Below are 111,954 nucleotides of genomic sequence, written 5' to 3'. Positions count from 1 at the left end.
GGAGCGCGGCGCCTATCGCACCGAATACACCGGCACGACACTGCGCGAGCACCTGGCGGACTAACGCGCTTTCTGTAGCGCGGCATCGGTGGCCTCGCGGATCGGGCCGCGCCACAGCGGCCCGTGGCCAGGAGCCAGGATCTCGGTCTCCACCTCGGCCAGCACCGATAGCGTGCGGATGCACTCCTGCTGGCTGTAGCTGAAGATGGCGGGCAGCAGTTGCGGGCCTTCCTGACGCAGCAATGGGTGTCCGGTGACCAGCGCGTCCCCGCTGGCCAGCACCCCGTCGACCAGATACGAGCAGTGGCCGTTGGTATGGCCGGGGCTGAACACGGGTCGCGGACGGCCGGGCAACGCGGCGGCGACATCGGGCGTCAGCGGCTGGGTGGTCGGGATCCCTTCGCGGATCAGCCCACCACTGCGCACCACATGGGCGGTCCACACCGCCCAGCGGGGCCGCCAGAGGCGCAGGGCGAGATCGCTGATCTTGACCTGTTCCAGGTATTCGCGTTTGGCGTGCCCCACCTCGTCGGCGTGGCAGTACACCGGGGTGCCGTGCTCCCTGGCGAACCAGATCGCGGTGCCCAGGTGGTCGATATGGGCATGGGTGAGCAGGATCGCGCGCAGGTCGCCAGGACCGTAGCCCAGCGTGCGCAGCGAAGTCAGCACCTCCTCGCGGTCGCCGGGGTAGCCGGCGTCGATCAGCATCACGCCGGTGTCGTCGGTGACCAGCGTCCAGTTGACCGCTTCGCCGTGGGCGAGGTGGACGCTGTCGGTGACTTGTACTAGGTCCGTCATGCCGGGAAGTGTAGGAGTAGAAAGAAACAGTGGCTGAACTGAAACTCGGATACAAGGCGTCCGCCGAACAATTCGCACCGCGCGAGCTCGTCGAACTGGCCGTCCTCGCCGAAGCGCACGGCATGGACAGCGCCACCGTCAGCGACCATTTCCAGCCGTGGCGGCACAAGGGCGGGCACGCGCCGTTCTCCCTGGCGTGGATGACCGCCGTCGGGGAGCGCACCGAGCGGCTGCAGCTGGGCACGTCGGTGCTCACCCCGACCTTCCGGTACAACCCCGCCGTCATCGCGCAGGCGTTCGCCACGATGGGATGCCTGTACCCGGGCCGCGTCTTCCTCGGCGTCGGCACCGGGGAGGCGCTCAACGAGATCGCCACCGGCTACGAGGGGGACTGGCCGGAGTTCAAGGAGCGGTTCGCCCGACTGCGGGAGTCCGTGCGGCTGATGCGCGAATTGTGGCGCGGCGACCGCGTCGACTTCGACGGCGAGTACTACCGCACCAAGGGCGCCTCCATCTACGACGTGCCCGAGGGCGGCGTCCCCGTCTACATCGCGGCCGGCGGCCCGGCGGTGGCCAAGTACGCCGGCCGCGCCGGCGACGGCTTCATCTGCACGTCCGGCAAGGGTGAGGAGCTCTACACCGAGAAGCTGATGCCCGCGGTCCGGGAGGGAGCGCAGATCAACGACCGCAACGTCGACGACATCGACAAGATGATCGAGATCAAGATCTCCTACGACACCGACCCCGAGCTGGCCCAGGAGAACACCCGGTTCTGGGCGCCGTTGTCGTTGAGTGCCGAACAGAAGCACAGCATCGACGACCCCATCGAGATGGAGAAGGCCGCCGACGCCCTGCCGATCGAGCAGATCGCGAAGCGCTGGATCGTGTCCTCCGATCCCGACGAGGCGGTCGAGAAGGTCGGACAGTACGTGCAGTGGGGCCTCAACCACCTGGTGTTCCACGCGCCCGGGCACGATCAGCGGCGCTTCCTGGAGCTCTTCGAGAAGGATCTCGAACCCAGGTTGCGCAAACTTGGCTGACATCTCCGGGATCTACATCGCCGCACCCGAAGCCGAGACCGGCAAGTCGACCATTGCGCTCGGCCTGCTGCACCGCCTGGGCGCGACCGTCGCCAAAGTCGGTGTGTTCCGGCCGATTACGCGGTTGGGGGACGGCCGCGACTACATCTTGGAGTTGCTGCTCGACCACTCGACTGCGGGCCTGCCCTACGAACAGTGCGTCGGGGTGACCTACCAGCAACTGCACGACGACGGCGACGCGGCGATGTCGTGCATCGCCGACGCGTATCACGCGATGGCCGAGAAGTGCGACGCGGTGGTGATCGTGGGCAGCGATTTCACCGACATCGGCGGCGCGACGACACCGGCCGGGTTCGCGGTCAACGCCCGGATCGCGGTCAACTTGGGTGCGCCGGTGCTGCTGATGGTGCGCGGCAAGGACCGCACCCCGCAGGAGGTCGCTGCCGTCGTCGAGGTCTGCCTGGCGGAGTTGTCGACGCAGCGGGCGCACACCGCGGCGGTGGTGGCCAACCGGTGTGAACCCGACGAGCTGGACGCGGTCCGGGAGGCACTGCGCGAGTTCACCCCGCGCAGCTATGTATTGCCCGAGGAACCGCTGCTGGCGGCTCCGACGGTGGCCGAACTGTGCGACGCGGTCAACGGCACACCGGTCAGTGGTGACGCCACGCTGCGGGAACGTGAGGTGATGGGCGTGATGGTCGCCGGGATGACCGCCGACCACGTGCTGGAACGGCTGCGCGACGGCATGGCGGTGATCACTCCCGGTGACCGCTCGGACGTGGTGCTGGCCGTGGCGAGTGCGCATGCGGCGCAAGGGTTTCCGTCGCTGTCCTGCATCATCCTCAACGGCGGTTTCGACCTGCATCCTTCGATAGCGGCCCTGGTGTCCGGCCTGCGTCTGCGGCTGCCGATCATCGCCACCACGCTGGGCACCTACGACACCGCCAGCGCCGCGGCTTCGGCCCGCGGCCGGGTCACCGCCTCGTCGCAACGCAAGATCGACACGGCGCTGCAACTGATGGACCGCCACGTAGACGTCGCGGACCTGTTGGAGCAGTTGGCCATTCCCATCCCCACGGTGATCACGCCGCAAATGTTCACCCGTCAGCTGCAACAGCAGGCGCGGGCGGACCGCAAGTGCATTGTGCTGCCCGAGGGTGAGGACGACCGAATCCTGAAGTCCGCCGGGCGCCTGCTGCAGCGCGAGGTCGCCAACCTGACGATCCTGGGCGACGAGACGCAAGTCCGTTCGCGCGCAGCCGAACTCGGTGTCAGTCTGGACGCGGCGACGGTGATCGACCCCCGCTCCAGCGACCTGCACGAACAATTCGCCGAGCAGTACGCCGAACTGCGCAAGGCCAAGGGCGTCACCGTCGAGCAAGCCCGCGAGATCATGAACGACGCAACGTATTTCGGCACCATGCTGGTCTACAACGGGATAGTCGAGGGCATGGTGTCCGGTGCGGTGCACACCACCGCTCACACCGTCCGTCCCGCATTGGAGATCATCCGGACGGTTCCCGATGTGTCCACCGTGTCCAGCATCTTCCTGATGTGTCTGCCCGATCGGGTGCTGGCCTACGGGGACTGCGCAATTGTTCCGAACCCGACGCCCGAACAGCTCGCCGACATCGCGATCAGCTCGGCGCGCACCGCCGCGCAGTTCGGCATCGACCCCCGGGTGGCGATGTTGTCCTATTCCACCGGCTCGTCGGGATCCGGCGCGGATGTCGACAAGGTGCGCGAGGCAACCGAACTGGTGCGGTCCCGGGAACCGGAGCTGCTGGTCGAAGGTCCAATCCAGTACGACGCCGCGGTGGATCCGTCGGTCGCGGCCACCAAGATGCGCGATTCGCCGGTGGCCGGGCGCGCCACGGTGCTGATCTTCCCCGACCTGAACACCGGGAACAACACCTACAAGGCGGTGCAGCGGTCCGCCGGTGCCATCGCGATCGGGCCGGTGTTGCAGGGTCTGCGCAAGCCGGTCAACGACCTGTCTCGGGGCGCGCTGGTCGAGGACATCGTCAATACCGTTGCAATCACGGCGATTCAGGCGCAGGGTATCCCCGATGAGTGACCGTCTGGTGCTGGTGATCAACTCCGGTTCGTCGTCGCTGAAGTTTCAGCTCGTCGATCCAGACTCGGGGGAGTCGCGGGCCGGCGGCGTGGTAGAGCAGATCGGGGAACCCTCGTCGTCGGTTGCCGACCACGAAGCGGCGCTGCGCCGTGCGTTCGACCTGCTGTCCGAGGACGGCATCGACCTGCACGACAGCGGGCTGGTCGCGGTTGGGCACCGAGTCGTGCACGGCGGCAACAGATTCCACGAACCGACGCGCCTGGACGACGCGGTGGTCGGAGAGCTACACCAGCTTTCGCCGCTGGCGCCGTTGCACAATCCCCCGGCCTTGACGGGCATCGAAGTGGCACGCAAGCTGCTGCCCGAGGTGCCCCATGTCGCGGTGTTCGACACCGCCTTCTTTCACCATCTGCCCGCGGCGGCCGCCACCTATGCCCTCGACCGGGGCCTGGCCGCTGCTTATCAGATCCGGCGGTACGGATTTCACGGCACCTCACATGAATACGTCAGCCAGCAGGCCGCTGCGTTCCTGGGCCGACCTCTGGACAGCGTGAATCAGATTGTGCTGCATCTGGGTAACGGCGCGTCGGCGTCGGCGGTGGTGGGTGGCCGACCGGTGGAGACGTCGATGGGTCTGACCCCGTTGGAGGGCCTGGTGATGGGCACCCGCAGCGGCGATGTCGACCCCGGCGTCATCAGCTACCTGTGGCGCACCGCCGAGATGGGCGTCGACGAGATCGAGACGATGCTCAACAAGAAGTCCGGTGTGCAGGGCCTGGCTGGTGAACGCGACTTCCGCCGGCTGCGCGCCAACATCGAATCCGGCGACGCCGCAGCCAAATTGGCCTACGACGTGTTCATCCACCGGCTGCGCAAGTACATCGGCGCCTACCTGGCGGTGCTTGGCCACACCGACGTGATCAGCTTCACCGCCGGGATCGGTGAGCACGACGTGGCGGTGCGCCGGGACGCTCTGGCCGGGCTGCGCGAGTTGGGGATCGAGCTCGACGAGGACCGCAACGCGACCGGCAGCGGCGCTCGGCGCATCTCGTCGGACGAGTCGCGAATCTCTGTGCTGGTCGTGCCGACCAACGAGGAGCTGGCCATCGCGCGCGACTGCGTAGGCGTGTTGTAGCTGTGGATAGCCGAATGCGCGGTTTGCCTTGTCCGTGGGACTCTGCCGGTCATGGAGGAGCCGTTCTTCGGCAGCAGGGCGCTGGCCGGTGGGACCTTGAATCGCCATCAGCTGCGCACGCGATACCGCGCTTTGCTGCCCGACGTCTACCTCGCGGCGCGGGCCGAGCCGTTACTGGAGCAGCGCATCGCGGCGGCTTGGCTGTGGTGCAAGGGAGGCGCTACGGTCGCGGGTGCGGCCGCGGCTGCGTTGCACGGCGCCAGGTGGATTCCCCGAGACGTCCCAATCGAATTGATCTGTAACAACTCTCGACCACCCCGTGGCATCGTGACCAGAAGGTGTCTGCTGTTGGACGGTGAAAAGCAGACGATCGACGGCCGTTCGGTCACCACGGCGGAGCGCACCGCATTCGACATCGGCCGGAGGGGAGCACTGCACTCAGCGGTTGCTCGACTGGATGCGCTGGCGGCTGCGACGGGGTTCAAAGTGCCCGATGTACTGGAACTCGCACGATGCCACCCGCGCTCGCCAGGTCTGCGACGTCTGGAGACCGCGCTGGAACTCGTCGACGCGGGTGCGCAGTCGCCGAGGGAGACCTACCTTCGGCTGCTCTTGATCGAAGCCGGGTTCCCGCGGCCGCAGACCCAGATCCCGGTACTGGGCAAGGACGGGATTCCGTTCGCGCACGTGGACGTGGGTTGGGAACAGTTTCTGGTTGGCGTGGAATACGAGGGTAAGCACCACCAGACCGAACGCGGACGATATGTGTACGACATTCGGCGCTTGGAGATGCTCGAGCAGATGGGCTGGATCATAGTCCGCATCGTCGTCGAGAATCGGCCTGCCGAAATCGTGCGCCGAGTGAGAGTGGTGATGGAGGAACGGGGTTGGCGTGGGCAATGACGGCTTTGGTTGTGAAGTCAGGGTTTTCGGAGTGAACGTAGGGCGGGGAAATCGGCGGATCTTCGCCCAGGGTTCACGCGCAACGCCCAGGCTTCACGCGCAACGCCCAGGCTTCACGCGCAACGCGGGAGCGCTCCTGAACAGCGGTAGAGTGTGAGTACTTGGCTTTGGTTGTGAAGTCAGGGTTTTCGGAGTGAACGTAGGGCGGGGAAATCGGCGGATCTTCGCCCAGGCTTCACGCGCAACGCCCAGGGTTCACGCGCAACGCCCAGCGGTCGAGGGTGAAGCGCCACGGTGGCGACTAGAAAGTGCTGATCGGCCGCACGTTATTGGCCATGTCCACAAGCGTGTACCGGTGCCGCTGGGTCGGCGCCACACGTGCCAGGTTGCGCAGTGACGCCTCCACACCCAACCGCAGACCGTGGTCGGTGAACGGGAAGCCCAGGATGTGATTGGTGCTGGCTTGATTATTGGCCCGGTTGTCCTGCAACCAGTCCATCGCGCCGCCCAGCACCAGCGCGCGGATCTGCAGGACGCGTGGCTCGGTGGCCGGCAGCGCTTCCACCCGGCGCGCGGCGTCGCGGATCTGTTCCTCGGTGATCTCGTTCTGCGACCGCCCGGACAGCAGCGTCACCGCGCTGGTCAGTCGGGCGGTGGTGAAATGCCTTGAGGTGGGCGGTACTTCGTCGAGCACCCGCACCGCACCGTTGCGATCACCGGCGGCCGAGAGGGATCTGGCCAATCCGAAAGCCGCCGAGATCACGCCGTCGTTGGTCCCCCACACCCGCCGGTAGAAGTTCTGCTCGTCGGGCTGCGAGGCCAACTCGGCGGTCGCGGCCAGCGCAAGCTTGGGCGCCAGCTCCCCCGGGAAGGTGTCCAGCACGTCGGCGAAATCCCGGATGGCCGAGTCGTAATCGCCGGTGAGCAACTCCGCCACCGCGCGGTACCACACCAGGCGCCACTGCCAGCCGACCCGCTCGGCCAGGTCGTTGAGCTTGCGCGTCGCCTTGCTGACGTCACCCAGGTCCAGCAGCGCGCGGACCTCCATCAGCGGCAGTTCCACCGACTCGGACACGTCGGCACCGTCGGCGTCCAGCGAGCCGTGCCGCGCGGCCCGCAACGAGTCCAACGTCTGCACCGGCTGCGACAGCACCGTGGCCTGCAGCACCGGCGCGGCGACGTCGGCCGGATCGACCAGCGGCACCGACAGCGCCGTCACGATCTCCTTGGCGGTCAGCTTCTCCGAATGCACCTGCCCGTCCAGGTACACGTCGGTGTGCGCCACCAGCAGGTCCACCCCGAACGTCGAGCGGCTGGGACTGAAGATCGTCGACAACCCGGGCCGGGGCACCCCGGTGTCCTGGGCCACCACCTCACGCAGCACACCCATCAGCTGCGCGGACATCTCGTCGGCGCTGGCGAACCGCCGCCGCGGGTCGGGGTCGATGGCCCGGCGCAGCAACCGGCCGAAGGAGTCGTACTCGGTCAGCACCGGGTCGTCGTCTGGCAGCCCGTCCACGTAACGCCCGTTGCGGGTGCGCAGATTCAGCGTCAACGCCGCCAGCGTGCGCCCCACGGTGTAGATGTCGGTGCAGATGGTCGGGCCGGTCCGCACGATCTCGGGCGCCTGGTAGCCAGGCGTGCCGTACAGGTAGCCGAACGAGTTGATCCGCGACACCGCGCCGAGGTCGATCAGCTTCAGCTGCTCCTCGGTGAGCATGATGTTCTCCGGCTTCAGGTCGTTGTAGACCAAGCCGATGGAATGCAGATAGCTCAGGGCGGGCAGGATCTCCAGGATGTAGGCGATCGCCTCGGAAACCGGCAGCTTCTCGGTCTTGCCGTTCTTGCGGCTGCGCTTGAGCGACTGCCCGCCGATGTACTCCATGACGATGTAGCCGACCGGGTCGCCGTGCTTGTCGTTGTGCTCGACGAAGTTGAAGATCTGCACGATCGAGGGGTGCACGACCTCGGCCAGGAACTGTCGCTCGGCCATCGCGATCGCCTGCGCCTCGGCGTCACCGGAATGCACCAGGCCTTTGAGCACCACCGGCCGGTCGTTGACGTTGTGGTCTACGGCGAGGTAGACCCAGCCCAGGCCGCCGTGCGCGATGCAACCCTTGACCTCGTACTGGCCGGCGATGATGTCGCCCGGATTCAACTGTGGCACAAAGGAATACGGGCTGCCGCAATACGGGCACCAACCCTCCGACGCGCCTTCGCCCTCCGAGCCCGACCGCCCGACCGGCCGCCCGCAGTTCCAGCAGAAGCGCTTGGACTCCGGGACGACCGGGTTTTCCATCAGCGCTTTGAGCGGGTCGATGTCCGGCACCCGCGGGATCTCCACCAGTCCGCCGCCGAGCTGTCGGACCGGCGGCAACGACCGCGTCGCCCCGGCCAGGCGGTCCTGCGGCTGGGTGTCTATGGAGCCCAGCGTCCAGGCGGAGTCGTCGTCATCGTCGTCGTCGAAATCGGGCCGGAACAACGCCTGCGTGGCCTGCGGCTGGCCCGTCGTGGCGGTCGCACCCGTCTGCACGTCCTCCGGCTGGTAAGCCGGTTCGGCGGCGGTGTCCTGGTCGAGTTCGTCCCGCTGGTCTTGCTGCGCCGGCTTGCCCATCAGTCCACGTACTTCGGTTGGGGCGGCAGTGGCGCGGGGCCCAGGTCCGTCAACCACTTGCGGTACAAGGTGTTCCAGGTGCCGTCGTTCCGGATGCGTTCCAGGGTGCCGTTGACGAACCGGACCAGTCCGGTGTTGTCCAGGTTGATCCCGATGCCATAGGGCTGGGTGGCCATGTTCGGCCCGACGATGCGCAGCGACGGGTCTTCGCCGACCAACCCGGCCAGGATCGTGTCGTCGGTGGACACCGCGTCGATCTGGCGTTGCTGCATCGCCACCAGACAGTCGGCCCAGTTCACCACCGACACGATGACCGGCGGCGGCGCGATCTCGCGGACCCGGCGCAGCGAGGTGGTGCCGCGGGCCACGCAGACCCGCTTCCCGGACAGGTCCGCCGCCTTGCTGATCGAGGAATCCCGCGGGGCCAGGATGCGCTGGCTGGCGTCGAGGTAGACGGTGGAGAAGTTGACCAGCTTGCGGCGCTCGCAGGTGATGGTCATGGTTTTGACGACGATGTCGACCTGCGAGCGCTGCAGCGCGGTGATGCGCTCGTCGGCCGACAGGATCCGGTATTCGACGTGGTTGGGCCCGCCGAAGATGTCGCGTGCCACCTCCCCGGCGATGTCGACGTCGAAGCCGGTGATGTCGCCGGTGATGGGGTCCCGGAAGCTGAACAGGTTGCTGCCGATGTCCAGCCCGACGATCAGCCGGCCGCGGGTGCGGATGTTGGCCACGGCGGCGTCAGCGTCGGCTTTGTTGGGGAACGGGCGCAGGCTGGCGGTGGGATTGCAGTCCTGGCTGGTGGTATCCGGCGGCAGCGGGGTCTCCATCGGCAATTCCTGCATGCCCACCGGTGTCGGCGGCGGCAGCGTGGGGATCGCCTCGACTTTCAACGGTTCGGAGTGACCGCAGCCGACCAGCAACACCGCCGCCGCGACCAAGACGAGCAGGCGCCTCATCACCGATACTCTTTCAGTCGCGGCCACAGCCCCAGCGCGACCGCGATCGCCGCGCCCAGGCTCAGCACCACCGCACCGATCTGCGCCCCGGCCAGGCCACGCTTCGCGTTGAGCACGTCGTTGCGCAGATGATTACGGCTTTGCTCGATGGCCTTGGTGAGCGCCTCGTCCAGCTTGTCGAAGGCCGGGGTGGAGTCGTCCTCGTTCTTGCCCAACGCCACCTGGGTGGCCGACCGGTAGTTGCCGACCGAGATGTAGGCGTTGATCCGGTCGTTGGCCTGCTGCCAGCGATCCAGCAGCTGCTCGGCGCCCTGCAGATCGACCTTGTCGACGGCGTCATTGCGGGCCATGTACGCGTCGAGCTGGCGGTGCATGGCGTCGATACGCTGGTAGAACGCCCGCTTGCGAACCTCTTCGTCGCCGCGGCGGATCAGCGACAACGTCTCGTCGGCGCGGGCCTGCTGGGCGGTGATGGCCAGGTTGGTGACGGTTTTCAACGACTCGGCGGCAGTGTCTTTCGCACTGCGGCTCGCAGTGGTGGAAATAGTCAACGCGGTCCCGACCCATACCACCATGACGAGGATACCGAGACCCCCGACGACCAGGCCGGGGTTGACGCGGCGCCGGGTGCGCCGGGCCAGCCACCGGTGCGCGAACGCGCCGAACACGACGGTGGTGGCGACCACCAGGATGACGGGAGCCGGGATTTCGGTGGACGCCGTGGTTTCGCTGTCCACCCGGGCCGACGTCGCCTGGTAGAGCCGCTGTGCGTCGGGCAGGATGCGCGACTGCATCAACCCCGACGCCTCCGACAGGTACGACGATCCGACGGGGTTGCCGGCCCGGTTGTTGGTGCGCGCGGTCTCGACCAGCCCGGTGTACACCGCGAGTTCGGCGTTGATCCGGCCCAGCAGCTGCACCAGCGACTCGTCGGTCAGGCCGCTGGACGCCCTGGTCACCGCCACCGCGGCGTCGGTGATGGCCTGCTCGTAACGCAGCCGGACCGCTCGCGGTTCGGACTGGGCGATGAACGCGGTGGCTGCCGCGGCATCGGCCACCGACAGCGTGGTGTAGAGCCGCCCAGCCGCGAACGACAGCGGCTCGGTGTGGTCGAGCACCGTGGTCAGCACCTGCTGGCGGTGGTTGATCGTGGTCGAGGTGGCGAAGGCACTGGAGACGCCGAGCGCGGCCAGCACGATGCCGATGGACAGGATGCGCCCGGGGGTGGTGGAGATGAACCACCAGCGTGGATGGGCGGGTTCGGCGGGCGAGCGCGATCCCAGCGGCTCGGTAGACGGATGCGCCAGCTCAACCGTCACTTCTGCTCAGCCCTCATCTTTCGGCCATCTCACGAACCCGTATAAGCGAAAGTTTATGAGCATCTCGCAGCGGATGTGGGGAGGCGAGGCGAATTACCGCATGCCTATCCTGATTCAGTGCGGGGCGACGGCGACGGATGGGTGATATCCGAGCACGGCCGGCACTACTGGGGCAGATTCGGTGCGGCCGGCCTGTTGTTGCGGGCGCCCCGGCACGACGGCAGTCCCGTGGTCCTGCTGCAGCATCGAGCGGCCTGGAGTCATCAGGGTGGCACCTGGGGTTTGCCCGGCGGTGCCCGCGACAGCCACGAGACCCCGGAAGAGACCGCGGTGCGGGAGGCGTACGAAGAGGCGGGCGTGGACGGCCGGCGGCTGACGGTGCGGGTTGCGATGGTCACGGCCGAGGTCGCCGGCCGCAAAGGCATCGACTGGCATTACACGACCGTGATCGCCGACGCCGAGGAGATGCTGGAGACCGTCCCCAACCACGAAAGCGCGGAGATGCGCTGGGTGAGTGAGGACGAGGTGGCCAGCCTGCCGCTACACCCGGGGTTTGCCGCCAGCTGGCAAGAGCTGCGCGCCGTTCTGGCAACGCTGCCGCTGCGAGCGTGAACTGCGCGACGCGACGCGCCGTGCGGGTGTCGTGGGATTCACGCTGGACGGGGCGGTGCGGCCAGCGCTGAGCTGAGCGCCTCAGCGGCCGCTTTCGGATCCTCGGCCGCGGTGATGGCGCGCACCACCACGACCCGGCGGGCGCCGGCGTCCAGTACCTCGGGCAGGCGCCGCTGATCGATGCCGCCGATGGCGAACCACGGCTTGTCGGTGGCCAATCCGGCGGCGTAACGGACCAGGTCCAGGCCCGGCGCGGCGCGGCCCGGTTTGGTGGGGGTGGGCCAGCACGGGCCGACGCAGAAGTAGTCGGCCATGGAACGCGCCGCCGCTGCGGTCTCGTCGGGTGCGTGGCTGGACAGCCCGATGACCGGCCCGGGTCCGACGATGTCGCGAGCGATCTGCAGGGGCAGGTCGCGTTGGCCCAGATGCAGCACGTCGGCTCCGGCCGCGCGGGCGATGTCGGCGCGGTCGTTGACGGCGAACAGGGCGCCGTGCCGGCGGGCGGCGTCGGCCAGGACCTCGCAGGCGGCCAGTTCGTCGAGCGCTTCCAGCGGGCCGAAGCGCTGCTCACCGGGCGAACCCTTGTCGCGCAGCTGGATGATGTCCACCCCGCCGGCCAGGGCCGCGTCGGCGAACTCGGCGAGGTCGCCGCGCTCGCGCCGGGCGTCGGTGCACAGGTACAACCGGGCGTTCTGCAGCAAGGGTTGGTGCACACCGCGACGTTAGCGCGCTAGCGTGGAACGTTGGAAACACACGACAACGCACGGGAGTCCCGGGTAGTGAGCGGGGCTGAGAGTGGACACTGCCGCCAACGGACCTGTCCTTACCGTCACACCTGATCCGGGTCATGCCGGCGAAGGGAGCACAGGATGCAGTCTCTGGCCGTGATCGGCGGCGGTGTCATCGGCCTGTCGGTGGCACGCCGGGCCGCGCAGGCCGGGTTGTCGGTGACGCTGCACGCCAACGGCGAGCGCGGCGCCTCGTGGGTCGCCGGCGGCATGCTGGCCCCGCACAGCGAAGGCTGGCCCGGCGAGGAACGGTTGTTGCGGCTGGGGCTGGAGTCGCTGCGGTTGTGGCGCGACGGCGGATTCCTGGACGGACTGGACCCGCAGGTGGTGACCGCGCGCGAATCGCTGGTGGTGGCGGTCGACCGGGCCGACGTCGCCGACCTGCGGACCGTGGCGGACTGGCTGTCCCAGCAGGGGCACCCCGTGGTCTGGGAGTCCGCCGCCCGCGACGTCGAACCGCTGCTGGCCCAGGGCATCCGGCACGGGTTTCGGGCTCCGACCGAACTGGCGGTGGACAACCGCGCGGTTCTCGACGCGCTGGTCGCTGACTGCGCGCGACTCGAAGTCCGGTGGGCCGGACCGGTCACCGCGCTGGGCGCCGCCGAGGGTGACACGGTGGTGATCGCCAACGGCATCGACGCACCCGCGTTGTGGCCCGGCCTGCCGGTGCGGCCGGTGAAGGGCGAGGTGCTGCGGCTGCGCTGGCGAAAGGGTTGTATGCCGTTGCCGCAGCGGGTCATTCGAGCGCGGGTGCACGGCCGGCAGGTTTACCTGGTGCCGCGCGCCGACGGCGTGGTGGTGGGCGCCACCCAGTACGAGCACGGCCGCGACACGGCCCCGGTGGTGTCGGGGGTGCGCGACCTGCTCGACGACGCGTGCGCGGTGCTGCCGGCGCTGGGTGAGTACGAACTGGCCGAGTGCGCCGCGGGTCTGCGCCCGATGACGCCGGACAACCTGCCCATTGTGCAACGCCTGGACGACCGCACGCTGGTCGCCACCGGTCACGGCAGGTCCGGGTTCCTGCTGGCGCCGTGGACGGCCGAACAGATTGTGTCGCAACTCATTCCGGTGGGAGTCCGCTGATGATCGTGCTTGTCAACGAACGCCGGGTCGAGGTCGACCCGCAGACCACCGTGGCCAATCTGTTGGCCTCGATGGGCTTTCCGGACCGGGGTATCGCGGTGGCGCTGGATTCCTCGTTGTTGCCGCGGTCCAACTGGGCGACAACGCTGTTCGACGGTGCCCGAATCGACGTAGTGACGGCGGTGCAGGGTGGTTGACAAACTGACGATCGCGGATCGTAGTTTCGCCTCACGACTCATCATGGGTACCGGGGGCGCAGGCAACCTGGCGGTGCTCGAGGAGGCGCTGACGGCGTCGGGCACCGAATTGACCACCGTCGCGATCCGGCGGGTGGACGCCGAAGGTGGCACCGGACTGCTGGACCTGCTCAACCGGCTCGGCATCACGCCGTTGCCCAACACCGCCGGGTGCCGCGGCGCGGCCGAAGCGGTGCTGACCGCACAACTGGCCCGCGAAGCGCTCGACACCAACTGGGTGAAGCTCGAGGTGATCGCCGACGAGCGCACCCTGTTACCGGATGCGGTCGAATTGGTAAAGGCGGCAGAACAATTGGTGGACGACGGGTTCGTGGTGCTGCCCTACACCAACGACGACCCGGCGTTGGCCCGGCGCCTGGAGGACACCGGATGTGCGGCGGTGATGCCGCTGGGTTCACCGATCGGGACCGGTCTGGGTATCACCAACCCGCACAACATCGAGATGATCGTGTCCCGCGCCGGCGTCCCGGTGGTGCTGGACGCGGGCATCGGCACCGCCAGCGACGCCGCGCTGGCCATGGAGTTGGGTTGCGACGCTGTGCTGTTGGCCACCGCGGTCACCCGGGCGGCCGATCCGCCGGCGATGGCCGCGGCCATGGCGGCGGCGGTCACCGCCGGCCATTTGGCGCGGGGAGCCGGTCGGATCCCGAAGCGATTCTGGGCACAGGCGTCCAGCCCCGACCGATGAAACGCTATGTGGCGCTAGGCAGTTCGATGGCGGCCGGTCCCGGGATCCGGCCGCGCGCGGCGGGCGCACCGCGGCGGGCGGGACGTTCGGCCCGCAACTACGCGCATCTGGTCGCCGAACAGGCCGGCCTGGAACTGACCGACGTCACCTATTCCGGTGCCACCACCGCGCATGTGCTGACCGACCGCCAACACGGCGCACCGCCGCAGATCGCCGCGCTGGACGGTTCGGAGGCACTGGTGACCGTCACCATCGGGGGCAACGACATCGGCTACATCCCGTCGCTGATGGCGGCGTCGCTGCCGTCGCTGCTGCGGCACCTGCCGCTGCTGGGTGGCTGGATCACCGAACTACTGGATCGGGACGCCCGCGACCGGGCGCTGTCCGAGGTGGCGGATTCGCTGTACGAGGTGGGTCGTTCGCTGCGCGAGCGGGCTCCGCGGGCGCGGATCTTCTTTGTCGACTACCTGACCGTGCTACCACCCGCGGGTGTGCCGGCGTCGCCGCTGTCCGACGAAAATGCCGCACTGGGGCGGCATCTGGCCACCGCCCTGGAACAACTGACCGCCCAAGCCGCCGCGGCGACAGATTGCGCTTTGGTTAAAGCCGCGGCGGCCAGCCGCGAGCATCACGCGTGGTCGGCGCAGCCCTGGGTGACGAAACCCGGTGTGCCGCTACCGGGTCGGCCCGCACCGCTGCACCCTAACGGTGCCGGGATGCGGGCCGTCGCCGATCTGATCTTGAAAGCGTTGTAGCTCAACGGGTTAGCCGTTGGTGCGCCACCACTGGTAGAGCGGAGCGGTGTCGGTGTTGGACGCCCGGACAAAGCTCAGCACGTTCTTGGCGTCGGTGGTCCAGATGACTTCGGCCTGACCCTGGTAGGTCCCACAGGCGACCTGTCCGGACGGGGAGGTGGCATTGCCCTGAGTCCACGTGGTGGGCGATTGGGCGTCGCCACACTTGGTCAGGGTGTCGTCCTTGATGCTGGCGGTGAATGCGCTGGCCAGGTCGGTCGCGTTGCTGAAAAGCATGTACTTGCCGACGACGGGTCCGCCCTCGGTGGAGTTCTGTCCGCATTCCAAGACCGCGACCATCCCACTGGCCGGCTCCTTGGCGCTGCAGTTGCTCGTTGAGTAGCCCTTGGACAAGACGCCGACAAGGGTTTCGTTGGGTTCGGCGTTCGCGGTCGCCATGCCCGCGTAGCCGACACCGGCCAGCAGCGCCGCAGCGGAAGCGGTCCGCAACAGATTCGTGAAGTGAGGCATTTGGTGCTCCTTTGTTTTGTGGGCCCGATGGTGCGGCTGTGCCGGTATCGGGAGTGTATTTGCGCGGCTCGCCAGAAAACAGGGTTTTTGCCAAAAGGCGTACGGTGTGCGGCGCTGCACCGATCCATTCCATGGGCCACTGTCTGACACAGCACTGATCCGTGCGCGACCCGGCGGCCGGACGATCCTCGAAAAGTCAATGACTGCAAGCGAATTCGCGACACCGCGGGATGGCCGTGGGCCGGCCTGAACGGGTATGGGCGCGATCGCAAATTCAGTGATGCCGTGCGGCCGGGTCTCCGGTATGGTAAGCCTCGCTTCACGCCAGCTAACTCCCCTCGACCTGGAGACGCCATGACACAACCCCCCGGTTACCCGCCGCAGCAGCCCGCCGGCGGACAAGCGCCGAACAACAACTTGGTGTTGGCGATCCTGGCAACGATCTTCTGCTTCCCGCCGACCGGAATCGTCGCGATCGTGAAGGCCAGTCAGGTTTCTGGGCTGTGGGCACAGGGGCTGCATGCCGAAGCGCAGGCTTCCGCCGATGCGGCCAAGAAGTGGGTGAAGTGGTCGGTCATCGCCTGGGTCATCTTGTTCGTCCTCTACCTGGTCTTCGCGGTCCTGCTCGCGTCCAACGCGCCGGACACCAGTGGCGCTTTGGCGGCAATGCTGTTCTGAGCACGGGTTGAGTTCATGGAGGTCCGCCAAGCCGCGGAGCCGCTGAGGCTGGGCGCGCCACTGCTGGTCGGTGGCGCGTCGGTCTTGGTCTGTGCTGCGATCTGGCTCGGCGACCCGACCACACCGGGCGGCCCGCTGCCGACCTGCCCGACCAAAGCGCTGCTGGGAATCGACTGCCCGGGCTGTGGCAGCTTGCGGATGATCTACAGCTTGCTGCACGCAGATGTGTTGGCGGCCATCAGGTTCAACGCGCTGGGCTTGGTCGCGGTCGTACTGCTGGTGTGGGCCTACTTCGCCTGGACGTACGGCCGGCTGGTGGGCCGGCGAATCAAGAGTTGGCAACACACCCGCTGGGCGGCGATGGTGACGCTGGTGCTGTGGGTGGCCTGGTTCGTGGTGCGCAATATCCCGTTCGCACCGTTCACGGGACTGTCCGTCTGATAACGGCGCGAAGGCGTCTAGTCTGGGCGCGATGCTGAACAAATCGAAGACGCTTCCCGCCGCGCTCGCGGTGCTGACCCTGATCACGTTGCTTGCCACCGGTTGCGGACGTTGCACCCACGAGTCGCAACCAGCGGGCAACAGCCAAGCCGCGACCGAGTTCGCCACCACGATGCGCAACAAGGTCACCGCCGACGCGATGATGGCGCACCTGTCCAAGCTGCAGGAGATCGCCAATGCCCACAACGGCACTCGCGCCGTAGGCACCCCCGGCTACGAGGCGAGCGTGGACTACGTCGTCGAAACGTTGCGCAAGAGCGGTTTCGACGTGCAGACACCGGAGTTCACCGCGCGCGTGTTCCACGCCGAGAAGGGCTCGGTTGCCGTCGGCGACTTCAACTCCGAGTCCCGTGCGCTGGAGTACAGCCGCGGCACCGGACCGGAAGGCGTGACGGGACCGCTGCTGTTCGCACCCGAAGGCGAGAGCCCCGGATGCACGCCGAACGACTACGACCGGTTGCCGGTGCAGGGTGCGGTGGTGGTGGTCAACCGCGGTGCCTGCCAGTTCGCCCAGAAGGAGGACGCCGCGGCCCAGCGCGGCGCCGTCGCGCTGATCGTCATCGACAACGTCGACGAGCAGGCGATGGGCGGCACGCTCGGCGCGGACACCGACGTGAAGATCCCGGTGGTCAGCGTCACCAAGTCCGTCGGTTACCAGCTGCGCACCAAGGCTGGCCTGGCGACCGTCAAGCTCGCCGCCAACACCCAGGATGTCAAGGCGCGCAACGTCATCGCGCAAACCAAGACCGGCTCACCGACCGACGTGGTGATGGCCGGCGCGCATCTGGACAGCGTGCCGGAAGGGCCGGGCATCAACGACAACGGTTCGGGAGTGGCCGCGATCCTGGAAACCGCGGTGCAGCTTGGCAATTCACCGCAGGTGCACAACGCGGTGCGGTTCGGTTTCTGGGGTGCCGAGGAACTCGGTTTGATCGGTTCACGCAAGTACGTCGAGTCCCTGGACATCGAAGCGCTCAAGAACATCGCGCTGTACCTGAACTTCGACATGCTGGCCTCGCCCAACCCGGGCTACTTCACCTATGACGGTGACCAGTCGCTGCCGCTGGACACCCGCGGCCAGCCGGTGGTGCCGGAAGGTTCGGCCGGCATCGAGCGCACGCTGGTCAACTACCTGAAGCTGTCCGGCAAGACCGCGCGCGACACCTCGTTCGACGGCCGCTCCGACTACGACGGGTTCACCCTGTCCGGCATCCCGTCGGGTGGGTTGTTCGCCGGTGCGGAGGCCAAGAAGTCCGACGAGGAGGCCAAGTTGTGGGGCGGGACGGCCAACGAGCCGTTCGACCCCAATTACCACCAGAAGGGCGACAACCTCGAACACATCGACCGCACCTCGCTGGGCATCCAGGGCGGCGGCGTCGCCTATGCCGTCGGCTTGTATGCGCAGGATCTCGGCGGTCGCAACGGGGTTCCGAGTATGGGGGACCGGATTCGCCACGTGCTCGCCAAGCCATGACCGGGTAGCGCGCGTGCCGGCGGGCGGCATGAACACCGGTGCCGCTCAGGTGAAAACCGTTGTGCGGTCCCGGCTTTGGGGTGGACAGGCGTCAACCCCCGGGCCAAGCGGAATCGTACGCGGGTGTCGTAGTGCAGCCCTAGTCACGGCGCGCGCCATGGAAGTAGAGTGTGGCCTGATGCTGGCAAACTCTCAGCCACGGCATCGTGATTGGTGTAGGAGGGTCCGTTGACGGAACAACCGCCCCAGTATCCGCCGCCGCCACCCGGGGGTTACGGCTACGAACCGCCCGCCGCTCCCGACGGTTACGGCTATCCGCCGCCGGCGCCGAGTCCCTACGGCGGCTACCCGCAGAGTGCGGGTACCAACGGGTTGGCGATCGCCTCGTTGGTGTGCTCGCTATTCGGCTGGCTATGCGGCATCGGCACCATCCTGGGCCTGGTGTTCGGCCTCGTTGCGCTGGGCCAGATCAAGAAGACCGGTCAAGACGGACGCGGCATGGCGCTCGCCGGAGTCATCATCAGTGGGGCATTGCTCGCCCTCGGCGTGCTGTGGGTCATCTTCGCGATCATCGTCGGGGCCGCCAATAGTGCCGACACCGCGTCCGCGATGTTGATGGCCTGACCCGCAAGTCTTTTCGCGTGCCGCGCCGGTCCGACGCGTTCCCGTGCGGTGTCTAGAATAAGTTGCTGTGTGCAGGCCGGTCGGGGACGGGGTTGGTTGAATGAGGTTGCGCTCACGCCGGGTGAACGCGTCGGTGCGGGCCGTGACGGCGTTGCTGGGAGCGGTCGTCATGGTGGCGGGCTGTTCGACGGTGGTCAACGGTCGGGCGGTGTCGATCCTCAACGACCCGTTCCGAGTGGGCGGCCTGCCGGCGACCAACGGGCCGAGCGGACCGAAACCGAACGCCCCGGCCGCGACCGGCACCGTGGTCAACACCGACAACGGAGCGATCGACAAGTTGTCGTTGTTGTCGATCAACGACATCGAGGAGTACTGGAGAGCCAATTACAAGGCGCCGCTGAAAGGTTCGTACAAGCCCGTCGACAAGTTGGTGTCCTACAACTCCAAAGACCCGAGCAGTCCGTTGGTGTGTCGCAACGAGACCTACCAGAACGTCAACGCCTTCTTCACCTCTCGCTGCAACCTGATCGCCTGGGATCGCGGGGTGTTCATGCCGACCGCCAAGCAGTACTTCGGCGACATGTCGGTCAACGGCGTGCTGGCTCACGAATTCGGGCACGCACTGCAGGCGATGGCCAAACTGGTCACCCGCAAAGATCCGACCATCGTCTACGAACAGCAAGCGGACTGCTTTGCCGGTGTGTACCTCTACCACGTGGCCGAGGGCAAGTCGCCGCGCTTCACCCTCAGCACCGCCGACGGGCTCGATCACGTGCTGGCCGGCATCATCACCACCCGTGATCCGGTGATGGACGCCGAGGAGTCCAACGACGACGAGCACGGCTCGGCGCTGGACCGGGTGAGTGCCTTCCAGATGGGTTTCGTCACCGGAACCTCGGCGTGCGCCACGATCAACAAAGCCGAGATCGAGCAGCGCCGCGGTGACCTGCCGACAACGTTGCGGGTCGACACCAGCGGATCCTCGGAAACCGGTGAGGTCGAGATCACCGAAGACACGCTGAAGACATTGATGGAATTGATGGGCAAGATCTTCTCCCCGAAGAATCCGCCGACGTTGTCGTTCAAGACCGGGGGCTGCTCCAATGCGAAACCCAGCCCGCCCGCCTCGTACTGCCCGGCCACCAACACCATCGCGGTCGACCTGCCCGCGCTGGCGACGATGGGCAAAGTCGCGGGGGAGCGGGAATACAGCCTGCCCCAGGGTGACGACACCGCGCTGTCGATCGTGATGTCCAGGTACGCGCTGGCGGCCCAGCACGAGCGCAACCTGCCGATGCAGAGCCCGTGGACCGCGCTTCGCACCGCATGTCTCACCGGCGTCGCGCACCGCAAGATGGCCGACAACATCGAGCTGCCGTCGGGGAATTCGCTGATCCTGACGGCCGGAGACCTCGACGAGGCCGTCGCCGGGCTGCTCACCAACCATATGGTGGCCAGTGACGCCGACGGCGTCAGCGTGCCGGCCGGGTTCACCCGGATAGCGGCGTTCCGGGCCGGCGTGGGCGGCGAGATGGAGCGTTGCTACAGCCGCTACCCGGGGTAGCTCGCCGGCTAGGACCACCCGATCTCGGGATGCGGCAGCAGATGCTCGGGTTCGTCGCTCACCGTCGGATCACTGCGCATCCACAGCACCGCGACCCAGCCGATCAGGGACCACCCGATGACGAGGATCGGGATGGCCCATGCCCGCCGGATCAGCAGCGCGTTGCCACACCCGGCCGTCGAGGCGTTCGCGTCATGGGAGATCTGCGACTGCTCGACACCGATGCCGTTGCCGCAGCTGATCCTGATGCCGTACAGGTCGTATTGGTCCAGGTAGACCGGAAACCACAAGGCGGCGAATCCGGCGAGTACCAGCAGCAGGCCGGCGATTGCGAGGTAGCGCTGACGGTGGCTCACAATTTCTCCAGACGATGTTAATTAGGCGGTGCGGTCTTTCGCGGTCAGGTCATGCAGACGTTGGAGAACAACAGGACGGGCCACGACACGATCGACCCCAAGAACGAAACGGCCAGGTCCGCACCTTGCAGCTCACGCAGGTGGTCGGTGTGCGTCATCGACCAGACCGTGCCCACCAACAAATATGGCGTGCCGATCATGATCCCGAGGGCAAGCAGCTGGGCGACGGAGAGCTCAATGCTGAGCACCCGGCGAATTCTGTCCAACACTATGCCCCGCCACCCATCGGACCACCCCTCGAACTCACACTATGTTAATGGAGGTTCCGCGGGTGCGGTAGTAGCGACGGGGTTTCGGAGGTTACGACCGGGGCTACAGTAGGTCGGTGAGGGAGGTGGCGTCGGTTCCCAGTGCTGAGCCGACGATTCGCCGACGGCCCAAGGATCGCAAGGCCCAGATAGCCCGGGCGGCCGCCGAGGCGTTCAGCGCCCAGGGTTATCACGCGGTGAGCATGGAGACCATCGCGGGCAGAGTGGGAGTGTCCGCACCGGCACTGTATCGCCACTACTCGGGCAAGTACGACCTGTTCCGGGGTGCGGTGCTGGCCCTGAGTCAGGTACTCGTCGACTGCACCGAGTTCGACGACGAGCCCGACCTGGACCAGATCGTCGCTGCGCTCATCGACACCGCCCTGGACAACCGTGACTCCGGTGGGCTCTACCGGTGGCAGGCGCGGTATCTGAGGGCCGAAGATCAAACCGCGCTGGCCGAGCAACTCAAGATGGTGAATCGCCGAATTCAGCGGCCGCTCATGGCGGTTCGGCCTGGGCTGGCCGCCCGGCAGCGGTGGATGCTGTCGGCCGGCGCGCTCAGCGTGATCGGCAGCATCGTCGATCACCGCGCCCGGATGTCGCCCGCCGACATTCGCGAAGTGCTGGGCGCGGCGGCGGCGGCGGTGCTGGCCGCGGACCTCCCGCAGCCCGGCGATGTCTTTCCCCGCCCGGCGTCCTGGCGGATCTTCGCCGCGGACGCCGGTGTCTACGAGGCGTTGTTGCACGCGTCGATGGCGTTGTTCAAAGACCGGGGATACACCGACACCAGCATGGCGCAGATCGCCTCGGCCGCAGGGATTCCGGTGTCGGGGATCTACCGGTATTTCTCCGGCAAGTGCGAGATCCTGGCGACCGGCTTGCGTCGCGCGGCCGACCGGGTCTCGGCGCAGCTGGCACCGGTGCTGGGCGCTCTCACCGAGCCCAGCCAGGCTTTAACGTTGCTGATCGATGCCTACGTGGCGACGTCGTTCGCCAACCCGGAGCTGGCCGAGGTGTACTACACCGAGCGGGTCAACCTGACCCCGGCAGACCAACTGCTGCTGCACAACGTGCAACTCTCGACCATCGATTCGTGGGTACGGCTGCTCACCGCCGCCCGGCCGTCGCTTCCCGCGATACGGGCGCGGTTCCTGGTGCACGCCGCGATGGCGCTGACGGTCGACCTGGGCCGCATGGTGCCGGCCGGCATCCGTGCCGAAGAGTCCGCCTACCTGCAGGCCTGCGTGCGAAAGTTGATGGAAGTCACCCTTTTTGGGCCCCGCTGAGATCCAGAAGCCGAAGCGCCGCGGCAACCGCTAGAGCGGCGACGTCGAGAGTCTTCGACGCCAGGTCGTGGCGCGCGCCGGTGATCTCGACGATCTCGGTCGCGGCGGGGATCAGCGCTGCGGCATGCCGCAATTCGGCGATCGTGCCGAACGGATCCGAGGTGCCGTGGGTGAACACCGTCGGCACCGCGATGTCCGGCAGGTGCTCGGTGTGCATGCGTTCCGGTTTGCCCGGCGGATGCACCGGATAGGAGAACAGGGTCAGCACGTCTACCTTCGTGTCCGGCGCCGCCGGTCCGGCCACCACCATGGACGTCTGCCGGCCGCCGTACGAATGGCCGCCGGCGATCAGCGGCCCGTCGGCCAGGCCCCGGCACACCTCGATCGCCTCGGCGATCCCGGCCTGATCGGTGGCCGCGGAACCCGAAGGCGGGCCCTTGGGGCGACGCCGGCGATAGGGCAGGTTGTAGCGCACCGCCAGCCAGCCACGCTGCGCCCACTCGTCGCAGACCCGTTGCAGCAGTGGGGATTCCCGGCTTCCGCCGGCACCGTGGGTGAGCACGACGACGCCGCACGGGGTGCCGTCGGATTCGTGGGCGATACCGGCGATCCGGTCGAGGTTCATCAGCTCAGCCGGAACAGGGGCGAGACGGGCCCGTGCCCACCGCCCAGCGGATAGGCCGCGCGCAAACACTCTGTCACCCAGCTTTTTCCGAAAGCGACCGCATCGGGCACGGTGCGGCCGTGGGCCAGCGCGCACGCCACCGCCGAGGCCAGCGTGTCACCGCCGCCGTGGTCGTTGCCGGTCGGCAGTCGCGGGGCGTCGAATTCGTAGCAGTCCGCGCCGTCATAGAGCAGGTCGCAACTACGCTCCGAGGACCGCAAGTGCCCACCCTTGACCAGCACCCACTGCGGTCCCAATGCATGCAGAGCCTTGGCCGCCGCGTGTTGCGTCTGCTGGTCGACGACCTCGATGTCGACCAGCAGCTTCACCTCGTCGAGGTTGGGCGTCACCAGGGTGGCTAACGGAAACAGTTGGGTGCGAAGCGAATCCAGTGCTTCTCGGGCCAGCAGCGGGTCGCCGTGCATGGAGGCGCACACCGGGTCGACTACCAGCGGCACCGCCGGTTCGACCCGGCGCCAGGTGGTGGTCACCGCCTCGATGATCGACGACGACGCCAGCATTCCGGTCTTGGCGGCCTGGACACCGATGTCGTCGACCACCGCCTCGATCTGTCCCGCCACCACGTCCGGCGGAACTTCGTGAAAGCTCTTGACTCCCAAGGTGTTCTGCACGGTGACCGCGGTGACGGCCACGCAGGCATGCACGCCTAGTAGGGCCATGGTGCGCATGTCGGCCTGGATGCCCGCGCCGCCTCCGGAGTCGGACCCGGCGATGGTCAGTACCCGCAGCGGCGTCGTGCCCGGCGCCGGAACCGGCAGGAAGGTCACTGGGTGGGCGTCAGCGGGAGATAAACCCGGTTGCCGTGGTCGGCGAACTCGCGGGACTTCTCCTCCATCCCGGCGGCCAGCATGGCCTCGACGTCCTCCTCGGTCTCCAGACCGTGCTTGGCGGCGAAGTCGCGCACGTCCTGGGTGATCCGCATCGAGCAGAACTTCGGCCCGCACATGGAGCAGAAGTGCGCGGTCTTGGCGGGCTCGGCGGGCAGCGTCTCGTCGTGGTACTCCCGCGCGGTGTCGGGATCCAGCGACAGCGCGAACTGGTCGTTCCAGCGGAACTCGAAACGTGCTGTGCTCAAGGCGTTGTCGCGTTCCTGCGCGTGCGGGTGGCCCTTGGCCAGGTCGCCCGCGTGCGCGGCGATCTTGTAGGCGATCACCCCGTCCTTGACGTCCTTGCGGTCGGGCAGGCCGAGGTGCTCCTTGGGGGTGACGTAGCACAGCATCGCGGTGCCGGCCTGGGCGATGATGGCCGCGCCGATCGCCGAGGTGATGTGGTCGTAGGCGGGAGCGATGTCGGTGGCCAGCGGCCCCAGCGTGTAGAACGGCGCCTCCTCGCACCATTCCTCTTCCAGCCGGACGTTTTCCACGATCTTGTGCATCGGCACGTGCCCGGGCCCTTCGATCATCACCTGCACGCCATGGGATTTGGCGATCTTGGTCAACTCACCCAGGGTGCGCAACTCGGCGAACTGGGCGGCGTCGTTGGCGTCGGCGATGGAGCCGGGCCGCAGCCCGTCGCCGAGGGAGAAGGTGACGTCGTACTGCGCCAGGATGTCGCAGAGTTCCTCGAAGTTGGTGTACAGGAACGACTCCTGGTGGTGCGCCAGGCACCAGGCGGCCATGATCGACCCGCCGCGGGACACGATGCCGGTGACCCGCTTGGCGGTCAGCGGGACGTAGCGCAGCAGCACCCCGGCGTGCACGGTCATGTAGTCCACGCCCTGCTCGCACTGCTCGATCACGGTGTCGCGGTACAGCTCCCAGGTCAGTTCGGTCGGGTCGCCCTTGACCTTCTCCAGCGCCTGGTAGATGGGCACGGTGCCGACCGGGACCGGCGAGTTGCGCATGATCCACTCGCGGGTCTCGTGGATGTTCTTGCCGGTGGACAGGTCCATGATGGTGTCCGCGCCCCAGCGTGTGGCCCACACCATCTTGTCGACCTCCTCGGCGATCGAGGACGTCACCGCCGAGTTGCCGATGTTCGCGTTGACCTTCACCGCGAACGCCTTGCCGATGATCATCGGCTCGCTCTCGGGATGGTTGTGGTTGGCCGGGATGATCGCCCGGCCGCGGGCGACCTCGTCACGCACCAGTTCGGCGGGCATGCCTTCGCGGACCGCGATGAACGCCATCTCGGCGGTGATCTCGCCGGCCCGGGCACGCTGCAGCTGGGTGCCGCGGTCGCGGATCACCCCGGGCCGCGGCGGCAGGCCGGCGGTCAGGTCGATCACGGCGTTGGTGTCGGTGTACGGCCCGGAGGTGTCGTAGAGGTCGAAATGGTCTCCGGTGGACAGGTGCACGCGGCGGAACGGCACCCGGGCTCCAGGGACCCCGTCCACTTCGCGGTAGGTCTTGCTGCTGCCGGCGATGGGGCCGGTGGTCACAGACGGGTCGACGGTCTTGGAAAGAAGTTCGGTCATGGTGCATCTCCCTACGCCGGCATTACCCGGTCAGGTTCGTACGGTCGACGGCCCCAGCCGTCCTCTCAGCGCGTCGGGTTCGCGCTCCCGCGTGGATTTGATGGGCGTCTCCCACGCTAGCGCAGCGCGGGGCCGGCGTGCAGCGATGTCAGCCGTTCGGACCGTCGGCACCCGGAGCGCCGAGCACGGTTCCGCGGGTGCCGCCGGCACCGCCGGTGCCTGGGTCGGGGACATTAGCGCCCACGGTGTTGCCGGCGGCACCGCCTGCCCCGCCGTCGCCGCCGTTGCCGAACAGCCCCACCGCATTGCCGCCGTCGCCGCCGTCCCCACCGTCGCCACCACCCAACGCCCCGCCCGTGCCGCCAGGCCTGCCCGCACCGCCGGCCCCGCCGCTGCCCCAGATCGCTCCGCTATGGCCACCGGTGCCGCCGGCACCACCGGTGCCGCCAAGGAAGCCACCGGGAGCGCTGAATCCGCCGTCGCCGCCGGCCCCGCCGCCGCCGATCAATTTGGCGTCGCCGCCATATCCGCCCACGCCGCCCGAGCCGCCGCGCTGCACGCCGGCGCCGCCGTCGCCGCCGTTTCCACCGGCGCCGCCGTTACCAACCAGTCCGCTCACGCCGCCGAATGCGCCGGCGCCGCCGTTTCCGCCGACGGTCGCAGTGGCGACGCTGCCCAAACCCCCGGATCCACCGACGCCGCCGTCGCCGAAGAAGAAACCGGCGTTGCCGGCCGTCCCGCCACCGCCACCGCTGTTGCCGACACTGCTCGGCCCGGCCGCGTTTCCGCCAGTGCCACCCGCTCCACCGTTGCCGAATAATCGGGCGTCGCCGCCCAGACCGCCGAACCCGCCGGGACCTGCGGTATTGCCCCCGCCACCAGTTCCACCGGTGCCGCCGGCCCCGCCGTTGCCATACAGCAGTCCGCCGGTTCCTCCGTTGCCGCCGGAGCCTCCCGATCCACCACCGGTCGGCAAGAAGCCGCCCGTTCCGCCGGCGCCGGCGGAACCGCCCGCGCCCCACAGTCCGGCGTTGCCGCCGTTGCCACCAAGCCCGCCGGGGCTGCCGGGAAATGCGGCCGTGCCACCGTTGCCGCCTTGACCGCCGTTGCCGAACAGCCAGCCGCCGGCACCGCCTTGGCCCCCAGTCCCACCGGGTCCGCCGAGGGCGCCGGTTCCGCCGTTGCCGATCAGTCCGGCCGCCCCGCCGGCGCCACCGGCCTGGCCGACCGCAGTGCCCGCCGCGCCGCTGCCGCCGTTGCCCAGCAGAAAACCACCCGGCGCCCCCGCCGCACCAGGAGTAGCGGCGTTAGCGCCGTCGCCGATCAGTGGGCGCCCGAACAGCGCCAGCGTTGGGGCGTTGATCGCGCCCAGGATTGCCTGCTGGACGTTGGCGGCCTCGGCGCTTGCATACGCTGCGGCGCCTGTGCTCAACGTGGCGACGAACTGCTCGTGGAACACCGCGACCTGCGCGCTGAGCGCCTGGTATTGCTGGGCGTAGTCGCCGAACAGTGCCGCGATGACCGCCGACACCTCGTCGGCGCCGGCGGCCAGCACCGCTGTGGTGCGTGCCGCCGCGACTGCGTTGGCTTCGCTTAGCGCCGCGCCGATACCTGCGAAGTCTGAGGCTGCCGCCGAAAGCATCTCGGGAGCGGCGATCACAAACGACATCTGGGAACTCCTCACCGATTACGGTGCGGAAATCGTCGCTGCCGAACCCATAGCGGCGCATGGGGCATCGGCCCCAATATCCGACAAACGCGTCAGGCGTCCTCGAGTGCCTCGCCTAGTTCCTGGAGGAGCTGATTGTGGTGATTGCTGGCTAATAGGTGTCCGGCGGTGATCACCAGCGCGACCGGCCACTCGATCAGTTCGAAGGCCGCCAGCGCGGCGATACCGCCGTAATACGCCAGCTGTTCGGGCGGCGGGATCTGCAGCCTGCCCACCACCGGTAGGTTGACGGCGAACGTCTGCCCCTGCCGGATCTGCGCCACCGCCTCGCGCTGCGAGGTAGCGCGGCGATCTCTCTTTTCGGCCATCATTTGCCTTTCGGTAACTGAAGGTTTGCCGTTGAGCCCGATCGTGCGGTCACCGTCGGGATTATGACGACGACAGATGTCTTGCGCGACCCGTTAGCTTCGTCGTTCGGCCGGTTGCTGCGCGGACCGTTGACAGAGCTGTACGCGCTGTTGTGGCGGGCCGGGGTGCTGGAAGTTGTCGATCGGCATCGAGCTCCTCGCCAGTTGTCGGTGAATGCCTCGCGCAACGAGTTGCGGGTGGCAGCGGACCCGAACGCCGATCACGATTTTTCATCATCCGGCACCTGGGCGACCGGCTGACGACAGCCGAATCAATTAGTGCTGCGCAGGTTGGTGCTGCCGGCACGCCGGCCGGCCGCCTTCTTGACCGGGGCCTTCCGCGCCGTCTTCGCCGGCGCCTTGGGCGTCGACTTCGCCGGCTTTTCCGGCGGCTCGTCGGGCACCGAGGCGAGCTTCGCCGGCGTCGGCACCACCGGCTGCTCGGGTGCGTCGCCGAGCTTGCGCAGCAACAGTGCCCCGCCCCCGATCGCCAACAGGATCGGCCATTCGACCAGACCCGCGGCGCCGATGGCACCGAGGGCCAGCGCGGCCGCGGGTGTCGACTTGCTGCCGGCGCTGATGCCTTGCTGAATCCCGTCGGCGGCTCCCTTGACCCCGCCGACGATGCCGTTGACCGCCGCTCCGCCGACGGCGCCGGCGGCGGCCGTGGTCGCGGACGCGGCGCGACTCACCGATCGACCCACAGTGCGGAAAGCTCCGTCGACGACACCCATGATGACTCCCTGGCTCGGCTGTTGAAGTGTGTATACCCCGCGCCCGCGTAGTTCACCAGAATCAGCAATGGAATTCACAGCAATCTTGGAGGCTGCGCCGCTCACCGGCGTAGGTCGACGAGCACCGGCGCGTGGTCGCTGGGGGCCTTGCCCTTGCGCTCTTCGCGGACGATCTGTGCGTCCACCACCCGCTCAGCCAGTGCCGGGGAGCCCAGGATGAAGTCGATGCGCATGCCCTGCTTCTTCGGGAACCGCAACTGCGTGTAGTCCCAGTACGTGTAGACCCCCGGCCCAGGGGTGAAAGGCCTTACCACATCGGTGAATTGGGCGTCGACGATGGCGTCGAACGCGTTGCGCTCGGGCTCGGAGACGTGCGTGCAGCCCCGGTAGAAATCGGTGCTCCACACGTCCTCGTCGGTGGGTGCGATGTTCCAGTCACCGACCAGGGCGATCGGCGCGGACGGTTCGTCTCGCAGCCAACCTTCGGCCGTATTGCGCAGCGCGGCAAGCCAATCCAACTTGTAGGTGTAGTGCGGGTCGTGCAGGGTACGGCCGTTGGGGACGTACAGGCTCCACACCCGCACGCCGCCGCACGTGGCGCCGATGGCGCGAGCTTCCGCTGCTGCGGCCACGTCGGGCTTGCTGCTCCAGCTGGGCTGGCCCTCGAAGCCGACCTGCACGTCTTCCAGCCCGACCCGCGACACGATCGCCACGCCGTTCCACTGGTTGAAGCCGACATGCGCCACCTCGTAACCGATCTCGTAGAACGGCAGCGCCGGAAACTGGGTGTCCGAGCACTTGGTCTCCTGCATGGCCAGCACGTCGACCTCGGCGCGGGCCAGCCAGTCGAGGACCCGATCCAGCCGGGAGCGAATGGAGTTGACGTTCCAGGTGGCCAGGCGCAGTCGCGCAGTGGTGCCGTTCGGCATGGCAGGTCTCCTAGTTCTGGGCTGGGCGGAAGTATCGACGACGGTGGTGCAGCCGGAAACCCTGTGCTTCGGCCGGTGCGGTCGGTTCACTGTCCGGCACGCACCGGTAGGCCCGGTCCTCGGCCCGGACCAGGATCTGTTCGGTGCGTTCGGTGACCCAGCCCGGCGGCGGTGACAGCAACCGGTCGGCGATGGCCAGTCGCGGGGTGAGCCGCCGGCGGCGGTACCACTCGAGGATCTCGGGGATGGTGTTCTCGTGTGCCGAAATATCAAGGGGTGCCGCAGAGTTGGTCGCCAGATCGATCCCGTCGCCGGCGCGCAGCAGCCAGCCGTCCAGCCAGGTCTGCTCGGCGCCGGGCCGCTCCGCGGCAGCGGTACGTTCCAGCGCGCGGATGTCGGCGGTGCGCACCGGGGCGTCGGTCAGTACCCGCATCGCCACCACGTCGTCGGGTGAGACCTCGACCAGCGCACCGGTTTTGGTGCGCAACCGCAACGTCGGGTCGACCGCCACCAGGTGCCCGATGGCGTCGGTCAGCGGCGGGACCGATCCGGGTGACCGACGGTAGCGAAGCGCCACCCGTGTTCCCAGGCCCGGCCACGACACCATCAGTGACCGAACGGGTCGGGCCCCTCGCCGGGCAGCCACGACAATCCCGGCACCCCCCAACCGTGCGATTTGACCGCGCGTTTGGCGGCCCGTGCGTGCCGGCCGACGAGGCGGTCCAGGTAGAGGAATCCGTCCAGATGCCCGGTCTCGTGCTGCAGCATCCGCGCGAACAATCCGGTGCCCTCGACGCTGACCGGTTTGCCCTCGCCGTCCAGACCGGTGACCCGTGCCCAGTCCGCGCGTCCGGTCGGGAAGGACTCACCCGGCACCGAGAGACAACCTTCGTCGTCGTCGTGGCCGGCCGACGGCATCGTCTCGGGAATCTCCGAGGTCTCCAGCACCGGGTTCACGATCACCCCACGCCGGCGCTGGGTCAGCCCACGGTCATCAGAACAGTCGTAGACGAAGACCCGCAGTCCGTGGCCGATCTGATTGGCGGCCAGCCCGACACCGTGAGCGGCGTCCATCGTCTCGTACATGGTCTTGATCAGTTCGGGCAGCTCGGCCGGCAGCGATCCGTCGGGTCCGACCGGAATTGGCGTCGTCGGATTGTGCAGGACCGGATCTCCCACGATGCGAATGGGTACGACTGCCATGGTCGGCTAGCTTAGGCCCGCCGACGATGCGGCCCGGAACGGGCCGAGGAGAAGGGGGGCGATTCTGCCACGGGTCTGCGCCCTGTCGACTCCGTCACAGGGTGTGACCAGCATCGGGACCTGTCGATCCGCAGCAATTCGGCCGACGCGCGGGTGTGGATTCCGGCGCAACACTTTGCGGCGTGGTTCAATATTCGCGCACGACATTGCCCCTATGTAGGTCAAAGTCATTCGAGCAATCGAGCATTCGCCGGAAGGGTCCAGGGGAAGCAATATGGACAGCGCCATGGCGCGGGCACATCGAGCGGGGGACGACTCGGAGATCGCCGACGGGCTGACCCGGCGCGAGCACGACATCTTGGCTTTCGAGCGTCAGTGGTGGAAGTTCGCCGGGGTGAAGGAAGACGCCATCAGAGAGCTGTTCTCGATGTCGGCGACGCGCTACTACCAGGTGCTCAACGCGCTGGTGGACCGGCCCGAAGCGCTGGCCGCCGACCCGATGTTGGTGAAGCGGTTGCGGCGGTTGCGCGCCAGCCGTCAGAAGGCCCGGGCCGCGCGGCGGCTGGGCTTCGAGGTGACCTGACCGTTTTGCGGTTCCTGGCCGTCCGCTGGTTACAGTGGCTTCGATGAACGAGCGCGTACCCGACTCTTCGGGGCTTCCCCTGCGGGCCATGGTGATGGTGTTGCTCTTCCTGGGTGTCATCTTCCTGTTGCTCGGTTGGCAGGCTCTGGACTCGTCGGGCAAGGCCGAGGAGGAGTCGTCGTCGGTCACCACCATGTCCAGCCCCGTGGCGCCGTCGTCGACCAGCGCGAAGCCGGCCGCCAACGACGCCGAGGTGCGGGTGTACAACATCTCGGGCAAGGAGGGCGTCGCCGCACGGACGGGGGATGAGCTCAAAGCGGCCGGTTTCAAAGTGGCCGACGTCACCAACTTCACCGCCGCCGATGTCGCAGTGACGACCGTCTATTACGGCGAAGAGAGCGAAAAAGCGACCGCCGACGCCGTGGGCAAGAAGTTGGAGGCGCCGGTGGAAAAGCGCACGCCCGAACTTTCCGAGCTGCCGCCGGGCGTCATCGTTTTGGTGACGGGTTGAGGCTGAGTTCGGATCATTGCCAGGCTAGGCTCACGGCTATGCCTAAGCTCGCCGGTCCCACAGTCGCCATGTCAGTCCTGTCCGCGGCCGCTTGCGTCGCGCTGGTAAGCGCGTGCTCGTCGCCCCAGCAACCGTCGACGACACCCGGTACCACCCCGTCGGTCTGGACCGGATCCCCCGCGCCGTCGACCTCCGGGCATGCCGAGTCGGCGCCGGCCACCTCTGAGGCGCCGCCGTCCGGGCAGACCATCACCACCGTGCTCAAAGGCCCCACCGGCGCGGAGATCGCCACCGCTAAATTCGACTTCGCCAACGGGTATGCGACCGTGACGGTCACGGCCACCAGCAGCAGCGGACTCGCACCGGGCTTTCATGGCATGCACATCCACAAAGTCGGCAAGTGCGAGGCGAATTCGCAAGCCCCCGACGGCGGGGAAACCGGCGACTTCATGTCTGCCGGCGGGCACTTTTCGGCGCCCGGCTCGACCGGCCACGCCAGCGGGGACCTGACGTCGTTACAGGTGCGCAAGAACGGCGCGGCGATGCTGGTGACCACGACGGACGGCTTCACCATGGACGACCTGCTCGCCGGCAGCAAGACGTCGATCATCATCCACGAGGGTCCGGACAACTTCATGAACATCCCGAACCGCTACCAGGTCAACGGCCAACCGGGTCCCGACGAGACCACGATGAAAACCGGTGACGCCGGCAAGCGGGTTGCGTGCGGTGTCATCGGAGCCGGCTAGCCTGCCTCGCAGCCGGGCGCGCAACCGGATCGACTTCGCCCGTTCGCCCCGGCCCACGGTGGGCGTGGAATGGGAGTTCGCCCTCGTCGACGCCGAGACCCGGGATCTGAGCAACGAGGCCACCGCGGTGATCGCCGAAATCGGCGAAAACCCGCGTGTGCACAAGGAATTGCTGCGCAACACCGTCGAGATCGTCAGCGGCATCTGTGAAAACGCCCCCGCGGCAATGCAGGATCTGCGCGAGACGCTGGGTCCGGCGCGGCGCATCGTGCGGGACCGCGGGATGGAGTTGTTCTGCGCGGGCACCCATCCTTTCGCGCAGTGGTCGAGTCAGAAGCTCACCGACGCACCGCGTTACGCCGAGCTGATCAAGCGCACCCAATGGTGGGGGCGGCAGATGCTGATCTGGGGTGTGCATGTGCACGTGGGGATTTCGTCGCCGAACAAGGTGATGCCGATCATCTCGTCGCTGCTCAACCAGTACCCGCATCTGTTGGCGTTGTCGGCGTCGTCGCCGTGGTGGGGCGGCGTGGACACCGGGTACGCGAGCAACCGGTCGATGATGTTCCAGCAGTTGCCGACCGCGGGGTTGCCGTTCCAATTCCAGACTTGGAAAGAGTTCGAAGGCTTCGTCTACGACCAGAAGAAGACCGGCATCATCGACCACGTCGACGAAGTCCGTTGGGACATAAGGCCTTCCCCGCACCTGGGGACCATCGAGGTGCGCATCTGCGACGGCGTGTCCAACCTGCGCGAGTTGGGCGCACTGGTCGCGCTGACGCACTGCCTGATCGTCGACCTGGACCGCCGCCTGGAGGCCGACGAGCCGTTGGCGAGCATGCCGCCCTGGCACGTCCAGGAGAACAAGTGGCGCGCGGCCCGTTACGGTCTGGACGCGGTGATCATCCTGGATGCCGACAGCAACGAACGGCTGGTCACCGAAGACCTCGACGACGTGCTGACCCGTCTCGAACCGATCGCCAGGTCACTGCGTTGCACCGAAGAGTTGGCCGCGGTGGCCGACATTCCGCGCCTCGGCGCGTCGTATCAGCGACAGCGGCGGGTGGCCGAAGAGCACGACGGTGACCTGCGCTCGGTGGTCGACGCCCTGGTGGCGGAACTGGAGATCTAGTCTCAGGCGGTGGCCGCTCGGGGCTGGCACGTTCGCCGAGCGTGTTGCTGCTGCGAAATTTCGGCCTGATTTTGACAGTCGTTACACGTTGGGCGACCGGGAACGGCGTCGGCCTATGCTGAGGTGGGGGTGAGGCGCGATGGATCGTGAGCCGGTCGAGATGCCGATGTTTCCGCTCGAGTCGGCCTTGCTACCCGACGAGATCCTGCCGCTGCGCATCTTCGAGCCGAGATACTCCGCGCTGGTACGCGACTGCATGGAAAGTGAGAATCCCCGCTTCGGCGTGGTGCTGATCTCCCGCGGCCGCGAGGTCGGTGGCGGCGATGCGCGCAGCGACATCGGGACCCTGGCCAGGATCACCGATTACGTGGCCGGCGGTTCGGGCCGGTACGCATTGCGCTGCCGGATCGGGGAACGGATCCGGGTGCGCGAGTGGCTGCCCGATGATCCGTATCCCCGTGCCCGCGTAGAGGTTTGGCCGGACGAACCGGGGCTGCCGGTGACCGCCGCGCAGGTCCGGGACATCGAGGACCGGGTGCTGGCGCTGTTCGATCGGGTGGCCGCGGCGCGGGGAGTGCAGGTGCCGGACCGCGACGAGCTGTTCGACTACCCCGGCGACGCGCCACGAGACAACGCAAAGCTGTTGTACGCGTTGGCGGCTCGCGTCCCGATGGGTCCGGCCGACCGGTACGCGGTGTTGGCCGCGCCCTCGGGCGCCGATCGGTTGGCCGCGCTGCTGGAAGCGGTGGACTCGGTGACCGCGATGATCGAGTTCCAGCTGTCGGAGTGACGGCGCGAAATCGGGCTAGCCGGTCTCGGCGAACGCGCGCAGCGACTCCACCTGCAGCGGATCCAGCGACGGACGCACATTTTCGCGCGCGGCGGCCAGGTCGGCGGCGGTGACGTCGGCGGCGTCGATGGAGCGCCGCATCGCGGTCAGAGCGGCTTCGCGCAACAGGGCCACGCAGTCGGCGGCGCTGTACCCGTCCAGTTCGGCGGCCACCGCGTCCAGGTCGACGTCGGAGCTCAGCGGAACCGATTTGCCTGCGGTGCGCAGGATTTCGCGGCGGGCCTCGGCGTCGGGCGGTTCGACGAACACCCGCCGCTCCAGCCGCCCGGGGCGCAGCAAAGCCGGGTCGATCAGGTCCGGCCGATTGGTCGCGCCCAGCACGACGACGTCGCGCAACGGGTCGATGCCGTCCAGCTCGGTCAGCAGCGCGGCCACCACCCGGTCGGTGACGCCGGAGTCGAAGCTCTGACCGCGCCGCGGTGCCAGCGCGTCCACCTCGTCGAGGAACACCAGCGACGGCGCGGAATCCCTTGCCTTACGGAACAATTCGCGGACCGCCTTCTCCGACGACCCCACCCATTTGTCCATCAGCTCGGACCCCTTGACCGCGTGCACGCTGAGCTGGCCGGTGCTGGCCAGCGCGCGCACCACGAACGTCTTGCCGCAACCCGGGGGACCGTACAGCAACACCCCGCGCGGCGGGTCCACGCCCAGCCGGGCAAAGGTGTCCGGGTGCTGCAACGGCCACAGCACCGCTTCGGTCAATGCCTGCTTGGCCTCCGCCATGTCGCCCACGTCGGCGAGCGTCACGCTGCCGACGCTCACTTCCTCGCTTGCCGAGCGGGACAGCGGGCGGATGACGGTCAGCGCCCCGAGCAGGTCCTGCTGGCTCAGCTTCGGTGGCGCACCGTCGGCGCTGGCCCGCGCCGCCGCCCGCAGTGCCGCCTCACGCGTCAGTGCGGCCAGGTCGGCGACCACGAAACCCGGTGTGCGGCTGGCGATCTCGTCACAGTCGAGGTCGCCGGTGGGCACCTCTTTGAGCAGTGCTTCCAGCAGTGCTTTGCGGGTGCCGGTGTCGGGCAGCGGCAGACTCAGCTCGCGGTCGCACAGTTCCGGCGAGCGCAGCCGCGGGTCCACCTGGTCGGGGCGCGCGGAGGTGGCGATCAACGCGACGCCGTCGGTGGCCACCGCGGTGCGCAGCTCGGCCAGGATCAGCGCAGCCACCGGCTCGGCCGTCTCCGGCAGCAACGCATCGACGTCGGTGATCAGCAGCACGCCGCCGCCGTCGCGCACGGCCGTCACCGCCGCAGCGACCGACTGCAACCGGTCCTGGGCCGCCAGGGCGCCGACCTCCGGGCCGTCCACTTCCACCAGTCGCCGGCCGGCGCACACCGCGCGCACCAGCGTCACCTTGCCCACGCCGGCCGGTCCGGACACCAGCACACCCAGATTGGTGCCCGCGCCCAGGGTCTTGAGCAGGTGCGGCTCGTCGAGGGCCAATTTGAGCCATTCGGTCAGCTTCGCGGCCTGGGGCTGGGCGCCCTTGAGCTCCTCGACCTGGATCTCCGGGCCGACCACCGTGGCAGGCTCGACCCCCGATGCGCGGTGCGCCTGCAGCGTCCCCCAGGTGACCAACGTGTTGGGCTGGACGCTGACCGGCCCGTCCGGGTCGACGCCGGTGACGGTCAGCAGCTCGGAGGTCCAGCTGATCCCGACCGAGGAGGCCAGTGCCTGGGTGGCCGCCGAGGTCGAGGTGCCCGGGCCCAGGTCCCGCGGCAACAGCGATACCGCGTCCCCGACCGTCATCACCTTGCCCAGCAGGGCTTGGCGCAGCGTCGCCGACGACAACGACTGGGTGGCCAGGGTCGAACCGCTCAGCGTCACGGTCCGCGCGCCGTAAACGGTGACCGGGGCGACGATGACCTCGGTGCCCTCGCGCAGGCCGGCGTTGGACAGCGTGACGTCGTCGAGGAACACGGTGCCGACGGGGGTGTCGCCGGCGGCCATCCCGGCGACCGCCGCAGTGGTCCGAGACCCGGTGAGCGCCACCGCATCCCATTCCCGGATGCCCAGGGCCGCGATCGCGCTCGGATGCAACCGGATCACGCCGCGTCGCGAATCGACGGCGGCGGTGTTCAGCCGCGCCGTCAGGGCGAGCTGGTTGGTGCGGCTCACGTCACCGACCCGGCTTGCGCAACCCGAGTCGCGCCATCGACCGCCGGTTCGGCTGCGCCCGCCGGGTCGCGCGTTGCGCCGCGCGCCACTGCTTGGGCTTGTCGTCCCACACCTCGGGGTGTTCGGCCAGCCAGCGTTTGCTGCGCACCGCGAACGGGATGTGGCACACGTAGGAGATGATGATCACCCAGATCAGGATGTAGGGGACCACCACCGCGGCCGCCGCGACGAGCGCTACCACGGCCAGCACCAGCACCGCCAGGTTGGGCGGTACGGCAAAGGTGTGCACCTTCTTCATCGGGATCGCGCTGACCATCAGCAGCGAAGTCCCGGTGATCCAGGTGGCCAGCACATACTGGTTGCTCCACCAACCGTCGTGCCCGAACTGCAGTTTGAGGCCGATGGTGCCGATCATGGACACCGCGCCCGCCGGCGCGGGCATCCCGACGAAGAACTCCTTCGCATAGGGCGGCAGGGTGCCGTCGTCCAACTGCGCGTTGTAGCGGGCCAGGCGCAGCACCACGCACACGGCGTAGAGCAGCACCACCGGCCACCCCAGCGGTGACTTCTCCAACAGCGTCACGTAGACCACCAGCGCGGGCGCCACCCCGAAGTTCACCGCGTCGGCCAGCGAATCGATCTCCGCACCCATCCGCGACTGGGCGTCCAGGATGCGGGCCACCCGGCCGTCCAGGGCGTCGAGGATGGCGGCCACCGCGATGAGGGCCATCGCCGGTATCGGGTTGTCGTCGAGGGCGAACTTGATGGAGGTCAGGCCCGCGCAGATGGACAGCACCGTCATCGCGCTGGGCAGCAGATGCAGGGCTTCGCTGCGCCGGACGCGGGGCTTGATCATGCCAGCACAGCCAGCACGGTCTCGCCGCCGGTGGCGCGCTGGCCGACCTGCACCAGCGGTTCGGCGCCCGGCGGCAGATAGGTGTCCAGCCGCGAGCCGAACCGGATGAGCCCGTAGGTCTCACCGATATCGAGTTTGTCGCCGACGTGGGCGTTGCACACGATGCGCCGCGCGACCAGCCCGGCGATCTGCACCACCACGATCTCGGCGCCCTCGGCCGTGCGGATCCGCACGCTGGTGCGTTCGTTGGCCTCGCTGGCCTCGGGCAGATCCGCGGACAGGAACTGTCCGGGGCGGTGCTGGACGGCGATCACCTCACCGCTGATCGGGACGCGTTGCACGTGCACGTCCAGGATGGACAGGAAGATGCTGACCCGCGGCAGCGGCGTGTCACCCATGCTCAGTTCGGCGGGCGGGAGGGCGTGTTCGACCAGGGCGACCGTGCCGTCGGCGGGTGCGACGACGACACCGTCCCGAGTCGGTGGCACCCGGGACGGGTGCCGGAAGAAGCCCGCGCAGGCCCCGGCCGCCAGCAGCCCCGTGCGGCGCAGCCACCGGTGCCGGTATCCGGACGCCGCCACGGCCAGCCCGGTCGCGACGAACGGCAGCCCGGCGGGGTGGATCGGCGGAATGGTGTCGCGCACCAACTCGAGCAGGTGTGCGGGACCGTCGGCGGAGCCAGGGCGTCTTGCCACGCGGGTCATCTTACGGAAGGGCGCGCGGGCATCGCGGTTCGTTTGGCTCCGGAACGGGAACGCTTTGAATTCACGAGCCTTCTTCGAGGAGTCCCCCTGATTTCGACGGATGATCCGCGCGCGTCCCGATTGCACCGCGCGAAGGTCGGTGTCACCGCAACGTTCATCGCGCACGCTGTGGTGTTCTCGTCGTGGGCTGCGCACATCCCGCAGGTCAAGCATGATCTGGGGCTCTCCGACGCGGCGCTGGGCACGGCCCTGTTCGGTGCGCCGCTGGGTTCGGTGCTGGCCACGGTGTTCAGCCATTGGGCATTGCCCCGGTGGGGCAGCCAGCGACTGGTGCCGGTGATGGTGGTCGGCTACGCGCTGGCCGGTATGACGGTGGGGCTGGCGACGTCCGGGCCGTGGTTGTTCGTGACGCTGGCGCTGTGGGGGACCTTCCAGGGCGGGCTGGACGTCGCAATGAACACCCAGGCCGGGACGGTGGAGCGGGTGGCGCGCGCGCCGATCATGTCCCGCTTCCACGGCATGTGGAGTGTCGGCGCGCTGCTGGGAGCGGTGATCGGCGCGTTCTGCGTCAGCGCCGGTATCGGTTTGGGTCCGCAGCTGATCGTGCTGGGACTGGCCGTGCTGCTGGTGGTGGGACCGTTCACGCGTCGCCTCTTCCCCGACGCGGCCGTCGTGGCCTGCCAGGACGACCAGCAACCCCGCCGGGCACGGCTCACCAAGACCGTGGCGCTGCTCGCGGCGGTGGCGTTCGCGTCCTTCCTGTGCGAGGGCGCCGCCACCGACTGGTCGGCCAACTACTTGCACGACGTCGTCGGCGCCGGTCCCGGCTTGTCGGCGCTGAGCTACGCGGCCTACACGTTGGCAATGGTGGTGATGCGGTTGGGCGCCCTCCGGTTGCATTCGCGGCTCCCGGCCCGCCGGTTGCTGCCGGCGCTGGCCGTGTTCGCCGCGCTCGCCATGTGCGTGACGCTGGCGACGGCCGACCCGGTGGTCAGCGTGCTGGGCTTCGCCTGCCTGGGTGCCGGGGTGGCGTTGTTGGTGCCGACGGCGTTGAGCGCGGCCTATTCGGCCGGCAACGGCGGGTCGGCGATCGCGCTGGTGGCCGCGACCGGGTGGGTGGGCAACCTGCTGGGGCCGCCGTTGATCGGGCATCTCGCGCAGTGGTGGGGGTTGTCGGCTGCGCTGGTCACCATTCCGGTTGTACTGACGGTGGCCGCGCTGGCGATCGCCGGGACCACGGCCTTCCAGGTCGCCGACGAGTTCCACCGGGACCCGGTCGGCTCGACGGCCTAGCTCAGATCCCAGACCTGCACTTCGGTGCCGGCAGGCACTTCCACCACGTCCTCCGGGATGTCCAGCAGGCCGTTGGCCGTGGCCAGCCAGCGCAGGTGGTGCGAGGCCGGCGGACCGTAACTGGTGACCTGCGCGCCCTCCAGCACCGCGCGCCGGAATTGCCGCTTGCCGCGCGGTGAGGTGACGGTCTCGGTGAGGACCGCGGCCCGGCGCGGGCGAAGCGGATACGGTAAGCCCGTCGCCGCGCGCAACGCCGGCCGGATGAACACCTCGAACGACACCAGCGCGCTGACCGGGTTGCCGGGCAGCGTGACGATCGTGGTGCCGGCCACCCGCCCGACACCCTGCGGCATGCCGGGCTGCATCGCCACCTTGACGAACTCGACACCCTGGTCGCCGTCGCGCCCGAACGCGTCCTTGACCACCTCGTAGGCGCCGGCGCTGACACCGCCGCTGGTGACGATCAGATCGGCGTTCCCGGCGTGGCGATCCAGCACCGCACTGAACTGCGCGACGTCGTCGCCGGCGGTCTCGGTGCTGACCACGTCGGCGCCGGCCTCCCGTACGGCGGCGGCCAGCATGACCGCGTTCGACTCGTAGATCTGTCCGGGTTGCAGGGCAGCACCGGGCGGCACCAACTCCGACCCGGTGGAGATCACCAGCACCCGTTGCCGCGGCGTCACCGTCACTTCGGCCAGTCCCAGCGCCGCCACCAGACCGAGCGCGGCCGGGGTCACCACCTGGCCGGCCTGCAGCACGGTGGTTCCGGCGGCGACGTCTTCGCCGGCGCGGCGGATGTGTCTGCCGGGTGTGGCGGGCCGCCGGATCTGCACCGATGCGACGCCGCCGTCGGTGTCCTCGACCGGCACGATGCCCGTCGCTCCGGCGGGCAGCGGTGCCCCGGTCATGATCCGGTGCGCGGTGCCGGGCCCCAGCACCAACGCGTCGGTGCGCCCGGCCGGGATGTCCTCGGCGACCGGCAGCGCCACCGGATGTTCAGATGTCGCGGTGGCAGTGTCTTCGGCCCGCACCGCGTAACCGTCCATGGCGGAGTTGTCGAACACCGGCAGCGACAGCGGCGCCACCACGTCGGCGGCCAGCACCAGCCCCAGCGCGTCGGCCAGCGGAACCGAGACCGCGGGTCGGGGCCGGATCAGCTCCGCCACGATGCGTTGATGTTCGGTGACCGAGCGCATTTCAGACCGGGAACGTGACACCGGTGAGCTCTTCGGAGACCGCCCAGAGCCGGCGCTGCAGATCCTGGTCGTGGGACTGGGCGCTGGACTGGACGAGCTTCGGGTGGCCGCGCTGCTCGGCGAAGCCGGCCGGGCCGTAGTACTGCCCACCCTCGACCGCCGGGTCGGTGGCGGCCCGCAGCGTCGGCAGTGCGCCGTTCTCGGCGCTCTGGAACAACACCGGACCCAGGACCAGCAGCGGCTGCAGATACCACGGGACGTTGCGGGCCAGCTCTGTCGCCGACCCGCCGGGGTGCGCGGCGACGGCCACGGTCGGCGCCGACGCCGCGGCCAGCCGGCGTTGCAGTTCGTAGGTGAACAGCAGGTTGGCCAGCTTGGACTGTCCGTAGGCGCCGACGCGGCTGTAGCTGCGTTCCCACTGCAGGTCGTCGAAATGGATCGCCGCCCGCATCCGGTGACCGAGGCTGCTGACCGTCACCACCCGGGAACCGCGCACCGACAACAGGTGGTCGAGCAGCAGTCCGGTGAACGCGAAGTGCCCGAGGTGGTTGGTGCCGAACTGCAGCTCGAAACCGTCGGCGGTGACTCCTTTGGGTGTCCACATCACCCCGGCGTTGTTGATCAGCAGGTCGATCCGCGGGTAGCTGTCCCGCAACTTCCCGGCGGACCGGCGCACCGAGTCCAGTGAGGCCAGGTCGAGTTCGGCCAGCGTGACGTCCGCCCCAGGATTGCCGGCCACGATGCCGGCCAGCGCGGCGTTGCCCTTCTCCAGGTTGCGTACTGCCAGCACCACTTGCGCGCCGCGGGACGCGAGTGCCGCGGCGGTGTGGTAGCCCAGACCGGTATTGGCGCCGGTGACGACGACGGTGCGCCCGGTCTGGTCGGGGATGTCGGCGGCGGCCCAGTTGCGGTCGTTGTTGCCGTCGGAAGCCATGGCCCCGAACATACCCAGACCGACATCGAGTCCGAGACGCGACCGCCTGTCATTTTCTTGCACTCGGCATAGGCGAGTGCTAAGAATGACGTTGGCACTCGCGACCGGCGAGTGCTAGGTCGGGACGGTGAGGCCAGGGGTCCGCGTCAGCGGGGAGCAACCCCAGCCGTCCGTCGCGGGCACTGCGCCCGGCCCGAACGTAGCCATCCCCAATCCGGAGGAATCACTTCGCAATGGCCAAGACAATTGCGTATGACGAAGAGGCCCGTCGCGGCCTCGAGCGGGGCCTGAACAGCCTCGCCGACGCGGTAAAGGTGACGTTGGGCCCCAAGGGCCGCAACGTCGTCCTGGAGAAGAAGTGGGGCGCTCCCACGATCACCAACGATGGTGTGTCCATCGCCAAGGAGATCGAGCTGGAGGACCCGTACGAGAAGATCGGCGCCGAGCTGGTCAAGGAAGTCGCCAAGAAGACCGACGACGTCGCCGGTGACGGCACCACCACGGCCACCGTGCTGGCGCAGGCGCTGGTCAAGGAGGGTCTGCGCAACGTTGCCGCCGGAGCCAACCCGCTGGGTCTGAAGCGCGGCATCGAGAAGGCCGTCGAGAAGGTCACCCAGACCCTGCTCGACTCGGCCAAGGACGTCGAGACCAAGGAGCAGATCGCGGCCACCGCGGGCATCTCCGCGGGCGACCAGTCGATCGGCGACCTGATCGCCGAGGCGATGGACAAGGTCGGTAACGAGGGCGTCATCACCGTCGAGGAGTCCAACACCTTCGGCCTGCAGCTCGAGCTCACCGAGGGCATGAGGTTCGACAAGGGCTACATCTCGGGCTACTTCGTCACTGACGCCGAGCGTCAGGAAGCGGTCCTGGAGGACCCGTACATCCTGCTGGTTTCCAGCAAGGTGTCGACCGTCAAGGACCTGCTGCCGTTGCTGGAGAAGGTGATCCAGGGCGGCAAGCCGCTGCTGATCATCGCCGAGGACGTCGAGGGCGAGGCGCTGTCCACCCTGGTCGTCAACAAGATCCGCGGCACCTTCAAGTCCGTCGCCGTCAAGGCCCCGGGCTTCGGTGACCGCCGCAAGGCGATGCTGCAGGACATGGCCATCCTCACCGGTGGTCAGGTCATCAGCGAAGAGGTCGGGCTGAACCTGGAGAACGCCGACATCTCGCTGCTGGGCAAGGCCCGCAAGGTCGTCATCACCAAGGACGAGACCACCATCGTCGAGGGCGCCGGTGACTCCGACGCCATCGCCGGCCGGGTGGCCCAGATCCGCGCCGAGATCGAGAACAGCGACTCCGACTACGACCGCGAGAAGCTGCAGGAGCGCCTGGCCAAGCTGGCCGGCGGTGTTGCGGTGATCAAGGCCGGGGCTGCCACCGAGGTGGAGCTCAAGGAGCGCAAGCACCGCATCGAGGACGCCGTCCGCAACGCCAAGGCGGCCGTCGAGGAGGGCATCGTTGCCGGCGGTGGCGTGGCCCTGCTGCAGGCGGCTCCGGCCCTGGCCGAGCTGGACCTCAAGGGTGACGAGGCGACCGGTGCCAACATCGTGCGCGTCGCGCTCGAGGCTCCGCTGAAGCAGATCGCCTTCAACTCCGGGCTGGAGCCCGGTGTGGTGGCCGAGAAGGTCCGCAACTCGGACGCCGGGACCGGCCTGAACGCCGCCACCGGTGAGTACGAGGACCTGCTCAAGGCCGGCGTCGCCGACCCGGTCAAGGTGACCCGTTCGGCGCTGCAGAACGCGGCGTCCATCGCGGGTCTGTTCCTGACCACCGAGGCCGTCGTCGCCGACAAGCCGGAGAAGGCGGCCGCCCCGGCGGGCGACCCGACCGGTGGCATGGGCGGTATGGACTTCTAGTCCTGGGTACGAGAAAGCCCGGCTCCCACGGTGGAGCCGGGCTTTTTCGTGGGAGCTGTTGGCGCGCAGACTAATTCGCCAGTTCCGGGTGCGCGACGGGAGGTTCGATCGGGAACGAAGTCCGGCCGTCTTCAACCCGCGACGCTGGAGCCGTTTGCAGGCCGAAGTTTCGGGTATCTGCACCGCCCATAGCGACATTCACCGGAATGCCGGGCAGTGACTAGGAGTGACGATGGCCGACAATCGCGGACCCAAGGAGACCATCAAAGACGTCGTCGACGATGTCAAAGAAAAGGTCAAGGAGGTCGCCGGTTTGGCGGGGCAGCCGCCCGACTATGTACCCGGCGCGCCCGGTGCCCAGGAGCCCTCGTTAGACGAACCGACCGACCCTCGCGACCCGCTGCCGCCGAAGCCCGATCAGGCCTCGCCGACGCTGGCCACCGGCACCGGCACTCCTGTGGCAGGCCCACCGACGGCGCGCGGACAACAAGGGGAGTACCTCACCACCGCCCAGGGGGCGCGGTTGTCCAACACCGATCACGCGCTGAAGGCGGGTCCACGCGGGCCGACGCTCCTGCAGGATCACCATTTGCGCGAGAAGATCATGCACTTCGACCACGAGCGCATCCCGGAACGAGTGGTGCATGCGCGCGGCTCGGCCGCGCACGGAGTGTTCCGTGCCAACGGCGCAGCCGAACAGATTTGCAAAGCGCACTTCCTCAAATCCGGCGTCGAGACCGATATCTTCATCCGCTTCTCCACCGTCACCGGATCGCTCGGCGCACCTGACACCCTGCGCGATACCCGCGGGTTCGCGATCAAGTTCTACACCGGCGAGGGCACCTGGGATCTGGTCGGCAACAACATCCCGGTGTTCTTCATTCAGGAGGGGATCAAGTTCCCCGACATCATCCACGCGGCCAAGCCCCACCCGGACCGGGGAATCCCGCAGGAACAATCGGCGCACGACACCTTCTGGGACTTCGTCGGTCTGCATACCGAAGCCACCCATCACACCATCTGGCAGATGTCTGACCGCGCGATCCCGCGCTCGTACCGGATGATGGAGGGCTTCGGCGTCAACACCTTCCGCCTGATAGCCGAAGACGGCCGGACGTCACTGGTGAAGTTCCATATGAAGCCGCGCCTGGGTGTGCATTCATTGATGTGGGAAGAGGCCCAACTCGCCGCCGGGGTGGACCCCGATTTCCACCGCCGCGACCTCGCCGACAACATCGAAAAGGGCGCCTATCCCGAGTGGGACCTCGGAGTGCAGGTGTTCCCGGACAACCCCGAGCAGATGTTCGAGGGCATCGATCTGCTCGACGCGACCAAGCTGGTGCCGGAGGAAGTGGCCCCGGTGCAGGTGATCGGCACATTTGAGCTCAACCGCAACGTGACCAACTTCTTCGCCGAGACCGAGCAGGTGGCCTTCCATCCGGGGCATCTGGTGCCCGGCATCGATGTCACCGACGACCCGCTGTTGCAGGCGAGGCTGTTCTCCTACCTCGACACCCAACTTTCGAGGCTGGCGGGACCCAATTTCGCCCAGATCCCGATCAACCGTCCGCACGCGCCGGTCAACGACATGTTGCGGGACGGATTCCATCAGGACGGCGTGCATCCCGGCGTTGCGCCCTACCGCCCCAACTCGCTCGACGGCGGCTGCCCGTTCCTGGCCGGCGTGACGAGCGGCGCCCTGATAGATGTGCCCACCGTTGTCCCGGAGTCGACGAAGACTCGTGCCGTCCCTGCGTCGTTCGAGGATCACTTCACCCAGGCCACGATGTTCTACCGCAGTCTGACGCCGGTCGAACAGGAACATGTGGCCGACGCGTACATCTTCGAACTCGGCAAGTGCTACGAGAAGGTGATCAAGCAGCGCTACCTCGGGGTACTGGCGAACGTCGATGCGCAGCTGTGCGAAACGGTCGCCGCCGGTCTGGGTCTCGAGGCGCCGGGCCCGACGGCTGCGCCCGTCGAGCCCGCGCTGACCAGTCCCGCGGTGGCGCAGATCGGTCAACGTTGGCCCGTCCAAGGACGCCAGATCGGCATCATCACCGGTGCAGACTCTGACATCGGTGAGGTCGCGGCAGCGCTGGGCGCCGTCGTCGCGGCGAAGTTGATTCCGCTCGTGGTGGCCCCCCACGGCGGGACCCTCGAACATGACGGCCCCAGCGTGCCCATTTCGCGCACCTATGACACTGGGCGTTCGGTGGAGTTCGACGCCGTCGTCGTCGCGGGATCACCGACCCTGGCGAAAGCGCGGATCATGGTGGACGAGGCCTATCGGCATCAGAAGGCGCTGGCGGTGCTGCCGCAAGGCGCGGATCTGGTTGCCCTGGCAGGGGTTCCGACCGAAGCGGCCGGGGTGTTCGCCGGCTCGGACCCGGCGGCCCTGGTCGAGTCGCTCATCGAGAGTCTCGGCGAACACCGGGTCTGGGACCGGGTCTAGTTACAGGCCCAGTCGACGACCCAGCCACCCCCGAGCCGGTCCAGAGCATGGGCTTCGGCCATAGGGCGGTTGAGGCCGATGCCGCCGTGATACGTGGTGCCGTCGTGGGCCACCGCGCCGCAGCGGGTGAAGGTGCTGACCACTGTGCAGTTGCCGGCCCCGCACCGTTCCAGAGCTTGCTGCTGCGCGCCGAGTTTGGACAGGTGACGGCGTGCGGTGCCGTTGGAGCCGTCGTGGCTGTAGGCGATCGCGCCGTAGTAGGTGATCAGCGGTGGCAGGTTCGGTGGCGCCTCGGTCGCCACCGGGGTGGTGTGGGCGCGCGCCGGTTGGACGAGCGTGAAGGCCAGCGCGACGGCGGCGAGGACGCTTCCGAGTAGCACCGCGATACGGCGTCGTGTGGTCACTTCTCTTCCTTTCCGGCTGCGATGTGAATGCCGTAGGGCACCGCGTTGAGCAATGTGACGGTCACTTCGGTGCCGTTGGGCAGTCGATAGGTGCGCCGCTCCCCGGGGCGGGCGCCTTCGAGGGCGGCGCCCAGCGGTGCCTGATTGGAGTAGACCTCGATGTCGCCGTGTTCGGCGCTGCGCACCCCCAGCAGGAACGTCTCGACCGAACCGGTGTCGTCGAATCGGACGGTCAGCGCCATGCCCGGTTCGGCGATTCCGTCGTCGGGGGGATCCTGTCCCACGGTGACATCGGTGAGCAGGTCGTGGATCTGCTGGATACGCGTCTGCCGCTGCTGTTCGTCGGCGTGGGCTTCCGCGCTGCCGCCGTCGGTGTCGGCGTCGATGCGCGACTCACGTAGCGCGGCCAGCTCCTTCTGCAGGCGGTCGTAGGCGTGCTTGGAGATCCACACCCGTTGCGCGGTGGTCATGTTCAGTTCCATCCTTTCGAATGCTGTTGGTACGGCACGGCCCGCAACAGGGTGATGTGGACCGGGCGCCGCTCGTGCGGCATCACGTAGACGCGCTGTTCGCCGGGACGTGCGCCGGCGATTGCGTGACCCAGCGGAGACAGGGTCGAGTAGACCGGGATGTCGGCGTTCTTGCCGAAACGCCGGCCCAGCAAAAAGGTTTCGGTCTCACCGGACGCGTCGTAGCGAATGGTCAACACCATTCCGCTCTTCGCGACATCACCCGAAGCGGGCGAAACATCTTGTGCGAGAGTCATTTTCTTTTCCCTTCAGTTGGAGAATGTCGTCGCCAGGGGCGGGCAGAGTTCAGCAACCGCCCCCGGCGACTGGGGTAGCCCGTTGCCGGGCCCGGTCCGGAGATCCCTGGCTGGTCAGGATCGGCTGACGTGCCCGCGGCCTTCGCCGGTCACGTCCGCCAGTTCAGGTCGCCAGTTGTCGTGGCGAGATCGGGTGAGCAGTTTTCGAGCGCCGACGAAGATCAGCGCCGCGACGACCGTCGCATTCAGCCAGACCGCCAAGGCCACGAACACCGCCTCACGCGCGGCGGACATCGGCGGCCCACCCGCGTAGGTGCCGTCCGGATTCACCGAGATCTCAATCGTCTCGCCCGGATCCGGTGCCGTGCGCGCCTGCACGACGCCGGTGTGTTCGGCTCCGGCCGCGAACCATCGGGCGTGCACCTGGGTGAGATCGCTGCGCGCGGGCATGTCGATCACGGTCGCGGTGACCTCGGTCCGCTGCTGCGCCTGCGCGGCGTGGAACTGGCTACGTGAGTCATAGACCGCCGTACCGATCGCGCCTGCCACCGGAATCGCCAGCAGCGCCAGCACGATGGTCAGTACCGCCACGAGGGCTTCGAGCCGATCGCTCCTGCGAATCAGCGGGTTGCGGTTGAACAGCACGAACAACCAGTGCGGCGCCTGCAGGGTGAAGGTTTCCATCGCGGCGCTGTCATCCGACCGCTGCCGCGGATCGGTATGCTGGCGGGTCATCGGTGGTCTCCTGTCGGTGGGCCGCGAAGCTTCGGCCGTAATACCAGGATTCCCCGAACAGCCCTGGTGAGCATTGACCCAGCCGCACAACCGCGCCAGCTCGCGTTGTCGCGGCCCGACAGGACGAAAAGCGTCAGCCGAGGTCGGTCGCCGCGAGTTGGATCATCATCGCGAGTCTCTTGTCGGCGTCGTCCAACGCCAGGTCGGTGACCTCGGCCATCTTGCGCATCCGGTACCGCACGGTGTTCTCGTGCACTCCCAGCCGCTCGCCGGCGGCGGCCGGGTCACCCTGGGCCGCCAACCATGCCCGCAGCGTCGCCACGTAGTCGGTTCCGGTGGCGTCGTCGTGGCGGCGCAGCTCCGCGACGGGACCCCGGCCGGGCAGCCGGCCGGAACGCGACGCGGTGCGCAGCCGCTGCAGCAGTATGTCGTCCCAGCATTGGTCGTAAACCGGGATGGTGGACAGGGCAGAGGCCTCGTGTAGCGCCAGGCACTCGTCGGCTTCCTGCCGGGCGGCGGCAAGATCGGCGGGCTCGGCCGCGCCACTGATGCCGGCCACCACCGTCACTCCTTCGGGAAGCGCGGCCCGCAGCCCGGCGACCCATTGCTGGGCGGCTTCCGGCTCGTCGCCGGGCAGCAACGTGTAGACGGTGCTGCCTACCAGCGCACTGCGGCCCGGTCGTGACCAGCCGAATCCCGCCGTGGCACGCTCGAACGCCAGCAGCAGCACGGCGTCGCGGTCCGCGCCGATGCAGGCCTGCAGCGCGATCACCCGCAGGGGACACCGCGGCAATCCCAGCCGGCTGATCACGGTGGCCGCGTCGGCGGTGCTCTCCAACAGCCGGATCACCAGCTCGGACTCCACCTGGCGCTCGAGGTCGGCACTTGCGCGCGACCGCAGCAGATGGACGGCCACCGTGTGGGCGCTGTCGACCAGGGCAAGGCGTGCGGCCCCGTCCAGCGGGCGAGAACACGCCACCCACACCGACCCCATCAGTTCCCGGCCGGAACGCACGGCCACCACCATGCGGCCCGTCACGCCGTGCTCGGCATCCTCGGGGATGAACAGCGGTTCGTCGGAGACCGCCAGGTGCGTGAAGACGCCGTCGGCTTCGTAGAACGCCCGTAGCCGCTCCGGGGTCTGCCGGGCCAGGATGGTCTGCACCCGCGCGGAATCGGCGTGCTGCTGCTGTCGGGAGTACGCCAGCACCTGCATCAGCCGGTCGTGGATGACCACGGCACCACCGATCGCGTCGGCCAGGCTGTCGGTGAGGGCGAACAGATCGGTCGGGCCGCGCCCGGCCTCGGTCTCGCGGCCCTCCAACACCAACCCGTAGACCACCGCGGCCAACTCGCTCCAGGACAGCGCCTCGTCGACCAGCAGCACCGCGCCCACCTCGACGTCGCCGTGGACTGTGGCCGGATCCGCCGGGCCGCGCAGCAACGTCACGACCGCGTGCGCCGAAGCGGCCCACCGCATCGCTTCCTCGAACGACGCGGCACCGACGGCCAGGAGTACGTCGCCGGTCACCGGGCCGCGCGGGGTGGCTTCGTGGATCACGACGTTGCGCAGTTCGGTCGAGCGCGGAATCGACGACCACCGCAACCGCACCCCGTAACTGCCCAGGACGTTCACCAGGCGATCCAGAGTGATCACGCACCGCTCCTTCGATTGATCACAGCGTAATCAGCGATGCGAAGATCGGCGTCCTACGACGGTAGGTTCAAAGACGTGGCGCTCCCGACTCCCTCTCCGACCAGTACCGCCGTCGTCACCGGTGCCTCGTCGGGAATCGGCGCCGACATCGCCCGCGAACTGGCCCGCCGCGGCCACGGCGTCACGCTCGTGGCGCGCCGCGAAGACCGGTTGCGCGAGCTGGCCGACGAGCTCTCCGGCAGCGTTCGTGTCGAGGTCCTCGCCTGCGACGTCGCGGACTCCGGCGCCCGCGCCGAGCTACTGGACGAGGTCGGCCGGCGCGGACTGACCGTCGACGTCCTGGTCAACAATGCCGGCCTGGGCACCATCGGCTCGGTGACCAAGACCGACGTGGACAAAGAGATCGCCCAGGTCCGGGTCAACGTCGAGGCAGTCATCGACCTGTGCACGCGCGCGGTCCAGCAGATGGTGCCGCGCGGGGGCGGCGCGATCCTCAACGTGGGATCCACCGCGGGGTTTCACCCGTTTCCCGGCCAGCTCGGCTACGCCGCCACCAAGGCGTTCGTGAAGTCCTACACCGAAGGTCTGCGCGCGGAACTTGCCGGCACCGGCGTCACGGTCACGCTGCTGTGCCCCGGCCCGGTGCGCACCGAGTTCCTGACCAGCGCGGGCATGGACGAACGGACCTTCGCCGACGCGTTCCCCAAGTTCCTGTGGATCCCGTCGCGGACTGTCGCGCGTATCGGAGTGGACGCCCTCGATGCCGACGAGGCAATGGTCATCACCGGACTGCCCAACCAGGTGAGCACCCGGTTGGTCCAGTTCATGCCGCGACGGTTGCTGCTGCCCCTGCTGAAGAGCCGGCATCCCGGTCTACGGCGAGACCGGGGTTGACGGCCAGCGTCGCATCCAGCCTTCGACCGGCAGCGCCAGCGCGTTGCACAGCGTGCAGATGGTGCGGTACCAGCCCACCGCGGTGAGCAACTCGATCCGTTGTTCGTCGTCAAGGAAGCTCCCCAGCGCTGCCCAGGTCGGCTCCGACCACGAACCGCTGCGCTCCAGTTCGTCCACCGCCTCGATCAGCGCGCGCTCGTCGGGACTCCACCGCGCGTCCTGCGGCCCGCCGGTGACCAGGGCGTCACACTCCTCGTCGCTGACCCCCGCGAGCGGACCCCAGAACGCCGCTTGTCCGCCCCACTCGTAGGCGCATCCCACCAGGGCGCAGCAGCGCAGTATCGCGATGGTGCGGGTCCGGGGCGCCAACAGCGCTGCCACGTAGAGGGTTTCGCCGAGCTTGCGCAGCCGGGTGGCCAGCGCCGGGTGGCGTTGCAGGCAGCGCACCAGCAGCAGCGGCTCGTAGGTCCGGTCCGGATGGCCCCAGCTTTCGATGCCCGCGGCGTCCTCGTCGCTCCACGGCGGCGCGAGCGGTTCGACGCGGCTCATGCGACCGGAACGCTGAACACGACGCAGTCGTGCAGGCATCCCTGGGCAGCGGACGGGGAGTCGGCGTTGCGGTGCAGCAGGGCGCGGGTGGGCACGACGTCGCAGCGCACCGTGTCGGGCGCGGCCCCCTCGGTGATCTCGGCCCGGCCGTCGACGATCAGCGAGTAGCCGCCGGGTTCGGTCGGCGGCCAGATCAGCGTGACCTCGGCGCGGCGGGCCAGGTTGGCGCGGGTGCCGCCGCCGATCAGCCCGACCTCCAGGACCCGCTGATCCCGCAGCACCGGTTCGACCGTCACGGTGTGCGCGCGGTAGCTGTCGTCGACGGTGATGAGGTACGCGAAGGGGAAGTCGGGCAGGGCGGCTGCCAGTCGCGGCAAGTCAACCTTTTTCGCGGTCTTTGCGGCCATTGACTGAGGATAGGCGTCAGTCCGACTTCACCGGGAACTTGATCACCCGGCTCTGACCGGCGGTGTCGCGCTGGGATTCGGGATAAAAACCCGACCTGGGGATGCCGTCGCTGGGCAGGTTCGGGGTGCCCAGCCCCGCCTCGCGCGCCAGGGTGAAGCCGGTCACATTGCTGCTGGTGGTGCGCAGCCCCGAGTTGGCGGCCGGGCTGCTGGTCGGGTTGGCCGACACTTGGCCGGGTCCGGCGGAATCCAGTCCGGCGGCCGAGGCGACGACGGGTGGAGTGATGCCGGCGTTCAGCGCGCCGGCCAGACCGGAATGCAGGCTGCCGGTGTTCGCCAGTGCCGAGCCCAGCAGTCCCGAACCCAGGGCCGCGGTCCCCAACCCGCCGGTGGCGTAGTGCGCGGAGTTGGTCAGGCTCGCCTCCAGGCCGGTCGCGGCGCCCAGGCCGCCGCCGTACAGTCCCGACCCCCACGGCCCCATGCCGGCGAAGCCGGTGTTGGCGCTTCCCGAGTTGCCCAGACCCGAGTTGAGGCTGCCCGAGTTACCGAAGCCCATGTTGTCGGTGCCGGAGTTGAAGAAGCCGGTGTTGCCGGTGCCGGAGTTGCCGAAGCCGGTGTTGCCGCTGCCCGAGTTCAATCCGCCGAAGCCGAATCGGTGGTCACCGGTCAGGCCGAACCCGAAGGAGTCGCTGCCGGTGTTGGCGAAGCCGAAGTTGTTGCTGCCGAAGTTGCCGAAGCCAAGGTTGCCGATGCCGGTGTTGCCGCCGCCCAGGTTGTAGCTGCCGGTGTTGCCGGCCCCGACGTTGCCGCTGCCGCTGTTGCCGCTGCCCAGGTTGTAGTTGCCGGCGTTGTTGTTGCCGATGTTGCCGCTGCCGGTGTTGCCGAAGCCGAAGTTGATCTGACCGTTCTTGCCGATGTCGATGCCGAGGTTGCGCAGCACCTGCTGCCACGGGGCCAGCTGGGCGGCGGCCGCCGACGCGTCGAAGTGGTAGTTCGCCATGGCCGCGACGTCGAGGGCCCACATCTGCTCGTAGGCGGCTTCGGTGTCCATGATCGCGGGCCAGTTCATGCCGAAGAAGTTGGTGGACGCCAGCATCTGCACCAGGCCGCGGTTGGCCGCCACCACCGCGGGCTGCACGGTGGCCGCCACCGCCGCCTCGAACGCCGACGCCGTCGCGGTGGCCTGTGCCGCCGCCAGGTCCGCCTGGACGGCCGCCGCGCTCAGCCAGGCCATGTACTGGGTGGCGACGTCCATCATCGCCGCGGCCGACGGACCGAGCCACGAAGAGGTGGTCAATTCCTGTGTGACACCGGTGAACGACGCCACCGACGACGCCAATTCCTCGGCCAGTCCAGCCCATGCTGAGGCAGCAGCCAGCAGCGGTCCCGCACCGGGACCGGCGAACATAAGTGCCGAGTTGATCTCTGGCGGCAACCACGCGAAATGCGGGCTTGTCACCACCCAAACCTACCCGCCGGGGCTGGTTACCGTGGGCTTATCGGGTAACCCGCTAAGGCCAATTCTCAGGGCTCCAACAGGGCGTCAGACGGGCTCGGGTGCGGGTCGACGGCCTCGGATCAGCCGCCCCGGGCGGGCCGAAGTGGGCACGCCGTGCTCGGCGATCAGCTCGCCGGAAACCACCGTCGCGACGTAGCCGTCGGCGGTCTGATCCAGCCGCCGGCCGCCGGCCGGCAGGTCGTGGGCGATGACCGGTTTGTGCAGCCGGAGCGCGGCGTGGTCGATGACGTTGAGGTCGGCCTTGTAGCCGACGGCGATCCGGCCGCGGTCGGCCAGCCCGGCGATGCGGGACGGCACCGAGGTGAGTTCGCGGACGGCTTCGGGCACGGTGAACCGTCCGGTCGCGCGGTCGCGTGCCCAATGGGTCAGGAAGTACGTCGAGTAGCTGGCGTCGCAGATCATGCCGTAGTGCGCACCGCCGTCGCCGAGTCCCAGCACGACGTCGTCGCGGTGCAGCAGGTCCCCCACGGTGTCCAGGGTGTTGTTCTCCAGGTTGCTGGTGGCGACCAGCAGCATGGCCCGGCCGTCGTCGTCGAGTAGGCGGTCGTAGGCCTCCTCCAGCGCGCTGACGCCGCGGGCGGCGGCGCGGGCGGCGATGCTGTCCGACGGGTCGGGCTCGTAGTTGGGGTTGTCGTCCAGCGGGAAGATCCAGTCCCAGGCCTGCGCGACGTACAGGATCGGATGCCCGGCGCCGGGCTTGTCGGCCAGGATGCGGGCGCGCACCTCGGGTTTGCGCATTTCGGCGACGCGCTCGGCGAGCGGCAGGTCGGCGATCTCGCGGTAGCTGGGGTAGAGGACGAACGGGTTGGCCGACAGCTGCAACCCGATGATCAGCCCGATCGGGCGCGGCAGCAACTGCGCGGTGAATTGCGTCCCGCCGGCACCAGAGTTCTTGTTGGCCTTCTCCACCATGGTGATGGCGTCGGGCCAGAACGGCTCACCGGTGTTGCCGACGATCAGGGTGAAGGTGAGCGGTAGCCCGACGTCCTCGGCGACGTCGAACACCGTCTGCAGCACCGGTTGGTAGCCGCCGGCGGGGAGGTCGGGGACGAATTGCAGCAAACCGCCACCGCCGTCGACGACGCCGCGGGCGATCTGTTCGATCTCCTCGCGGGCGGCGTCGTAGCTGGGGATGGGTGCCCCGCTCTCGGTCTTGTGGATCGTCAGCCGCGACGAGGCGAAACCCAGCGCGCCCACTTCGATCGCCTCTTTGGCCAGTTCCCGCATCTTCGCCAGGTCGTCGGCGGTGGCGGGTTCGCGATCGGCGCCGCGCTGTCCCATCACGTACACCCGCAGCGGGGAATGCGGGAGATAGACGGCCACATCGATGTCACGTCGCCGCGACTCAATGGCGTCCAGGTATTCGGGAAACGTCTCCCAGGTCCACGGCAGCCCGTCGGTCATGACGACGCCGGGAATGTCCTCGACCCCGGCCATCACGTCGACGAGCACCTCGTGGTCCTCCTTGCGGCACGGCGCGAAGCCGACCCCGCAGTTGCCCATCACGACCGTGGTCACGCCGTGCGCCGAGGACGGTGTCAGCCGGTCCGACCAAATGGCCTGCCCGTCGTAGTGGGTGTGCAAGTCGACGAAGCCCGGGGTGACCAACAGGCCCGTCGCGTCGATCTCGCGCACCGCGTCGGCGCCGTTCAGCGATCCCACCGCCGCGATCACGCCGTCGCGTACCGCGACGTCGCCGGCGAACGGTTCACCTCCCAGACCGTCCACGATGGTGCCGTTGCGGATGAGGAGGTCATAGCTCATCCAACTAATCTACGACCGTGATCGATCGCCTTCTACGAGACGGCGGTGGGGCTGGGTGCGGAGTCGTTGCACCCGCCGCGGCTGTGGCCGGAGTATCACCCCGGATACTTCGGCGCCTTCGTGCGCGACCCGGACGGCAACAACGTCGAAGCCGTCTGGCACGGCGCCAGGGCGTAGCGTCGCGCGTATGCCAGGAAGCGATGACGCGGTCCGGGAACTGTTGCGCGACGCGTTCACCCGATTGATCGAACACAGCGACGAACTCACCGACGGGCTGACCGACGAGATCGCCGGCTACCGGCCCACGCCGCAGGCCAACAGCATCGCGTGGCTGCTCTGGCACAGCGCCCGGGTACAGGACTTGCAGGTGGCCGACATCGCCGGCGCCGAGCAGGTGTGGCTGCGCGACGGCTGGGTCGATCGGTTCGCGCTGGACCTGCCGCGCAACGACATCGGGTACGGCCACAGCGCCCGGGACGTGGCCAAAGTGCGCGCGCCGGCCGCCCTGCTGGCCGGCTACTACCGCGCGGTGCACGCCTTCACCCTCGACTACGTCGCCGCGGTGACCGCCGACGAACTGGCGCGCATCGTGGACACCAACTGGGACCCGCCGGTGACGGCGAGCGCGCGGCTGGTCAGCATCATCGACGACTGCGCCCAGCATCTGGGCCAGGCGGCGTATCTGCGGGGGATCGCGAAGTAGCTGCCGGGGTGGGCGACGCTCAGCGCAGCGGCAACTCGGCCAACACCGCGCCGGTCGGCTGGGGCGAGCCGGTGCCGGGCTCCACGGTGAACGCCAGGGACGTCGAGCTTCCCAGGTTGTCCAGCGTCGCCTTGGTGGACGGCGACACCGCGGTGGTGCCCATCGTGCCGGCCGACGTCGTGCCGTCTGCACCAATTAGCCACATCTGGTAGACGGTGCCCGCCGCCGGCGGCGGCACATTGTTCATCACCAGCACACCGGCATTGCGGTCGCGGGAGAACATCACCGTGGCGGTCCCCGGCCCCAGCGGGCGGGAAACCGTCCGCACGTCGGGCGCGGCCAGAATCTGTTCGGCCACCGTCTGCGTGGGCGCCGGCCGCATCCACACCCCGACGCCGAACGCTGCCAGGCCCACCGCGATCGCCGCGGCGGCCGCCAAAACCGCAGTGCGCCAACGTGACCGGAGCCGGGTCGGCGCAGCGGACGGGGCGGTCAGGGCGAGCACCGCCGCGCGCAACTGGTCCGGTGGTTCGGCGACATTCGCCGACGACAGCACCGCCATCGTCTCCCGGACCGCGCGGACCTCGTCGGCGAAGGCCGCGGCGACCGGCACGGGCGCCGACGAAACCCGGGCGTCGATCTCGGCCTGCTCCGCGTCGGTCAGGGCGTGCAACGCATACGGGGCCGCCAGCTCGAGCAACTCGAAGTCGTCGGGGGCGCTCATGCCACGTCCAGACAGTTGCGCAGGCCGCGCAGCGCGTCGCGCATGCGGGACTTGATCGTGGACAGGTTCGCGGCCAGCCGCTGCGACACCTCGGCGTAGGTCAGGCCGCCGTAATAGGCCAGCTCGATGCACTGGCGTTGCGCGTCGGTCAGCGCCTCCAGACACCGGATCACCCGGCGCCGCTCGTCACCCGCTATCGCCGAGTCCGAGACGACGTCGGTCGCTGTCTCGAAATACGCTGTGCCGTAGCGTGATTCGCGTTTGGTTCCGGCCTGCTCGCTGCGCACCCGGTCGACCGCGCGCCGGTGTGCCATGGTCATCAGCCAGGCCAGCGCGGAGCCCTTGGTGGAGTCGAAGTCCGACGCCGTCCGCCACACTTCCAGGTAGACCTCCTGGGTGGTCTCTTCGCTGTATCCGGCATCGCGCAGCACCCTGGTGACCAGTCCGTACACCCGGGTTTTGGTTTGGTCGTAGAAAGCGGCGAACGCGCCGTCGTCTCGCGCGGCGACCCGGCGCAGCAACGCATCCAGGTCGCCACTGGGGGTCGGCGGGGCGGTCATCGTCGGTAGCCTAACGCCCGATTGCGCCAGGTTGGGGACGTCGGTCATGGCTGTCGGGCCGGCCCGGACGCGAGATCGGCCGCCCGCTCCCGCTTTTCGGTAGCCGCGGTGCCGATCGCTGCCTCTCCGGCCCGTTGTGTCCGCCGGCGTGCGAACCGGCGCAGCACTGCCCTCGGCAACAGCCGCTTGCCACGCACAGTCGCGGTGAACGCCAACCGGGACTCGGGGTGCAACGACACCATGATGTCGACCTCGCGCTCGGGGACCGGCGCGAGCAGCAGGCATTGACCGTCGGGGGAGTGCGTCCGGACCAACACCGGTACCTCGGCCGGCGGCAGCAGATAGGTGTGCCGGCCGCGGGTGTTGTGCACTTCGGCGATCACGTATCGCAGGCGGCCGTCACCGTCGTGGCACCAGAAGATGGTCAGCGGGTTGACGACGTGCCCGAACGTGCGGGCGGGCAGCAACCCGGTGATGCGGCCGTCGGGCATCTCGACGCCGTGCTCGGCGAACACCGCGGTCACCCGGTCCCGCAAGCCGGCCCTCAACCACGGCAACCGGGGAAGCCGGTCGACGTCGACGTACCAGCTGTAACCGCGGCGCTGAAACGAGCGATGCGCGGGAACCTGCTGCGACTGGCTGACCGTGGTGCGGTAGACCGCCGTCGGCTTCCCCGCCCGGGACTGGTGTTGTGGCTGCACACCAGATATTCGGAGTCGGCGGCCGACCGGATGGCCGGGCCGGCCGGACTAACGCTGGTCGCTGAGCGCCAGCATCCGGTCGGTCGGCTGGTCGTCGCGCGGCAGGGCGGGGTTGCGGGCGGGCCGCGTCCGCACCCGGATCGGCCACCAGAACCAGCGACCCAGCAGCGCGGCGATCGACGGCGTCATGAACGCGCGCACGATCAACGTGTCGAACAGCAGGCCCAGACCGATGGTGGTACCCACCTGCCCGATCATCCGCGCGTCACCGATGATCATCGACGCCATCGTGAACGCGAACACCAGGCCGGCGTTGGTCACGACCTTCCCGGTGCCGCCCATCGACCGGATGATGCCGGTGTTCAGGCCCGCGTGTATCTCCTGTTTGAATCGGGAGACCAACAGCAGGTTGTAGTCCGATCCGACGGCCAGCAGCACGATGACCGACATCGCGAGCACCAACCAGTGCAGGGGGATGCCCAGGATGTGCTGCCAGACCAGCACGGACAGGCCGAAGGATGCGCCCAGCGACAACGCGACCGTCCCGACGATCACCGCCGCGGCCACGAAGGCCCTGGTGATCAGCAACATGATGATGAAGATCAGGCACAGCGAGGAGATGCCCGCGATCAGCAAGTCCCATTTGGCGCCCTCGGAGATGTCTTTGAAGACGGCCCCGGTCCCGGACAGATAGATCTTGGCGTCCTCCAGCGGCGTGCCCTTGAGGGCTTCCTCGGCCGCGGTGCGGATCTGGTCGATGCTGGCGATGCCCTCCGGTGAGGCGGGATCACCGCGGTGCAGGATGATGAACCGCGCCGAGTGCCCGTCGGCGGTCAGGAAGTTCTTCATGGCCCGCTTGAAGTCGGCGTTCTTGAACACCTCGGGCGGCAGGTAGAACGAGTCGTCGTTCTTGGCCGCGTCGAACGCGTGGCCCATCGCCGTGGCGTTCTCGCTCATCTCGTCCATCTGGGCGAAGATCCCGGACATGGTGCTGTGCATGGTCAGCATCATGGTCCGCATGCTCACCATGGTGTCGATCATCGGCGGGAAGGTGGCGATCATCTGCGGCATCAGCACGTCGAGCTGCTTGATGTCGCCGACCAGGACATTCAGCTGCTCGGTCAGCTGATCGATCCCGTCGAACGCGTCGAAGATCGAGCGCAGTGTCCAGCAGGCCGGGATGTCGTAACAGTGCTTCTCCCAATAGAAGTACGAGCGGATGGGCCGGAAGAAGTCGTCGAAGTTGGCGATCTTGTCGCGCAGATCGTTGGTGATCTGCTGCATCTGCTCGGTGTCGCCGACCATCTTGTGGGTGATCCCGACCAGCTTGGACATCAGCGCATACATGTTCTGCATCAGCGCGATCGTCTTGGTCATCTCGTCGGCCTGTTTCAACATGTCGTCCATGCGGTCGCGCTGGTACTTCATGGTCTGCAGCTGACCGGCGTTCTGCATGCTCATCTGGAACGGGATCGACGTGTGATCCATCGGGGTGCCGTCGGGCCGGGTGATCGCCTGGACGCGGGAGATGCCGGGCACCCGGAAGATGCCCTTGGCCAGCTTGTCCAGCACCAGGAAGTCGGCCGGGTTGCGCAGGTCGTGATCCGACTCGACCATCAGGATCTCCGGCTTCATCCGGGCCTGGGAGAAGTGCCGGTCGGCGACGATGAAGCCCTGGTTGGCCGGGATGAAAGCGGGTAGGTAGGCGCGGTCGTCGTAGCTGGGTTTGTACCCCGGCAGGGTGACCAGCCCGATGATCGCGATCACCAGCGTGACGGCCAGGATCGGCAGCGGCCAGCGCACCACGGCGGTACCCACCCGTCGCCAACCCCGTACCGACAGCACCCGTTTGGGATCGAACACCCCGAACTTGCCGGCGACCACCAGGATCGCCGGACCCAGTGTCAGCGCGACGAGGACGGCGACCAGCATGCCGACCGCGCACGGGATGCCCAGCGTCTGGAAGTAGGGCATCCGGGCGAAGTGCAGGCAGAACAGTGCGCCGGCGATCGTCAGGCCGGAGCCCAGAATCACGTGCGCGGTGCCGTGATACATGGTGTAGAAGGCGGTTTCCCGGTCCTCACCGGCTTGGCGGGCCTCTTGATAGCGGCCGATGATGAAGATGCCGTAGTCGGTGCCGGCCGCGATGGCCAAGGACGTGAGCAGGCTGACCGAGAACGTGGACAACCCGATCAGTTCGTTGTGTCCGAGCAGCGCCACCGCGCCGCGTGCCGCGCTGAGTTCGATGCCGACCGAGAGCAGCAGCAGGAACACGGTCAGGATCGACCGGTAGATGAACATCAACATCAGCGTGATCACCAGCACCGTGGTGATGGTGATCTTGGCCATGGATCTGTCGCCACTGTCGTGCAGGTCCGCGGCCAGCGCCGAGGCGCCGGTGACATATGCCTTGAGCCCCGGCGGAGCCTGCACGCTGTCCACGATCTTGCGGACGGCCATCACGGACTCGTTGGCCAGCGGTTCGCCCTGGTTGCCGGCGAGGGTCAGCTGGACGGTGACGGCTTTGCCGTCGTTGCTCTGCGCGCCGGCGGCGGTCAGCGGGTCGCCCCAGAAGTCCTGGATGCTCAGGACGTGCTTCTTGTCCTCCCGCAGCTTGCGGATCATCTCTTTGTAGTAGGTGTGCGCCTCGTCGCCCAGCGGCTTGTCGCTTTCCAGGACGATCATCCCGAAGCTGTCGGTGTCGCCCTCCTTGAATGCGTTGCCGATGTGCTTCAACGCCACGAACGACGGTGCGTCGGCGGGACTGAGCGAGACCGAGCGCTCTTGCCCCACGACTTCCAGCGACGGCACGAAAATGCTGAGCAGCACCACGACCACCAGCCAGAACAGGATGATCGGCACCGCGAGCGCGTGAATCATCCGCGCGATGAACGGCCGGTGGGCTTCGCTGGAGAGGTCGGGGGGAGGGCCGACCGGCGCGTAGGCGGTACTCACGCCGACTTCACCAGGCAGAAGGTGAACGCGTTGACGCCACTGGAGTGACGCTCGGCCTTGACCTCGTCGTCGATCAGGATCCGGCAGCCGATGCTGTTGCTGTCGCCCTGGGCGGTGAGGTTGCCGACCATGGCCGCCTTGGTGGTGCTGATGTGCAGCGACCAGGGCAGCCGTGCGTTCTCCACCCACTGCGGATCGGAATTGACGTCGAAATAGCTGATGTCGGCGACGGTACCGGGCGGGCCGAACACCTCGTAGACGATTCGCTTGGGATCGAACGGCTCAGGGTTCTTCAAGTTGCTGTCGGCGTAGGACTCGCGCTTCTCCGAACCGAAGTAGCCGTGCACGCGGTAGACGAGGAATCCGCCGACCGCCACCACCACCAACACGGTCAGTGGGATCCACGTGCGCGACAACAGCCTGAAAATCGCAGACCCCTTTGCAGATTCGTGAATTTCTTGCGTTATACGGACCGCGGCGCCCAACCGGTGCTGTGCACCGGCGGCATCTCGTCGACCAGAGCAACTAAGCCTTGCCTAAGTAAAGCACGGCCGCGCGACCGGGCTGTCCACTCCTTCCACTCGCGCTGCGAATTGTAACGCATATCACGTGCGTAACAGACGCTACCGTCCGGCTTCTACCTGCGCAAATCACATTACGTGCGTTATACAAATCACATGTTGTGCGTTATCCTCTGCCAGTGGCGCAACTCGCTTTCCGACGCGCCCGCACCGAGGAGAACAAGCGCCAACGTGCGGCGGCACTGGTAGAAGCCGCACGCTCGCTGGCCGTCGAGACCGGCGTCGCGTCGGTCACCCTGACAGCGGTCGCCAGTCGCGCCGGGATCCACTACTCGGCGGTGCGCCGCTACTTCACCTCGCACAAAGAGGTGCTGCTGCATCTGGCCGCTGAGGGCTGGGTGCAATGGTCGGGCACGGTGTGCGACAAGCTGGCCGAACCCGGTCCGATGACCCCGGAACGTGTGGCCGAGACGCTGGCCAGCGGTCTGGCCGCCGACCCGTTGTTCTGCGACCTGTTGGCCAACCTGCACCTGCACCTCGAACACGAGGTGGAGATCGAGCGGGTCATCGAGATCCGGCGGACCATCTCGGCCGCCGCGATCGCCCTGGCGGACGCCATCGAACAAGCGCTGCCCGCGCTGGGGCGTCCGGGGGCGTTCGACATCCTGATCGCCGCCTACTCGCTGGCGGCGGCCTTCTGGCAGATCGCCAACCCGCCGGCGAAGATCTCGGACGCCTACGAGGAGGAACCCGAGGTGCTGCCGGCCGAATGGAACATCGACTTCGGCTCCGCGCTCACCCGGGTGCTCACCGCCACCTGCATCGGCTCACTCCCGGGGTCGCGATGACGGGTGAGGATCGTGAAATGTTTTGCGTCAGACGGGTATCTGGGTTGAAATACAGGCTGATTTCTCCGCGGCTCTCACTGATCAGGAAAGCGCGCCCATGACGATGACTGAGCCAAGGACCGAACCGTTGACCACCCCGGACTCCGCCGGCCGCGAGGGTGATCGAGCGACTGACCAGACCAAGCGCAAGGGTCTGTGGAGCCTCGTCACCCGGTTCTGGCTCGTCGTCACCGTGGTGGCCGTCGTCGCGGTATCGGCGTTTGTGGTCCACCGACTGCACGGGGTGTTCGGCGTGCACAGCGGTTCGTTCGGTGGCGGCTCGTCCGGTGACGTCATCGACCAGTTCAACCCCAAGACGATCACCCTGGAGGTCTGGGGTGCACCGGGTAGCACGGCGACTATCAGTTATCTCGACGAGAACTCTCATCCTCAGCAGGCTCTCAATGTGCCCCTACCGTGGAAGACGGAATTGAAGTCAACGAAGCCCGGGATCCCGGCCAACCTGATGGCGCAAGGAAACGGCAGCTGGATCGCTTGCCGGTTCCTGGTCAACAACAACGACGGACGCGGTGACGTCATCAAGGCGCCGAATAGGTCGCGCCCCGAGCAGACGGTGAATGCCTTCGTCTACTGCCTGGACAAGTCCGCGTGAGCGAGACCGCCGAGGCGCCGCCGCGGGTCGACCAGCCGCTCATCCCGCCGTTCCTGCCGCGGATGATCCACCGGCTGGCGCTGCCCATCGTCCTGGTGTGGTTGGGCATCGTCTTTGTCACCAACACCATTGCGCCGCAGTTGGAGGTCGTCTCCAAGAAGCAGTCGGTGTCGCAGAGCCCCCGAGACGCAGAGTCGTTCCAGTCGATGATGCGGGTCGGATCGACGTTCAAAGAGTTCGATTCCGACACCTCGGCGATGATCGTGCTGGAAGGCGACAAACCGCTGGGGCCGGAGGCGCACCGCTACTACGACGAGATCGTCAGGCGAATCCAGGCCGACAAGAAACACGTCCAGCACGTGCAGGACTTCTGGAGTGATCCGCTGACCGCCGCCGGCTCCCAGAGCCACGATCAGAAGGCCGCGTACGTCCAGGTCTACCTCGCCGGCAACATGGGCGGCGGTCTGTCCGCCGAGTCCTCCGACGCCGTTCGCAAGATCGTGGAGTCGGTGCACGCCCCACCGGGCATCAAGGCCTACGTCACCGGCGCGGGTCCGCTGATCGCCGACCAGTCGCACGCGGGTGAGAAAGGCGTCGCGGTCGTCACCCTGATCACGATTCTGGTCATCATGGTGATGCTGCTGTTCGTCTATCGCTCGGTCGTCACCGTCCTGGCCGTGCTGTTCATGGTCTTCGTCGAATTGTTGGCAGCTCGAGGCGTGGTCGCGGTGCTGGGCAACTACGGGATCATCGGGCTGTCCACGTTCGCCAACAACCTGTTGGTGTTGCTGGCGATCGCGGCCGGGACCGACTACGCGATCTTCGTGGTGGGCCGCTACCACGAGGCCCGCGGCTTGGGTGAGACGCGCGAAGAAGCGTTCTACACCATGTTTCACAGCACCGCCCACGTCGTGCTCGGGTCGGGGCTGACCATCGCCGGCGCGATGTACTGCCTGAGCTTCTGTCGATTGCCGTACTTCGAGTCACTCGGGGTGCCGTGTGCCGTCGGCATGCTTGTCGCGGTCATCGCGGCGCTGACGCTGGGCCCGGCGGTGCTGACCGTTGCGTCGTTCTTCAAGCTCCTGGACCCGAAGCGAAAGCTGCAGACCCGCCGCTGGCGCCGGATCGGCACCGCGATCGTGCGCTGGCCCGCGCCGGTTTTCGCGGTCACGATCGCGGTCGCCCTGATCGGCCTGCTCGCGCTGCCCGGCTACAAAACGGACTACGACACCCGTCACTACCTACCGTCGGACACCCCGGCCAACATCGGTTACGCCGCCGCCGACCGGCACTTCAACCAGGCTCGGCTCAATCCCGAGCTGCTGATGATCGAAACCGATCACGACCTGCGCAACTCGGCCGATTTCCTCGTCCTGGACAAGGTCGCCAAGGCGGTCTTCCACATCCCCGGTATCGGCCGGGTGCAGACCATCACCCGACCGTTGGGCACGCCGCTGGACCACAGCACCCTCGGTTTTCAGATGGGTGCCCAGGCCGCCGGGCGGATTCAGACCCAGCACTTCCAAGACGAGCAGGCGCAAAACCTGCTGAACCAGGCGGACGAGCTGCGCAAGACGATGGCCACGCTGCATGAGCAGATGCAGGTCACTCAGGACCTCAGCAACACGACGCACGAAACCACCAAGCTCACCAAGGAAACGGTCAAGATCACCGAGGCGCTGCGCGACGACATCGCCACGTTCGACGACTTCTTCCGGCCGATTCGCAGCTACTTCTACTGGGAGAAGCACTGCTACGACATCCCGATCTGCTGGGCGCTGCGGTCCATCTTCAATGCGCTGGACGGAATCGACCAGGTGGCGCAGAACATCCTGGCCCTGAGCGCGAATCTGGACAAGCTGGATGCGATTCAGCCCAAGTTGGTGGAGTTGATACCCCCGCAGATCGAGAGCCAGCAGCGCAATCTCGAAACCATCATGTCCAACTATGCGACCACCACGGGCCTCAACGACCAGGCCAGAGCGCAGGCCGACAACGCCACCGCGCAGGGGGATGCATTCGATCAAGCCAAGAACGACGACACGTTCTACCTTCCGCCGGAAGCGTTCCAGAGTCCGGACTTCGAACGGGGTCTCAAACAGTTCATCTCGCCCGACGGGCACGCTGTCCGGTTGATCATCTCGCATGAAGGCGACCCGGCCAGTCCGGAAGGCATCAACCTGATCGAACCGATCAAGCGGGCCGTGCACGAGGCGATCAAGGGCACGCCCTGGGAGGGCGCCAAGGTCTACCTCGGCGGTACCGCCGCGACGTACAAGGACATGCACGACGGGTCCAACATCGATCTGCTGATCGCCGGAATCTCCGCGGCCACCCTGATTTTCGTCATCATGCTGGTGATCACCCGAAGCGTCGTGGCGGCCTTCGTGATCGTCGGCACGGTGTTGCTGTCGCTGGGCGCCTCGTTCGGACTCTCCGTGCTGCTCTGGCAGTACATCCTCGGCATCAAGTTGCACTGGATGGTGCTGGCGATGGCCATCATCCTGCTGCTGGCGGTCGGCTCGGACTACAACCTATTGCTGATATCGCGGTTCAAGGAGGAAATCCACGCCGGACTCAAGACCGGGACGATCCGCGCGATGGCCGGTTCGGGCTCGGTGGTGACCGCCGCGGGGCTGGTGTTCGCCGCCACCATGGCCACGTTCATGTTCAGTCCACTGCGGGTGATGGCTCAGGTGGGTACGACGATCGCGCTGGGTCTGTTGTTCGACACCTTGATCGTGCGGTCGTTCATGACACCGTCGCTGGCCACCTTGCTCGGGCGCTGGTTCTGGTGGCCGCAGCATGTGCGTCCGCGCCCGGCCAGCACCATGCTGCGACCGTACGGACCGCGCCGGGCCGTGCGGGAACTGCTCCTCGAGGACGTTGACGAACATCCACCGGGGGGACTGGTGGAACGGCGCTGATCGCCGTGCTCGGCAATCAGGCTCGGCGCGGTCGAGTGGGATCTGAGGACGTCGCCGAGGCCGGCTAACCGCCGCCGCAGCCCCCGCCGCCGTACCACCCGTGCTTCCAGGGTTCCGACCGTCCCGACGCCTCCCAGTCGTCGCGCAGGCGCTGAACCTTGCGCTGGTAGCGCCGGTCCAGGTACAGCATCAGCCAGACGATACCGATGAACATCGCTGCACCCAGCACGGCGAGCGCGATGAGTGCCATCGGACGGTGGGCTACAAGGCGGCGACGTCGCGCATGATGTCGCGCAGTTCGGACACCGGCGCTCCGCAGGTCAGGCAGTAGGTGTCTGCCTGGCGCGCAAGTTGGCCAACTTGGACCAGGACTTCGGCCTCGGCACGCCAAAGGCAAGCGATGCAAAGAATTTCGACGATATTGCCAAACGGATCGACCTGCGGGTGGTTACATTGGTCTACCGCGTGGCGGTGAACGATGTAGGCGGCTCGGTTGGTGCATCCGGACTCCGCCTGGCAGGTGATGGTCTGCCAGTCGAGGGACGCAAGCGTGCCAGGGATCTCGTTGCCAGTAGTTTGGCTCATGCGATGACCTCCAGCTTCCGGACCGCAGTCACATCCGTCACTCGCACGTCGGCGGATTTTGGCTGGGCCGGAGTGTCCATTATGGGTACCTTTGGCCCGTCGCGGCAAGGGTAGGCCGACGGTATTTCTCCGCGTTCCCTTAGTTTTCCACCTCAAGGAAACCGTACTTTTATGACGATTTCAAGGGTTCCCGTGGGGAAGAGGTTTCAAACTTGCCGAGTTTGAATTCTCAGGGCTGATTCACGCAGAACGCCACGCACATCGCCGAGACGGGGATGGAAACCCACTGCAGTTGCCCGTCCGGCTGTCGCTCGCAGTAGATCGGGCCCGGTTTACCCCAAACCTTCGCGCCCTCCGGCGAGCAGCTTTTTCCCAGGTCGCTGTCGGCGTGCGCCGCCCCACTACCGAAGAAGAGGATCATCGGGGCTATCGCCGCCGCCATGGCCAACCCGACGTACCGGCGCACGACTATCCCGCCCAGTTCCAGACCGACATGTCACCGCGCGGGTATTGGTCGCACACCTCGGTGCCCTTGGCAACCACACCCTTGTTGTTGAAGAAGATCTTCATGTGGTTGACCCAGGCGAAGGTCAACGGGTCGCCGTTGTAAAAGTTCTCCGAGTAGTCCCTGCGCTCCGCCGGCGACAGCGAGTAGAACCAGTGCGCCTTGTTGATGGTCGCTTCCTGAAGGTTCGCGTGATTGTTGAAGTCGATCATGTACCGCTGGTAGTACACCGGGCTGGTGTCCCGGACGGCCGCGAGGTACTGCTCGGCGTCGCAGGTGGTAGCGATCTGTCTGCGCGGGATCGGGAAGTCTTCGGTGGAGTCGGCGGCGGCGGTCGCGGGGAACATCGCGCCGGCCAGGCCGAGAAGCAGAGCGAGAGCGCCTGTGCGCAGGCTGTTATGGAGCCGAGACATATTGATAACCGTAGCACTTTCCGGGCTTGCGAGAACGATCGGCCGAAAATCTGTAGCCCATCTCACTACCCGTTGCGATCAGGAATTATCACGTGCGACGGATCCGGCCGCAGCTCCGGCGGAGCCTGGCTGTAGTCGCCGAACGGACCGTCCCGGCGCTCCACCGCGGCCCGTGGCCCCTCGGTTTGGGCGGTGCGGATGAACTCCAGCGCATCCGGGGTGTTGCGCATCAGTCCGTCGAGTATCCCGCCGAGCAGTTGGGTGGACGCCAGGCCCATGTTCTCGTAGGCCTGGTTGACCATCAGCTTCTGCGCCCGCAGCTGCGACAACGGGATCCGGGCCAGTTCGGCGGCGATCTCGGCGACCCGGGCTTCGAGTCGCTCGAACGGCACCGCCTCGTTGATCAACTCGACCTCGGCGGCCTGCACACCGGTCAGCGGCCGGCCGGTCAACGCGTGCCATTTCGCCCTGGCCAAGCCCAACCGGTACATCCACATGCCGGTCAGATAGGCCCCCCAGATCCGGCTGTAGGGGGTGCCGATCACGGCGTCCTCACTGGCGATCACGATGTCGGCGCACAACGCGTAGTCACTGCCCCCGCCCACGCACCAGCCGTGGACCTGCGCGATCACCGGCTTGGTGGCCCGCCAGATCGACATGAACTTCTGGTGCGGGCCCGTCGCCGCGGTCACCATCGCGAAATCCTTGCCCGGATCCCACCGGCCGTCACTGTCCATGTGGTCCGCCCAGTGCTGGAAACCGCCGCCGAAGTCGTACCCGGCACAGAACGCCCGGCCGGCGCCGCGCAACACGACGACCTTGACGTCGGGGTCGTGTTCGGCCCGCCGGATTGCCGCCTCGATCTCGTCGGGCATGGGCGGGACGATGGTGTTGAGTTGCTCGGGGCGATTCAGCGTGATCGTGGCCACCGGCCCGGCCGTGGCATACAAGAGCGTTTCGAACTCGGGAGTCATAGCGCGAAGCGAAGCCGGTGCCCGACTCGGGTGTCAAGCGCCGCCGGTCAGCACTCGGCGGCCGCCTGGGACCGGCGCCGGACCAACCACCCGACCAGCACCGCGACACCGACCAGGGCACCGGCTGCCAGCAGGTATTTCTCGTAGCGCTGGAATCCCGCGTACAGCGCGCCGATGTGGTTGCCGGCCAGATATCCGGCCAGCACCCAGACCACGACCCACACCGCGGACCCCAGGGCGTTGTAGGCCAGATAGCGCTGCCACCGCATCCGCGCGAGGCCGGCGGCGATCCCGCTGGCCTGGCGCAGGCCGTCGACGAATCGGCCGAGCGGCACCACGATCTGGCCCCGCCGCTCGAAGAAGCGTTCGGTCTTGGCCAGCCGATCCTTGGTGAGGAACACATAGCGACCGAAGCGCAGCACCAGTTCGCGACCCCCGTAGCGGCCGATCGCGTAGCCGGCGTTGTCGCCGACGACGGCGGCCAGGAATCCCGCGAGCAGTACCAGAGCCAGGTTCAAATGACCGACGCCGGCGTACATACCCGCCACCACCAGGATGATCTGTCCCGGCAGCGGAATGCCGACGCCTTCCAACCCGACCAGGACGATCACGGCGGCGTACCCGAACTTGTCCAGCGTTGGGGCAAGCGACTGGAGGGCTCCCGGGAGCTGCGCGGACATGAGTCCCAGGGTGCCCAAACTGACCCGGCGCTAGACGTCGTGCAGATCACGCCGCACGGTTCGGGGCACTCGCAACCGGGTATCTGCCAGTTCAGCGTGTCCTGCGCGGACAGGGGTGATGAGCGTTGATACGCCGAAATTCTCAGACAAAGCGTCCCAGGCGCGAGAGCGGACTGCGCCGGGCACTGCACGAGTTTCTCGGCGTCCCGCTGGCCATCATCGCCGCGTTCATCGCGATCGCCGTCGCCACCAGCGTGCTTGACGGCGACGACACCAGCTGGTTGCAACCGGTCAAACACCTGCTGTCGAAGCTGGCGCCGCCGCAGGAGAACCAGTCGATGCTGCGCACCGTGGCACCGGGGATGCTCACGTTGATGACCATCACGTTCGTCCTGTTGCTCACCTTGGTCCAGCGCATGTCCGACGTGTTCACCTGGGTGGTGGTCGAGCAGTTCCTGAGCCGGCGCGTCAACCAGACCTTCTTCGGCTATTTCGCCGGATTGTCGGCGTTCTACGTCGTCGTCCTGGCGCTCGTCGACCCCGATCAAGCGGTGTTCAGCACGGTGACGGCGCTGGTGCTCAGCGTGCTGGCGTTGGCCGGGCTGGTCGTGTTCGGCTACCTGGTGCTCGACCAGCTGCGTCCGCCGTCAGTGGTGGAGCGCATCGTGCAAATCACCATCGCCACCCGCGACCGCCAGCTCGAGTGGCTGCGGCGAGTACGGGACAAGCCCCAGCTCGCGCATCTGCCGGCTACCACCGTCCGTTCGCAGTGCACCGGGTACCTGGTGGACATCGACCTGAAACTGCTCGACCGCGCGCTGCGTGATGTCCCGGGCGAGGCGGAGATCGAACTCAACGCCAAGCTGGGCACGCACATGGTGGCCGGCACCCTGTTGGCGACGGTGCGCGGCGAAGACGCGGCCGAACGGGAACGCTTGGCACGCGCCGTGCTGGACGCGATGTGCTGTGGCCGGGAGCGGCAACTCGACCGCGAACCGTCCTACGGGGTGCACCAGCTGTCCAGCATGGGCTGGGGCGCCGCCACCCAGCGGGACTCCGAGGCGGCTTTGGTGACCGTCGACGGACTGCACGCCCTGCTGGCCCACTGGGCGCAGGAGTCCGACCCGCCGGTCGACGACCGGGTGCCGGTGGTGTACACCTACGACACGATCTGCGAGGTGCTCAAGGCGTTGTCGAGCATCGCCGTCGGCGCCATCGAGGGTGGACAACACCAGACTTGCGCCCAGGTGCTGAACGTGTTCGCGATGGCCATCCCGACGTTGTCCGCCGATCACCAGCGCACGGCGACACGACACGTACGCAACACGTTGATGACGGCTGCCCAGCACCCGCGCACCGCCGAACTCGAACATGCGATGACCGAGCTACGACAGGCGTTGGGGGACAACGGTCATTGCGAGCTGGCCGCCGAACTCGATCGCGTCGCCGCCGAACTGGACCGCCCACTGTCGAAGCGCTGAGGCGCGCCCAGGGTGCGCCACAGGAACGAGTACGTCAGCGCCTGCTTGAAGGCGAGCTGCTCGTTGTCGGCGGCGCCGCCGTGGCCGCCCTCGATGTTCTCGTAGTACCAGACCCGGTGACCGGCGGCTTCCAGGGCGGCGGTCATCTTGCGGGCATGTCCGGGGTGGAGCCGGTCATCGCGCGTCGAGGTGGTCATCAGGATCGGCGGGTACTCGCGGTCGGCCGAAATGTTCTGGTAGGGCGAGTATTCGGAGATGAACGACCAGTCGTCCGGGTTGTCCGGGTCGCCGTACTCGGCCACCCAGGAGGCGCCGGCCAGCAACAGGTGATACCGCTTCATGTCCAGCAACGGCACACTGCACACCAGCGCCCCGAACTTCTCCGGGTACTTGGTCAGCATGATCCCCATCAGCAGACCGCCGTTGCTGCCGCCCTGGGCGCCGAGTTGCCCGACCGTGGTGATGCCGCGTGCCACCAGATCGTCGGCGACCGCGGCGAAATCCTCGGCCACCTTGTGCCGGCCCTCGCGCATCGCCTGGGTGTGCCAGCCCGGCCCGTATTCGCCGCCGCCGCGGATGTTCGCCAGCACGTAGGTGCCGCCGCGGGCCAGCCACAGCCGGCCCAGGACGCCGCTGTAGCCCGGGGTGTTCGCGGTCTCGAAGCCTCCGTAGCCGTACAGCAGGGTGGGGCCCGGACCGTCGGCTTCGGCGGGTCGCACCAGGAAGTAGGGGATCGGCGTCCCATCCTCGGATGTCGCGAAATGCTGTGATACTGAGAGGTTTTCGGCGTCGAAGAAGGACGGCGCGGACTTGATCGGTTCGAGGCCGGCCGGGCCGGTGCCGCGAAGTAGCCGGGACGGCGTGTCGAAACCGCTGGAGTCGAGGAAGAATTCGTCGCCGGTGTCGTCGGCCGCGACGATCACGGTGTTGGTCGACGCCGGGATGCCGGCGATCGGTTCGCGCTGCCAGCTAGCCGGCGTGACGCTCTCGACGCGGCTGGCCACGTCGGCCAGCGAGACGATCAGCAGCCGGTCCCGCGTCCAGGCGTAGTGGTACAGGCAGGTGTGTTCGTCGGGCTCGAAAACGACAGCCAATTCCCTTGTGCCGCGTAAGAATTCGTCATAGTTGGCGGCCAGCAGCGAGCCGGCGCCATAGGTGGTGTCGCCGACCGTCCAGTCGGAACGCAGCTCGATCAGCAACCATTCGCGGTGCACCGACATGCTGCTGGCGTCGCTGGGCACCTCGATCGGGATCAGCTCGGTGCCCCGCAGCTCATAACGCTGCCGATTCCAGAAGTCCAGGGAGCGGCCGACGAAGGTGCGTACGAAACCCGGGGTGCGATCGGTGGAGCCGCCGACGCTGACGTCGGTCCGCTCACCTTCGAAGATGGTCTCGGCGTCGGTCAACGGGGTGCCGCGGCGCCACCGCTTGACGATGCGCGGATAGCCGGACTCGGTCATCGAATCCGGGCCGAAGTCGGTGCCCACCAGCACGGTGTCCGGGTCGTCCCAGTCGATCTGCGACTTCGCCTCCGGCAGTTCGAACCCGTCGGGCACGAATTCGCGGGTCAGCATGTCGAATTCCCGCACCACGACCGCGTCCGAACCTCCCGGGGAGAGGCTGACCAGGGCGCGGGTCAGCTCGGGTTCGATCACGTTGGCACCGGCCCACACCCAGTTCTTGCCGTCCGCGCGTCCCAGGGCGTCGACGTCGATGAGCACATCCCAGTCCGGCGAGTCGGTGCGGTAACTCTCCAGCGTGGTGCGTCGCCACAAACCGCGCGGATTGGTCGCGTCGCGCCAGAAGTCGTAGAGGAACTCACCGCGGCGACGTACATACGGGATGCGGGCGTCGGTGTCGAGCACCTCCAGCGCCTCGGCGCGCATCGCCTCGAAGTCACCGGTGCAGAACTGCGCCGTGGTGGGCTCGTTGCGCGCCCGCACCCAGTCCAGCGCCGTCTCGCCGGTGACGTCCTCCAGCCACAGGTACGGGTCCTCAGAAGCTTCAGCTGCCATGACGGCCATTGTGTCCCCAGCGGTAGTGTGAGCCGTATTACATGAACCAAAAGAGGAGCCGAACAGATGACTGTCTTCGCACGTCCGGGTGCTGCCGATGCGCTGATGTCATTCGAATCGAGGTACGGGAACTTCATCGGCGGCGAATGGGTTGCGCCGGCCGCCGGCCGGTACTTCGAGAACCCGACGCCGGTCACCGGCCAGGCGTTCTGTGAGATCCCGCGGTCCGACGAGACCGACGTCGAGAAGGCGCTGGACGCCGCGCACGCCGCGGCGCCCGCCTGGGGAAAGACTGCCCCCGCCGAGCGGGCCGCGATCCTGAACAAGATCGCCGACCGCATCGACGAGAACACCGAGGCGCTGGCGGTGGCCGAGGTGTGGGACAACGGCAAACCCATCCGCGAGACGCTGGGAGCCGACATCCCGTTGGCCGGGGACCACTTCCGGTATTTCGCCGCGGCCATCCGCGCCCAGGAGGGCGCGCTGTCCCAGATCGACGAGGACACCGTCGCCTACCACTTCCACGAACCGCTCGGCGTCGTCGGCCAGATCATCCCGTGGAACTTCCCGATCCTGATGGGCGCCTGGAAGCTGGCTCCGGCGCTGGCGGCCGGCAACGCGATCGTGCTCAAACCCGCCGAACAGACCCCGGCCTCGATCCTGTACCTGATGTCGCTGATCGGTGACCTGTTGCCGCCCGGGGTGGTCAACATCGTCAACGGCTTCGGCACCGAGGCCGGCAAGCCGCTGGCCTCCAGCAACCGGATCGCCAAGGTCGCGTTCACCGGTGAGACCAGCACCGGGCGGCTCATCATGCAGTACGCCAGCCAGAACCTGATCCCGGTCACCCTGGAACTCGGCGGCAAGAGCCCCAACATCTTCTTCTCCGACGTGATGGCCGCCAACGACGACTTCCAGGACAAGGCGCTGGAAGGGTTCACGATGTTCGCGCTCAACCAGGGCGAGGTGTGCACCTGCCCGTCGCGCAGCCTGATCCAGTCCGACATCCACGACGAGTTCCTGGAACTCGCGGCGATCCGCACCAAGGCCGTCCGGCAGGGCGATCCGCTGGACACCGAGACCATGCTGGGTTCGCAGGCTTCCAACGATCAGCTGGAAAAGATCCTGTCCTACATCGACATCGGCAAGGACGAGGGCGCGCGCGTGGTCACCGGCGGTGAGCGCGCGGAGCTGGGCGGCGACCTGTCCGGGGGCTTCTACGTGCAGCCGACGATCTTCAGCGGCAACAACAAGATGCGGGTCTTCCAGGAGGAGATCTTCGGGCCTGTCGTCGCCGTGACGCCGTTCGACACCTACGACGACGCGATGGGCATCGCCAACGACACGTTGTACGGGTTGGGCGCGGGAGTGTGGAGCCGCGACGGCAACACCGCCTACCGCGCCGGGCGCGAGATCAAGGCCGGCCGGGTGTGGGTCAACTGCTATCACGTGTATCCGCCGCACTCGGCCTTCGGCGGCTACAAGCAGTCCGGCTTCGGCCGCGAAGGACACAAGATGGCGCTCGAGCACTACCAGCAGACCAAGAACCTGTTGGTGTCCTATTCCGACCAGGCGATGGGCTTCTTCTGACGGACAGTTCGAGGCCATCTTGTGATCGGTGACGCGCCGGGAAGGTACCCGATCGCGCGGCGGTGAGTCAGTAAGGTCGTACACCGTGATTCCCCTTCCGCGGGCGTGGTTGTTGGCCGGCGGCATGCTCGCCGGGATTGCGGTCGGGCAACTGCTTGCCGTGGCATCCCGCGTGCTGATCGACGTCCGGATCCGACCGGACGTCGCGATCGCGCTGGTGGTCGGGATTCCCAGCGTGATCGGGCTGTCGGTGATCCTGTTCTCCGGACGGCGCTGGGTGACCATGGCCGGGGCGGCGATCCTGGCGTTGGCGCCCGGCTGGTTCGGGATGCTCGTCGCTCTGCAGGTGGTGTCCAGTGGCTAGCTCGAAGGTCGAGCAGGAGCTCGAATCCGGCCCGGGGACCGAGGCTTTCGTGCCGGACTTCGACGACGGCGAGCCCTCGGTGCCGTTCGTGCCGGACTTCGACACCGACTCCCAGGCATTCGTGGCATTGGCGGGCCTCGACGAGGCGGAGCCGGAACCGGAGGCACCAGACGAGCCCGAAGACGAGCCCGAGGTCTCGCCGGGACCGGTTGCCGTCCCCGGCCGCTATGTCTACCTGAAGTGGTGGAAGCTGGTCCTGGTGCTGTCCGGAGTGTGGTCGATCGCCGCGGTGTTCGGCCTCAGCTTGTACTACTGGTGGTATCACGACCTGGACAAGACGCCGTCGATGTTCGTGGTGTTCGGCTACGTGGTGGTGTGCACGGTCGCCGGCCTGATCCTGGCGATGGTGGAGTCCAAACCGTTGATCGCCGCGCTGTCGATCGCGGTGCTGTCGGCGCCGTTCGCCTCGGTCACCGCCGCAGCCCCGCTCTACGGTTACTTCTACTGCGAGCAGGTGGCGACCCCGTGTCTGATGGGCGTGGTGCCCGAATAACCTGCCACCGTTAGGGTGAACTGGTGACTTCTCACTATGACGTCGTCGTTCTCGGAGCAGGTCCCGGCGGGTACGTAGCAGCCATCCGTGCCGCGCAGCTCGGTCTGAAAACCGCCATCGTCGAGCCGAAGTACTGGGGCGGTGTCTGCCTCAACGTCGGCTGCATCCCGTCGAAGGCGTTGCTGCGCAACGCCGAACTGGCCCACATCTTCACCAAGGAAGCCAAGGTGTTCGGCATCAGCGGTGAGGCCACCTTCGACTTCGGCGTCGCCTATGACCGCAGCCGCAAGGTCGCCGAGGGCCGGGTCGCCGGCGTGCACTACCTGATGAAGAAGAACAAGATCACCGAGATCCACGGCTACGGAAAGTTCACCGACGCCAACACGCTGCAGGTCGAACTCAACGACGACGGGGGCACCCAAGAGGTCACCTTCGACAACGCCATCATCGCCACCGGCGCCAGCACCCGGCTGGTGCCGGGCACGTCGCTGTCGGAGAACGTCGTCACCTACGAGAAGCTGATCCTGACCCGCGAACTGCCGTCCTCGATCATCATCGCCGGCGCCGGCGCCATCGGCATGGAGTTCGGCTACGTGCTGAAGAACTACGGTGTGGACGTCACCATCGTGGAGTTCCTGCCGCGCGCGCTGCCCAACGAGGACGCCGACGCCTCCAAGGAGATCGAGAAGGCGTTCAAGAAACTGGGCGTCAAGATCCTCACCGGCACCAAGGTCGAATCCATAGATGACAGCGGTTCCAGCGAAGGTGGCGTCACCGTCACCGTCAGCAAGGACGGCAAGTCCGACGAACTCAAGGCCGAAAAAGTGTTGCAGGCCATCGGGTTTGCTCCCAACGTCGAAGGCTACGGCCTGGACAAGGCCGGCGTCGAACTCACCGACCGCAAAGCCATCGGCATCACCGACTACATGCAGACATCCACCCCGCACATCTACGCCATCGGCGACGTCACCGGCAAACTGCAACTGGCCCACGTCGCCGAGGCCCAGGGCGTTGTGGCGGCCGAAACCATCGGCGGCGCAGAGACTTTGGCGCTGGGCGACTACCGGATGATGCCGCGCGCCACGTTCTGCCAGCCCAACGTCGCCAGCTTCGGCCTCACCGAGGAACAGGCCCGCGACGAGGGATACGACGTGGTGGTGGCCAAGTTCCCGTTCACCGCCAACGCCAAGGCGCACGGCGTGGGCGACCCCAGCGGGTTCGTCAAGCTGATCGCCGACGCCAGGTACGGCGAACTCATCGGCGGGCACCTGGTCGGCCACGACGTGTCCGAGTTGCTGCCCGAACTGACCCTGGCGCAGAAGTGGGACCTCACCGCCAACGAGCTGGCCCGCAACGTCCACACCCACCCGACCATGTCCGAGGCGCTGCAGGAGTGCTTCCACGGGCTGGTCGGTCACATGATCAACTTCTGACGGCATGGCGACCCGGACCTCCGAGACGATCGTCGGCGCCGTCGGTGGTGTGGTGGCGGGCTACATCCTGTGGCTGGCCGCGATCACCGTCGGAGACGATTTCACGACGGTGAGCAGGTGGAGCGTCTTGGTGCTGCTGGGGTCCGGCGCGCTGGTGGCCGGAGCGGTGCTCGGCGGACTGGTGATGCGCTGGCGTCGCAAGCACGGTTGGGCGGCGTTCGCGTTCGGGCTGCCGATTCTCCCGCTGGTGCTGTCGCTGGCCGTGCTGGCCAACATCTATCTGTGATCGGCCGGGTTGTCCAACGGGATTCCGAGCGCGGTGATCGTCGCGGCCAGTCCGTCGTAATGCGTTGCCAGCATGCAGAATTCGATCAGCCGGGGCCGGTTCAGGTGCGCCGCGAGCTGCTGCCACGTCTCGGCGCCGATGGTCCGGTCCTTGATCAACTCGTCGGTCGCGTTCAACAGCGCCTGCTGACGCGCACTGAGCACCCTGCGCGGCCCGTCGCCGGCCGGCGGGTCCGGCCAGGCGAAGATCGCGGCCTGCGTCTGGGCGTCCAGTCCGGCCTGGCGGGCCAGTCTGCGATGGTGCTGTAGCTCGTATTCGCAGGACCGCAGATGCGCGACCCGCAGGATCACCAGTTCGGTGTCGATCGTGGGCAGCCGTCCCCGCAGGATCCGGGCGCCGTAGAGCAGCCACGTCCAGAACAGCGACTGCCGGTAGCCCAGGGTGGTGAACAGATGCATCTCCGGTGCGCGGACAGTACGCGCGCCCAGTTTGGCCAGCACCCAGTTGACCGGGCCCAGTTGGCGGAACCGACCGGGCGGGATCCGCACGACCGCACCCCCGCTCTGGTCGCTGGTCATGCGTGCCGCACCAGGTAGGGCGACACCGTGCTGCGGTGCTCGTCGAGATCCAGTGCGCGTCCCAGGGCGGGGAACGCCCGCTGCGGGCAGTCGTCGCGTTCGCAGACTCGGCAACCCGCGCCGATCGGCGTCGCGGTGCTCTTCGGGTCCCCGGACAAATCGAGTCCTTCCGAATAGACGAGTCGGTGCGCGTGGCGAAGCTCGCAACCCAGGCCGATCGCGAAGGTTTTGCCGGGCTGACCATACCGGGCCGCGCGCCGCTCCACGGTGCGGGCCACCCAGAGATAGTTGCGGCCGTCGGGCATCTGGGCGATCTGTACCAGGATCTTGCCCGGGTTGGCGAAGGTCTCGTAGACGTTCCACAGCGGGCAGGTGCCGCCGGTCGAGGAGAAGTGAAAACCCGTGGCGGACTGGCGTTTTGACATGTTGCCGGCGCGGTCCACCCGGACGAACGACAGCGGCACGCCGCGCATCGAGGGCCGCTGCAGCGTGGAGAGCCGGTGCGCGATGGTCTCGTAACTCACCGAGTAGAACGCCGACAGCCGTTCGACGTCGTAACGGAAATTCTCGGCGACGTCGTGAAATTGGCGGTAGGGCAGCACCGTCGCCGCGGCGAAGTAGTTGGCCAGCCCGAGCCGGGCCAGGGTGCGTGACTCGTCGCTGGTGAACTTGCCCGCTTCGACCAGGCCGTCGATCAGGTCCCCGAACTCGAGGTAGGCCAGCTCGGCGGCCATCTTGAACACCTGCTGGCCCGCCGCCAGATGGTTGCTGAACTCCAGCGTCTTGGTGGCGGGGTCGTAGCGGTGCAGCACGTTCTCACCCAGATCGATGCGCCGGGTGATGTGCACGCCGTGCACCTCGGTGAGCCGGCGGGTCAGTTCGCGGGCGAGATCGGCCTGGTGCATCCGCATCTTGGCGGTCAGGTCCTCGGCCGCGGTGTCGAGTTCGTGCAGGTAGTTCTGGCGTTGGTAGAAGTAGTCGCGCACCTCTTCGTGCGGCATGGTGATCGATCCGCTGCCGCTGCTGCCGTCGAAGTACCGCTCCTCGGTGGCGGCGGCCAGTTGGGCGGTGGTGAGTCGGTAGCGCTGATGCAGGTTGACGATCGCGCGGGCCAGGCCCGGGTGCGCGTTGACCATCTCGGCGACTTCGGTGGGGTCCACGTCGATGTCGAGGTCGCGGTCCAGCGTCACCTCCCGCAGTTCGGCGACCAGGCGGGTGGCGTCCTGCGAGGCGAAGAACGTCGCGTCCACCCCGAACATCTCGGTGATCCGCAGCAGCACCGCCACCGTGAGCGGACGCACGTCGTGTTCAATCTGGTTGAGATAGCTCGGCGAGATGTCCAGCATCTGGGCCAGCGCGGCCTGGCTGAATCCACGCTCGTTGCGCAGCTGCCGGACCCGGGCGCCGACGAACGTCTTGGACACCCACGGCAGCCTACGCCTGGTTGCGAAGAGGTGCTTGGCAAAGTTTGCAGGTTGGTGTTTGCGCGGGGCCATTGGCATGATTCGCTTCGGCCTTGCCGGGTAAACCCGGAAGGCACCGACGGATTAGGGGAGTTGCCGCCGTGAGTTTGGACAAACAGTTGATGCCGGTGCCGGACGGCCACCCCGATGTCTTCGACCGCGAATGGCCGCTGCGGGTGGGTGACATCGACCGCACCGGTCGGCTGCGGCTGGACGCGGCCTGCCGGCACATCCAGGACATCGGTCAGGACCAGCTACGGGAGATGGGTTTCGAGGAGACCCATCCGCTGTGGATCGTCCGGCGCACCATGGTCGACCTGATCCGGCCCATCGAGTTCCAGGACATGCTGCGCTGCCGGCGCTGGTGCTCGGGGTCCTCCAACCGCTGGTGTGAGATGCGGGTCCGGGTCGACGGCCGCAAGGGCGGGCTGATCGAGTCCGAGGCGTTCTGGATCCACGTGAACAAGGAAACCGAGATGCCGGCCCGGATCTCCGACGACTTCCTGGCCGGTCTGCACAAGACCACGTCGGTGGACCGACTCCGCTGGAAGGGTTACCTCAAGCCGGGCAGCCGCGACGACGCCGTCGAGATCCACGAATTCCCGGTCCGGGTCACCGACATCGACCTGTTCGACCACATGAACAACTCGGTCTACTGGAGCGTGGTCGAGGACTACCTGTTCACCCACTCCGAGCTCCTGAACGGCCCGCTGCGGGTGACCATCGAACACGAGGCCCCGGTCGCGCTGGGCGACAAGCTGGAGATCATCTCCCACGTGCATCCGGCCGGATCCACCGAGAAATTCGGTCCCGGCCTGTCCGACCGCACTGTTACAACGCTCACATATGCCGTCGGTGACGAGACGAAAGCCGTCGCCGCGCTGTTCGCTCTCTAACAGTACGAGCGTTCTGTTAAATTACCGTTGACCTGCAGTTCTTGTTACTGCCCGGTAGCTTCTGAACCGGTTCAGTAGATTTGCGGCTTCGCAGACTTCACAAAATGACCGGAAGTCATAGCCGAAATTTGCAAGTGAAATGGGTGGACCTGCAGGAATTCGCTGTGCCAAGGTCGTGTTAGCACACAAGTGAAGTTGGGTCCCGAGCGTCCGGTCGGACGGAGCGGTGGGCCATCAGCAATCAGTAGTAACACCGGTAAGGAGCTGTCCAATGTCTGAAGTTGGCACCCCCAAGAGCGCTGAAGCAATCCAGCACGACTGGGACCACAACCCCCGCTGGAAGGGCGTCGAGCGCACCTACACCCCCCAGGACGTCGTCGCGCTCCAGGGCCACGTCGTCGAGGAGCACACCCTGGCCCGCCGCGGCGCGGAGGTGTTGTGGGAGCAGCTGCACGAAATGGACTTCGTCAACGCGCTGGGCGCGCTGACCGGCAACATGGCCGTCCAGCAGGTCCGCGCCGGGCTGAAGGCGATCTACCTGTCCGGTTGGCAGGTCGCCGGCGACGCCAACCTGTCCGGTCACACCTACCCCGACCAGAGCCTGTACCCGGCCAACTCGGTGCCGCAGGTGGTGCGTCGCATCAACAACGCGCTGCTGCGCGCCGACGAGATCGCCAAGGTCGAGGGCGACCGTTCCGTGCAGAACTGGCTGGCGCCGATCGTCGCCGACGGTGAAGCCGGCTTCGGCGGCGCGCTCAACGTCTACGAGCTGCAGAAGGCCATGATCGCCGCCGGTGTCGCCGGTTCGCACTGGGAGGACCAGCTGGCTTCGGAGAAGAAGTGCGGCCACCTCGGCGGCAAGGTGCTCATTCCGACCCAGCAGCACATCCGCACCCTGACCTCGGCCCGGCTGGCTGCCGACGTCGCCGGTGTGCCGACCGTGGTCATCGCGCGTACCGACGCCGAGGCCGCCACGCTGATCACCTCCGACGTCGACGAGCGGGACCGTCCGTTCATCACCGGTGAGCGCACCAACGAGGGCTTCTACCGGGTCAAGAACGGCCTGGAGCCCTGCATCGCCCGCGCCAAGGCCTACGCGCCGTACTCCGACCTGATCTGGATGGAGACCGGCACGCCGGACCTCGAGCTGGCCAAGAAGTTCGCCGAGGGCGTCAAGAGCGAGTTCCCCGACCAGATGCTGGCCTACAACTGCTCGCCGTCGTTCAACTGGCGCAAGCACCTCGACGACGACACGATCGCCAAGTTCCAGAAGGAGCTCGGTGCGATGGGCTTCAAGTTCCAGTTCATCACGCTGGCCGGCTTCCACGCGCTGAACTACTCGATGTTCGATCTGGCCCACGGCTACGCCCGCAACCAGATGAGCGCCTACGTGGAGCTGCAGGAGCGCGAGTTCGCCGCCGAGAGCCGTGGCTACACCGCCACCAAGCACCAGCGCGAGGTGGGTGCGGGTTACTTCGACCGCATCGCCACCACGGTGGACCCGACCTCGTCGACCACCGCGCTCGCGGGCTCGACCGAAGAGGGTCAGTTCCACTGAGTTAGGTTGAGTTAGTCTGCCGAGCAGACGCAAAAGCACCCTTTTGCGGCGCAAAAGTGGTGCTTTTGCGTCTGTTCGCGGTTAGAAGGAGGCACTGTGATCGAGCGAGTCGGGGTTGTCGGGGCCGGCCAAATGGGTTCCGGTATTGCCGAGGTGTCGTTGCGCGCCGGCGTGGGTGTGACGGTGTTCGAGACCACCGAGGCGCTGGTCACCGCGGGCCGCAACCGCATCGTCAAGTCGCTCGAGCGCGGCGTCAGTGCGGGCAAGATCACCGAGCGCGAGCGCGACCGCGCGCTGGGTCTGTTGAGCTTCACCACCGACCTCGCCGACCTGGCCGACCGGCAGTTGGTGATCGAAGCCGTCGTCGAGGACGAGAAGGTGAAGGGCCAGATCTTCGCCGAGCTGGACCGGGTGATCACCGATCCCGACGCCGTGCTGGCCTCCAACACCTCGAGCATTCCGATCATGAAGATCGCCGCGGCCACCCAGAACCCGCAGCGGGTGCTCGGGTTGCACTTCTTCAACCCGGTCCCGGTGCTGCCGCTGGTCGAGTTGGTGAGCACGCTGGTCACCGACCAGGCCGCCGCCGAGCGCGTCGAGGAGTTTGCCAGCGGCGTGCTGGGCAAGCAGGTGGTGCGCTGCTCGGACCGTTCCGGTTTCGTGGTGAACGCGCTGCTGGTGCCCTATCTGCTGTCCGCGATCCGGATGGTGGAGGCGGGATTCGCGACGGTCGAAGACGTCGACAAAGCCGTGGTGGCCGGGCTTTCGCACCCGATGGGTCCGCTGAAACTATCCGATCTCGTCGGCTTGGACACCCTCAAGCTGATCGCGGACAAGCTCTACGAGGAGTTCAAGGAGCCGCACTACGGGCCGCCGCCGCTGTTGCTGCGGATGGTGGAAGCGGGTTTGCTGGGTAAGAAGTCCGGGCAGGGTTTCTACAAGTACTGAGACAACCCAGAGTTACTTCTGCAGGGTGAACTGGTCGACGTCGGTGTAGCCCTGCCGGAAGAGCTTCGCGCAACCCGTCAGGTACTTCATGTAGCGGTTGTAGACCTTCTCCGACTGGATCGCGATCGCCTTCTCCCGCTGGGCTTCCAATGCCGTCGCCCACGTCTCCAGGGTCCGCGCGTAGTGCAGCTGCAGCGACTGGATCCGTGTCGTGGTGAACCCCGCGGCGCCGGCATGCTCCTCGACCACCGGAACCGTGGGCAGATCACCGCCGGGGAAGATCTCGGCCAGGATGAACTGGCTGAAGTGCACGATTTCATGGGTCAACGGCAGCCCCTTGGCCCGGGCCTCGCGCATGGTCGGCCGCACGATGGTGTGCAGCAGCATGATGCCGTCGCTGGGCAGCACCTCGTTGGCCATCTTGAAGAACCGCGGGTAGCGCTGGCGCCCGAAGTGCTCGAAAGCGCCGATCGAGACGATGCGGTCGACGGGCTCGTGGAACTTCTCCCACCCCTCGAGCAGCACCCGCCTGGTGCGGGGCGTGTCCAGCTCGTCGAACTTCTTCTGGACGTGGATGGCCTGGTTCTCCGACAACGTCAAGCCGACGACGTTGACGTCGTATTTCTCGATCGCGCGTCGCATGGTGGCGCCCCAGCCGCAACCGATGTCCAGCAGCGTCATACCGGGCTCGAGGTTCAGCTTGCCCAGGGCGAGGTCGATCTTGGCGTACTGAGCCTGTTCCAGCGTCATGTCGTCCCGCTCGAAATAGGCGCAGCTGTACGTCTGGGTGGGGTCCAGGAAAAGCCGGAAGAAGTCGTCGGAGAGGTCGTAGTGCGCTTGCACGTTGCCGAAATGCGGCGTGAGCTGCACGGCCATAAACGAAGTGCCTTTCTGTTATCGGGCGGTGCCAGGCACGACTTCCCGATGTATTCCCTGCATGTTAGCCGCTGTCGACACCCCCAGTCGCCCTCATCCTTGAGCCGACGGGGCGACGCAGGGGTCGCAAAGTCCCCCCGTGCCCGGACCTAACCCGGGTTCGAGCTCTGTTTGAGCTGCTCCCAGGCGGGCACGATCGGCGACGGATGCGCCTGTTCGCGGAACTTGTCGAGCGATCCGCCGGCCTCCACGATCCCGCACAGCGCGCTCCAGCTCAACATCGTCAGGTAGTCGATCAGCTCGTCGCTGCTCATCCGCGGGTCCGACATCCAGGAGTGGGTGGCCAGTTGCACCCCTCCGACGATCAGATACGCCCACGGCTCCACCCCGCCGGTGTCCATGCCGGCCTCGCGCATGCGCCGGCGCAGCATCACCGCGATCATGCGGGCGATGATCCGCTCCGAGTCGGCGATCACCTTGCTCTTGCTGCCGGAGCTGTTGGCCATCACGAACCCGTACGGCTCGGGTTCGGCGGCCATGGTCTCGACGTACACCCGGATCACCTCGCGCGTCAGCTCATAGCCGTCCAGATTCGACGACAGCGCCGCGGCCATGTTCGGAATCAGGGTGGTCTGCGCAAAGCGCATCATCACGGCCGTCGTCAGGTCGTTCTTGTCGACGAAGTAGCGGTACAGCACCGTCTTGGAGACCCCGATTTCGGCGGCGATCTCGTCCATGCTCAGAAAGCGGCTCTGTCGGCGAATCGCCTCGATCGTCCCGTCGACGAGCTCATTGCGGCGCTCCACCTTGTGCTGGTGCCACCGCCGCTTGCGACCGTCGGTCTTTGCGGTGCGAGCCGGAATATGCTGTGCCACTGTCGCCGGATCCCATTCGTCTAGTCGCATCGATACTACGGCTTGGTGGGGTCGGTCTGGTGGACGTGCCGGAGTGCGTGAGTGCTTCCGACCAGTGTGGGTAACACTAACCGGTGGTCGCGATGACAGATGATGGTGTGGTGGCACACAGAGTTGACGGTCCGGGCGCAGGCGGGAACGCGCGGCCGCCCGAGGGCCGGCCGAACCGCACGTCGTTCGCGGAGTCGTTCGCCGGGGCCGATGCGCAAGCCGACGCCGAACGACGCACCGCGCTGCGCCGGATGAAGGCCGTCGCGTTGGGCTTCCTGCTCGGCGCCACGGTGGTGTTCCTGCTCTGCCGGTGGGCCAATGCGCACGGGACCGCGCCGCAGTGGGTCGGCTACGTCGGGGCGGCAGCCGAGGCGGGCATGGTGGGCGCGTTGGCGGACTGGTTCGCGGTGACGGCCTTGTTCAAGCACCCGCTGGGCATCCCCATTCCGCACACCGCGATCATCAAGCGCAAAAAAGACCAGCTCGGGGAGGGCCTGGGCACCTTCGTGCGGGAGAACTTCCTGTCGGCGGAGGTCGTGGAGAACAAGCTGCGCGACGCGCAGGTGCCGAGCCGGCTCGGCAAATGGCTGGCCGAACCCGCGCACGCGCAACGGGTGGCGGCCGAGACGGCGACCGTGCTGCGGGTGCTGGTGGAACTGCTGCGTGACGACGACGTACAGCAGGTGATCGACCGGATGATCGTGCGCCGCATCGCCGAACCGCAGTGGGGCCCACCGGTGGGCCGGGTGCTGCAGACGCTGCTGGCCGAGAACCGTCAGGAAGCGCTGATCCAGTTGTTGGCCGACCGGGCGTTCCAGTGGTCGCTGAACGCCGGGGTGGTGATCCAGCGGGTGGTCGAGCGCGATTCGCCGACCTGGTCGCCGCGCTTCGTCGACCATCTGGTCGGCGACCGTATCCACCGCGAGTTGATGGACTTCACCGACAAGGTGCGCCGCAGCCCCGACCACGAGCTGCGCCGGTCGGCCACCCGCTTCCTGTTCGAGTTCGCCGACGACCTGCAGAACGATCCGGACACCATCGCGCGGGCCGACGCCGTCAAAGAGCAACTGATGGCCCGCGAAGAGGTCGCCAATGCGGCGGCGTCGGCGTGGCGGACCCTCAAACGACTGGTGCTCGAAGGCGTCGACGACCCGTCCAGCGCATTGCGTGGCCGCGTCGCCGACGCGGTGATCCGCATCGGGGAGTCGCTGCGCGACGATGCGGAGTTGCGCGACAAGGTCGACAACTGGATGGTGCGTGCCGCCCAGCATCTGGTTTCTCAATATGGGGTAGAGATCACAGCGATCATTACCGAGACGATCGAGCGTTGGGATGCCGAGGAGGCGAGCCGGCGCATCGAGCTGCATGTGGGGCGTGACCTGCAGTTTATCCGGATCAACGGGACGGTGGTCGGTGCTCTGGCGGGCCTGGTGATCTACACCGCGGCGCAGTTGCTGTTCTGACCGGGTGCTAGCAAGCGCTTGCAATTGCAAGCACTTCTCCGTAGCCTGGCAGGGGTAAGCGATCAAACCGACGCAAGGAGTGAAGTGGTGCCGCCGGAGGAGAAGTTGGGCACCAAGGTGTCCACCAAAGCCTCCGATGTGGCCTCGGATATCGGTAGCTTCATCAGGTCGCAGCGCGAGACGGCGCAGTTCTCGATGCGCCAGCTCGCCGAGCGTTCGGGTGTCAGCAACCCCTACCTGAGCCAGGTCGAACGGGGATTGCGCAAGCCGTCCGCCGACGTCCTGGCCCAGATCGCCAAGGCGCTGCGCGTTTCCGCCTGGGTGCTCTACGAACGCGCCGGCATGCTCGACGCGAGCGAGACCAGCCAGGTACGGGACACGATCATCGCCGACACGGCGATAACCGAGCGTCAGAAGCAGGTTCTGTTGGACATCTACGCGTCCTTCCTTCAGCAGAACGAGGCTAACCGTGAGGAGTGTCCGATCGAACCCGACAGAGAAGACTGACCAGCCCGTAGGGCCGACTCCCCGGCTTGTCGCCTCGGCAGTGACGTCCGCGACAGTTGTAAATCAACGGCCGTTCGGGTAACCAAAACGAAGGGGAAACCGTCGTTTCAAGTTTGCTGGCCACGCCGGGCAACTGAACCCGGTTCCCACCGACCCGACTATCCAGGAGGTTTCCGGCAAGTCGCGTGACCGACGTCAATCCGCGGGTCTTGACAACTCCGCCCCCCAGGAGCCGCCTCTTGCGCCTACTTCCACACCGTGAGAAATAACCCCGATATCGAAATCAATGAAAGGAACAACCAATGGCTGAGAACACCAACAACATCGAAGATCTCCGCGCCCCGCTGCTTGCCGCGCTCGGTGCTGCCGACCTGGCCCTCGCCACGGTCAACGACCTGCTCGCCAACCTGCGCGACCGCGCCGAGGAGACCCGCAGCAACCTGCGTGAGCGCGCCGAGGAGACCCGCACCGACACCCGCAGCCGGGTCGAGGAGAGCCGCGCTCGCCTGACCAACCTGCGCGAGGACCTGCCCGAGCAGATCGGTGAGCTGCGCGAGCGCTTCACCACCGAGGAGCTGCGCAAGGCCGCCGAGGGCTACCTCGAGGCCGCCACCTCCCGCTACAACGAGCTGGTGGAGCGCGGCGAGTCCGCCCTGCAGCGGCTGCGCAGCCAGTCGGCGTTCGAGGACGCCTCCGCTCGCGCCGAGGGCTACGTGGACCAGGCCGTCGAGCTGACCCAGGAAGCCCTGGGCACCGTTGCCTCGCAGACCCGCGCGGTCGGCGAGCGCGCCGCCAAGCTGGTCGGCATCGAGCTGCCCAAGAAGGCCGAGGCCGCTGCCGCTCCGGCCAAGAAGGCCGCGCCGGCTCCGGCTGCCAAGAAGGCTCCCGCCAAGAAGGCCGCTGCGGCCAAGAAGGCGCCCGCCAAGAAGGCTCCGGCCAAGAAGGTCACCCAGAAGTAGCCTCACTAACTCGACTCCGAGTCGCTGTCCGTCAGCGGCTCGGAGTCGACGTTTCTGCGGCGTCCCGCATAGGGTGGTGGGCGTGCAAGTTGTCGGTACGGTCATGTGGGTCTTGTGGATCGCCGTCGTCGTGACGACGGTCTACGCATTGGTCAACGCTTCGCTCCAACGGTCGGACGCGTACATGGCAGCAGACAAGCAAACCAAGCCTGTTTGGCTGGCAATCTTGGCGGGCGCGCTGGCGCTCTCGGTACTTCTGTACGGCGTGCTGGGCGTGATGGCACTTGCGATCACGGCAGTGGCAACCGGCGTGTACTTGGTCGACGTGCGGCCCAGGTTGCTTGAGGTGCAGGGCAAGTCCCGCTAGCGAATGAAGCCGCTGATCTGTGCGCCGGCGGCGGCGCTGCTGTCGTTGCTGGGGGCGGTGCCCGCGGCTGCCGACCCGGCGTACGTCGACCACACCGAATGGGTTTCCTGGGGTGCAGGGCCGAGCTTGCGGGTCTACCCGACCCCGACGGCCCGCGCCGTCGCCCGGGAACAGGGAACCGCCGCGGCGGCCGACGCGGCCTGGGCGGAGGTGCTGGCCCGGTCGCCGGAGGCTGACACCCCCGGCATGCGGGCACAATTCGTCTGCCACTGGCAATTCGCCGAACTCGCCCAACCCGGCAAGACCAGCTGGAACCTGGAACCGTGGCGGCCCGTCGTAGACGACGCCGGAATGGTCGCGTCCGCCTGCAACCCGGGCGGCCGGGAGGAGCCGTTCTAGTGCCCGACCAACTCACTCGCCGCCAGCTGGCCGCACTCGTCGACCACACGCTGCTCAAACCGGAAGCCACCCCCGCCGAGGTGACCGCGCTGGTCGCCGAGGGCGCCGAACTCGGCGTCTACGCGGTCTGCGTGTCACCGCCGATGGTGCCGACCGCCCTGGCCGCCGGCGGGGTGCGGGTCGCCGCCGTCGCCGGCTTTCCGTCGGGCAAGCATCTGCCCGAGGTCAAGGCGCAGGAAGCAGCCGCGGCCGTCGCCGCCGGCGCCACCGAGATCGACATGGTCATCGACGTCGGCGCCGCGCTGACCGGTGACTTCGACGCGGTGCGCTCGGACATCGCGACGGTGCGCGCCGCGACGGATGGTGCGGTGCTCAAGGTGATCGTGGAGTCGGCCGTGCTGCTCGACCGGGCAGGCGAGCAGACGTTGAGCGAGGTCTGCCGCGCCGCGCGCCAGGCCGGCGCCGACTTCGTCAAGACGTCCACCGGGTTTCACCCGGCGGGCGGCGCGACGGTGCGTGCGGTGGAGGTGATGGCCGCGACGGTCGGCGGCCGGCTGGGCGTCAAGGCCAGCGGCGGCATCCGCACCACCGGCGACGCGATCGCGATGCTCGACGCCGGCGCCACCCGGCTGGGGCTGTCCGGTACCCGGGCGGTGCTGGACGGTCTGCGCTAACTCACAGATCGGCGAAGCAGGGATCGGTCTCGCCGGCGGGAATCGTGGCGTTGCGTGAGGAGAAGTGAACCACCACGTCGCTGTCGGTGACGTCGACACTGTCCGCTTTGATACCCAGCGGGAGCTTCGTGGTCAGGTCCGACGTGTATTCGTCGAGCGAGGACTGCACCGACTCCTTGGGCAACTTGAAGCCCAGCGCGTTGAAGCTGATGATCTCCAGCTTCAGTCCCCCGTTGGACACCGTCGGCTTGGCGACGATGTCGTTGAGGGTGCCTTTGAGTTCGACGGTCTTGTCGGCCGGATGCGTGGTCACACTTCGGGTGACGAATTCGCCCACCACGGGAATCGCGTTCTGCACGGTCTGCTTGATGCCGTCGGCCGTCCAGGTGATCGTCGCGTCGATCGCGCCGATCGTGCCTTTGGAGTCGGCCGTGTTGTTGAGTTTGACGTCTTTGATGCTGAGCTGCAGCTTCATGCCCTTGGCGTCTTTGATCTGGTTGCCGGCCGTCTCGATATTGATGTTGGTGTAGTGGTCGGTGATCACCTGCCACGTCACCAGCGGCGTCACCCCGAACGACGCCGTCGCCTCGTCCTTGACCTTGCACGCCGTCGCGGCCGCGATTTTGTTGTTGGCCTTGTTCCGGATGAACAGCTCGACGCCGATCAGCCCGGCGATGACGATCGCCAGGACGATGATCAGGACCAGCACGATCGACAGCGGGTCGCGAAATGAGCGCTTCTTTTTCTTGACCTCGCCCTGCGTGTCGGCGGGCGTGGCCAGCGGAGTCGTTTTGCTTGCAGCCGGGCCTGGCGGCGGCGGCTGGTTGGGCCGGCGGGTGTTCGCGTTGCCCAACGCGAAATTCTCGGTCGGTTGTGACGAGGGGGGCGGCTGCGGTTGCTGTCCCCGTCCGCCGCGGGGGTCGCCCGGGTTCGGTCTGGCGCCGTAGGGGTCGGATGCCGGGGGGCGGCCGAGCGGACCCTGATCGCCAGGTCGCGCCCAACCCGATGGGCCGTCTTTCCGTGGTCCCTGCGGAGTCGTCACCCCCGTGATTCTGCCCTATCGGGCTGCTGAAATGTTGCCCGGTTTCGCAGGACAGCGATCTTGTCCCGGGCCGCGGCCACCAGGTCGAGGTCGATGTCGGCGACCACCAGTTGCGGGTCGGCTCCGGCCGAGGCGATCACCTCGCCGAACGGGGACGCCACCAGGCTGCCCCCTACTCCGGTGGGTGCCCCCGACCCGTCCACCGCATCACCCGGGTCCGCCTGGCCGGCCGCGGCGATGAAACACGTCGAGTCCACGGCCCGCGCCCGGGACAGCAGCGTCCACTGCTCGAGTTTGCCCGGACCCGAACCCCAGGACGCGCACACCACGATCAGCTGGGCACCGCGGTCGGCGAGTTCGGTGTAGAGCGCGGGGAACCGGACGTCGTAGCAGGTCGTCAAACCGACCCCGACACCGTCGACGGTGACCACCACCGGGTCGGATCCCGGTGCGACGGTACGGGATTCGGTGAAGCCGAACGCGTCGTAGAGGTGGATCTTGTCGTAGCGGGCGTCGGTGTCCGGTCCGGCGGCGATCAGCGTGTTGGTCACCCTGCCGTCACCGGACGGAGCGAACATGCCTGCGACGACGGTGATGCCCGCCTCGGCCGCGATTCGCCGGACGCCCTCGGCCCACGGCCCGTCCAGGTCCTGCGCGACGGGTTTGAGCGAGACACCGAATCGGCACATGGTCGCCTCCGGGAACACCACCAGCTTCGCGCCCGCCGCGGCCGCCCGGCCGGTGTAGTCGCGCACCAGCTCCAAGTTCTGCGTCGGGTCGGTACCGCTGAGAATCTGGGCCAGTGCGATCCGCATGAGTCTCAGCTTAGGGAGGTGGGCTCAGACGTTGTTCGCGATCCACTCGGTGGTGAAGCGTTGTTCCAGGATCATCAGCTCGCGCAACTGCGTGCCGATCAGATGCTCCAGCTTGCCGCCGATCAACGGAACACGCACCTGGATGGTGACGTTCGCGGCCATCCGGGAACCGCCGGTCTCGGCGTCGGGCGAGAGCACAGCGGTACCCCACAGGCTGACCGGCGCATCCACCAGCGAACTGCGGATGGACGCGGTCGCGATGCCGTCCTCGACCGGTCCCCAGCTCTCCTCCCGCCGGACGCACAGATCGCCGCGGTGCAGCTGGGTGACCAGGGCCGGAAGATTCTGCCGATAGACCCGCTGCAGGGTCACCACCGAGATGCTGTCCTCGGCCTCACCCAGGCGCATCTCTTCCAGCGTGGCGACGTCGACCGGGGTCTCGTCCAGCCGCGCCAGCCAGTACTGCTCCTCGTGGAACGCCCGGTGAACTTCCTCGACGCTGCCCTGGTAGACAGCCGACATGTCGAATGAGCGCGGCATATTTGTTCACGCTACCGTTACCGCCCGTGGTGGGTTCGCTATTTGCCGGTGCGCGCGTCACCGAATCGGTGCCGTTGGCGCCGTACACCACATTGCGGGTTGGGCCCGTAGCGCAGCGCGTAATTACTTGCGAGAGCAGCGATCAGGTGATCGCGGTGTTGCGCAAACTGGACTCCGACGACCACAACGCGAAGAACGCTCCGGTGCTGGTGTTTGCTGGCGGGTCCAACCTGGTGCTCGGGGACTCCGTTGCGGACCTGACGGTGGTGCGCCTGGCCAACGACGGCGTGGTCGTCGACGGCAACCTTGTGCGCGCGGAAGCAGGCGCGGTGTGGGACGACGTGGTGCGCCGGTCCATCGAGGCCGGCTTGGGCGGTTTGGAATGCCTGTCGGGCATTCCGGGTTCGGCGGGAGCCACTCCGGTGCAGAACGTCGGGGCCTACGGCGTAGAGGTCTCCGACACCCTCACCCGGGTCCGGTTGCTGGATCGGCGCAGCGGCGAGGTGCGCTGGGCGCCCGCCGAGGAGCTGGGGTTCGGCTACCGCACCAGCATCCTGAAACGGGCGGACGGGCTGGACCTGCCGGCCGTGGTGCTGGAAGTGGAATTCGCGTTGGATCCGTCGGGGCGCAGTGCGCCGCTGCGCTACGGGGAGCTGACCGCCGCGCTGGGAGCTCAGAGCGGTGAGCGCGGGGACCCCGAGACTGTCCGGGCGGCGGTGCTGGCGTTGCGGGCGCGGAAGGGAATGGTGCTCGACGCGGCCGACCACGACACCTGGAGTGTGGGATCGTTCTTCACCAACCCGGTGGTGAGCCCGGCCGACTACGAGCGACTGGCCGCCGCGGCCGGCGTACCGGTGCCGCACTATCCGGCGACGGACGGCGTCAAACTGGCAGCCGGCTGGCTGGTGGAACGAGCCGGGTTCGGCAAGGGCTATCCGAATGAGGACGCCCCGTGCCGGCTCTCCACCAAGCACGCGCTGGCTCTGACCAACCGGGGCACCGCCACTGCCGAGGACGTGATGGTAGTCGCCCGCGCTGTGAGAGATGGGGTTCGTGATGTGTTTGGTATCACACTGAAACCGGAACCTGTCCTGGTCGGTTGCGTTTTGTAGCTGCTAGTTTCATCCGCAAGCCCCTGGCGCGCGTCTTTGCGATGGGGGCCGAACGTGTTTCGCCCGGTATCTTTAGTTGTCGTGAGCAACCCCAGCGCGCCTCCGCCGATCAACCGGCGCATGGCTTTGACGGCCCTCGGGCTCGGCGTGCTGGCGCCCAGCGTACTGGCCGCGTGCGGCGGCAAAGTCGCCCAGCAGTCCGAGAGCAAGCCGCCGCCGGCCCCTCGGCTGAACTTCCAACCCGTCCTGGACGGGCAATCCGCCCAGGACGTGGTGCCGGTCGCGCCGATCAGCGTCGCGGTCAGCGACGGATGGTTCCAGCGGGTCGCGCTGACGAATTCGGCCGGCAAGCCGGTGGCCGGCACGTTCAACTCCGACCGCACCGTCTTCATGACCACCGAGCCGCTGGGCTACGACAGCACGTACACCTGGAACGGGTCGGCGGTCGGCCACGACGGCAAAGCGGTCCCGGTGACGGGCAAGTTCACCACGGTGACGCCGAAGAAGAAGATCGACGGCGGATTCCAGCTGGCCGACGGGCAGACCGTCGGCATCGCGGCGCCGGTCATCATCCAATTCGACGCGCCGATCAGCGACAAGGCCGCCGTCGAGCGGGCTCTCACCGTCACCACCAACCCGCCGGTGCAGGGCAGCTGGGCGTGGTTGCCCGACGAGGCCAAGGGCGCCCGGGTGCACTACCGTCCGCGCGAGTACTACCCGGCGGGCACCACGGTGAACGTCGAGGCGAAGTTGTACGGCGTGCCGTTCGGTGACGGCGCTTACGGCGCGCAGGACTTCTCGTTGAACATCAATATCGGGCGCCGCCAGGTGGTCAAGGCCGAGGTCTCCTCGCACCGCATCCAGGTCGTCACCGACGCGGGCGTGATCATGGACTTCCCGTGCAGCTACGGCGAAGCCGACAAGGCGCGCAACGTCACCCGCAACGGCATTCACGTGGTCACCGAGAAGTACGCCGACTTCTACATGTCCAACCCGGCCGCCGGTTACAGCAACGTGCACGAGCGTTGGGCGGTGCGGATCTCCAACAACGGCGAGTTCATCCACGCCAACCCGATGAGCGCGGGCGCGCAGGGCAACAGCAACGTCACCAACGGGTGCATCAACCTGTCGACCTCGGATGCCGCCGAATACTTCCCGACGGCGATGTACGGCGACCCGGTCGAGGTGACCGGCAGCTCGATCCAGTTGTCCTACGCCGACGGCGACATCTGGGACTGGGCGGTGGACTGGGACACCTGGGTGGGTATGTCGGCGTTGCCGCCGCCGGCGGCGCGTCCGCCGGGCACGCAGATCCCGGTCACCGCTCCGGCCACCCCGTCCACGGCGCCGAGCCTGTCCGGCACGCCGACGACCACCACTACTGGGCCAGGTGGTTGAACCGGCGGGTCGCACTGGCCTGGTCGCGGGGTCGGATGACGATCTGGTCCAGGTTGACGTGCGGGGGCCGCGAGGCCACGAACCCGATCACGTCGGCGACGTCGGCTGCCGTCAGCGGCGTCATGCCGGCGTAGACGGCCTCGGCGCGCTGCTGATCGCCGTCGAATCGCACTAGCGAGAACTCCGTCTCGACCGCGCCCGGAGCTATCTCGGTGAGCCGCACCGGCTTGCCCAGCAGCTCCCCGCGCAACGTGCGGTGCAGCGCTCCCTGCGCGTGCTTGGCGGCCGTGTAGCCGGCGCCGCCGTCGTAAATCTCAAGTGCGGCAATGGAAGTCACGGTGACGACCAGCCCGTCGCCGGACGCGATCAGTTTGGGCAGCAGGGCGCGGGTGACCCGCAACGTGCCAAGCACGTTGGTCTCCCACATCCACCGCCAATGCTCCAGGTCGGCCTCGGCGACCGGTGCCAGCCCTTTTGCCCCTCCGGCGTTGTTGACCAGCACGTCGACGCGGTCCAACGATCCGGCCAGCGCGGCGACGTCGTGCTCGGCTGTGACGTCTGCCACAACCGCGGTACCGCCGAGTTCGGCTGCCAGCGCGTGCACCCGTTCCGCCCGGCGCGCCACCGGAACCACGTGAAACCCTTGTGCCGCAAGTGTTCTGGTGGTGGCTTCGCCGATCCCGGAACTGGCGCCGGTAATCACCGCGATTCGTTTCTGCGCGTCCGGAACCGTCATTGCGACAACTTTAATAAACAGTGCTAGGTTTTCGGTGTGCACCAAAGCGCCTTGTTCCACACGACGACCGCGTGTCTCTACGCGGGCTCGTGTTGTTGTCGCGCAATTTGCCGCGCCTGAACTGACGCAAGTCGCGGGTGTGGCCAGGGACCCGGCCATCAGAACTCGGACAAGGACTGCCAGTGCACTCGACTACTTTCACCCACCATTCCCGTAGCCGCGGTCGTCTGCCGGGCGCGAGCGGACCGCCTCGGTCCTACCGGCAGGTGGTGCCGCCGGCACTGCACCTGTCCGACTCCGCGGCGGCGTCGGTTTTCCGGGCCGTGCGGTTGCGCGGACCGGTCGGCCGCGACGTCATCGCCAACGTCACCTCGCTCAGCATCGCCACGGTGAACCGTCAGGTCATCGCTTTGCTGGACGCGGGTTTGCTGCGGGAGCGCGCCGACCTCGCGGTGTCCGGGGCGATCGGGCGCCCCCGGGTGCCGGTGGAGGTCAACCACGAACCGTTCGTCACGTTGGGCATCCACATCGGCGCCCGGACCACCAGCATCGTGGCGACCGACCTGTTCGGCCGGACGCTCGACACGGTCGAGACCCCCACCCCGCTCAACGCCGCGGGGTCCGCCCTGACGTCGTTGGCGCACAGCGCAAGTCGCTACTTACGGCGCTGGCACCGCCGCCGGGCGTTGTGGGTCGGTGTGGCGATCGGCGGCACTGTCGACAACGCCAGCGGCCTGGTCGACCACCCGCGGCTGGGCTGGCGGCAGGCCCCGGTGGGGCCGGTGCTGGCCGATGCGCTGGGACTGCCGGTTTCGGTGGCATCGCACGTGGATGCGATGGCGGGCGCCGAACTGCTGTTGGGCATGCGACGGTTCGCTCCGAACTCCTCGACCAGTCTGTATGTGTATGCGCGCGAGACGGTGGGCTATGCGCTGGTGATCGGCGGCCGGGTGCACTGCCCGACCAGCGGTCCGGGCACCATCGCGCCGCTGCCGGTGCAGTCGGAGTTGCTGGGCGGCTCGGGTCAGCTGGAGTCCACCGTCAGCGACGAGGCGGTGCTGGCGGCCGCGCGCCGGCTGCGGATCCTGCCCGGGGTGGCCCCGACGAATCGCACCGGCGCGTCCACCGCCGCGATGGCCGATCTGCTGAAGGTGGCGCGTGCGGGAAACCAGCAGGCCAGGGAGCTGCTGGTGGAGCGGGCCAAGGTGCTCGGCGAGGCCGTCGCGCTGCTGCGCGACCTGCTCAATCCCGACGAAGTGGTGGTCGGCGGCCAGGCGTTCACCGAGTACCCGGAAGGGATGGAGCGGGTGGAGCAGGCCTTCGTCGGGCGCTCGGTGCTCACGCCCCGCGACCTGCGCGTCACGGCGTTCGGCAACCGGGTGCAGGAGGCCGGGGCCGGCATCGTCTCGCTGGACGGGCTCTACACCGATCCGCTGGGGGCCATGCGCAGGTCCGGGGCGCTGGCCGAGCGGTTGTCGGACGCCGAACCCGAAGTCCTGGCCAAGTAGGGTCCGGCCCGCGGTCTGCGTGCGCCCTGTAAACATGACAGTGTGCGTTATGCAGGCGAAGACCCGCGCCGAGTTGCCCTGTTAGCGGTACACACCTCGCCGTTGGCGCAGCCCGGTACCGGTGACGCCGGCGGCATGAACGTCTACGTGCTGCAAAGTGCCCTGCACCTGGCCCGTCGCGGCATCGAGGTGGAGATCTTCACCCGGGCCACCGCGTCCGCCGACCCGCCGACCGTGCGGGTGGAGCCCGGGGTGCTGGTGCGCAATGTGGTGGCCGGGCCGTTCGAGGGCCTGGACAAGTACGACCTGCCCACCCAGCTGTGCGCGTTCGCCGCCGGGGTACTGCGCGCCGAGGCCGCGCACGAACCCGGCTACTACGACATCGTGCATTCGCACTACTGGTTGTCCGGTCAGGTCGGCTGGCTGGCCCGGGACCGCTGGGCGGTGCCGCTGGTGCACACCGCGCACACCCTGGCCGCGGTCAAGAACGCCGCGCTGGCCGACGGTGACACCGCCGAACCGCCGCTGCGCACGGTCGGGGAACAACAGGTCGTCGACGAGGCGGACCGCCTCATCGTCAACACCGATGACGAAGCGCGCCAACTGATTTCGTTACACCACGCCGACCCCGCGCGGATCGACGTGGTACATCCCGGTGTCGACCTGGACGTGTTCCGGCCGGGGGACCGTGCGGCGGCCCGCGCCGCGCTCGGGTTCGATCCAGACGAGCCGGTGGTGGCCTTCGTCGGACGCATCCAGCCGCTCAAGGCGCCCGACATCGTGTTGCGTGCGGCGGCGCGGCTGCCCGGGGTGCGCATCGTCGTCGCCGGCGGACCGTCGGGCAGTGGCCTGGCCTCTCCGGACGGGCTGGCGCACCTGGCCCGGGATCTGGGCATCGCAGCCCGCGTGACGTTCCTGCCGCCGCAGTCCCGCTCGGAGCTGGCCAGGTTGTTCCACGCCGCGGATCTTGTTGCGGTGCCGAGTTATTCGGAATCGTTCGGGTTGGTCGCGGTAGAAGCGCAAGCCTGCGGCACCCCGGTGGTGGCCGCCGCGGTCGGTGGGTTGCCGGTGGCGGTGCGCGACGGGATCACCGGCACCCTGGTCTCCGGTCACGAGGTCGGCCGGTGGGCCGAGGCCATCGGCCACCTGTTGCGGGTCGGTGCCGGACCGCAGGGTTGGGCGATGAGCCGCGCCGCGGCCCAGCACGCGGCCACCTTCTCCTGGGAGAACACCACCGACGCGCTGCTCGCCAGTTACCGGCGCGCCATCGAAGGCTTCGATGCCGAGCGCCAGCGGCGGGTGCGTGACCTGATGAACAGGGATGTCGCCAAGCGCAGGCCGCGGCGCTGGACGGCCCGGCGCGGGGTGGGCGCGTGAGTGTCGAGCGGCTGATCGAGGACACGCTGCAAGCCAGCGGCCTGAACTATTCGAAACACGCCGGTGCGCGCGGCGGGCTGCCGGGCATCATCGTGGAACTGCCCGGCGAGCGCAGGCTCAAGACCAACACGATCCTGAGCATCGGCGAGCATTCGGTGCGCGTCGAGGCGTTCGTGTGCCGCCAGCCCGACGAGAACCACGAGGGCGTCTACCGCTTTCTGCTCAAACGCAACCGCCGCCTGTACGGGGTGGCCTACACGCTGGACAACGTCGGCGACATCTATCTGGTCGGCCGGATGGCGCTGACTGCGGTGGACGCCGACGAGATCGACCGGGTGCTCGGACAGGTGCTGGAGGCGGTGGATTCGGACTTCAACACGTTGCTGGAGTTGGGTTTTCGCTCGTCGATCCAGAAGGAATGGGAGTGGCGGGTGTCGCGCGGGGAGTCGCTGAAGAACCTCGAGGCGTTTGCGCACCTGATAGACGACGAGGATGACGCGCAGGTCTGAGCGCGTGAGAGACTCTTCTTCCATGGGAGACACTGCCACGCTGGTGCTGTTGCGTCACGGCGAGAGCGAATGGAACGCCAAGAACCTCTTCACCGGCTGGGTGGACGTCGGGCTGACCGAGAAGGGCGAAGCCGAGGCAGTGCGCGGCGGCGAACTGCTGGCCGAACAAGACCTGCTGCCCGACGTGCTCTACACCTCGCTGCTGCGGCGCGCCATCAACACCGCGAACCTCGCGCTGGACGCCGCGGACCGGCTCTGGATCCCGGTGCACCGCACCTGGCGGCTCAACGAACGCCATTACGGGGCGCTGCAGGGTCTGGACAAGGCCAAGACGAAAGAGAAGTACGGCGAAGAGCAGTTCATGGCCTGGCGGCGCAGCTATGACACCCCTCCGCCGGAGATCGAGAAGGGCAGCGAGTTCAGCCAGGACGCCGACCCGCGCTACGCCAACATCGGCGGCGGACCCCTCACCGAATGCCTGGCCGACGTGGTGGCCCGGTTCCTGCCGTACTTCACCGACGTCATCGTCCCCGACCTGCGGACCGGCAAGACGGTGCTGATCGCCGCGCACGGCAACTCGCTGCGGGCGCTGGTCAAGTACCTGGACGACATGTCCGACGAGGACGTCGTCGGACTGAACATCCCGACCGGCATCCCGCTGCGCTACGACCTGGACGCCGACCTGCGGCCGACGGTCGCGGGGGGCACCTATCTGGACCCCGAAGCCGCCGAGGCCGGGGCCGCGGCGGTGGCCGGGCAGGGCGCCGCAAAAGGCTGAATTCGGCCGGTCGTGGGCCGCTTGCTGAACGTCGCGTGAACGCGAGCGGAACACCTGTGACGCGGCGTGTGACTTGTGCGATTTTCGCCGCGCTCCGCTAGGGCGGCGTTCACCGGAATTTGTAGGATTTGAGCTGTGACTGTGTTCTCGGCACTGTTGCTGGCCGGGGTCTTGTCCGGGCTGGCGCTGGCCGTAGGTGTGGCAGCGGGAGTCCGGCTGTCACGGCGTATGGGGCAACCCCGCCGACAAACCACCGAGTGGACCGGCATCACCGTCGCACAGATGCTGCAACGCATCGTGGCGTTGATGCCGATGGGCGCCGCGGTGGTCGACACCCACCGTGACGTCGTCTACCTCAACGACCGGGCCATGGAGCTGGGCCTGGTGCGTGACCGCCAGCTCGACGACGAAGCCTGGAAGGCCGCCAAGCAGGCACTGGCCGGTGACGACGTCGAGTTCGACCTGTCCACGGACAAGCGCTCGGGCGGCAAGTCCGGGCTGTGCGTACATGGACACGCCAGGCTGCTCAGCGAACAGGACCGCAGGTTCGCCGTGGTGTTCGTGCTGGATCAGTCCGACTACGCCCGGATGGAAGCGACCCGGCGCGACTTCGTGGCCAACGTCAGCCACGAGCTCAAGACTCCGGTCGGTGCCATGACGCTGCTCGCCGAGGCGTTGCTGGCTTCGGCCGACGACACCGAAACGGTCCGCAGGTTCGCCGAGAAGGTGCTCATCGAGGCCAACCGGCTCGGCGACATGGTCGCCGAACTGATCGAACTCTCCCGGCTGCAAGGTGCCGAGCGCCTGACGAACGAGACCGACGTCGACATCGACGCCGTTGTCTCCGAGGCGATTTCGCGGCACAAGGTGGCAGCCGAGAACGCCGCCATCGACGTCCGCACCGACGCGCCCAGCGGGCTGCAGGTGCTGGGCGACCAGACGCTGCTGGTGACCGCGCTGGCCAACCTGGTGTCCAACGCGATCGCCTATTCGCCGCGCGGGTCGTTGGTGTCGATCAGCCGCCGCAGGCGTGGCGACTACGTCGAGATAGCGGTCACCGACCGGGGCATCGGGATCGCCCTGGAAGACCAGGAGCGTGTCTTCGAGCGGTTCTTCCGCGGCGACAAAGCGCGTTCGCGCGCCACCGGCGGCAGTGGACTGGGGTTGGCGATCGTCAAGCACGTCGCGGCCAACCACGGTGGCAGCATCGGCGTCTGGAGCAAGCCGGGGACCGGATCGACGTTCACGCTGTCCATCCCGGCCTCCGGGTCCGTGGCAGCGCAGGGCCCGCCGGCGGCGCAGGACGAGGCACAAACCGAGCAATCGCTCAGCCGGGACTTGAGGCCCGGCAGGTCACAACGAGAGGAAGAGCTGAGTCGATGACAAGCGTTTTGATCGTCGAAGACGAGGAATCGCTCGCCGATCCGCTGGCGTTTCTGTTGCGCAAAGAGGGCTTCGAGGCCACGGTGGTCAACGACGGTCCCTCCGCGCTGGCCGAGTTCGACCGGTCCGGCGCCGACATCGTGCTGCTGGATCTGATGCTGCCGGGCATGTCGGGTACCGATGTGTGCAAGCAGCTGCGCGCCCGCTCCGGCGTCCCGGTGATCATGGTGACCGCGCGGGACAGCGAGATCGACAAGGTGGTCGGCCTCGAGCTCGGCGCCGACGACTACGTCACCAAGCCCTACTCCGCGCGTGAGTTGATCGCCCGGATCCGGGCGGTACTGCGCCGCGGCGGCGACGACGACTCCGAGATCAGCGACGGGGTGCTGGAGTCCGGCCCGGTCCGCATGGACGTCGAACGGCACGTCGTCTCGGTGAACGGCGAAGCAATCACGTTGCCGCTCAAGGAATTCGATCTGCTGGAATACCTGATGCGCAACAGCGGACGGGTGCTGACCCGCGGTCAGTTGATCGACCGGGTCTGGGGCGCGGACTATGTCGGCGACACCAAGACGCTCGACGTCCACGTCAAGCGGCTGCGGTCCAAGATCGAGGCCGACCCGGCCAACCCGGTGCACTTGGTGACCGTGCGGGGGCTGGGCTACAAGCTCGAAGGGTAGCCCGGGCGAACTCCTGCGCGCCGGGATCGGGTGTCGTCAGGCGAGTATCTGATCGGCCACCGCCAACGCCATCGCCATGATGGACAGCTGCGGGTTGACCTCGGGACAGCTGGGCAGGATGGAGGCGTCGGCAACCCAGACGCCGGCTATGCCACGCAGTCGGCCGGCCGGATCGACGGGACAGATCTGCTCGTCGGCGCCGGCCGCAGCGGTCCCGGTCGGGTGGAATGCGGACAGGTGCAGGCTTTTCGGGTCGGTTCTGGCCAGCACGTCGCGCAGTTCCGTCTCGGACTTCACCGTCATCGCGCCGGGCAACCCGGTGAGCACTTCGACCGCGCCGGCGGCGAACAGCAGCCGGCAGATGGCTCCCAACGCGACCCGCAGTTTCGCGACATCGTGCCGGGCGATGTCGTAGCGCACCACCGTCTCATCCCTGACCGACAGCACCGAGCCGACGCCCTCGTCGGCCACCATCGCGCCGAAGGTGGCGATCTGGGGGGCCCGGTCCAACCAGTGCAGCAGCTCGGCACCGTAACCCGGGAAGATGATCGAACCCATGCCGGGCGGGGTGGCGGTGGCCTCGATCAACACGCCGTGGGACTCGTGGAATTCGTGCACGGCCGCACTCTGCAGCACGCCGCGCCAGGCGTACACATCCTCCTCGAACCGTCCGGCCAGCAACGTCGCCGGATGCAGCGCCAGGTTGCGGCCCAGCCGCGGGTGTCTGCCAAGAGCGCTGCGCCGCAACAACATCGGCGTCTCGGTCGCACCCGCCGCGACGACGACGGCGGCTGCCAGGACGTCGATCGCGGTGCCGTCGGGCCGGCGGGCCCGTACGCCGCGGGCACGTCCGTGCTCATGGAGCACCCGTTCGACCCGCGCCTCGGAGATGATGCGCCCCCCTGCCGCGCACGCCTGCGGCAGCGCGTTGAGGTGCACGCCGAACTTTGCGTTGTGCGGGCAGCCGATCGCACACTGGCAGCATCCCTCGCAACCCGGCGCATTGCGCGCGATGGGTGCCGCCTGCCAGCCCAGCGAATCGGCGGCCTGGAGCAACAGGTTGCCGTTGCGGCCCATCACGTCACGCGGCGCCGGCGCGACCTGCAGGGTGCGTTCGACGTCGTCGAGGTAGCCGCTCAACCGGTCCGGATCGGCCAGGCTCAGGCCGAATTCGTCACGCCAGCGTCGCTGCACGGCATCCGGGGGCCGGAAGCAGGTGCCGGAGTTGACCACGGTGGTGCCGCCGACCGCCCGGCCCATCGGCAGCACCACCGTCGGCCGTCCCAGCGCGACGGTGGCGCCGGCGCCGCGGTACAGCCCGGCATACCGGTCGATCGGGTGGCTGGTGCGGAACTCCTCGACCGTCCAGCGTCGTCCCTCCTCGAGCACCACGACTTCCAGGCCGGCCCGGGCCAGGGTGCGGGCCGCCATCGCCCCGCCCGCCCCGGAGCCGACCACGACCACGTCGGCGGTGACGACGGACGCGCTCTCGGCCGACGGGGTGACGTCCAGGGCCGCGTCCGGACGTACCACCTCGTCAGCCTGGGCACGCGAAAACAGTTCGTGGGCAAAGGTATCAGCGCCGTTGGCCAGCAACCCGATCACCTTCATGCCCTCGACGGCCGCGCCGGCCTCGGTGCTGAGCGCGGCGATGCGCCGCAACACCCGCTCGCGGTCGGCGGGACCGAGGCGCGTCAGGGACCGTCCGGTGGTCAGGTAGCTCGCCGCGGCCATCGAGACCAACCCGGCGCGCACCGCCAGCCGGGAGGTGGCCGGCAGCCGTGACAGGTACCGGTCGACGCGTGCGGTGAACTGTGCGGACGACGGGCCGCCGTGTTCCTCGGGCAGCAGCGCGGTGCCGAACGAGGCGGTAGCGCGATCGGCCAGCCGGCTCACTTGCGGCGCCCGAGCGCGCGGCCCAGCTTCAGGAAGAACGGGTAGGTCGCGAAGATACCCCCGGCGGCGGCGTGCGCCGGCCAGTCCAGTTTCTCGGTGTCCATGTCGAAAGCCCCGCTGTTCCACATGAAGTCGCGTCCGTTCGCCGCGCGGAACGGTCGCCACAGGAAACCCAGCCCGGGCACGTTGTTGTACAGGCCGAACGAACCGGCGAAGAACACGCCGAGCACGGCGGCCTCCAGGACGTCGCGTCGCTCGGGCGGGAAGCGGCGCTCGATCAGCACTCCGGAGGCGAACAGCAACGGCGGGTCGAGAGCGAAACTCATTGCGGGGTCCTTTCATTGACCGGGGGAGCCTGATCGCCACGCAAACCGACCTCGGCATGTCCGGTGCCGAGCACCGACCACCGCCGGTCGCCGAGTTCGACGTGGATGTCGGCTTGTTCGGTGTTGGTGCACACGCAGGTGCCGCCGTCGGGGTCGGTGTATTGCAGGCTCACGCAGCGCTCGGGGGGCTGGTCGACCCGAATCAATACCTCGCGTCCGCCGATACGGCCCTCCAGCTGCCAGTGCCGCGGACCGAGCCTCGTGCGCATCCGCAGCGCCGGCAAAACGCTTGCGGGCCAATCTTTTCCGTCTATTCGGAAGCGGACAAAGGCCAGCGGCGCCAGGCGGCGCAGGCCGGCCTTGTGTGACACCGCGGTGACGGCCTCGAGTACATCGCCGTCGCCGAGGTCGGCATGAATCCAGCCCCAGCGCTTGGCGTTGCCGTGCCCGTAGATGTGCGCCACGTTGCCGCGCCAACGGTCGACGGACTGGGTGTGGCCGTCGATGCTGACCGAACCGGCGAAATCGGCGGTCGGAGCGAGCACGACCTGGGCGCCGGGCAGCAGTTCGCGCTCCCAGGCGACGCGCGGAAAGGTCCACAGCGGCGCGCCGGCGTCCTTCCAGGACAGGTCCCAGGCGAGTGAGCCCGCGCGTCCGGTCATCTGCCCGGGTCCGACCAGCGCTCCGGCGGCGGCGAACCAGTGCTCACCGTCGGCGGGGTCGACCGGTTCGGGGCCGAAGCGCTCGGTCCGCGGCGAACCGTCGGGCGGGAACCACGTCGCCCAGCCGTGCGCGTAAGGCGCGCCCGACGTCGGGGCTACGGTCTCGCAGTGCACCCATAGACCGGCGCGGGTGACGGGGTCGGAGAGGGTGGCGTACCAGACCTCCAACCGTCCCGACTTGCCCCGCCAGCGCGGCGTCGCGGCCAACCGCGTTTCGTCGTCCACTTCAGCACCTCCTTCCTCTATAATTGGTTGAGCCAATGAACCAGTCAAGTCCGATACCCCCTCCAGACCGTCAGCGAGTCGACGAACAGATCGCTGCGTCGATCGCCGACGCCATCCTCGACGGCGCTTTTCCGCCCGGCTCGACGCTGCCGCCCGAGCGCGAACTCGCTGATCAGCTCGGTGTGAATCGCACCTCACTGCGTCAGGGGCTGGCTCGCCTGCAGCAGATGGGTCTGATCGAAGTCCGCCACGGCAGCGGCAGCGTGGTTCGCGACCCCGAAGGCCTGACCCATCCGGCGGTGGTCGAGGCCCTGGTGCGCAAGCTGGGCCCGGAGTTCCTCGTCGAGCTGCTTGAGATCCGGGCGGCGTTGGGTCCGTTGATCGGCACGTTGGCGGCACAGCGCAGCACGCCGGCGGACACCGAAGAACTGGGGCGCGCGCTGGCCGCGGTTCAGGAGGCGGACACCGCCGCGGCCCGCCAGGCCGCCGATCTCGCCTACTTTCACGTGCTGATCCACAGCACCCGAAACCGCGCCCTGGGCTTGCTGTATCGGTGGGTGGAACAGGCTTTCGGTGGCCGTGAACACGAACTCACCGGCGCCTACGACGACGCGGAGCCGGTGGTCGCCGACCTGCGGGCGATCACCGAGGCGGTGCTGGCGCACGACGCGGCGTCGGCGGCCGCGAGCGTGGAGGCCTATCTGAACGCCAGCGCGCTGCGAATGGTGCTGGCCTACACCAAGAGCCGCTAGCTACTCGGCGGCCCGCGTCGCCGGATGCACCGCGATCAGACCTAATTGGCTGCGGCGCTTGCACATTGCGGCCAACTCCGCATAGGCCTTCGCGCCGAGAAGTTCGGTCAGTTCGTCGGCCAGGCTCTGCCACACCTGCGTGGCGCCGACATGGGCGGCCGGATCGCCGGTGCAGTACCAGTGCAGGTCCGCACCGCCAGAGCCCCAGCCGCGCCGGTCGTACTCGGTGAGGAACGTCTTGAGGATCTCGGTGCCGTCGGGCCGGGTCACCCACTCCTGGCTGCGCCGGATCGGTAACTGCCAGCACACGTCGGGCTTCATCGTCAGGGGCGGGACACCCAGTTTCAGGGCCTTGCTGTGCAGGGCGCAGCCCACGCCCCCGGGGAAACCGGGCCGGTTCAGGAACACGCACGCGTCCTTGTGCTTTCGGGTGCGGTACTGGGGTTCGCCCTCGTGTTCGTCGAGTTCCAGGTACCCCTTGCGGCCCAGGCCCTTATCGCGGAACTGCCAGTCCTTGTCGGTCAGCAACTTGACCGCGTCGTCCAGGCGGGCGCGGTCGTCGTCGTCGGACAGGAACGCGCCGTGCGAGCAACACCCGTCGTCGGGTCGGCCGGCTACCGTGCCCCGGCAGGCCGGCGTGCCGAACACGCACGTCCAGCGCGACAGCAACCAGGTCAGGTCGGCCGCGATCAGGTGCTCGGGGTCGTCGGGGTCGTAGAACTCCACCCACTCACGGGCGAAATCCTGTTCGACCTCTTGTCCGGGCAGCGAGTTGGCCACGGGTGCAACGTTAGTCCACGTTTTCGCGACGGGCGCCGGCTCGGCCCGGCGGTGCGCATCACGGGTCGCGGGACGCGTGCCCGGTGAGCCCGGCTAGTTTTGTTCTGTGCGATTGGGCGTGCTGGACGTGGGGAGCAACACCGTCCATCTACTGGTGGTCGATGCTCACCGGGGCGGGTGTCCGGCTCCGATGAGCTCGACCAAGGCCACCCTGCGCCTGGCCGAGGCCACCGACAGTTCGGGCAAGATCACCAAGCGCGGCGCCGACAAGCTGATCTCCACGGTCGACGAGTTCGCCAAGATCGCGGTCAGCTCCGGCTGCGCGGAGTTGATGGCCTTCGCCACCTCCGCGGTTCGGGACGCCGAGAATTCCGACGACGTGCTGGCTCGGGTGCGCAAAGAGGCCGGCGTCGAGTTGCAGGTGTTGCGCGGGGTGGACGAGTCGCGGTTGACCTTCCTGGCGGTGCGCCGCTGGTTCGGCTGGAGCGCCGGGCGCATCATCAACCTCGACATCGGCGGCGGCTCGCTGGAGGTGTCCAGCGGCGTGGACGAGGAACCCGAGGTCGCGTTGTCGTTGCCGCTGGGCGCCGGACGGTTGACCCGCGAGTGGTTGCCCGACGATCCGCCGGGCCGGCGCCGGGTGGCGATGCTGCGCGACTGGCTGGACGCCGAACTCGCCGACGCCAGCGCCACCCTGCTCGAAGCCGGGGCGCCCGATCTCGCGGTCGCGACGTCGAAGACGTTCCGGTCGTTGGCTCGCCTCACCGGCGCGGCCCCGTCGGCGGCCGGACCGCGGGCGAAACGCACGCTCACCGCCAACGGCCTCAGACAACTCATATCTTTCATCTCTAGGATGACAGCCGCCGACCGAGCAGAACTGGAAGGAGTCAGCGCCGAGCGTGCCCCGCAGATCGTGGCGGGTGCGCTGGTGGCGGAGGCAAGCATGCGAGCCCTGTCGATAGAAGCGGTGGACATCTGCCCGTGGGCGCTGCGGGAAGGTCTCATCCTGCGCAAACTCGACAGCGAAGCCGACGGAACCGCCTTCATGGAAACGTCGTTCGTGCAGACTTCGGTGCGGGATGCCGGGAGCCAGGTGGCTGATCGGAGTGCGTCCAACCGGTCGAGAGGCAGCAAAGCATGACTGGACCCGACATGGAGGACGCCAAGCAGATATCGGTGGCCGAGCTGCTGGCCAGGAACGGAAGTACCGCCAACCCGACGGCCACCCGCCGGCGTCGCCGCCGTCGCGGTGACGATTCGATCAGCGTCGCCGAGCTCACCGGCGAGATTCCGGTCATCCGGGACGATCACCGCGAGGAGACCGCGTCCGTCGCCCCGGCCGTGCGCGCCGAACCCGCAGTTCGCGACGTGCCCGTGGTCGAACCCGAAGTTCGCGACGTGCCCGTGGCCGAACCCGAAGTCCGCGACGTGCCCGTCGTCGAACCCGAGGTCCGGGCCGAACCGGAAACCACCGTAGAACCCGAGCCTTCCGCGCCCTACTGGTCCGAGCCCGAGCCGCGCTGGCCCAAGTCGGATCCGGTGACGCGGCGCAAGTCCGGCCCGCAGCGCAGCGAGTACCCTCGCCCGTTGCGTCATACCGCCACCAGCGACGTCGAGCAGCATTCGGGCGCGGAGCATATGAGCCCGGACCCGGTCGGGCATTACACCGACGCTTCCGTCGACGTGATGGACAGCGAGGTGCGGGAAGCCGAATCGGTGGCCGAAGACTCGGCGTACGTGCGCTCGTATCTGCAGGGCCCGGACGCCGACGAGGCGTCGGACGGGACACTGTTCGGGGGCCAGTCGATTGCCGACGAGGTCGCGCGCCGGCGCGGCGGGCAGCGCACCGTCGAACTGGACGACGAACGCGACCTCGACCACCTCGACGAGGCGGCGCCGCGACGCGCGGGCGGCAAGATGGCCGCACTGGGCCACGGCCTGCTCACGGTGCTGCAGTCGATCCTGGCGGTCGCATTCGGCGGGGGATTGTTCATCGCGTTCGACCAGCTGTGGCGGTGGAGTCCCATCGTCGCGCTGGTGCTTTCGGTGCTGGTCATCCTCGGTCTGGTGGTCGGCGTCCGGGTGGTCCGCAAGACCGAGGACATTGCCAGCACGCTGATCGCGGTCGCCGTGGGTGCGTTGATCACCCTGGGACCGATGGCCCTGCTGCAAACGAGCTAGGCGTCCCTACAGACTGTGCGCCCAGCAATCAAAGTCGGCTTGTCGACGGCCTCGGTGTACCCGCTGCGGGCCGAGGCGGCGTTCGAGTATGCCGCCAGGCTCGGCTACGACGGGGTCGAGCTGATGGTCTGGAGCGAGTCGGTCAGCCAGGACGTCGACGCCATCAGCAAGCTGTCGAAGCGCTACCACATGCCGGTGCTGTCCGTGCACGCCCCCTGTCTGCTCATCTCGCAGCGGGTGTGGGGCGCGAACCCGATCGTCAAACTGGATCGCAGCGTGCGGGCCGCCGAACAGCTGGGCGCACAGACGGTGGTGGTACACCCGCCGTTCCGTTGGCAACGTCGCTACGCCGAAGGCTTCAGTGACCAGGTCAAAGCCCTGGAGGAAGCCAGCGACGTGCTGGTGGCAGTGGAGAACATGTTTCCGTTCCGCGCGGACCGCTTCTTCGGGCTCGACCAGACCCGGGAACGGATGCGCCGGCGCGGAGGTGGGCCGGGCCTGGGGGTCTCGGCGTTCGCGCCCTCGTACGACCCGTTGGACGGCGACCACGCGCACTACACGCTGGACCTCTCGCACACCTCCACCGCGGGCACCGACTCGCTGGAGATGGCCCGACGGATGGGGACCGGATTGGTGCACCTGCACCTGTGTGACGGCAGCGGATTGCCCGCCGACGAGCACCTGGTGCCCGGCCGGGGCACCCAGCCGACCGCCGAGGTGTGCCAGATGCTGGCCGCGAGCAGTTTCGCCGGCCACGTCGTGCTGGAAGTGTCCACCTCGAGCGCGCGTTCGGCCGCCGAGCGCGAGGCCATGCTGCTCGAGTCGCTGCAGTTCGCCCGAACCCATCTGCTGCGCTGATGACGGACGCCTTGTTCAGCAGTGCGATGGCGCTGCGCCCAGTCGACACGGACGACCCGGCGTGCCTGGTCTTCGACGGCGCGTTGAACGAGCACTGGACCATCGGACCCAAGGTGCACGGCGGTGTCATGGTGGCGCTGTGCGCCAACGCCGTACGCACCGCCTACGGCACCGGTGCCCAGCAACCGGTCGCCGTGTCGGCGAATTTCCTGTCCGCGCCCGACCCCGGGCCGATGCGGCTGGTCACCTCGCTGCGCAAGCGGGGACGCCGGATCACCGTGGCCGACGTCGAACTCATGCAGGGCGACCGTACCGCCGTGCACGCTGTCGTCACGCTGGGTGAGCCGGAGCATCATCTGCCGGGGGAGACCGCGCCGTTGTTGTCGGCCAACCCGGTCGTGGACCTGATGGCACCGCAGCCGCCCGACGACCTGGCGCCGATCGGCCCGGGTCACCCGCTGGCCGGTCTGGTGCATCTGGGCGCCGGCTGCGACATCCGGCCGGTGATGTCCACGATGCCTTCTCCGGAAAACCGGCCGCCGGACGGGCGGCCGCCGATGATCCAGATGTGGGCGCGACCGCGAGACCTTGCTCCCGACGCGCTGTTCGCGCTGATGTGCGGAGATCTGTCAGCGCCGGTGACGTTCGCCGTGGACCGCACCGGGTGGGCGCCGACCGTCCAGCTGACCGCCCTGCTGCGGTCGGTGCCGGTGGATGGATGGCTGCGGATCATCGCCACCTGCGTGGAGATCGGACACGACTGGTTCGACGAGGACCACATCGTCGTCGACGAGCTGGGCCGCCTGGTGGTGCAGGCCCGGCAACTTGCGATGGTGCCTGCCGGGTAATCCGGACCGCCGGTCTGCGATGCTTTGCGGCATGGCAAGAATCGCGATCATCGGCGGCGGCAACATCGGCGAGGCACTGCTGTCCGGGCTGCTGCGGGCAGGCCGGCAGGTCAAAGATCTGGTGGTGGCCGAACGCTTGCCGGAGCGGGCCAAGTATCTGTCGACGAACTACGGCGTGCTGGTGGTGGCGTCCGTCAGCGACGCGGTGGAGAACGCCTCGTTCGTCGTGGTCGCCGTCAAGCCGGCCGATGTCGAGTCCGTGGTGGACACCCTGGCCGAGGCGGTCGGCGCAGCCGACAACGACAGCGTCGAGCAGGTGTTCGTCACCGTGGCCGCGGGCATCAGCCTCACCTTCTTCGAGTCCAAACTGCCGGCCGGTACGCCGGTGATCCGGGCCATGCCCAACGCGGCGGCACTCGTCGGTGCCGGGGTCACCGCGCTGGCCAAGGGCAGGTTCGTCACGCCGCAACAGCTCGACGACGTTTCCACGATGTTCGACGCCGTCGGCGGCGTCCTCACGGTGCCCGAACAACACCTGGACGCGGTGACGGCGGTATCGGGATCGGGACCGGCCTATTTCTTCCTGCTGGTCGAAGCGCTGGTGGACGCGGGCGTGGCCGTCGGTCTGAGCCGCCAGGTGGCCACCGACCTCGCCACGCAGACAATGGCGGGTGCGGCGGCGATGTTGTTGGAGCGGATGGACGAGGAGCGCCGGCCGGCCGACGGCGCCTCGGGCGGGCTACGGATCAACGCTGCACCCGCACAGTTGCGGGCTTCGGTCACCTCGCCCGGCGGCACCACTGCCGCGGCCCTGCGTGAACTGGAACGGGGTGGATTCCGGGTGGCCGTCGACGCCGCGGTGCAGGCCGCCAAAAACCGCTCTGAGCAGCTACGAATTACATCCGAATAATTCGGCAATTTTCAACGGATTGTCTCTCACCAGTACCAGTAACCCCACTAGTCCCGCTATTCTCCTCTTTGTAAGCGCGTGTGGGTGCCAGCGGAGGGGAAGCCGCTGGCATTGCGCGGGCCTGACACGATTGGGTTGCGATGACGTCTACGAACGGGCCGTCGGCACGGGATTCTGCAGGTAAAGCGGCACGGGACGGTGGTTCGGCCGACGCCGGTCAGTCCCGGACGCAATTTCTCACCGTCGCCGAGGTCGCGGCGTTGATGCGGGTGTCGAAGATGACGGTCTACCGGTTGGTGCACAACGGGGAGTTGCCCGCGGTTCGGGTCGGACGCTCCTTCCGCGTGCATGCCAAAGCCGTGCACGACATGTTGGAGACGTCGTACTTCGACGCGGGCTGACCCCCGCTCGTCGCGTTCCGGTCGGCCGGAGCTTTCAGCGTGAATCCTGGGCTTTGCGGGTGAAGCCTGGGCTTTGCGGGTGAAGTCTGGGCTTTGCGGGTGAAGCCTGGGCGGGATCTCGCCGATTTTCCCGCCCTGGGCTCACTCCGAAAGCCCTCGTTTCACAATCAACGCCAAGGATTCACACCCAAGCCGTCGAGCAGCCAGAGCGCCTCTCCCTGCCCGGCGTGGGATCGGAATCCGACCGCAACACATTCCCGCGCGTCGCGAATCCGGTCGGCAGCCCGGCGTCCCTGGACGACCGTTTGGCGTTGCGTGCGTCCGGTTGGGTAAAGTGTCCCGGTCATTTGATTAAGCCGGTACAGGTCAGATAGCGGAGTTCATGGGTTCAGTAATCAAGAAGCGGCGCAAGCGTATGTCGAAGAAGAAGCACCGCAAGCTGCTACGTCGCACCCGAGTGCAGCGCAGAAAACTTGGCAAGTAAGTTCTGCCCGCGCCGCCCGTCACTGGTTCGTAACACACCCGTCTCTGCGCGTCGCTAGGCTGTCGAGGTGGATCCGTCGAAGAGCAAGGACGGCGGGGGAGCCGGCGGCGAGGCCGTGCATTACCCCAAGGTCGTACTCGTCACCGGTGCGTGCCGGTTTCTCGGCGGCTACCTGACGGCTCGCCTGGTGCAGAACCCGTTGATCAACCAGGTCATCGCGGTGGACGCGATCGCGCCCAGCAAGGACATGCTGCGCCGGATGGGCCGGGCCGAGTTCGTCCGTGCCGACATCCGAAATCCCTTCATCGCCAAGGTGATCCGAAACGGCGACGTTGACACGGTGGTGCATGCCGCGGCGGCGTCATACGCGCCGCGGTCCGGTGGCAGCGCGGCGCTCAAAGAACTCAACGTGATGGGCGCGATGCAACTGTTCGCCGCCTGCCAGAAGGCGCCGTCGGTGCGGCGGGTGGTGTTGAAGTCGACGTCCGAGGTGTACGGGTCCAGTCCGCACGACCCGGTGATGTTCACCGAGGACAGCAGCAGCCGGCGACCCTTCCGCGAAGGGTTTGCCAAGGACAGCCTCGACATCGAGGGTTACGCGCGCGGGTTGGGGCGGCGCCGGCCCGACATCGCGGTGACCATCCTGCGGTTGGCAAACATGATCGGCCCGGCGATGGACACCACGCTGTCGCGTTATCTCGCAGGGCCTTTGGTGCCGACGATGTTCGGCCGCGACGCCCGGCTGCAGCTGCTGCACGAGCAGGACGCACTGGGTGCGCTCGAGCGCGCCGCGATGGCGGGCAAGGCCGGCACCTTCAACATCGGTGCGGAGGGAATCATGATGCTGTCTCAGGCCATTCGCCGCGCCGGTCGAATTCCGTTGCCAGTGCCCAGTTTTGGAGTATGGGCACTCGATTCGTTGCGGCGGGCCAACCGTTATACCGAGATCAATCGTGAGCAATTCGCCTACCTGAGTTACGGCCGCGTGATGGACACCACCCGGATGCGATCCGAGCTGGGTTATCAGCCCAAATGGTCGACGGCGGAGGCGTTCGACGACTACGTCCGCGGCCGCAGCTTGACTCCCATAATCGACCCGGATCGGGTACGCTCCTGGGAGGGTCGTGCCATAGCGGTGGCGCAGCGCTGGGGTAGCCGAAATCCAATTCCGCGCATCGGGGTCAGATAGGTTTGGATAGATAATCGTGCCGGGTGAATCCAGAGCGAATGTTATTCCACTGCACAGCAATCGGGGTCGGGTAGCGGCACGCCGCCGGGTTGCCAATCAGCGCTCGGACGCCTCGCACCAACATCCCTCGCTGCTTGCCGATCCCGGTAATCGCGCGTCCGCTGAAGAGCTCGCCGCCGTCGTCCGGGAAATCGACGAGCACCGCCGCGCTAGCGGGGGTTCGTCCGGCGGCGAGGCGCCACTGAGCGACGTCGCGCAACGTGTGGCCGCGGTCGCCGGATTTTTCCGGCAGCGGCTGACCGGCGACTACAGCGTCGACGAATTCGGGTTCGATCCGCACTTCAACGACGCGATCGTGCGGCCTTTGCTGAGGTTCTTCTTCCAATCGTGGTTCCGGGTCGAAGTCAGCGGGGTCGAGAACATCCCCGCCGAAGGTGCCGCGCTCGTAGTGGCCAATCACGCCGGGGTGTTGCCGTTCGACGGGTTGATGCTGTCGGTGGCCGTGCACGACGAGCATCCCGCCGAACGCGATCTGCGGCTGCTGGCGGCCGACATGGTGTTCGACCTACCGGTCGTCGGGTCCACCGCCCGCAAAGCCGGCCACACCATGGCCTGCACGGCAGACGCGCACCGGCTGCTGGCCTCCGGCGAACTCACCGCGGTGTTCCCCGAGGGGTACAAAGGGCTGGGCAAGAAATTCGAGGACCGCTACCGGCTGCAACGGTTCGGCCGCGGCGGATTCGTCTCGGCGGCACTGCGCACCAAGGTCCCGATCGTGCCGTGCTCGATCGTCGGCTCCGAAGAGATCTACCCGATGCTGGCCGACGTGAAGCTGCTGGCGCGGCTGTTCGGTCTGCCCTATTTCCCGGTGACGCCGTTGTTCCCGCTGGCCGGGCCGGCGGGGCTGGTGCCGCTGCCGTCGAAGTGGCGTATCGCGTTCGGCGAGCCGATTTCAACCGCCGACTACGCCGCCAGCGACGCCGACGACCCGATGGTGACCTTCGAGCTCACCGACCAGGTGCGTGAGACCATCCAGCAGACGCTGTACCGGCTGCTGGCCGGCCGTCGCAACATCTTCCTGGGCTGAGCACCGCCCCGCTGAGCAGACGCAAAAGCCCCTCATTTCGGCACGAA

At 67.7% G+C, this 111,954-nt stretch carries 116 protein-coding genes, 3 pseudogenes and 1 riboswitch (1 of these 120 only partly in view); of the genes and pseudogenes, 64 read left to right on the top strand and 55 right to left on the bottom strand.

All coding sequences use genetic code 11. The features are described from left to right. Window positions 1-64 carry the 3' end of an NtaA/DmoA family FMN-dependent monooxygenase gene (locus AC5Y46_RS17920; RefSeq protein ID WP_499944651.1) on the top strand. It extends 1,253 nt beyond the left edge of the window, so the window shows 64 of its 1,317 coding nt (coding positions 1,254-1,317); its start codon lies off the left edge, out of view; the stop codon is at window positions 62-64. Here the strand turns inward: AC5Y46_RS17920 and AC5Y46_RS17915 are convergent. Further along, on the bottom strand, window positions 61-798 hold the full coding sequence (locus tag AC5Y46_RS17915) for an MBL fold metallo-hydrolase (protein ID WP_499944652.1): 738 nt from the start codon (window positions 796-798) through the stop codon (window positions 61-63). The two genes, AC5Y46_RS17920 and AC5Y46_RS17915, sit on opposite strands and share 4 nt — an antisense overlap. A 29-nt stretch (window positions 799-827) precedes the next feature. Here AC5Y46_RS17915 and fgd point away from each other — a divergent pair, with 29 nt between their 5' ends. From fgd to AC5Y46_RS17895, 4 genes are read left to right on the top strand one after another with little or no spacing between them, the layout of a single operon-like run. Next, window positions 828-1,838, top strand: a complete 1,011-nt coding sequence (gene fgd, locus AC5Y46_RS17910; RefSeq protein WP_499944653.1) for a glucose-6-phosphate dehydrogenase (coenzyme-F420) — start codon at window positions 828-830, stop codon at window positions 1,836-1,838. Beyond that, window positions 1,831-3,915: a phosphate acetyltransferase gene (gene pta / locus AC5Y46_RS17905; protein ID WP_499944654.1), complete on the top strand. Its 2,085-nt coding sequence runs from the start codon at window positions 1,831-1,833 to the stop codon at window positions 3,913-3,915. The genes fgd and pta overlap by 8 nt, the downstream gene beginning before the upstream one ends. Further along, window positions 3,908-5,050, top strand: a complete 1,143-nt coding sequence (locus AC5Y46_RS17900) for an acetate kinase (RefSeq protein WP_499944655.1) — start codon at window positions 3,908-3,910, stop codon at window positions 5,048-5,050. Before pta ends, AC5Y46_RS17900 begins: the two co-directional genes overlap by 8 nt. Before the next feature lie 51 nt (window positions 5,051-5,101). Further along, complete coding sequence (locus tag AC5Y46_RS17895) at window positions 5,102-5,953, top strand: putative endonuclease domain-containing protein (RefSeq protein ID WP_499944656.1); 852 nt, start codon at window positions 5,102-5,104, stop codon at window positions 5,951-5,953. 301 nt (window positions 5,954-6,254) lie between these two features. Here AC5Y46_RS17895 and AC5Y46_RS17890 read toward each other — a convergent pair whose 3' ends face one another. The 3 genes from AC5Y46_RS17890 to glnX are packed head-to-tail and all read right to left on the bottom strand — an operon-like array spanning window position 6,255 to window position 10,845. Continuing rightward, window positions 6,255-8,567: a serine/threonine-protein kinase PknG gene (locus tag AC5Y46_RS17890; protein WP_499944657.1), complete on the bottom strand. Its 2,313-nt coding sequence runs from the start codon at window positions 8,565-8,567 to the stop codon at window positions 6,255-6,257. Next, window positions 8,567-9,526, bottom strand: a complete 960-nt coding sequence (locus tag AC5Y46_RS17885) for a glutamate ABC transporter substrate-binding protein (protein ID WP_499944658.1) — start codon at window positions 9,524-9,526, stop codon at window positions 8,567-8,569. The genes AC5Y46_RS17890 and AC5Y46_RS17885 overlap by 1 nt, the downstream gene beginning before the upstream one ends. Beyond that, complete coding sequence (glnX, locus tag AC5Y46_RS17880) at window positions 9,526-10,845, bottom strand: protein kinase G-activating protein GlnX (RefSeq protein ID WP_499944659.1); 1,320 nt, start codon at window positions 10,843-10,845, stop codon at window positions 9,526-9,528. Before glnX ends, AC5Y46_RS17885 begins: the two co-directional genes overlap by 1 nt. Before the next feature lie 117 nt (window positions 10,846-10,962). Here glnX and AC5Y46_RS17875 point away from each other — a divergent pair, with 117 nt between their 5' ends. Continuing rightward, complete coding sequence (locus tag AC5Y46_RS17875; RefSeq protein WP_499944660.1) at window positions 10,963-11,457, top strand: NUDIX hydrolase; 495 nt, start codon at window positions 10,963-10,965, stop codon at window positions 11,455-11,457. A 38-nt stretch (window positions 11,458-11,495) separates the two neighbouring features. On the opposite strand, the gene thiE is transcribed toward AC5Y46_RS17875, so the two are convergent. Continuing rightward, the gene (gene thiE, locus AC5Y46_RS17870) at window positions 11,496-12,170 is read right to left on the bottom strand and encodes a thiamine phosphate synthase (RefSeq protein WP_499944661.1); all 675 of its coding nucleotides are present in this window, start codon (window positions 12,168-12,170) and stop codon (window positions 11,496-11,498) included. 156 nt (window positions 12,171-12,326) lie between these two features. Here thiE and thiO point away from each other — a divergent pair, with 156 nt between their 5' ends. From thiO to AC5Y46_RS17850, 4 genes are read left to right on the top strand one after another with little or no spacing between them, the layout of a single operon-like run. After that, window positions 12,327-13,328: a glycine oxidase ThiO gene (gene thiO, locus AC5Y46_RS17865; protein ID WP_499944662.1), complete on the top strand. Its 1,002-nt coding sequence runs from the start codon at window positions 12,327-12,329 to the stop codon at window positions 13,326-13,328. Then, window positions 13,328-13,525: a sulfur carrier protein ThiS gene (gene thiS / locus AC5Y46_RS17860; protein ID WP_499944663.1), complete on the top strand. Its 198-nt coding sequence runs from the start codon at window positions 13,328-13,330 to the stop codon at window positions 13,523-13,525. The genes thiO and thiS overlap by 1 nt, the downstream gene beginning before the upstream one ends. A gap of 43 nt (window positions 13,526-13,568) precedes the next feature. Next, entirely contained in the window at window positions 13,569-14,273 is a 705-nt protein-coding gene (locus tag AC5Y46_RS17855; RefSeq protein WP_499944774.1) for a thiazole synthase, read from the top strand. Continuing rightward, window positions 14,270-15,028 carry an SGNH/GDSL hydrolase family protein gene (locus tag AC5Y46_RS17850; protein ID WP_499944664.1) on the top strand — a complete coding sequence of 253 codons (759 nt, stop codon included), beginning with the start codon at window positions 14,270-14,272 and terminating at the stop codon, window positions 15,026-15,028. Before AC5Y46_RS17855 ends, AC5Y46_RS17850 begins: the two co-directional genes overlap by 4 nt. 9 nt (window positions 15,029-15,037) lie before the next feature. Here the strand turns inward: AC5Y46_RS17850 and AC5Y46_RS17845 are convergent, their stop codons facing one another. Next, window positions 15,038-15,538 carry a serine/threonine protein kinase gene (locus AC5Y46_RS17845; RefSeq protein ID WP_499944665.1) on the bottom strand — a complete coding sequence of 167 codons (501 nt, stop codon included), beginning with the start codon at window positions 15,536-15,538 and terminating at the stop codon, window positions 15,038-15,040. 354 nt (window positions 15,539-15,892) lie between these two features. Between AC5Y46_RS17845 and AC5Y46_RS17840 the strand changes: the two genes are divergently transcribed. The 5 genes from AC5Y46_RS17840 (at window position 15,893) to AC5Y46_RS17820 (ending at window position 20,379) form a co-directional block, all read left to right on the top strand. After that, entirely contained in the window at window positions 15,893-16,216 is a 324-nt protein-coding gene (locus AC5Y46_RS17840) for a CD225/dispanin family protein (RefSeq protein ID WP_499944666.1), read from the top strand. A 15-nt stretch (window positions 16,217-16,231) separates the two neighbouring features. After that, window positions 16,232-16,657, top strand: coding sequence for a DUF2752 domain-containing protein (locus AC5Y46_RS17835; RefSeq protein WP_499944667.1), 426 nt, complete (start codon window positions 16,232-16,234; stop codon window positions 16,655-16,657). Between the two features lie 31 nt (window positions 16,658-16,688). Further along, a complete protein-coding gene (locus AC5Y46_RS17830) occupies window positions 16,689-18,191 on the top strand; it encodes a M28 family metallopeptidase (protein WP_499992424.1) in 1,503 nt (500 codons plus the stop codon). Window positions 18,192-18,419: 228 nt separating this feature from the next. After that, the gene (locus tag AC5Y46_RS17825; RefSeq protein WP_499944669.1) at window positions 18,420-18,815 is read left to right on the top strand and encodes a DUF4190 domain-containing protein; all 396 of its coding nucleotides are present in this window, start codon (window positions 18,420-18,422) and stop codon (window positions 18,813-18,815) included. Between the two features lie 100 nt (window positions 18,816-18,915). Continuing rightward, window positions 18,916-20,379 (top strand): neutral zinc metallopeptidase, encoded by a 1,464-nt coding sequence (locus tag AC5Y46_RS17820; protein WP_499944670.1) that lies wholly within the window; start codon window positions 18,916-18,918, stop codon window positions 20,377-20,379. Window positions 20,380-20,387: 8 nt separating this feature from the next. On the opposite strand, the gene AC5Y46_RS17815 is transcribed toward AC5Y46_RS17820, so the two are convergent. Together AC5Y46_RS17815 and AC5Y46_RS17810 are read right to left on the bottom strand one after the other, a co-directional pair. Next, on the bottom strand, window positions 20,388-20,735 hold the full coding sequence (locus AC5Y46_RS17815; protein ID WP_499944671.1) for a hypothetical protein: 348 nt from the start codon (window positions 20,733-20,735) through the stop codon (window positions 20,388-20,390). Between the two features lie 44 nt (window positions 20,736-20,779). Beyond that, the gene (locus AC5Y46_RS17810) at window positions 20,780-21,004 is read right to left on the bottom strand and encodes a hypothetical protein (RefSeq protein WP_499944672.1); all 225 of its coding nucleotides are present in this window, start codon (window positions 21,002-21,004) and stop codon (window positions 20,780-20,782) included. A 155-nt stretch (window positions 21,005-21,159) separates the two neighbouring features. Here AC5Y46_RS17810 and AC5Y46_RS17805 point away from each other — a divergent pair, with 155 nt between their 5' ends. Then, window positions 21,160-22,332: a TetR/AcrR family transcriptional regulator gene (locus AC5Y46_RS17805; protein WP_499944775.1), complete on the top strand. Its 1,173-nt coding sequence runs from the start codon at window positions 21,160-21,162 to the stop codon at window positions 22,330-22,332. Here the strand turns inward: AC5Y46_RS17805 and AC5Y46_RS17800 are convergent. The 5 genes from AC5Y46_RS17800 to AC5Y46_RS17780 all read right to left on the bottom strand — a co-directional run bounded on the left by AC5Y46_RS17800 (window position 22,310) and on the right by AC5Y46_RS17780 (window position 27,473). Next, complete coding sequence (locus AC5Y46_RS17800) at window positions 22,310-22,957, bottom strand: alpha/beta hydrolase family protein (protein ID WP_499944673.1); 648 nt, start codon at window positions 22,955-22,957, stop codon at window positions 22,310-22,312. The two genes, AC5Y46_RS17805 and AC5Y46_RS17800, sit on opposite strands and share 23 nt — an antisense overlap. After that, a complete protein-coding gene (thiD, locus tag AC5Y46_RS17795; protein WP_499944674.1) occupies window positions 22,957-23,784 on the bottom strand; it encodes a bifunctional hydroxymethylpyrimidine kinase/phosphomethylpyrimidine kinase in 828 nt (275 codons plus the stop codon). The genes AC5Y46_RS17800 and thiD overlap by 1 nt, the downstream gene beginning before the upstream one ends. Beyond that, entirely contained in the window at window positions 23,781-25,433 is a 1,653-nt protein-coding gene (thiC, locus tag AC5Y46_RS17790; protein ID WP_499944675.1) for a phosphomethylpyrimidine synthase ThiC, read from the bottom strand. Before thiC ends, thiD begins: the two co-directional genes overlap by 4 nt. Then, window positions 25,424-25,534: riboswitch (TPP riboswitch) on the bottom strand. (Overlaps the previous gene by 10 nt.) 47 nt (window positions 25,535-25,581) lie before the next feature. Further along, complete coding sequence (locus AC5Y46_RS17785; RefSeq protein WP_499992423.1) at window positions 25,582-27,102, bottom strand: PE family protein; 1,521 nt, start codon at window positions 27,100-27,102, stop codon at window positions 25,582-25,584. A gap of 92 nt (window positions 27,103-27,194) precedes the next feature. Beyond that, window positions 27,195-27,473 carry a hypothetical protein gene (locus AC5Y46_RS17780; RefSeq protein WP_499944678.1) on the bottom strand — a complete coding sequence of 93 codons (279 nt, stop codon included), beginning with the start codon at window positions 27,471-27,473 and terminating at the stop codon, window positions 27,195-27,197. A gap of 60 nt (window positions 27,474-27,533) precedes the next feature. Here AC5Y46_RS17780 and AC5Y46_RS17775 point away from each other — a divergent pair, with 60 nt between their 5' ends. Beyond that, window positions 27,534-27,770, top strand: a complete 237-nt coding sequence (locus AC5Y46_RS17775; protein ID WP_499992422.1) for an Rv1535 domain-containing protein — start codon at window positions 27,534-27,536, stop codon at window positions 27,768-27,770. Between the two features lie 11 nt (window positions 27,771-27,781). Here AC5Y46_RS17775 and AC5Y46_RS17770 read toward each other — a convergent pair whose 3' ends face one another. The 4 genes and pseudogenes from AC5Y46_RS17770 to AC5Y46_RS17755 form a co-directional block, all read right to left on the bottom strand. Beyond that, window positions 27,782-28,243, bottom strand: a complete 462-nt coding sequence (locus AC5Y46_RS17770) for a hypothetical protein (protein WP_499992421.1) — start codon at window positions 28,241-28,243, stop codon at window positions 27,782-27,784. Window positions 28,244-28,344: 101 nt separating this feature from the next. Continuing rightward, entirely contained in the window at window positions 28,345-29,148 is an 804-nt protein-coding gene (locus AC5Y46_RS17765) for an exodeoxyribonuclease III (RefSeq protein ID WP_499992427.1), read from the bottom strand. A gap of 61 nt (window positions 29,149-29,209) precedes the next feature. After that, a pseudogene (locus AC5Y46_RS17760) lies at window positions 29,210-29,779 on the bottom strand (GNAT family N-acetyltransferase, cg3035/Rv0428c family); the annotation flags it as partial. Beyond that, a complete protein-coding gene (locus AC5Y46_RS17755; protein WP_499992420.1) occupies window positions 29,779-30,375 on the bottom strand; it encodes a peptide deformylase in 597 nt (198 codons plus the stop codon). The pseudogene AC5Y46_RS17760 and the gene AC5Y46_RS17755, both read right to left, overlap by 1 nt. Window positions 30,376-30,649: 274 nt before the next feature. Between AC5Y46_RS17755 and napA the strand changes: the two genes are divergently transcribed. From napA to AC5Y46_RS17730, 5 genes are all read left to right on the top strand, one after another. Further along, window positions 30,650-30,958, top strand: a complete 309-nt coding sequence (gene napA, locus AC5Y46_RS17750; RefSeq protein ID WP_499944682.1) for a nucleoid-associated protein NapA — start codon at window positions 30,650-30,652, stop codon at window positions 30,956-30,958. Between the two features lie 43 nt (window positions 30,959-31,001). After that, window positions 31,002-31,469: a LytR C-terminal domain-containing protein gene (locus tag AC5Y46_RS17745; protein WP_499992419.1), complete on the top strand. Its 468-nt coding sequence runs from the start codon at window positions 31,002-31,004 to the stop codon at window positions 31,467-31,469. 38 nt (window positions 31,470-31,507) lie between these two features. Further along, the gene (gene sodC, locus AC5Y46_RS17740) at window positions 31,508-32,218 is read left to right on the top strand and encodes a superoxide dismutase[Cu-Zn] (RefSeq protein ID WP_499944684.1); all 711 of its coding nucleotides are present in this window, start codon (window positions 31,508-31,510) and stop codon (window positions 32,216-32,218) included. Between the two features lies 1 nt (window position 32,219). Beyond that, complete coding sequence (locus AC5Y46_RS17735) at window positions 32,220-33,350, top strand: glutamate--cysteine ligase (protein WP_499944777.1); 1,131 nt, start codon at window positions 32,220-32,222, stop codon at window positions 33,348-33,350. Window positions 33,351-33,489: 139 nt separating this feature from the next. Beyond that, the gene (locus AC5Y46_RS17730; protein WP_499992418.1) at window positions 33,490-34,140 is read left to right on the top strand and encodes an LON peptidase substrate-binding domain-containing protein; all 651 of its coding nucleotides are present in this window, start codon (window positions 33,490-33,492) and stop codon (window positions 34,138-34,140) included. Window positions 34,141-34,155: 15 nt separating this feature from the next. Here AC5Y46_RS17730 and AC5Y46_RS17725 read toward each other — a convergent pair whose 3' ends face one another. The 3 genes from AC5Y46_RS17725 to AC5Y46_RS17715 are packed head-to-tail and all read right to left on the bottom strand — an operon-like array spanning window position 34,156 to window position 37,866. Continuing rightward, window positions 34,156-36,315 carry an AAA family ATPase gene (locus AC5Y46_RS17725; protein WP_499992417.1) on the bottom strand — a complete coding sequence of 720 codons (2,160 nt, stop codon included), beginning with the start codon at window positions 36,313-36,315 and terminating at the stop codon, window positions 34,156-34,158. A 1-nt stretch (window position 36,316) separates the two neighbouring features. Continuing rightward, window positions 36,317-37,171 carry a CDP-diacylglycerol--serine O-phosphatidyltransferase gene (pssA, locus tag AC5Y46_RS17720; protein WP_499992416.1) on the bottom strand — a complete coding sequence of 285 codons (855 nt, stop codon included), beginning with the start codon at window positions 37,169-37,171 and terminating at the stop codon, window positions 36,317-36,319. Further along, window positions 37,168-37,866 (bottom strand): phosphatidylserine decarboxylase, encoded by a 699-nt coding sequence (locus AC5Y46_RS17715; protein ID WP_499992415.1) that lies wholly within the window; start codon window positions 37,864-37,866, stop codon window positions 37,168-37,170. The genes pssA and AC5Y46_RS17715 overlap by 4 nt, the downstream gene beginning before the upstream one ends. Before the next feature lie 129 nt (window positions 37,867-37,995). Here AC5Y46_RS17715 and AC5Y46_RS17710 point away from each other — a divergent pair, with 129 nt between their 5' ends. After that, window positions 37,996-39,168 carry an MFS transporter gene (locus AC5Y46_RS17710; RefSeq protein WP_499992414.1) on the top strand — a complete coding sequence of 391 codons (1,173 nt, stop codon included), beginning with the start codon at window positions 37,996-37,998 and terminating at the stop codon, window positions 39,166-39,168. Here AC5Y46_RS17710 and moeA read toward each other — a convergent pair. Together moeA and AC5Y46_RS17700 are read right to left on the bottom strand one after the other, a co-directional pair. After that, window positions 39,165-40,364, bottom strand: coding sequence for a molybdopterin molybdotransferase MoeA (moeA, locus tag AC5Y46_RS17705; protein WP_499992413.1), 1,200 nt, complete (start codon window positions 40,362-40,364; stop codon window positions 39,165-39,167). The two genes, AC5Y46_RS17710 and moeA, sit on opposite strands and share 4 nt — an antisense overlap. Before the next feature lies 1 nt (window position 40,365). Then, window positions 40,366-41,298, bottom strand: a complete 933-nt coding sequence (locus AC5Y46_RS17700; protein ID WP_499992412.1) for an SDR family NAD(P)-dependent oxidoreductase — start codon at window positions 41,296-41,298, stop codon at window positions 40,366-40,368. Between the two features lie 233 nt (window positions 41,299-41,531). Here AC5Y46_RS17700 and groL point away from each other — a divergent pair, with 233 nt between their 5' ends. Together groL and AC5Y46_RS17690 are read left to right on the top strand one after the other, a co-directional pair. Continuing rightward, window positions 41,532-43,157, top strand: coding sequence for a chaperonin GroEL (gene groL / locus AC5Y46_RS17695; protein ID WP_499944692.1), 1,626 nt, complete (start codon window positions 41,532-41,534; stop codon window positions 43,155-43,157). A 232-nt stretch (window positions 43,158-43,389) separates the two neighbouring features. Next, on the top strand, window positions 43,390-45,612 hold the full coding sequence (locus AC5Y46_RS17690) for a catalase (protein WP_499992411.1): 2,223 nt from the start codon (window positions 43,390-43,392) through the stop codon (window positions 45,610-45,612). Here AC5Y46_RS17690 and AC5Y46_RS17685 read toward each other — a convergent pair. The 5 genes from AC5Y46_RS17685 to AC5Y46_RS17665 all read right to left on the bottom strand — a co-directional run bounded on the left by AC5Y46_RS17685 (window position 45,609) and on the right by AC5Y46_RS17665 (window position 49,174). After that, window positions 45,609-46,016: a DUF4189 domain-containing protein gene (locus AC5Y46_RS17685; protein WP_499944694.1), complete on the bottom strand. Its 408-nt coding sequence runs from the start codon at window positions 46,014-46,016 to the stop codon at window positions 45,609-45,611. The two genes, AC5Y46_RS17690 and AC5Y46_RS17685, sit on opposite strands and share 4 nt — an antisense overlap. Beyond that, complete coding sequence (locus AC5Y46_RS17680) at window positions 46,013-46,486, bottom strand: GreA/GreB family elongation factor (RefSeq protein WP_499992410.1); 474 nt, start codon at window positions 46,484-46,486, stop codon at window positions 46,013-46,015. The genes AC5Y46_RS17685 and AC5Y46_RS17680 overlap by 4 nt, the downstream gene beginning before the upstream one ends. A 2-nt stretch (window positions 46,487-46,488) precedes the next feature. After that, window positions 46,489-46,782: a GreA/GreB family elongation factor gene (locus AC5Y46_RS17675; RefSeq protein ID WP_499944695.1), complete on the bottom strand. Its 294-nt coding sequence runs from the start codon at window positions 46,780-46,782 to the stop codon at window positions 46,489-46,491. A gap of 114 nt (window positions 46,783-46,896) precedes the next feature. Beyond that, the gene (locus AC5Y46_RS17670; RefSeq protein WP_499992409.1) at window positions 46,897-47,517 is read right to left on the bottom strand and encodes an Rv1733c family protein; all 621 of its coding nucleotides are present in this window, start codon (window positions 47,515-47,517) and stop codon (window positions 46,897-46,899) included. A 133-nt stretch (window positions 47,518-47,650) separates the two neighbouring features. Then, window positions 47,651-49,174 carry a PucR family transcriptional regulator gene (locus AC5Y46_RS17665; RefSeq protein ID WP_499992408.1) on the bottom strand — a complete coding sequence of 508 codons (1,524 nt, stop codon included), beginning with the start codon at window positions 49,172-49,174 and terminating at the stop codon, window positions 47,651-47,653. A 75-nt stretch (window positions 49,175-49,249) separates the two neighbouring features. Between AC5Y46_RS17665 and AC5Y46_RS17660 the strand changes: the two genes are divergently transcribed. Then, the gene (locus tag AC5Y46_RS17660; RefSeq protein WP_499992407.1) at window positions 49,250-50,068 is read left to right on the top strand and encodes an SDR family NAD(P)-dependent oxidoreductase; all 819 of its coding nucleotides are present in this window, start codon (window positions 49,250-49,252) and stop codon (window positions 50,066-50,068) included. Here AC5Y46_RS17660 and AC5Y46_RS17655 read toward each other — a convergent pair. The 4 genes from AC5Y46_RS17655 to AC5Y46_RS17640 form a co-directional block, all read right to left on the bottom strand. Further along, window positions 50,048-50,617: a carboxymuconolactone decarboxylase family protein gene (locus AC5Y46_RS17655; protein WP_499992406.1), complete on the bottom strand. Its 570-nt coding sequence runs from the start codon at window positions 50,615-50,617 to the stop codon at window positions 50,048-50,050. The two genes, AC5Y46_RS17660 and AC5Y46_RS17655, sit on opposite strands and share 21 nt — an antisense overlap. Next, a complete protein-coding gene (locus AC5Y46_RS17650; protein ID WP_499992405.1) occupies window positions 50,614-51,024 on the bottom strand; it encodes a pyridoxamine 5'-phosphate oxidase family protein in 411 nt (136 codons plus the stop codon). The genes AC5Y46_RS17655 and AC5Y46_RS17650 overlap by 4 nt, the downstream gene beginning before the upstream one ends. Before the next feature lie 16 nt (window positions 51,025-51,040). Continuing rightward, window positions 51,041-52,483, bottom strand: coding sequence for a PPE family protein (locus AC5Y46_RS17645; protein ID WP_499992404.1), 1,443 nt, complete (start codon window positions 52,481-52,483; stop codon window positions 51,041-51,043). Window positions 52,484-52,567: 84 nt separating this feature from the next. Further along, a complete protein-coding gene (locus AC5Y46_RS17640) occupies window positions 52,568-54,307 on the bottom strand; it encodes an N-acyl-D-amino-acid deacylase family protein (RefSeq protein WP_499992403.1) in 1,740 nt (579 codons plus the stop codon). A 27-nt stretch (window positions 54,308-54,334) separates the two neighbouring features. On the opposite strand from AC5Y46_RS17640, the pseudogene AC5Y46_RS17635 reads away from it, so the two are divergent. Further along, window positions 54,335-54,484 (top strand): annotated as a pseudogene (locus AC5Y46_RS17635) (VOC family protein); the annotation flags it as partial. Window positions 54,485-54,494: 10 nt separating this feature from the next. Further along, window positions 54,495-55,010: a mycothiol transferase gene (locus AC5Y46_RS17630; protein ID WP_499944703.1), complete on the top strand. Its 516-nt coding sequence runs from the start codon at window positions 54,495-54,497 to the stop codon at window positions 55,008-55,010. A gap of 19 nt (window positions 55,011-55,029) precedes the next feature. On the opposite strand, the gene AC5Y46_RS17625 is transcribed toward AC5Y46_RS17630, so the two are convergent. From AC5Y46_RS17625 to AC5Y46_RS17605, 5 genes are all read right to left on the bottom strand, one after another. Further along, the gene (locus tag AC5Y46_RS17625; RefSeq protein ID WP_499992402.1) at window positions 55,030-55,734 is read right to left on the bottom strand and encodes an anti-sigma factor; all 705 of its coding nucleotides are present in this window, start codon (window positions 55,732-55,734) and stop codon (window positions 55,030-55,032) included. Further along, on the bottom strand, window positions 55,731-56,294 hold the full coding sequence (locus AC5Y46_RS17620) for a sigma-70 family RNA polymerase sigma factor (RefSeq protein ID WP_499992401.1): 564 nt from the start codon (window positions 56,292-56,294) through the stop codon (window positions 55,731-55,733). Before AC5Y46_RS17620 ends, AC5Y46_RS17625 begins: the two co-directional genes overlap by 4 nt. A gap of 44 nt (window positions 56,295-56,338) precedes the next feature. Then, window positions 56,339-56,995: a DUF1365 family protein gene (locus tag AC5Y46_RS17615; RefSeq protein WP_499992400.1), complete on the bottom strand. Its 657-nt coding sequence runs from the start codon at window positions 56,993-56,995 to the stop codon at window positions 56,339-56,341. A 48-nt stretch (window positions 56,996-57,043) separates the two neighbouring features. Next, window positions 57,044-59,875 carry an MMPL/RND family transporter gene (locus tag AC5Y46_RS17610; protein WP_499944780.1) on the bottom strand — a complete coding sequence of 944 codons (2,832 nt, stop codon included), beginning with the start codon at window positions 59,873-59,875 and terminating at the stop codon, window positions 57,044-57,046. Between the two features lie 71 nt (window positions 59,876-59,946). Next, the gene (locus tag AC5Y46_RS17605; protein ID WP_499944781.1) at window positions 59,947-60,369 is read right to left on the bottom strand and encodes an MmpS family transport accessory protein; all 423 of its coding nucleotides are present in this window, start codon (window positions 60,367-60,369) and stop codon (window positions 59,947-59,949) included. A 263-nt stretch (window positions 60,370-60,632) separates the two neighbouring features. Here AC5Y46_RS17605 and AC5Y46_RS17600 point away from each other — a divergent pair, with 263 nt between their 5' ends. From AC5Y46_RS17600 to AC5Y46_RS17590, 3 genes are all read left to right on the top strand, one after another. Beyond that, entirely contained in the window at window positions 60,633-61,319 is a 687-nt protein-coding gene (locus tag AC5Y46_RS17600; RefSeq protein ID WP_499944708.1) for a TetR/AcrR family transcriptional regulator, read from the top strand. 97 nt (window positions 61,320-61,416) lie between these two features. Further along, complete coding sequence (locus tag AC5Y46_RS17595) at window positions 61,417-61,971, top strand: MmpS family transport accessory protein (protein WP_499944709.1); 555 nt, start codon at window positions 61,417-61,419, stop codon at window positions 61,969-61,971. After that, the gene (locus AC5Y46_RS17590; protein WP_499992399.1) at window positions 61,968-64,898 is read left to right on the top strand and encodes an MMPL/RND family transporter; all 2,931 of its coding nucleotides are present in this window, start codon (window positions 61,968-61,970) and stop codon (window positions 64,896-64,898) included. Before AC5Y46_RS17595 ends, AC5Y46_RS17590 begins: the two co-directional genes overlap by 4 nt. A gap of 64 nt (window positions 64,899-64,962) precedes the next feature. Here AC5Y46_RS17590 and AC5Y46_RS17585 read toward each other — a convergent pair whose 3' ends face one another. From AC5Y46_RS17585 to AC5Y46_RS17560, 6 genes are all read right to left on the bottom strand, one after another. Further along, entirely contained in the window at window positions 64,963-65,148 is a 186-nt protein-coding gene (locus tag AC5Y46_RS17585; protein WP_499992398.1) for a hypothetical protein, read from the bottom strand. Between the two features lie 11 nt (window positions 65,149-65,159). After that, window positions 65,160-65,483 (bottom strand): hypothetical protein, encoded by a 324-nt coding sequence (locus tag AC5Y46_RS17580; protein ID WP_499944712.1) that lies wholly within the window; start codon window positions 65,481-65,483, stop codon window positions 65,160-65,162. Between the two features lie 229 nt (window positions 65,484-65,712). Next, complete coding sequence (locus AC5Y46_RS17575) at window positions 65,713-65,949, bottom strand: hypothetical protein (RefSeq protein WP_499992397.1); 237 nt, start codon at window positions 65,947-65,949, stop codon at window positions 65,713-65,715. Between the two features lie 2 nt (window positions 65,950-65,951). Next, entirely contained in the window at window positions 65,952-66,401 is a 450-nt protein-coding gene (locus AC5Y46_RS17570) for a DUF5078 domain-containing protein (RefSeq protein WP_499944714.1), read from the bottom strand. Window positions 66,402-66,466: 65 nt separating this feature from the next. Beyond that, the gene (locus AC5Y46_RS17565; RefSeq protein WP_499992396.1) at window positions 66,467-67,375 is read right to left on the bottom strand and encodes a crotonase/enoyl-CoA hydratase family protein; all 909 of its coding nucleotides are present in this window, start codon (window positions 67,373-67,375) and stop codon (window positions 66,467-66,469) included. 47 nt (window positions 67,376-67,422) lie between these two features. Further along, window positions 67,423-68,055 carry a DedA family protein gene (locus tag AC5Y46_RS17560; protein ID WP_499992395.1) on the bottom strand — a complete coding sequence of 211 codons (633 nt, stop codon included), beginning with the start codon at window positions 68,053-68,055 and terminating at the stop codon, window positions 67,423-67,425. Window positions 68,056-68,180: 125 nt separating this feature from the next. On the opposite strand from AC5Y46_RS17560, the gene AC5Y46_RS17555 reads away from it, so the two are divergent. Beyond that, on the top strand, window positions 68,181-69,536 hold the full coding sequence (locus tag AC5Y46_RS17555; protein WP_499992394.1) for a DUF2254 family protein: 1,356 nt from the start codon (window positions 68,181-68,183) through the stop codon (window positions 69,534-69,536). A 2-nt stretch (window positions 69,537-69,538) separates the two neighbouring features. On the opposite strand, the pseudogene AC5Y46_RS17550 reads toward AC5Y46_RS17555, so the two are convergent. Beyond that, a pseudogene (locus tag AC5Y46_RS17550) lies at window positions 69,539-71,560 on the bottom strand (prolyl oligopeptidase family serine peptidase); the annotation flags it as partial. A 57-nt stretch (window positions 71,561-71,617) separates the two neighbouring features. On the opposite strand from AC5Y46_RS17550, the gene exaC reads away from it, so the two are divergent. The 5 genes from exaC (at window position 71,618) to AC5Y46_RS17525 (ending at window position 75,777) form a co-directional block, all read left to right on the top strand. Beyond that, window positions 71,618-73,141, top strand: coding sequence for an acetaldehyde dehydrogenase ExaC (gene exaC / locus AC5Y46_RS17545; protein ID WP_499992393.1), 1,524 nt, complete (start codon window positions 71,618-71,620; stop codon window positions 73,139-73,141). 85 nt (window positions 73,142-73,226) lie between these two features. Continuing rightward, window positions 73,227-73,505 (top strand): putative holin, encoded by a 279-nt coding sequence (locus AC5Y46_RS17540; RefSeq protein WP_499944720.1) that lies wholly within the window; start codon window positions 73,227-73,229, stop codon window positions 73,503-73,505. Beyond that, window positions 73,498-74,058, top strand: a complete 561-nt coding sequence (locus AC5Y46_RS17535) for a hypothetical protein (RefSeq protein ID WP_499992392.1) — start codon at window positions 73,498-73,500, stop codon at window positions 74,056-74,058. The genes AC5Y46_RS17540 and AC5Y46_RS17535 overlap by 8 nt, the downstream gene beginning before the upstream one ends. A 23-nt stretch (window positions 74,059-74,081) precedes the next feature. After that, window positions 74,082-75,491: a dihydrolipoyl dehydrogenase gene (gene lpdA, locus AC5Y46_RS17530; RefSeq protein WP_499944722.1), complete on the top strand. Its 1,410-nt coding sequence runs from the start codon at window positions 74,082-74,084 to the stop codon at window positions 75,489-75,491. 4 nt (window positions 75,492-75,495) lie between these two features. Then, window positions 75,496-75,777, top strand: a complete 282-nt coding sequence (locus AC5Y46_RS17525; RefSeq protein ID WP_499992391.1) for a hypothetical protein — start codon at window positions 75,496-75,498, stop codon at window positions 75,775-75,777. Here AC5Y46_RS17525 and AC5Y46_RS17520 read toward each other — a convergent pair. Then, on the bottom strand, window positions 75,768-76,355 hold the full coding sequence (locus tag AC5Y46_RS17520) for a carboxymuconolactone decarboxylase family protein (RefSeq protein ID WP_499992390.1): 588 nt from the start codon (window positions 76,353-76,355) through the stop codon (window positions 75,768-75,770). The genes AC5Y46_RS17525 and AC5Y46_RS17520 overlap by 10 nt on opposite strands. After that, a complete protein-coding gene (gene ramB, locus AC5Y46_RS17515; RefSeq protein ID WP_499992389.1) occupies window positions 76,352-77,779 on the bottom strand; it encodes an acetate metabolism transcriptional regulator RamB in 1,428 nt (475 codons plus the stop codon). Before ramB ends, AC5Y46_RS17520 begins: the two co-directional genes overlap by 4 nt. Window positions 77,780-77,919: 140 nt before the next feature. Between ramB and AC5Y46_RS17510 the strand changes: the two genes are divergently transcribed. The 3 genes from AC5Y46_RS17510 (at window position 77,920) to AC5Y46_RS17500 (ending at window position 81,220) form a co-directional block, all read left to right on the top strand. Continuing rightward, complete coding sequence (locus tag AC5Y46_RS17510) at window positions 77,920-78,714, top strand: acyl-ACP thioesterase domain-containing protein (protein ID WP_499992388.1); 795 nt, start codon at window positions 77,920-77,922, stop codon at window positions 78,712-78,714. A gap of 271 nt (window positions 78,715-78,985) precedes the next feature. Further along, complete coding sequence (gene aceA, locus AC5Y46_RS17505) at window positions 78,986-80,272, top strand: isocitrate lyase (protein ID WP_499944727.1); 1,287 nt, start codon at window positions 78,986-78,988, stop codon at window positions 80,270-80,272. A 96-nt stretch (window positions 80,273-80,368) separates the two neighbouring features. Then, a complete protein-coding gene (locus AC5Y46_RS17500) occupies window positions 80,369-81,220 on the top strand; it encodes a 3-hydroxybutyryl-CoA dehydrogenase (protein WP_499944728.1) in 852 nt (283 codons plus the stop codon). 12 nt (window positions 81,221-81,232) lie between these two features. On the opposite strand, the gene pcaA is transcribed toward AC5Y46_RS17500, so the two are convergent. Together pcaA and AC5Y46_RS17490 are read right to left on the bottom strand one after the other, a co-directional pair. Beyond that, window positions 81,233-82,096: a cyclopropane mycolic acid synthase PcaA gene (gene pcaA / locus AC5Y46_RS17495; protein ID WP_499992387.1), complete on the bottom strand. Its 864-nt coding sequence runs from the start codon at window positions 82,094-82,096 to the stop codon at window positions 81,233-81,235. Between the two features lie 149 nt (window positions 82,097-82,245). Next, window positions 82,246-82,971 carry a TetR/AcrR family transcriptional regulator gene (locus AC5Y46_RS17490; RefSeq protein WP_499944730.1) on the bottom strand — a complete coding sequence of 242 codons (726 nt, stop codon included), beginning with the start codon at window positions 82,969-82,971 and terminating at the stop codon, window positions 82,246-82,248. 137 nt (window positions 82,972-83,108) lie between these two features. Between AC5Y46_RS17490 and AC5Y46_RS17485 the strand changes: the two genes are divergently transcribed. From AC5Y46_RS17485 to deoC, 6 genes are all read left to right on the top strand, one after another. Then, window positions 83,109-84,464 carry a DUF445 domain-containing protein gene (locus AC5Y46_RS17485; protein ID WP_499992426.1) on the top strand — a complete coding sequence of 452 codons (1,356 nt, stop codon included), beginning with the start codon at window positions 83,109-83,111 and terminating at the stop codon, window positions 84,462-84,464. A gap of 87 nt (window positions 84,465-84,551) precedes the next feature. Further along, window positions 84,552-84,971: a helix-turn-helix domain-containing protein gene (locus AC5Y46_RS17480; RefSeq protein WP_499992425.1), complete on the top strand. Its 420-nt coding sequence runs from the start codon at window positions 84,552-84,554 to the stop codon at window positions 84,969-84,971. Window positions 84,972-85,273: 302 nt separating this feature from the next. Continuing rightward, window positions 85,274-85,930 (top strand): heparin-binding hemagglutinin, encoded by a 657-nt coding sequence (locus AC5Y46_RS17475; RefSeq protein ID WP_499992386.1) that lies wholly within the window; start codon window positions 85,274-85,276, stop codon window positions 85,928-85,930. An 82-nt stretch (window positions 85,931-86,012) separates the two neighbouring features. Continuing rightward, a complete protein-coding gene (locus AC5Y46_RS17470) occupies window positions 86,013-86,297 on the top strand; it encodes a DUF2516 family protein (RefSeq protein WP_499944732.1) in 285 nt (94 codons plus the stop codon). Between the two features lie 3 nt (window positions 86,298-86,300). Then, entirely contained in the window at window positions 86,301-86,696 is a 396-nt protein-coding gene (locus AC5Y46_RS17465) for a DUF2599 domain-containing protein (RefSeq protein WP_499992385.1), read from the top strand. After that, complete coding sequence (gene deoC / locus AC5Y46_RS17460; protein WP_499944734.1) at window positions 86,696-87,370, top strand: deoxyribose-phosphate aldolase; 675 nt, start codon at window positions 86,696-86,698, stop codon at window positions 87,368-87,370. Before AC5Y46_RS17465 ends, deoC begins: the two co-directional genes overlap by 1 nt. A 1-nt stretch (window position 87,371) precedes the next feature. Here the strand turns inward: deoC and AC5Y46_RS17455 are convergent, their stop codons facing one another. The 3 genes from AC5Y46_RS17455 to AC5Y46_RS17445 are packed head-to-tail and all read right to left on the bottom strand — an operon-like array spanning window position 87,372 to window position 89,767. Beyond that, window positions 87,372-88,412, bottom strand: coding sequence for an LmeA family phospholipid-binding protein (locus AC5Y46_RS17455; protein ID WP_499944735.1), 1,041 nt, complete (start codon window positions 88,410-88,412; stop codon window positions 87,372-87,374). Continuing rightward, window positions 88,409-89,227 (bottom strand): carbon-nitrogen hydrolase family protein, encoded by an 819-nt coding sequence (locus tag AC5Y46_RS17450; protein WP_499992384.1) that lies wholly within the window; start codon window positions 89,225-89,227, stop codon window positions 88,409-88,411. Before AC5Y46_RS17450 ends, AC5Y46_RS17455 begins: the two co-directional genes overlap by 4 nt. Before the next feature lie 24 nt (window positions 89,228-89,251). After that, window positions 89,252-89,767, bottom strand: coding sequence for a DUF2505 domain-containing protein (locus AC5Y46_RS17445; RefSeq protein ID WP_499944737.1), 516 nt, complete (start codon window positions 89,765-89,767; stop codon window positions 89,252-89,254). Window positions 89,768-89,793: 26 nt separating this feature from the next. Between AC5Y46_RS17445 and AC5Y46_RS17440 the strand changes: the two genes are divergently transcribed. Both AC5Y46_RS17440 and AC5Y46_RS17435 read left to right on the top strand, forming a co-directional pair. Further along, window positions 89,794-90,879, top strand: a complete 1,086-nt coding sequence (locus tag AC5Y46_RS17440; protein WP_499992383.1) for a UDP-N-acetylmuramate dehydrogenase — start codon at window positions 89,794-89,796, stop codon at window positions 90,877-90,879. Window positions 90,880-90,999: 120 nt separating this feature from the next. Beyond that, on the top strand, window positions 91,000-92,277 hold the full coding sequence (locus AC5Y46_RS17435) for a L,D-transpeptidase (protein ID WP_499944784.1): 1,278 nt from the start codon (window positions 91,000-91,002) through the stop codon (window positions 92,275-92,277). Here the strand turns inward: AC5Y46_RS17435 and AC5Y46_RS17430 are convergent. Then, entirely contained in the window at window positions 92,258-93,013 is a 756-nt protein-coding gene (locus tag AC5Y46_RS17430; protein ID WP_499992382.1) for an SDR family NAD(P)-dependent oxidoreductase, read from the bottom strand. The genes AC5Y46_RS17435 and AC5Y46_RS17430 overlap by 20 nt on opposite strands. A 182-nt stretch (window positions 93,014-93,195) precedes the next feature. Between AC5Y46_RS17430 and AC5Y46_RS17425 the strand changes: the two genes are divergently transcribed. From AC5Y46_RS17425 to regX, 6 genes are all read left to right on the top strand, one after another. Further along, window positions 93,196-94,521: an ROK family protein gene (locus AC5Y46_RS17425; RefSeq protein ID WP_499992381.1), complete on the top strand. Its 1,326-nt coding sequence runs from the start codon at window positions 93,196-93,198 to the stop codon at window positions 94,519-94,521. Between the two features lie 42 nt (window positions 94,522-94,563). Then, complete coding sequence (gene mshA / locus AC5Y46_RS17420; RefSeq protein WP_499992380.1) at window positions 94,564-95,898, top strand: D-inositol-3-phosphate glycosyltransferase; 1,335 nt, start codon at window positions 94,564-94,566, stop codon at window positions 95,896-95,898. Beyond that, on the top strand, window positions 95,895-96,407 hold the full coding sequence (locus tag AC5Y46_RS17415; protein ID WP_499992379.1) for a type III secretion system chaperone family protein: 513 nt from the start codon (window positions 95,895-95,897) through the stop codon (window positions 96,405-96,407). Before mshA ends, AC5Y46_RS17415 begins: the two co-directional genes overlap by 4 nt. Before the next feature lie 22 nt (window positions 96,408-96,429). Next, entirely contained in the window at window positions 96,430-97,185 is a 756-nt protein-coding gene (locus AC5Y46_RS17410; protein WP_499944743.1) for a phosphoglyceromutase, read from the top strand. A gap of 135 nt (window positions 97,186-97,320) precedes the next feature. Next, complete coding sequence (locus tag AC5Y46_RS17405; protein WP_499992378.1) at window positions 97,321-98,568, top strand: sensor histidine kinase; 1,248 nt, start codon at window positions 97,321-97,323, stop codon at window positions 98,566-98,568. Continuing rightward, window positions 98,565-99,248 carry a two-component sensory transduction protein RegX gene (gene regX, locus AC5Y46_RS17400; protein ID WP_499944745.1) on the top strand — a complete coding sequence of 228 codons (684 nt, stop codon included), beginning with the start codon at window positions 98,565-98,567 and terminating at the stop codon, window positions 99,246-99,248. The genes AC5Y46_RS17405 and regX overlap by 4 nt, the downstream gene beginning before the upstream one ends. 36 nt (window positions 99,249-99,284) lie before the next feature. Here the strand turns inward: regX and AC5Y46_RS17395 are convergent, their stop codons facing one another. From AC5Y46_RS17395 to AC5Y46_RS17385, 3 genes are read right to left on the bottom strand one after another with little or no spacing between them, the layout of a single operon-like run. Further along, window positions 99,285-101,144: a GMC family oxidoreductase gene (locus AC5Y46_RS17395; protein ID WP_499992377.1), complete on the bottom strand. Its 1,860-nt coding sequence runs from the start codon at window positions 101,142-101,144 to the stop codon at window positions 99,285-99,287. Continuing rightward, a complete protein-coding gene (locus AC5Y46_RS17390; RefSeq protein ID WP_499992376.1) occupies window positions 101,141-101,470 on the bottom strand; it encodes a hypothetical protein in 330 nt (109 codons plus the stop codon). Before AC5Y46_RS17390 ends, AC5Y46_RS17395 begins: the two co-directional genes overlap by 4 nt. Then, window positions 101,467-102,417: a tocopherol cyclase family protein gene (locus AC5Y46_RS17385; protein ID WP_499992375.1), complete on the bottom strand. Its 951-nt coding sequence runs from the start codon at window positions 102,415-102,417 to the stop codon at window positions 101,467-101,469. Before AC5Y46_RS17385 ends, AC5Y46_RS17390 begins: the two co-directional genes overlap by 4 nt. Window positions 102,418-102,452: 35 nt before the next feature. Between AC5Y46_RS17385 and AC5Y46_RS17380 the strand changes: the two genes are divergently transcribed. Beyond that, on the top strand, window positions 102,453-103,169 hold the full coding sequence (locus AC5Y46_RS17380; RefSeq protein WP_499992374.1) for a FadR/GntR family transcriptional regulator: 717 nt from the start codon (window positions 102,453-102,455) through the stop codon (window positions 103,167-103,169). On the opposite strand, the gene AC5Y46_RS17375 is transcribed toward AC5Y46_RS17380, so the two are convergent. Further along, window positions 103,170-103,949 carry a DUF3109 family protein gene (locus AC5Y46_RS17375; RefSeq protein WP_499992373.1) on the bottom strand — a complete coding sequence of 260 codons (780 nt, stop codon included), beginning with the start codon at window positions 103,947-103,949 and terminating at the stop codon, window positions 103,170-103,172. A gap of 106 nt (window positions 103,950-104,055) precedes the next feature. Here AC5Y46_RS17375 and AC5Y46_RS17370 point away from each other — a divergent pair, with 106 nt between their 5' ends. The 9 genes from AC5Y46_RS17370 to AC5Y46_RS17330 all read left to right on the top strand — a co-directional run bounded on the left by AC5Y46_RS17370 (window position 104,056) and on the right by AC5Y46_RS17330 (window position 111,907). Then, window positions 104,056-105,090 carry a Ppx/GppA family phosphatase gene (locus tag AC5Y46_RS17370; protein ID WP_499944751.1) on the top strand — a complete coding sequence of 345 codons (1,035 nt, stop codon included), beginning with the start codon at window positions 104,056-104,058 and terminating at the stop codon, window positions 105,088-105,090. Then, complete coding sequence (locus AC5Y46_RS17365) at window positions 105,087-106,130, top strand: Rv0497 family membrane protein (protein WP_499992372.1); 1,044 nt, start codon at window positions 105,087-105,089, stop codon at window positions 106,128-106,130. Before AC5Y46_RS17370 ends, AC5Y46_RS17365 begins: the two co-directional genes overlap by 4 nt. 15 nt (window positions 106,131-106,145) lie before the next feature. Further along, window positions 106,146-106,988: a sugar phosphate isomerase/epimerase family protein gene (locus AC5Y46_RS17360; RefSeq protein ID WP_499992371.1), complete on the top strand. Its 843-nt coding sequence runs from the start codon at window positions 106,146-106,148 to the stop codon at window positions 106,986-106,988. After that, entirely contained in the window at window positions 106,988-107,836 is an 849-nt protein-coding gene (locus AC5Y46_RS17355; protein WP_499992370.1) for a thioesterase family protein, read from the top strand. Before AC5Y46_RS17360 ends, AC5Y46_RS17355 begins: the two co-directional genes overlap by 1 nt. A 31-nt stretch (window positions 107,837-107,867) precedes the next feature. Further along, the gene (gene proC / locus AC5Y46_RS17350) at window positions 107,868-108,746 is read left to right on the top strand and encodes a pyrroline-5-carboxylate reductase (RefSeq protein WP_499992369.1); all 879 of its coding nucleotides are present in this window, start codon (window positions 107,868-107,870) and stop codon (window positions 108,744-108,746) included. A 140-nt stretch (window positions 108,747-108,886) separates the two neighbouring features. Further along, complete coding sequence (locus AC5Y46_RS17345; RefSeq protein WP_499944757.1) at window positions 108,887-109,147, top strand: cell division/environmental response transcriptional regulator; 261 nt, start codon at window positions 108,887-108,889, stop codon at window positions 109,145-109,147. Between the two features lie 382 nt (window positions 109,148-109,529). Next, window positions 109,530-109,631, top strand: coding sequence for a 30S ribosomal protein bS22 (locus AC5Y46_RS17340; protein ID WP_003402602.1), 102 nt, complete (start codon window positions 109,530-109,532; stop codon window positions 109,629-109,631). Window positions 109,632-109,698: 67 nt separating this feature from the next. Further along, window positions 109,699-110,820, top strand: coding sequence for an SDR family oxidoreductase (locus AC5Y46_RS17335; RefSeq protein ID WP_499944758.1), 1,122 nt, complete (start codon window positions 109,699-109,701; stop codon window positions 110,818-110,820). A 16-nt stretch (window positions 110,821-110,836) separates the two neighbouring features. Then, entirely contained in the window at window positions 110,837-111,907 is a 1,071-nt protein-coding gene (locus AC5Y46_RS17330; RefSeq protein ID WP_499944759.1) for a lysophospholipid acyltransferase family protein, read from the top strand. Window positions 111,908-111,954 lie beyond the last annotated feature (47 nt).

It is taken from the genome of Mycobacterium sp. NGS59 (assembly GCF_059812345.1).
Note: the sequence above shows the minus strand (reverse complement) of the source record. Positions and strands in the feature narration are given on the sequence as shown.

Bases quoted from the DNA above. Each gene is read 5' to 3' on its own strand.
- AC5Y46_RS17915 (WP_499944652.1), bottom strand. From the start codon at position 798: ATGACGGACCTAGTACAAGTCACCGACAGCGTCCACCTCGCCCACGGC.
- AC5Y46_RS17900 (WP_499944655.1), top strand. From the start codon at position 3,908: ATGAGTGACCGTCTGGTGCTGGTGATCAACTCCGGTTCGTCGTCGCTG.
- AC5Y46_RS17895 (WP_499944656.1), top strand. From the start codon at position 5,102: ATGGAGGAGCCGTTCTTCGGCAGCAGGGCGCTGGCCGGTGGGACCTTG.
- AC5Y46_RS17890 (WP_499944657.1), bottom strand. From the start codon at position 8,567: ATGGGCAAGCCGGCGCAGCAAGACCAGCGGGACGAACTCGACCAGGAC.
- AC5Y46_RS17885 (WP_499944658.1), bottom strand. From the start codon at position 9,526: ATGAGGCGCCTGCTCGTCTTGGTCGCGGCGGCGGTGTTGCTGGTCGGC.
- thiO (WP_499944662.1), top strand. From the start codon at position 12,327: ATGCAGTCTCTGGCCGTGATCGGCGGCGGTGTCATCGGCCTGTCGGTG.
- thiS (WP_499944663.1), top strand. From the start codon at position 13,328: ATGATCGTGCTTGTCAACGAACGCCGGGTCGAGGTCGACCCGCAGACC.
- AC5Y46_RS17855 (WP_499944774.1), top strand. From the start codon at position 13,569: ATGGGTACCGGGGGCGCAGGCAACCTGGCGGTGCTCGAGGAGGCGCTG.
- AC5Y46_RS17850 (WP_499944664.1), top strand. From the start codon at position 14,270: ATGAAACGCTATGTGGCGCTAGGCAGTTCGATGGCGGCCGGTCCCGGG.
- AC5Y46_RS17845 (WP_499944665.1), bottom strand. From the start codon at position 15,538: ATGCCTCACTTCACGAATCTGTTGCGGACCGCTTCCGCTGCGGCGCTG.
- AC5Y46_RS17840 (WP_499944666.1), top strand. From the start codon at position 15,893: ATGACACAACCCCCCGGTTACCCGCCGCAGCAGCCCGCCGGCGGACAA.
- AC5Y46_RS17835 (WP_499944667.1), top strand. From the start codon at position 16,232: ATGGAGGTCCGCCAAGCCGCGGAGCCGCTGAGGCTGGGCGCGCCACTG.
- AC5Y46_RS17830 (WP_499992424.1), top strand. From the start codon at position 16,689: ATGCTGAACAAATCGAAGACGCTTCCCGCCGCGCTCGCGGTGCTGACC.
- AC5Y46_RS17820 (WP_499944670.1), top strand. From the start codon at position 18,916: ATGAGGTTGCGCTCACGCCGGGTGAACGCGTCGGTGCGGGCCGTGACG.
- AC5Y46_RS17800 (WP_499944673.1), bottom strand. From the start codon at position 22,957: ATGAACCTCGACCGGATCGCCGGTATCGCCCACGAATCCGACGGCACC.
- thiC (WP_499944675.1), bottom strand. From the start codon at position 25,433: ATGACCGAACTTCTTTCCAAGACCGTCGACCCGTCTGTGACCACCGGC.
- AC5Y46_RS17785 (WP_499992423.1), bottom strand. From the start codon at position 27,102: ATGTCGTTTGTGATCGCCGCTCCCGAGATGCTTTCGGCGGCAGCCTCA.
- AC5Y46_RS17780 (WP_499944678.1), bottom strand. From the start codon at position 27,473: ATGATGGCCGAAAAGAGAGATCGCCGCGCTACCTCGCAGCGCGAGGCG.
- AC5Y46_RS17775 (WP_499992422.1), top strand. From the start codon at position 27,534: ATGACGACGACAGATGTCTTGCGCGACCCGTTAGCTTCGTCGTTCGGC.
- AC5Y46_RS17770 (WP_499992421.1), bottom strand. From the start codon at position 28,243: ATGGGTGTCGTCGACGGAGCTTTCCGCACTGTGGGTCGATCGGTGAGT.
- AC5Y46_RS17755 (WP_499992420.1), bottom strand. From the start codon at position 30,375: ATGGCAGTCGTACCCATTCGCATCGTGGGAGATCCGGTCCTGCACAAT.
- napA (WP_499944682.1), top strand. From the start codon at position 30,650: ATGGACAGCGCCATGGCGCGGGCACATCGAGCGGGGGACGACTCGGAG.
- AC5Y46_RS17745 (WP_499992419.1), top strand. From the start codon at position 31,002: ATGAACGAGCGCGTACCCGACTCTTCGGGGCTTCCCCTGCGGGCCATG.
- sodC (WP_499944684.1), top strand. From the start codon at position 31,508: ATGCCTAAGCTCGCCGGTCCCACAGTCGCCATGTCAGTCCTGTCCGCG.
- AC5Y46_RS17730 (WP_499992418.1), top strand. From the start codon at position 33,490: ATGGATCGTGAGCCGGTCGAGATGCCGATGTTTCCGCTCGAGTCGGCC.
- pssA (WP_499992416.1), bottom strand. From the start codon at position 37,171: ATGATCAAGCCCCGCGTCCGGCGCAGCGAAGCCCTGCATCTGCTGCCC.
- moeA (WP_499992413.1), bottom strand. From the start codon at position 40,364: ATGCGCTCGGTCACCGAACATCAACGCATCGTGGCGGAGCTGATCCGG.
- AC5Y46_RS17700 (WP_499992412.1), bottom strand. From the start codon at position 41,298: ATGGCTTCCGACGGCAACAACGACCGCAACTGGGCCGCCGCCGACATC.
- groL (WP_499944692.1), top strand. From the start codon at position 41,532: ATGGCCAAGACAATTGCGTATGACGAAGAGGCCCGTCGCGGCCTCGAG.
- AC5Y46_RS17690 (WP_499992411.1), top strand. From the start codon at position 43,390: ATGGCCGACAATCGCGGACCCAAGGAGACCATCAAAGACGTCGTCGAC.
- AC5Y46_RS17680 (WP_499992410.1), bottom strand. From the start codon at position 46,486: ATGACCACCGCGCAACGGGTGTGGATCTCCAAGCACGCCTACGACCGC.
- AC5Y46_RS17675 (WP_499944695.1), bottom strand. From the start codon at position 46,782: ATGACTCTCGCACAAGATGTTTCGCCCGCTTCGGGTGATGTCGCGAAG.
- AC5Y46_RS17670 (WP_499992409.1), bottom strand. From the start codon at position 47,517: ATGACCCGCCAGCATACCGATCCGCGGCAGCGGTCGGATGACAGCGCC.
- AC5Y46_RS17655 (WP_499992406.1), bottom strand. From the start codon at position 50,617: ATGAGCCGCGTCGAACCGCTCGCGCCGCCGTGGAGCGACGAGGACGCC.
- AC5Y46_RS17650 (WP_499992405.1), bottom strand. From the start codon at position 51,024: ATGGCCGCAAAGACCGCGAAAAAGGTTGACTTGCCGCGACTGGCAGCC.
- AC5Y46_RS17640 (WP_499992403.1), bottom strand. From the start codon at position 54,307: ATGAGCTATGACCTCCTCATCCGCAACGGCACCATCGTGGACGGTCTG.
- AC5Y46_RS17630 (WP_499944703.1), top strand. From the start codon at position 54,495: ATGCCAGGAAGCGATGACGCGGTCCGGGAACTGTTGCGCGACGCGTTC.
- AC5Y46_RS17625 (WP_499992402.1), bottom strand. From the start codon at position 55,734: ATGAGCGCCCCCGACGACTTCGAGTTGCTCGAGCTGGCGGCCCCGTAT.
- AC5Y46_RS17620 (WP_499992401.1), bottom strand. From the start codon at position 56,294: ATGACCGCCCCGCCGACCCCCAGTGGCGACCTGGATGCGTTGCTGCGC.
- AC5Y46_RS17610 (WP_499944780.1), bottom strand. From the start codon at position 59,875: ATGATTCACGCGCTCGCGGTGCCGATCATCCTGTTCTGGCTGGTGGTC.
- AC5Y46_RS17595 (WP_499944709.1), top strand. From the start codon at position 61,417: ATGACGATGACTGAGCCAAGGACCGAACCGTTGACCACCCCGGACTCC.
- AC5Y46_RS17585 (WP_499992398.1), bottom strand. From the start codon at position 65,148: ATGGCACTCATCGCGCTCGCCGTGCTGGGTGCAGCGATGTTCATCGGT.
- AC5Y46_RS17580 (WP_499944712.1), bottom strand. From the start codon at position 65,483: ATGAGCCAAACTACTGGCAACGAGATCCCTGGCACGCTTGCGTCCCTC.
- AC5Y46_RS17570 (WP_499944714.1), bottom strand. From the start codon at position 66,401: ATGTCTCGGCTCCATAACAGCCTGCGCACAGGCGCTCTCGCTCTGCTT.
- AC5Y46_RS17565 (WP_499992396.1), bottom strand. From the start codon at position 67,375: ATGACTCCCGAGTTCGAAACGCTCTTGTATGCCACGGCCGGGCCGGTG.
- AC5Y46_RS17560 (WP_499992395.1), bottom strand. From the start codon at position 68,055: ATGTCCGCGCAGCTCCCGGGAGCCCTCCAGTCGCTTGCCCCAACGCTG.
- exaC (WP_499992393.1), top strand. From the start codon at position 71,618: ATGACTGTCTTCGCACGTCCGGGTGCTGCCGATGCGCTGATGTCATTC.
- AC5Y46_RS17525 (WP_499992391.1), top strand. From the start codon at position 75,496: ATGGCGACCCGGACCTCCGAGACGATCGTCGGCGCCGTCGGTGGTGTG.
- AC5Y46_RS17520 (WP_499992390.1), bottom strand. From the start codon at position 76,355: ATGACCAGCGACCAGAGCGGGGGTGCGGTCGTGCGGATCCCGCCCGGT.
- aceA (WP_499944727.1), top strand. From the start codon at position 78,986: ATGTCTGAAGTTGGCACCCCCAAGAGCGCTGAAGCAATCCAGCACGAC.
- pcaA (WP_499992387.1), bottom strand. From the start codon at position 82,096: ATGGCCGTGCAGCTCACGCCGCATTTCGGCAACGTGCAAGCGCACTAC.
- AC5Y46_RS17475 (WP_499992386.1), top strand. From the start codon at position 85,274: ATGGCTGAGAACACCAACAACATCGAAGATCTCCGCGCCCCGCTGCTT.
- AC5Y46_RS17465 (WP_499992385.1), top strand. From the start codon at position 86,301: ATGAAGCCGCTGATCTGTGCGCCGGCGGCGGCGCTGCTGTCGTTGCTG.
- AC5Y46_RS17450 (WP_499992384.1), bottom strand. From the start codon at position 89,227: ATGCGGATCGCACTGGCCCAGATTCTCAGCGGTACCGACCCGACGCAG.
- AC5Y46_RS17445 (WP_499944737.1), bottom strand. From the start codon at position 89,767: ATGCCGCGCTCATTCGACATGTCGGCTGTCTACCAGGGCAGCGTCGAG.
- AC5Y46_RS17435 (WP_499944784.1), top strand. From the start codon at position 91,000: ATGGCTTTGACGGCCCTCGGGCTCGGCGTGCTGGCGCCCAGCGTACTG.
- AC5Y46_RS17430 (WP_499992382.1), bottom strand. From the start codon at position 93,013: ATGACGGTTCCGGACGCGCAGAAACGAATCGCGGTGATTACCGGCGCC.
- AC5Y46_RS17410 (WP_499944743.1), top strand. From the start codon at position 96,430: ATGGGAGACACTGCCACGCTGGTGCTGTTGCGTCACGGCGAGAGCGAA.
- regX (WP_499944745.1), top strand. From the start codon at position 98,565: ATGACAAGCGTTTTGATCGTCGAAGACGAGGAATCGCTCGCCGATCCG.
- AC5Y46_RS17390 (WP_499992376.1), bottom strand. From the start codon at position 101,470: ATGAGTTTCGCTCTCGACCCGCCGTTGCTGTTCGCCTCCGGAGTGCTG.
- AC5Y46_RS17380 (WP_499992374.1), top strand. From the start codon at position 102,453: ATGAACCAGTCAAGTCCGATACCCCCTCCAGACCGTCAGCGAGTCGAC.
- AC5Y46_RS17365 (WP_499992372.1), top strand. From the start codon at position 105,087: ATGACTGGACCCGACATGGAGGACGCCAAGCAGATATCGGTGGCCGAG.
- AC5Y46_RS17355 (WP_499992370.1), top strand. From the start codon at position 106,988: ATGACGGACGCCTTGTTCAGCAGTGCGATGGCGCTGCGCCCAGTCGAC.
- proC (WP_499992369.1), top strand. From the start codon at position 107,868: ATGGCAAGAATCGCGATCATCGGCGGCGGCAACATCGGCGAGGCACTG.
- AC5Y46_RS17345 (WP_499944757.1), top strand. From the start codon at position 108,887: ATGACGTCTACGAACGGGCCGTCGGCACGGGATTCTGCAGGTAAAGCG.
- AC5Y46_RS17340 (WP_003402602.1), top strand. From the start codon at position 109,530: ATGGGTTCAGTAATCAAGAAGCGGCGCAAGCGTATGTCGAAGAAGAAG.